The sequence below is a fragment of the Actinopolyspora mzabensis genome, assembly GCF_900101095.1.
GTDB classification, from domain to species: Bacteria; Actinomycetota; Actinomycetes; order Mycobacteriales; family Pseudonocardiaceae; genus Actinopolyspora; species Actinopolyspora mzabensis.
In genome coordinates this window covers 57,238-172,580 of the sequence record NZ_FNFM01000008.1, presented here as the reverse complement: position 1 = coordinate 172,580, position 115,343 = coordinate 57,238, and the positions used below count along the sequence as shown (strand labels likewise).

The following is a 115,343-nucleotide window of genomic DNA, read 5'->3' as shown; positions in this document are numbered from 1 at the left end:
GGAAGTTCTTCCCGATGATCATCGGTTCGGTCTCCGGGTGGCAGCGGTTCACCGGGATCACCGCGCGTCCCGCGGCGACCTCCGAGCGGACGAACTCGGGGGAGAGGTCCTCGCGTGCCGCGATGTACTCCATCTCGCGGGTGACGACACCCTGCCGCGCGGACTCCAGCTGGGTGCGGTGCTCGCGCCCGTCCGTCCAACCGCGACGCAGCGGGTGGATGCCCTGGTGCACGTCGATCCCGACGCTGTCGTCGGTGTAGGGCCCGGAGGTGTCGTAGACGTCGAGGTGCTCACCGTTGCTCAGCTCGATCCGGCGCGCGGGCACGCGCAGTCCCGACTCGGTGCTGTGGTGGATCTTGTGCGAGCCCCGGATCGCTCCGGTGGTGATGCTCGGTGCGGCCGATCCGTCCGTTGTGGACTCGTTCGGATACACGTCGGCCATGCCCGTTCCTCCCTACGCCGGTATTACCCGGTCAGGTTCATGCGGTCGGCGACCCCGGAGATCCGCTCCAGTCGCCCTCTCAGCCCGCTTCCGGTGCGAGCTCCCGCGGTTTCTGTTGTCGGCGGCAGACACTAGCCATCCTCGACCCGGCGCGCAATGCGTGTCGTTGCCCCGGCCGGGTGGTTCCCGAGTCGGTAAGCTGTTGACCAGTCGCGGGTCCGCGGTTCCTGTCGGGAGGATACGATGCGTCACGAATCCGACACAGGAGGTGAGCGCGCTTTGTGCCCCGAGCCCGACCGAATCACCAAGCTCCGGGCGTATGCCGGTGCGGAAGTGCCGCTCTACCCGCTCGTCGACCGCTACGACTCCAGGGAACCAACCGTGTCGTTGTACTCCGATCCCGCGTCCGGGCACTACCGGCACCTGGTTCAGGTCCCGTTCGGTGACGGGATCGAGCTGCCCGAGCCGTTCGGTTTCCGTCTGGACACCACGCGGTTCTGAGTCACCTGCTCGCCACTGGACCTCGCCGGAGCGTGGACCCCGCTAGAGGTTCCCTCAACCGAGCACGGCGGAAACCCGAGCAGACGGAGGCCCGCTACTCGGCGAACGGGTCCGCGTCGGTGGCCGGGTGCCACGAGTTTCCCGGCTCGGTCCAGCCGTTGCGCTTGAGCATCTTCTTGGCCGCGCGTGCGTGCCTTCCGGTCAGCCTGCTCAGGTACAGGTAACCGTCGAGGTGGTCGGTCTCGTGTTGGAAGCACCTGGCCAAGTGGCCGTGTCCCTCCAACTTCACGGCGGTGCCGCTGCCGTCGAAGCCGGTTACCTTCGCGTAGTCCGCCCGGCCGGTGGGGAACGACTCGCCGGGGACCGACAGGCAGCCCTCCCAGTCGTCGTCCGGATCGGGCATGGTCACCGGTATCTCCGAGGTCTCCAGCCGCGGGTTGACCACCACACCCCGATGGTTCACGCCCTCGTCGTCCGGGCAGTCGTAGACGAACAACCGGAGGTCCACCCCGATCTGGTTGGCCGCCAGCCCCACCCCGTTGGCCGCGTTCATGGTCTCGAACATGTCGTCGATCAGGGTGCGCAGCTCGTCGTCGAAGGCATCGACCTCGCGTGTCGCGGTGTGCAGTACCGGATCGCCCGCGATGCGGATGGGGTGGACAGTCATGCGCGAAAGCCTATCCGGCCGGGCGCCTCCCGGTTGAGGCGGCGGAGTGCCGGGCACGCTCGTTCCCGAGCCTTCCGGCTCTGCCGGGGATGACTCATTGTGTCGAGATGCTTCCTCGCGCGAGGTCCACAGTCGTTGCCATCCCGATAAATCACCCTTACGTGTGATGACCCCCGGCACTGATCGAGACATGGTGTAATACGAGTGTGGGAATCACGCTTCCGTGATTCACCATGTGCGGAGAGCCGATCGTGAGGCGAGGTGCGAGATGGACGCCGCCCAGATGTTGACCGCACACGAGATCGCGCGGCAGTGCGAGCTGCTGGCGCGGGTGGCGGAGCGGCCCGATTCACAGCCGGAGGAGCCCCGCCGATACGGGCACTTACGGGCTGTGGAGCCGATCACGCAACCCATCGAGCGAGTACCGGAACAACCCGCTGAACCCGCCGAGGAAACCGAGCCCGAGGAGGCTTCCTCCGGCACCGAACTGACCGACCGCGAGCGTGAACTGCTGGCTTTCGAACGCCAGTGGTGGAAAGCGGTGGACAGCAAGGAGCGTGCCGTCCGGGAACTGTTCGCCCTCGAGCCCCACGAGTACTATCGGTTGATCGCGAAACTGCTCGACAAACCGGCGGCGATGCGGGCCGAACCGATGCTGATCAAACGACTGCGCAGGCAGCGCGCGGATGGCAGGCTCGGCACGAGCACCGCGCGTCCAGAACCCGAACGGGAGTACTGAATGCCCTCCGGAGAGTTCGCAACCGGGCGTTCCGCCGCCCGAATCGGCGGTTTCACGCTGCTCGGAGTCGGCGTGCTCGCCCTGTTCTTCGGAGTGGCCACCGCGCTCACCGGTGACGGTGAGCCCTCGGCTGAGCCCACCGGTACGGCACCGCCGCCACCGGCTTCGACGAGCAGCGGGCCGACGAGCAGCGCGGGGAAACCCCCCGGGACCTCCGAACCGAACACCTCGGCGTCCTCGGAGCCGTCCGAATCGTCGAGCTCCCGCCCCTCGGAGAGCGCCGCCGACCGGGGTTCGTCGGCCACGTCCGAGTCCTCATCGGACAACCGGAATTCGGACGACGGCAAGGCGGGCGACGGTGACGCGGGTGAGGGGAGCTCGAGTGAGGGGGACTCCCGGCAGCGGATCTCGCTGCGGGTCTACAACAACAGCAAGATCGAGAACCTCGCGCACCGCGCGGCGCGCGACCTCAGGGGAGCCGGCTTCCGAGTGGTCGAGGTGGACAACTACGCGGGCGGCAGGATCCCGGTAACCACCGTCTACTACCGGCCGGACACCGAGGAACGCGCACAGGCGCGCACCGTGGCGCGGCGGCTGGATGCCAGGCTGAAGCCGAGGTTCAACGGCATCACCGACGCCAGTCCCGGCGTGATCGTCATCGTCACCAAGAACTACGACGGCATCGGCTGAGGCACCGTCCCCGCTCGCTTCCGCCGACTCGATGTCGGGCCTCCCCGGAGCGAGAGCCCGCGAGAGGTTCCGCCGAGTGACCAGTTGGGGCTGGGTGACCAGTTGTGGCTGGGTGACCAGATGTGGAAGCCCCCGCCGGGATCACCGGAACGCCTCGAAGGCGGCGAGCTGTGCCGGACTGAGTGAGGGGCGTACCCGTTCCCGCGCCGAGTCCAGCTGCGCGGCCGACACCTCGGCCGCGTGCAGCGACTCGCGCAGCGCGGTCAGCGCGGCTTCTCGGATCAGCGAGGCGCAGTCGGCCGCCGAGTAGCCCTCCAACGACTCGGCGAGGGCCGCCAGATCCACGTCGGCCGCGAACGGGGTGTTGGCACCCGCCGTGCGCAGGATCTCCGCTCGTGCCGCCGCGTCGGGCGGCGGAACCCCCACGGAACGTTCCAGCCTGCCCGGACGCAGCAGTGCCGGATCGACCAGCTCCGGTCGGTTCGTGGCGCCGATGACCACGACGTCGCGCATCGGCTCCACCCCGTCCAGCTCGGTGAGCAGCGCCGCCACCACCCGGTCGGTCACCCCGGAGTCCGAGGACTGCCCCCGTACCGGTGCGAGCGCGTCGATCTCGTCCAGGAAAACCAGGGTCGGTGCTGCGTCCGCCGCGCGCGCGAACAGGTCACGCACCGCGCGTTCCGACTCGCCGACCCACTTGTCCAGCAGTTCCGCTCCCTTGACCGCGACCGTGTTGAGCCTGCCCGTTCCGGCGAGGGCGCGCACCAGGAAGGTCTTGCCGCAACCGGGTGGGCCGTGGAGCAGCACTCCGCGCGCCGGTCGGATCCCCAGCCTCGCGAACGAGTCCGGGTAGCGCAGTGGCCAGAGCACCGTCTCGTGCAGCGCCTGTTTCACCTCCGACATGTCGCCCACGTCGTCCAGCCCGATCTCGCCGGTGCGCAACGTGTCCGTGCTGGACATCGAGATGGGGCGGACGGACGACAGTGCCTGCTCGAAGTCCTCGGGCCGCACCCCCGGAGCGCCGTCCCCCGGCTCGGCGCGGTGCCGGAGCGCGGCCTGCACCGCCGCCTCCCTGGTCAGCGCTCCCAGGTCGGCCGCGACGAAGCCGGGAGTTCGTTCGGCCAGTTCGCCCAGGTCCACCGCGGGGTCGAGCGGGGTGTTCCGCAGCAGAATCCGCAGCAGCTCGGTGCGGGTCGTGGTGTCGGCCAACCCGACGGTCAGTTCCCGGTCCAGCAGCTCCGCATCGCGCAGCCGGGGGTCGACGTGCCTCGAATCGGAACTGGTGGCCACGATCGCCAATCCGGCCACGGCGGCAGCGGCACGCAGCTCGTCGAGCACCACCGTGGAAAGTGGCGGGGGAGAGGTGGCGGGCAGCAAACCGTCCACATCGGTGAGCAGCAGTACGCAGCCACCGTCCCCGGCGGCCGCCGTGCGTGCCCGACGGAGCGCTTCGCGGACCCGCTGCGCCGCCGTGGCAGCCTCCAGTGCTCCGGTTCCGGGCCCCGTGAGTTCGATCAGATGTGCTCCCACCGCGGCGGTCACCGAACGCACCAGGGTGGCCTTGCCCGCACCGGGCGGGCCGTCCAGCAGCACCCCCAGCCTGGCGGGAGCGCCGAGCCGTGCCAGCAGCTCGGGCTGTTCGAACGACAGCCGCAGCCATTCCTCCAGGCGTTTCGCCGCCTGCCGCCCGGCAACCAGATCCGAGAGCGGCAACGGAACGGGTGATTCGTCCGCGGCCGCTTCACCCTCCTCCGGGCGACCGGTTCGGGAGTCTTCCCGCTCGGTAGCGGCCGGGATCGTGCCGGGTGCCTCCCGCCCGGTGCCGGTCGAGGTCGCCGTGGGGGACTCGCGCTGCCAGTTCACCATCGTCGCCGGGTGCACGGTCACGGCCCCCGGAGGATCGGTGGCCGAGACGGTCACCAGCTCGTTGGTCCAGGTGACCCCGATCGCGGCCGAGAGGGTGCTGCGCACCCTGCTCGTCGTCACTGACGGGGTTCCGGACAGGTCCTGCGGCAGCAGCGACACGGTGTCCCCGGCGAGCAGCACCTTGCCCGTCAGCGCCTGGCGCAGCGTTTCCGGGGTTACCGAAGCGGTCGCCAGTCGCGACCCCGACACGGTCAGCGAGCGCGCGGTGCGCACCTCTTCCGGGGTCACCACCAGCTGGTCACCCTCCCGCGCTCCCGCGTTGGTGAGGGTGATGTCGTCGACCAGCACCACCCCGGTGGACTCCCGGACCGGGGCGGTCGCGGCCAGCGCCACCGTGGCCCGCGCGCCGGAGACCCGAACCGCGTCTAGGCCCCGTAGCCCCAGCGCGTCCAGCACTTCCGGGTGCAGTCGCAGTACACCGCGCCGATGGTCGGTGGCGGAGGTGGACAACCGGGCACGTAGTGAAAGGGATGCGCTCACCCCACGACAGTAATGTCTTGCGGAGACCGGGGTCGGGTGGTCGGTTAGCCGGCACGTGAGTCGGCGCCTTGCCGAGTTGGGCCGGCTCTCGAGTAGCGACCTGCGCGGCGAGCGGCCCCGCCTCGCGATGCATCCGACTCACGCGCTCGAGACATCCGCGCTGCTCAGTCGCATGGTGACCATCCCCAGGAGCGCTGCCGATTGCGGGGGTGGTGGGAGTTCGGCACTGCATCGAGGACGCGGCGATTTCGCCCGAGAAATCGACGCCGCTGCGACGGGGGAGCCGTGGGTCAGCGCGCCCAGTGACGCTCAGCGGTGAACGAGACGGTCATCCACTTCTCGTGCGGCATCGTCTCCAGGATGTCCGAGATCTGCTGTCGGATCCGGTCGAACTCGGTGACCTCGCGGGCCGTGGAGTGGACGCCCACCACGAAGTCGATCTCCACGTCCAACTGGCCACCGATCTTGGTGACCCGCGTGAAGACCTCGTCGAACCGGTACTGCTCGACGATCCCGTTCACCGCCGTTTCGATGCCGCCGCTGAGCGCCGGGTCCACCGAGATCGAGAGCACCTCGCGCAGGCTGCGGGTGAACAGCCGTACCGGCATCCGCAGGAACAGCACGGAGAACAGGATCACCATTCCCGGGTCGACGTATCCGGCGATCCCGGCGTAGCCCGCTCGCTCCAGCCCGAGCGCCAGCAGGAACCCCAGCAGCACTCCGGCGCTGAGCAGCGTGTCCATCCACCACTGCGCGGCCTCGGCACGCACCAGTCCGTCCGGGTGGGACCGCAGGTAACGGGTCATCAGCCCGGCACCGACCGTGGCGACCAGCGCGTACAGCACGGCAGGGACCGTCTCCGGGGGTTTGCCGCCCGCCAGGATGTCGCCGATGGCGCCGATCAGCGCGTAGCCGCACAGCGTTGCCAGCGAAACCGCCTTGAGGATCACGGTCAGCGGTTCCCAGGCGTGTCTTCCGAACGGGTACCGCTCGTCGGCACCGCGTTCGATCGTGCGAACCGCCGCCACCGAAACCAGCGACAGCAGCACGCTCACGAATGAGTACAGCCCGTCGAACACGATCATCGGGGAGCTGATGGCCAGGCCCCAGAACAGCGCCAGCACGGCGAAGGTTGCCGCGCCGATCACCGAGATCAGCAGGCTGCGAGTGGCCGTCGCGGAACGGGAGCCGCCCGGTTCCGGAGTGTCCGACGTATCCGGCATCGTGGCAAGCATGGCCCCGGCGTCACGCCCGCGCATCCGCCGATCACGAGTTCTGGAGTCCGATTCCTCGCCGGCCGGTGTCGAGGCTGTCCCGCCGAACTCGAATCGAACGAATCCGGACGGGATGCAACGATTTCCGAGGACGGCGGAGGCGGGTACCGGGTTGTCGAGCCGGTTCCGGGATGCGGGCCGGGTGGTTACCCGGGTGGTTACTTGGAGCGGTGGCGCAGGCCCAGGGTGCGATAGCTGCGGCGGTTCTCGCCGTCCCGGTCGCCGCCGCGACGCGGTAGCCGGACCCGCCGTGCCGCGCCCGCGACCCGACGCCGCAGCGGTGGGCGCAGCCCGAGCCGGCGTTGACTGCGTCGCATCGCCCGCCGCTCGCGAGGTGGGAACTCCCAGACCTCGGGGTGGTTGGCCAACCAGTGGTGCCGGTAGGCGGCGTAGGGAACGTGTACCAGATAGCCCACGAGCACCACGGTCAAAAACAGCAGCGGGTAGGTCACGATCCCCGCCGCCAGTACCGCGACCACGACCAGCAGCGGGGCGATCAGCTTCGCCGGTACCTTGACCGTCTTCAGCGAGAGCGTCGGAACCCTGCTGACCGCGAGCGCGGCGACCGCGATCATCCAGCTCATGACCACCGGCTGGCTCGACCACCAGCCGGGGCCACCCACGGCCGCGGTGATCACGAGCGGCAACAGCGCCAGCAGCCCCGCCGCCGGAGCGGGCACGCCGACGAAGAACTCCTTGCTGAACGGCAGCTGGTTCCCGTCGTCGAGCAGTGTGTTGAACCGCGCCAGTCGCAGGATCATGCACACCGCGAAGATCAGGGCCACCACCCAGCCCACGCGATTGCCCGCCAGCTGCCAGGCGTAGAGCGTGAGTGCGGGGGCCACTCCGAAGGACATCGCGTCGGACAGCGAGTCCAGCTCCGCGCCCATCCTCGTGGTGGCGTCGAGCAGCCGGGCGATCCGCCCGTCCAGTGCGTCGAGCAGCGCGGCCACCGCCACCGCGGCGATGGCGCCCTCGAGTTGCTGGTTGAGTGCGAACTGCACCGCGGAGAGTCCGGCGCACATGGCCAGCACGGTGATCGCGTTCGGCAGGAACCGTACACCGGGAGGATTCGCGCGCGCCTCGCTCATGCCCGCACACCGTCCTGCTCGGTGGTGAGTTCGGCGAGTACGGTCTCACCGCCGACCGCCCGTTGGCCCGGTTCGACGAGAACCCGGCTGTTCGACGGCAGATACAGATCCACCCGGGAGCCGAACCGGATGAGACCGTACGTGCTGCCAGCGGTGACCGTGCTGCCCTCGCTCACCGAGCACACGATCCGCCGGGCCACCAGTCCGGCTATCTGTACCACGGCGAGTTCCGCTCCGTCGGTGGTGCGCAGCAGCATCGAGTTGCGTTCGTTGTCCTCGCTCGCCTTGTCCAGGTCGGCGGAGAGGAACGCTCCGGGGCGGTAGGCCAGTTTGGTGATCTCGCCGTCGGCCGGGGCGCGCTGGACGTGCACGTCGAACACCGTCAAGAAGGTGCTCACCCGCAGCATCTCCCGGTCGGGCAGCTCCAGCTCCGCGGGGGGAGTCGCCTTCGTGATCTCCGCGATCGTGCCGTCGGCCGGAGCGACCGCTTTGTCCGACCCGGTGGGGGTAACCCTGCGGGGTTCCCGGAAGAACCAGGCGCACCAGGCGGTGAGCAGCGCGGCCGCGGTTCCGGCGGGGCGCCAGAGCCGGCGGAGCAGCAGGGTGGCGAGTGCGCAGGCCAGTACGAACGGTCTTCCCGCCGGGTGCATCGGCGGGACGGTGTCGCGGGCCAGCCGCGCCAGCTTGTGTAACGGGCCGTTGTTCGGTGCGGAATCCGCGTTGTTCATCGAGGTGGCTCGCCCCTGCGTCGACGGATAGGGCTGCGACGTGTCGGTTGCGTCGCCGCCGCTACAGCATCGCTGATATCCGGTCGCCGGTTGTGCACAGGGGGTGGGTAGGTCGCTGAACTGCTGCTTCGTGGTGTGGGCGCGGTCACGTTCGTACCGTGGTCCACCGCGGGCGAGGGGGCTCGGACACCCCGGTCCGATCGCGGCCGATGCGCGGTGCGGAAAACGGGCTCGGACGAAAGTGAGCTCCGGGGCGACATCAGCGCCCCCGATGCGCCGATGTCGTCCCGGAGTCACGACCGCTCGGGGTCTCCCCGCTGACTCCGAACGGTCCCCCCGGTGGATCCGTGTGCCCCCCGACGGCACACGCACCCGCGGTCCTCATCTCGAGGTGGTGGGCCTCATCTCCGGGTGGTGGGAAACCATGCCGGAAAGCCCCGACACGTCTTTGGATGCAATCCATCGACTGGTTGTGATGCTGATACCAGTGTAATAGAACTCATAGGGAACTGCGTAGCCGCGAACGGAGGACTTTCGTCACAGATTTAATGACTTTGCGTGCATCGTGGTGCGATTGCCTCACTCGAATTGATGATTATTTTCGGCCGTCGTCATGCGCGCTCCCATGAGTTCCCCCAAGCCCGAGTAAGGCGCTCCGCGCGCACCCGAATCCGGGATACTGCGAATTCGGATTCTGGTCAGCCCCTCGTCGTCCGGCGAGTCCGATTCGCCGGACTCCGCGGCGCGTGCGGAAACCTCCGAAACCGCGTACTCGTCCAGGTAGAGGTCCAGCGTCAGTTCCCAGTCCGCACCGTCCTCGTGGAGCTCGGCCGTGGCCACGTCCCGGCTGTCCAACCACTGGGCGCCCTCCAGCTCGCGCAGCCGGTGCATCGGGGTGGCCGCCAGCCGGTCCAGCCGCTCGTGCTCGGAGCGGCGTACCGGAGTCAGCGCTCCGGCCAGCAACCGGTACATCCAACGGGTCCGATCGGGCAGCAGCAGCAATCCGCGATCGGTGACCAGCAGGTCGTAGGACTCCTCGGCGTAGCGCACCGGGCTCACGATCCCCGACAGCTTCGGCTCGGGCTCCTCGGCCGCGGGCTGCGCGTGGTCCAACGGCACCCCGAGATGCACCAGGTGGCGGTGCAGCCCTGGCACGAGCCGCGGATCGAGCACGGCGGGTCGTACCAGCTTGTCGGGATCCAGGGCACGGCCATCGGTGAGCTGGACAGTGGAGGGGCCGCCCCAGTCCAGCTCGTGATGAGCCCGTTCGGACCTGACCAGCGCGTCCACCACAGCGGCACCGAGCAGCTCGGTCATGGTGTCCACGACCGCCTCGTCCACCAGCTCCGGCGCGAGCCCCGGATTGAGCGCGGGGTTGATCAGATCGGCCGTCTCCCCCCGGTGAATGGCGGTGAGTACCCCAACCAGCGTCGGTTCCGTGGAGACCCCGCTCTGCTCGACGGCCGAGCTCAGCTCACCGGCCTTGACCGCGACGTCGTGCCTGCCCGCGAGCCTGGCCAGTTCGGGCCAGGGAGTACGTTCCCCGAGGTCCTCCACCAGCAGTCGGTCCTCGATCGCCGGAATGTCGCGGCGAGGTTCACGTATCAGCGCGAGCGCGGGACGGTCGTCGGTCTCGTCGGGCTCGTGACTGGCCCGTTTCAACACGTCGAGTCGTTGCGCCACCGTGGGGCGAGCCGCATCCGCGGGTTTCTCGGTGGCGATGCTCTCCTTGGCCCGTTCGGCGAGTCCCTGCTTGCGTTCCGGGTGTTCCAGGAACGCGCGGAAGCCGGGCAGTATCTCCGGGGTTCGCCCCACCCGGGTGGCCATGCTCAGGTACTCGGCGCTGTAGTCCTCCCAGCCGAGTTCCAGTCCCACCCGCTTGCGCAGCGCCGCCATCGTGGTGCGTTTGCCCGCCAAACGTACGGCCACGGCATCCCCGCGCATCACTCGTCCACGGGCCAGCGGTGCCGTGAACCGCTTGTAGAGCACGGCGTATCCGCTGAACAGCCACTTGGTGGGGCCGCCGACCATGTCGCGTTCCGCCTCGATCACCGCATTGCGGATCCGGACGGCCAGGGCGTCCGGGCCACCGCCCTGCCCGCTGCCGATCTCGTCGGCCAGCACCGCGGACAGTTCGCTCACGGTGAGACCCGCCAGCAGCGGCAGGCCGAGCTCCAGGTGCGATTCGCCGCGCAGCAGGCCCAACAACCGGGTCCGTTCCCGCATCCGCAGCGTCGGTTCGCACGTCACGCGCAGTTCGTCCGGGCTGGTCGCCTCGGCGGCCTCCGCGACCTTTCGCAGTCTGCGCCACAGCTGTGGCTGTGCCTCGCCTTCCACCACCACACCGAGCGGGGGGCGGGGTCCCGCACGCAGTACTCCTCGGAGAACCATCGCTACCGAGCCCCCGACCAGCAGGGCCGCGAATGCGGCCTGCAACCCGTCGCCGAGGTCGTAGCGAATCGTGTAGGCCGTGATACCCACCATGCCGAGGACCAGTGCTGCCGGTACGGCTAAGAATCCGATGTGCAGCGCCACCGCCAGGGCAGCGCGCCATGGGCCACGCACAGTGACAACTCCCGACTGATATTGGTCCGCGAATGCCCGGTCAGGCTAGTCACCTGCTACGCCCCGGCGGTAGGGAGCCCGTTACACCGTCGGATCTTTCCAGTTCACAGGACCGTTCCTCGCTGCACCGGTCCGACACCACCACTACGCGACGTGCCCGTGGCGTCGGCAAAGCGGCGTCGATTTCTCGCGAGATCGCCGCGCCGCCCGTCGAGACGCGACCATGAGAAGCGCAGCGCGGGTGTCCCCGGTGCGTGAGTCGGATGCATTGCAAGGCCGGGCCGCTCGCCGCGTAGGTCGCTACTCAAGAGCCGGCCCAACACTCCCAAGGCGCCGACTCACGTGACGGCTAACCGGCCACGTACGCGAGCGGGGCCGTCAGCGCTCACTCAGTAGCCAGATGTCGACGGTACTTCCGGCGGTTACTTCGGTGGTCTCCTCCGGCAACTCCAGCAGGCAGTCGGCCGCGGCCATCCCGGAAAGCAGGTGCGAGCCCGCCCCGCCACGCGTGGTCACGGTGTCGGTTTCCGGGTCGAAACCGCCCCTGCGGTACTGCCGCTTCCCGCTCGGTGAGCGCAGCGTCTCGGTGAGCGTCACCCGGCGATGCGGCCGCCGCGTCGCGCGGTGCCCACCGGCGCGGCGCAGTGCGGGACGGACGAAGACCTCGAAGGACACGATCGAACTGACCGGGTTCCCCGGCAGCGTGACCACCGGCACGCGGTACCCGGCCGCCTCGTAGTGTCCCGATCCCTGCGGCATTCCCGGCTGGATGGCCACCTTGTCGAACCGCACTCCGGAGTCCGCCAGCGCGTCCTTGACCACTTCGTAGGCGCCGGCGCTCACCCCGCCGGAGGTCAGGATCAGATCGGTCTCGGCCAGGTGGGGTTCCAGCGCGGCGTGCAGCTCCGAAACATCGTCGGGAACGAACCGCAGCAGCCTCGCCTCGCCGCCGCACTGGCGCACCGCGGCGGCGAGCATGGTGCCGTTCGACTCGTAGATCTGGCCGGGCAGCAACTCCGTGCCCGGTTCGATCAGCTCGGAACCGGTGGAAAGCACCAGCACCCTCGGGGCGCGGCGAACCGGCAGCTCGGCGCTGCCCACGGCCGCGGCCAGTCCCAGCTGGGCCGCTCCCAGTGTCTGGCCCCGTTCGAGGACGACCTGGCCCGCGGCCACGTCCTCACCCGCGCGACGGAGGTTGCTGCCCTCTGGCACCGCGCGGTGCACGGTGACGTGTTCGGTGCCGCCGTCGGTGAGTTCCACCGGTACAACGGCCTCAGCACCGGGGGGAAGCTGTGCTCCGGTCATGATCCGGTGTGCGGTGCCCGTTTCCAGCGGCGGGACGTCCACCCGTCCCGCCGGGATGTCGGCGATCACCGGCAGTGTCACGGGGTGCTGCGAATCCGCGTCGGCCACGTCCGCGGCGCGTACGGCGTAACCGTCCATCGCCGAGTTGTCGAACGGCGGCAGCGGGATCGGTGCCGTCACGTCCTCGGCGAGCGCCAGTCCCAGGCACTCGTCGAGGGCGCGGTCTCGCACCCGAGTGGCGGCGAGCAGGTTCGAGATCCGCTCGCGGTACTCGTCCACCGGCAGCAGGGTCGAAGTGTCAGTCGTGTGGCCCACGCCCCGATCATCGGACATCGCGCGCCCGATGTCGCCCCCGGCTCGTCGGCACCGGCACACCACGGTCGGCTTCCGCCGGGGTTTCCGGTCCGCCGTTCCCGAGACGCGTTCGTCGCGGCGTCCGTCCGGTGGGTGCGGTGCGCATGGCAGACTTCGGCGGGGTGATCGTGCTCGGCGAAGTGCCGTGCCGCGGCTGGGGAGGTGAGCGTGCAGGTTCGTTCCCGTCATCAGTCCTCGTTCGGCGTGGCCCGTCTCGTGCTCGGTGCGGGAGAGGTGGCGCGTACCGGATGCGAGGCGATGGCCACCAGTTACGGGGTGGCGAGTACCCGTGCCGCGCGTCGAGGGGGTATCAGGGCGCTGGTGGGGGACTCGATGCCCGAGTCCGCCTACTCGGCCGGGCCGCAGGGTGGCTGGGTCGATGTGGCACCCACTCTTCCCGGCGACGTGCACACCATAGAGCTGGACGGCAACAACGCCTGGTGCATCGCGCGGGAGTCCTGGTTGGCAGCGGCGGGAACGGTGCGGCTGGACACCCGATGGCAGGGTTTCCAGCCCCTGTTCGGCGGGCGCCCCGGATTTCTCGCCCACGCCACCGGACAGGGCCAACTGGTGCTGGCCTGCTGCGGGGCGCTGGACGTGCACGATCTGCGTGCGGGTGAATTCGTGACGATCGACACCGGCCACCTGGTGGCCTATGTGGACACCGTGCAGTCCCGATTACGACAATTGGAATCCGGCCGCGCACAATCCCTTCGGACCGGCGCGGGACTGGTTTTCGATTTCGCCGGTCCGGGGCGGGTGGTGGCCCAGACCCGCAATCCGCGCAGATTGTCGTCCTGGTTGCACTCGACCAGCGGCCACTGATTCCGGAACTCGTTCGTGGTCGATCTTTCGGGGGATCGCACGGTGGCTCGCGGCCCGATACGGGTGAACTTCGCGAAATCCTACCGGGAATTCCCGTGGTGGTCGCCGTGCTCGGTGCTTCCGACGGCTCGTTCTCCGGGGAAGATCACATGAATCGCTCCGATCGAGATCGCGATTTCCCCGTTTCGTGCGGTAGCGTAGCGCTTGCCACATCGGCGCCCCCAGGCGTCGCGCATCATATTTCAAGGAGGACGCCGTGGCGGTCGGCACGGTCAAGTGGTTCAACTCCGAAAAAGGCTACGGATTCATCGCCACCGACAACGGGTCGGATGTCTTCGTGCACTACACGGCGATCGAGATGGACGGATTCCGCACCCTCGACGAGGGCGACCGGGTCGAGTACGAGGTGAAGCCCGGTCGGGACGGGCGGAGTCAGGCGGACGGTGTCCACAAGATCTGACCGGACCGTGTGGCCTCTTTTGCCGTAAGTGGTGGGGGGCTCGGTCTGCGGGAGTGGTCGGAGTTCGGCGCCTTGGGAATGTCGGGCCGACTCTTGAGTAGCCGACCTACGCGGCGAGCGGCCCGGCCTCGCATCGCCCTGCCGGGCGGAAATTTCGTGGGAAATCGACGGCCTCAGAATGAGATACCGCCCCACGGGGACCTGGCCCTGGCCCAGCTGCCCGGCGATTTCGCGGGAAATCGACGCCGTCTCGGCGGGAAACCGGCTCACTCGTCCGCAAGCGCGGGCGGCTCCGGGAACTGCTCCACTCGGATGGTGTGACGGCCGCACCGGCGGACGGTGGTGCGGCCGGAACGTTAGGCTGATCGGCGTGTCGGAAGACCTCACCGGGCGCCGTCTCGGCCACTACAAGATCGATGGAGTTCTCGGTCGCGGTGGCATGAGTGTCATGTACCGCGCCACCGATGTCCGTCTGGGGCGCAAGGTCGCCCTGAAGGTGATGGGTGAGCACATCACCGGGGACAGTGAGTTCCGTGAACGTTTCGTGGACGAGGCGCGCAACACCTCGGCCCTCGACCACGCCAACATCGTTCCGCTCTACGACTTCGGTGAAGTCGACGGGATGCTCTACATCGCGATGCGGCTGGTCGACGGGTCCGACCTCGCCAGCCTCATCTCGGAGGGGCCGATCGCCCCCAACCGCGCGGTCGAACTGCTGGGGCAGGTGGCGGAGGCGCTCGACACCCTGCACGAGCAGGGTCTGGTGCACCTTGATCTCAAACCGGCCAACGTCCTGGTCACCTCCAGGGAGGCCTCGCACGAACACGTCTACCTGGCCGACTTCGGGCTCACCAGGCGCGGCGCCACCGGGCATCGGACGAGCACCGGTGATTTCCTCGGCTCGCCCACCTACGCGGCCCCGGAGCACCTGCGCGGCGAGTCAGTGGACGGCAGGACCGATCTCTACGCGCTGGCGTGCATGCTGTTCGCCTGTCTGACCGGCAGCGCTCCCTACAAGGGTGAGGTGCAGGAGATCATCCAGGGGCATCTCCAGTCGGAGCCTCCCCGGGTCACCTCCCGGGTGGTGCTGCCGCCCGCGATCGACGACGTGCTGCGCAGGGGGATGGGCAAGACGCCCGAGCAGCGCTACGGCAACTGCAAGGATCTCGTCTCCGCCACCAGGAACGCGTTGAGCCCGTTGGGCAAGCAGGGCGACCAGCCGCCGCGCCCGGCCCCTCCGGAGGCGCCGCCCTCGGCTACGCAATCCCCACCTTCCGGGCCGCACCCGATGTCCTCCGGGCCGGTTCCCCCGCAAGCGCAGCCCCAGCACTCTCCGCAGCCGCAACCGACGGCGCCGCCCGGTACACCCCCCGGCGGAATGGCACCACCCGGAACCCGTCCCGGCGCGGGCGGTCCGGGGACGCCCGCCGGTCGGGGAGCCCCCGCCGGGCCTCCGCCCGTCGGTGCCCCCGGACAGCCGATGCCTCCCGGCGGTCCGCAGGGGCCGGGTGAACCGGTGCGGTTGCGCCCGCCGATGCCCGCCCAGTCCGCGTCCTTCGCGAAGAAGTCGGACAGCACCGCCCGCTGGCTGGTTCCGGTGCTGGCGATCTCGGTGTTCACCGTGATCGTGGTGATTTTAATCATCGCGTTCGGCTAGTAGTGGGCAGTCGTCGCTGTGCACGCCGGATGCGCTTCGCCGGGAGCAGGCCCCGAACCCCGGACCGAGCCGGGTGCTGCAGGCTGCCCGCTGTGGCCGCGCCGGACATTTTCCCCGAAAGCGTTCCACCCCCTGGCTTGCACTCGCTGCCGGTGAGTGCTAAACACGATACTGGCACTCAGTAGGGGTGAGTGCCAGGTCGGGACGGTGAGGCCGTAGCCGCGCATTCGCGTGGTGACCGGTCGTCCGTCGCGGGCACCGAGCCTGGCCGAGCACGAGTCCTGCCGTGGAATCCGCCGATCCCACGGCGTCCAAAAAGCTGGAGGACCACACCGCAATGGCCAAGATGATCGCGTTCGACGAGGACGCCCGCCGCGGTCTTGAGCGCGGCATGAACTCCCTCGCCGACGCCGTCAAGGTGACGCTCGGCCCCAAGGGCCGCAACGTCGTGCTCGAAAAGAAGTGGGGCGCGCCGACCATCACCAACGACGGCGTCTCCATCGCCAAGGAGATCGAGCTCGAGGACCCCTGGGAGAAGATCGGGGCCGAGCTGGTCAAGGAGGTCGCCAAGAAGACCGACGACGTCGCCGGTGACGGCACCACCACCGCCACCGTCCTGGCCCAGGCGCTGGTGCGCGAGGGCCTGCGCAACGTCGCGGCCGGTGCCAGCCCCACCGCTCTGAAGCGGGGCATCGAGAAGGCCACCGAAGCCGTGGCCGAGCAGCTGCTCAAGAACGCCACGGAGATCGAGACCAAGGAGCAGATCGCCGCGACCGCCGCGATCTCGGCAGGCGACTCCCAGATCGGCGAGCTCATCGCGGAGGCGATGGACAAGGTCGGCAAGGAAGGCGTCATCACCGTCGAGGAGAGCAACACCTTCGGGCTCGAGCTGGAGCTCACCGAGGGCATGCGCTTCGACAAGGGCTACGTCTCGCCCTACTTCGTGACCGACCAGGAGCGGATGGAGGCGTCGCTGGACGACCCCTACATCCTGCTGCTGAGCTCGAAGATCTCCAACATCAAGGATCTTCTCCCGCTGCTGGAGAAGGTCATGCAGTCCAACAAGCCGCTGCTGATCATCGCCGAGGACATCGAGGGCGAGGCGCTGCCGACCCTGATCGTCAACAACATGCGCGGCACCTTCAAGTCCGTGGCCGTGAAGGCACCGGGCTTCGGCGACCGCCGCAAGGCGATGCTGCAGGACATGGCCATCCTGACCGGTGGCCAGGTCATCAGCGAGGAGGTCGGCCTCAAGCTGGACAGTGCCGACCTGTCCATGCTGGGCCGTGCCCGCAAGGTCGTGGTCAGCAAGGACGAGACCACCATCATCGACGGTGTCGGTGACGACGAGCAGATCTCCGGCAGGGTCAATGAGATCCGTGCCGAGATCGAGCGCTCGGACTCCGACTACGACCGTGAGAAGCTGCAGGAGCGGCTGGCCAAGCTGGCCGGCGGTGTGGCCGTCATCAAGGCCGGTGCCGCCACCGAGGTCGAGCTCAAGGAGCGCAAGCACCGCATCGAGGACGCGGTGCGCAACGCCAAGGCCGCCGTGGAGGAGGGCGTGCTCGCCGGCGGTGGTGTGGCGCTGCTGCAGGCCGCCGTTTCCGCCTTCGACAACCTCAAGCTGGAGGGCGACGAGGCCACCGGTGCGAACAGCGTCCGTACCGCTGTCGAGGGCCCGCTCAAGCAGATCGCGGTCAACTCCGGCCTCGAGGGCGGCGTCGTGGTCGAGAAGGTCAAGGGGCTCTCCCCCGGGCACGGCCTCAACGCGGCCACCGGCGAGTACGAGGACCTGATCCAGGCCGGCGTCATCGACCCGGCCAAGGTGACTCGTTCCGCCATGCAGAACGCTTCCTCGATCGCCGGTCTGTTCCTGACGACCGAGGCCGTGGTCGCCGACAAGCCGGAGAAGAACGGCGGCGGCGATGCCGGCGGCGGTGACCCGACCGGCGGCATGGGCGGCATGGGTGGCATGGGCGGCATGATGTGACGTCCGACTAGGACGTTCTCGCCGCTGTCGCCGTCACCGACGGCGACGGCCACCGGCACCATCCGAGCATGTGCCTTACGGAGGGCCGTTCCCGAAGGGGAGCGGCCCTCCGTTGTGTTCGATCGGGCCTTGCCGCTCCGTCCCGTCCGGGAAGGCGTGCTGTCTGTCCCGCCGCCCAGGGGGTACGAGCCGCGTGAGCTGTGGTCGCCGCTTGACGTGGACAGCTCGATCGAGTGACTGGATCTCACGCTTCCGGGGGAGTAAAGGTGCGCCGCGCGTCCCCCGAAACGGGCCACCGGTTAGAACCCGGCCGGGGCATCATGATTCACTCTGTGCTGCCGCTCGATGGTTTCCGCCGAGCATGGCCGCAGTGTTCCTTCCCCGAATCCGAGGAGGCGCCGTGAACCGCTTCCGGCGTTCCCGCCGTTCGGCGGTGTCGGCGTCGTTGTCGTGCGTGCTCGCTCTCCTGCTGGCGGGCTGTACCGGCGAGCGGCCTCCAAACTCGGGTGAGACCGACCGGCCCGGGACGAGCACGGCCGCTTCGTCCTCCGAAGGCGGGGAACTTCCCGACGTGGTGCCGCAGCCGAGCAGCATGATTCCCAACGGTGGGGACGTGCGCGTGTCGGGCAAGGTCGTCGTGGTCGCCGACCCCGCTGTCGAGCCGTGGACCCGAACCCTCGCGGTTCGGGTGCTGCGAGCCACCGGCGCCGAGGAGGTCGTCGTGCGGGAACCCGGTCGTCCCATCGGTGACTCCGACCTGCGGGTTCGGCTGGGAAGCCGTTGGTCGCCCACGATACGCAAGACCTTTCAGGACACCGAGCTGGACTTTCCCGACGGGGACGAGAAACTGGCATCCGAGGGCTACGCGATATCGGTGCGCGAGGGTCAGAACCCGGCCATCGTGCTCGGCGGGATGGACCCGGCGGGCGCCTACTACGCCGTGCAGACGCTGCGGCAGCTCGCCACACCCGGGCGGGTCGCGGGGGTCGCTGTGCTGGACGAGCCGGAAATGCCCACTCGCGGAGTGATCGAAGGCTTCTACGGCAGTCCGTGGACCCATGCCGAACGGATGGACCAGCTCGCGTTCTACGGTTCCGTCAAGCTGAACAGCTACGTCTACGCGCCGAAGGACGACCCGTATCACCGCGACCGCTGGCGCGACCCCTACCCGGCCGACCGATTGCGGCGGTTGGACGAGCTGCGGCAGCAGGCCATGCAGCACCACGTCAAATTCACGTTCGCGCTCTCGCCCGGTAAGTCGATCTGTTTCTCCGATCCGGCCGACTGGCGTGCGCTGACGGACAAACTCCAGTCGTTGTACGACATCGGTATCCGCAGCTTCTCGATACCGTTCGACGACATCGACTACGCAGAGTGGAACTGTGAGTCGGACCACGCCGAGTACGGTGCGCCCTCCGCCCGTGCGGCGGGGGTGGCGCAGGCGCGACTGCTCAACCGGTTGCAGCGTGAGTTCCTCGACGCGCATGCCGGGACGACGCCGCTGCAGACGGTGCCGACCGAGTACTCCGACACCGAGAACTCGCCGTACAAGTCCGCGATTCGTCAGCGACTGGACCCCGTGGTCGAGGTGATGTGGACCGGTGAGGGAGTGATCCCGGACGGCATCACAGTCGACGACGCCGCCTCGGCCGAGCAGGTGTGGGGCAGGAAACCGGTGCTCTGGGACAACTATCCGGTCAACGACTACGACGCCACCGAGGGGCTGATGATGCTCGGCCCCTACGCCGAACGGCAACCGGGAATGGGGCTGCGCCTCGCCGGGCTGGTGATCAATCCGATGAACCAGGCCGCCGCGAGCAAGGTGGTCGAGATCTCGGCCGCGGACTTCGCGTGGAACAGCACCGCCTTCGACGAGCGACGGGCCTGGCACCAGGCCGCCGAGTACCTGGCCGGGGATCGTTTCCGGGGTGATGAACAGCGCCTGTCCCCGGACAGCGGGACGGTCGACGCGTTGATGGTGTTCTTCGACCTCAACCACACCGCCGTGCTGCCGGACGGGGAGCCGTGGCTGGAGCCCGCACCGGAGTTGCGGCGTCGACTGGACGAGTTCCGCGAGGCGTGGGACGGCGACGCCTCGAACCGGAAGCGGGCCGTCTCCGAGCTGCGCGGTTACGCGCGGTCGGTCGCCGACGCCCCCGAGAAGATCCGGAAGGGCACCCCGGAGGATTTCGTCTCCGATGTGCGGCCCTGGCTACGGGCCACTGATCTCTGGGGTGACGCCCTGCTGGCCACCCTGGACGGACTGTCGGCGCGTGCGGCGGGGAATTCGGCGACCGCTTCCGAGGAGTTCCGCCGGGCAGCGGAGCTGGCCGACCGCGCGACTTCGGTACGTACCGTCGAGGGCGAGACCCTGCCGCAGGGGCCGGTACGCCTCGCGGACGGTGTGCTCGACGACTTCGTCCGCCAGGCTCCCGACATGCGGTGAGTTTCCGCCCCGGTGTGGTTCGGTTCCGGTACCTCACGCCTCCGGGACTATCAGCCAGCAGGCCAGATAGATCAGCAGTCCAGTGCCGAATCCCACCAGCGTGGCGGCGACCAGCACGATGCGCACGATCGTGGCGTCCACGCCGAACAGTTCCGCGGCACCGCCGCAGACGCCCGCGATCATCCGTTCCTCGCGGCTGCGGCGGAAGCGGTGCTCGCGGGGCTGCCCCGTCGTGACCCGCTCTCCCGTCCCGGTCGGCGATTGTCCGAGCTGTTCCTGGTTCGTCATGGCTTCAGTGAACCCGTCCGAGCGGTGTGAGACCTCCGGGTAGTGCCCTGACCTCTCCCGTAGTCCGGACGGGACAACCCCGAGACGACCCTGATCGAGGTTTTCGATCGGGTGGGCGTGGTGCTCGCTCGGCGGCCGCCCCCGCACCCGGCCCGGAACAGCCGAACCCTAAGCCACGGAGGGACGAAATATGTCGAGCAGATCGGTCTCCTGCTCCTGCCACCGGTCGTAGAGCACGTCGCTGCCGTAGCGCGCCACCAGTTGGCTCTCTCCCCGTGAGATCGGCAGCAGGGTGATCAGGCGCAGCACGGCCTCCCCCGAACCGTCGCGGACCACGTCGAAGTCCTCGCCCAGATAGGGGTGCGGGGCCGCCAGGGCGCCGCTGATCGAGGTGTCCGGCAGCAGTGCCCGATCGTTCATGATCAGCGCTCCCGGCCCCACGCGGCTGTTCGACTCCTCGAGCAGCTCCGCGACGACACCGGTGAGGTGCCGCGCGTACAGCTCCTGGCCGTGGTGCAGGGTGCAGACCAGCTCGTGCGGCAGCGGGGCTCCGGCGGTACGCGATCGCAGCCCGCTGGTCAGTACCGAGATGTGCCCGCCGTGCGGCGGGTCGCAGTACACCAGGTGGTATCCCCGCTCCCGTGAGCCCGCCTCCGGGCTGTCCGCCCCGCGGATCCTGCCGAGGTAGTGCTCGACATGCGCGGGGAATTCACTGAACCGGCTCAAGATCCACCTCGGCTGTAGTTCGTTCCGCCACGTCGAGTATGCCCCGCCGAACCGTGACGGTTCCTCCTTCGCGATTCCGTGCTCGGATCACGACCTCCGCCCCGGAATATCGTGCTCGTCCGGCCGGTGTTTCACCGGCGAGCCCGCATTCCGGGAGCGGCCACGTACCGGAATCGTATGGATACCCGAAGTCCTAGAATCAGTGGGATGAACTCTCCGGAGGACGTTTCGGCAGCGCTGCGCGGGACCGGCTACCTGCCCGACGAGGGCATCGCCACCGCCGCCTTTCTCGCGGGCAGGATGCACCGGCCGCTGTTGTGCGAGGGCGAACCGGGCACCGGTAAGACGGCGCTGGCGCACGCGCTCTCGGCCGCTCACGGGGTCGAGCTGATCCGACTGCAGTGCCACGAGGGGATCGACGCGTCCCAGGCACTGTACGAGTGGGACTTTCCGAGACAGCTGTTGCACCTGCGCACGCTGGAGGCGGCCGCCGATGGCGGCCTCGACGCCGAGGCGGCTGAGGCGTCGCTGTACACCTCGCGGTTCCTGCTGGCCCGTCCGCTGCTGCGAGCACTGCGCGAGACCCCCTGCGTGCTGCTGGTGGACGAGATAGACCGCGCCGACGACGAGTTCGAGGCGTTCCTGCTGGAGATCCTTTCGGACTACACGGTGACCATCCCCGAGTTCGGGGTGGTTGCCGCGGCGGAGCCGCCGCTGGTGGTGTTGACCTCCAACCGCACCCGTGAGATCCACGACGCCCTGAAGCGGCGCTGCCTCTACCACTGGTTGGAGCACCCCGATCCGGAACGCGAGGTGAGCATTCTCCGCAGCAGGGTCCCCGAGTTGGACCGGCGCCTGGCCGAGCAGGTGGCCGGTGCGGTGCGCCGGATGCGTTCGCTCGAACTGCTCAAACCACCGGGGGTGGCCGAGTCCATCGACTGGGCGAGTGCGCTGCTCGCGCTGGGCAAAACCGAGCTGGACACCGAGACGGCCGCCCGGACGCTCGGCGCGGTGCTGAAATACCGCGAGGACACCCAGCGCGTTCACGCCGCGGGCGGGTTGCGTGACTTCGAGACGTGAATCCCCGGTTGGCCGTCCCGGCTCCCGAGGTGTCGCTGGTGTACGTCCGCGACCGGACCGAGTTCTACGGCGTGGTCTCGATGGAGGTCATGGCTCAGATCGCCCTGCCGGGCGACGCCGGCGGTCCGGTGTTCGTCGTGGAGCTGGCGGAGATGGGCGACGCACCGGGAGTGCCCCGACGCTCTCGCACGAATGAGTGGTCGGCGGGTCGAACCCGCCGCCGACAGCTGCCGCGTCCGCCAGGACCGGGCACACCGGACTCAGCACGACGAGCACGCCCGGGTGACGCGGGCTACGGTCACCCGCGAGTCGTCTATGTGGTAAACATCACGTGATTTGTCGCTCGCCGGTTTCGTGGGAAGTCGAGGGTGGGCGTGGCGGCCGCTGTGGTGAACGTGTACAGTCGCACTTGGTCGTCGTATTTCTGGGTCCGTGTTTGTGCACGCTCGCAGGATGTTGATGCGGGCGAGCTGCTGTCTTTGGTTGTAGCTGGAGTAGTTGCCGTCTGAGATCTTCCGGCCCGGGTGTTCGCGAGGTGCGTTCACCCGTCATACCAGCTCCCGTAAGGAGACAGCCATGGCACAGGGAACCGTGAAGTGGTTCAACTCGGAAAAGGGCTTCGGCTTCATCGCCCCCGACGAGGGCGGGCCGGACATCTTCGTGCACTACTCGGCCATTGACGCCCCCGGCTTTCGCACCCTGGAGGAGAACCAGCAGGTGACCTACGAAGCCAGCCAGGGCAGCAAGGGTCCGCAGGCGGACGTCGTCCGCGCGCTCTGAGTTCTTTCGCAGAGCTTTTCCTCCGGTGGCTCCTCATCCGCTCGGATGGGGAGCCACCGGTGTTTCGGGCCGCCGACTGCGCCCGTCCTCATCTCGCAGACCGCTCGGCCATCGTTGCGTCGGCCGGGTGGTTCGAAGGAGCACTATCAGCATCACAACCCCCTCACGTCATGCTCGGCCGCAGCACAACGGCAAGACGGCCAACCGGCCGGTGCCGTCGTCCCGCGGGCGCGCCCCCATTCCCGAGGCGGTCAGTACGGTTCAGTTCCTCGAACCGGCCCACACCCGGGAGCTACCGGAGCAACCCGCTCCGAGCGCCGATCACAGCGATGCGGCCATGCGCGGACTGCGCACTCCGTTCGAGGCCGATCCTTTCCGGGAGCCCTGATCCCTTGCGGGCTCCCTGATCCCTTCCGAGAGCCCCGACCGGCACGGTTCACCCGTGCGTGTGCGGGGGCGCTCCCGGTGCCGGCGCGGCGATTTCGCGAGAAATCGCGGCTCGTGGTGCGGAGAGTGTGATTCGCACGGCTCAATGACGCCTTCCCCTCGTGCCGGCGAGAGAGATCGCTCCACCTACTCGGTGGCTCCGCCCCGCGGCGACAGCAGTGCCAGAGATTCCGCCGAGCGAGCAACCCGAGGATCCGAGCGGAGAACTTCGATCAGGTGGCTCGGTGCAGCCGCGCCTGCCGATGGGCGGCCATGCGAACGGGGGTGTTCGCCGCGCCGTAGCCCCGGTGGTCGCCGACGCGCTGCACGACCTCGAAGAACACCCGGGAGCCGAGCAGATCGGTGCAGAAGTGGAAGAACTCACCGTGGTCGTCCCGATCGTAGAGAATGTTCAGCATGCGCATTTCGGACAGTAGCTCCGGGTCGAGCACGTAGCGGGCGTCGAGGTCGTCGTAGTAGTTCTCCGGGATTCGCAGGATGGGCGCACCGCTGTCCCGCATGCTTCGTGCGGCGCCGATGATGTCGTCGGTTCCGAACGAGATGTGCTCGGGATCGGGGACCTCGGGCGCCCACTCGCCGCGGCGCAGTACGGCCGCGTGCATGGCGATGCGAATCCGGCCGGAGCGGTTCCCGAGGGCCTGGCTGCGTACCAGCCCGAACGGGGCGGCGTACTCGGTCTCCGCCTGGGGCCGCAGGTCGAACACCGAGCGGTAGAACAGCATCGACTCGGCGAAGTGGTCGAACGGCTCCGCCACCGCGATGTGGTCGATGTCGACGAGGACCGGAGCTCCGGCGGGCGGGGTGCCGGTTGCCGTGAAATCGGTTCGCCAACTCGTCGGATCGTCCCCCTCGGTGCGGCAGAAGTGGATCCGCTTGCCGTCGGGTGTGGCGCTCGTGTGCAGTTCGGCCTCTGTGTCCGCGTGTTGGGTGGGTAGTCGCGGCGCGAGTAGCTCCCGCGCACGCTGTGCGGACGAGTCGGGGGCGCGGCTTTCCACCGCGAGTCCGGCGAGTTCGGCCGTTCCCCATTCGGAGGTCTTCTCCGATGTCCGGTTCAGCACGACGTTGCAGTCACCGTGCTGCCACAGCTGCACGGGCTTGGACCTGTGTTGTCCGGTGTGTACGAAACCCAGCGCGCTCAACGTCGTTGTGATTTCCGTTGCCGAGCGTTCGTCGACGTCGAGTTCGGCGAACGCCCAACCGGACAGCTCGGGTGAGGGGGTCGGCTCCGTGATGCCGACCCGGTACGGCCCGCGTGGACCGTGGGCCGCCACTCCGTCCTCCAGGGAAAGCAGTGAGCGCATGGCGTCGAGGGCGGCGGGGCCCGGGTCGCTCTGGCGAAAGACGTCGTTGAAGACCTCGAGCGACAGTGGCCCGGTGTATCCCGTGGCCAGTACCTGGTCCACGAAGTGAGTCAGGTCGAAGCTGCCCTGGCCGGGGAACAGTCGGTGGTGCCTGCTCAACCGCAGTAGGTTCATGTCCGGTGGCGGGGCGTCGGCCAGCTGCAGGAAGAACAGTTTCTCCGGATCGATGGTGGCGATTCCCGTGGGACGGGGATCCTTGGACAGGATGTGGAAGCTGTCCAGGCACACCCCGAGCTTGGGGTGGTCGGCCTGGTGCACGATTCGCCACGAGTGCTCCCAGGTGTTGACGAACCGTCCCCATGCGAGAGCTTCGTAGGCGACGCGGATTCCCCGGGGCGCGGCGCGTGTGGCCAGGGCGTGGAGTTGTTCGGCGGCCAGATCGTCGTCGTCGATGGCCTGGGGTGCCAGCGTGGAGCACACCAGCATGGTGTCGGTGCCGAGGCGTTCCATCAGGTCGAACTTGCGCTCGGCCCGCCGCAGGTTCGTCTCGTGCTGCTCGGCGGGCAGGGCTTCGAAGTCGCGGAACGGTTGGTACATGTCGATGGACAGCCCGAGATCCGCGCAGCGGTCGCGGATCCCTTCGGGGGAGAGATGTGAGTTGACCAGGTCGTTCTCGAAGATCTCCACCCCGTCGAAACCGGCGGCCGCACTGGCGCGGAGTTTGTCGTCCAGCATGCCGGACAGGCAGACGGTCGCGATCGTTTTGCGCACAGGATTGTTCACGTGCACTCCTCTGGGGGTCGAAGGCATGTGGTGAGCGGGCTGAACCGACGGCTAGACTGTGCGTGGTACGCACAAGCTGTGCGAGGTGGGAGGTCCCGGGTGTGGCCGAACCGGTGGTGAACGGACGCGAGGAGTACGGGCCGCATTTCGTGCAGTCCGTCGCGCGGGTGCTCGCGGTCATTCGGACGTTCGATGCGGAACGTCCCGTTCAGACCCTCGGTGAGGTTTCGCGGGAGACCGGCCTCGATCGAGCTACGGCGCGTCGGCTGTTGCTCACGCTCGCCGATCTCGGCTATGTCTCGTCCGACGGTCGCACGTTCGAGCTCACCCCTCGGGTGCTCGATCTCGGGTACTCCTACCTGTCGAGCCTGGCTCTTCCGGAACTGGCGCAGCCGCATTTGCGGTGGCTCGCGCGGGAGCTGAACGAGACCGCCGCGCTGGCTGTGCTCGAGGGCAACGAGATCGTCTACGTCGCGCTGGTGCCGAGTACCCGGCTGGCCGCCGTGAAGATCGACGTCGGCACGCGCTTCGACGCGTACGCGACCTCGATGGGGCGGGTGTTGTTGGCCGGACTGCCCGAAGCCGAGCTCGAGGAGCGTCTCGCGTACCTGCACCTGGAACGGAAGACCAGCCGCACCGTCGGTGACGTGGACACGCTGCGCGCCGAGATCGAGAAGGCCCGAGCACAGGGGTGGGCACTGGTCGATTCGGAGATCGAGGAGGGGCTGCGTGGTGCGGCCGCGCCGGTGCGCGACCGCGCGGGGCGCGTCGTGGCCGCGGCCAACGTATCGGTGCATGCCGGACGGACCACGCCGGAGCTCGTCGAACGGGACTACGTTCCCATGATCCTGCGCACCGTTCGGCTCATCGAGGCCGACCTGGTCAGCTCGGCGGCTGGGTGAAGCGGTGGGCTCAGGCGGCGCCATCGATGTTGACCCACACCTTTCCCGAGGTCGCGGCGACGGCGTCGAATGCCGCGGCCGTGTCCGCGAGACCGAACTCCGCGCCCAGTACACGGCGCGGGGCCAACCCGCCGAGGGCGTCGATGGTGTCGGCGAAGTCGTCGGGATGGTCGTAGATCAGGGAACCGACCAGCGACAGTTGCCGGTTCACCACGTGCCGCTCGCTGAGCCCGAGCGGTTCGCCACCCATCCCGATGAGCGTGACGGTCGCGCCCGCCACCGCGTGCCGTAAGGCCGTTCCGAGGGCCGAAGGTACTCCGGAGGTCTCGAAGACGTGGTCCACGTGCCCGTCGGCCCGCTCGATGGGGAGCGCGCCCAGCGAGAGTGCCAGCTCGTGCCTGCCCGGATGCGGTTCCTGCACGAACGGTGTGATGCCCGCGGCGACCAGCCAGACGCAGAGGAACAGGCCCTGCGAGCCGGCACCCACGACCAGGCATCGGTCGTCGGTGGTGACTCCCGAACGTCGCACGGCCGAGCGTGCCACGGTCAGCGGCTCGGCGCAGACGAGGTCGCGAACGTTCACGTGATCAGCCGCCGGGTGGACGAACTCGGCCGGTGCTGCGACGTACTCGGACAGTACCCCCGGAGTGCCGAGTCCGACCGCGATGCGATCGGAGCATCCCGAGGTGAACCCGCTCTTGCACTCGCGGCAGCGTAGGCAGCAGTAGTTCGGTTCGAGCGCGACCCGTCTGCCGAGGTGGCTGTTGTCGACGGAATCTCCGACGGCCACGATCTCGCCGACCCCTTCGTGACCGAGTACCCAGGGGTGTCGGGGAGCTGTTCGCTCGCCCCGGACCACTCCCATGTCCGTGCCGCAGAGGCCGACCCCGAGCATGCGGAGGACGACGTCCTCCGTGCCGCAGTTCGGCTCCGCGGTGTCGATAAGCCCGATGTTTCCCGGCTCGAGCAACGCAGCTGCCTTCATGTCCCACTCCTGTGCGCATTGCGCTCACTTGTGCGTATGACGACTAGTGTAGCGAAAATACGCGTCCGTGCATACTGCTGCTGAGATTTGTCGGCTCTGCTGAATTCGTCTTCATCTCTTGACGAGCGGTTATGGGCAGTTAACCATCTATGCAACAAACGCACGGAAGTGCGTTATATGCACAGCAGGAGGTTCATATGACGGGTACGGCGGAGCGGCCGAACCGGGGCAACCAGACCCGAGCGGCCTTCGGTGCCTTCATCGGGGCGGTTGTCGAGTGGTACGACTTCCTCGTCTACGGGATCGTCGCCGCGATCGTGTTCAACGAGGCTTTCTTCCCCGGCGTCAGTCCGGTGGCGGGTACGCTGGCCGCTTTCGCCACGTTCGGCGTCGGGTTCGTCTTCCGCCCGCTGGGGAGTGTCGTTTTCGGCCACTTCGGCGACAAGGTCGGACGCACCCGCACCCTCGTCTGGACAGTCTCGATCATGGGTGCCGCCACCGCGCTGATCGGCGTGCTGCCCACCTACGATGGCATCGGCTGGCTCGCGCCGTTGCTGCTGGTGCTCCTTCGCGCCCTGCAGGGAATCGCGGTCGGTGGTGAGTGGAGCGGTGCGGCGCTCATGTCCGTGGAGCACGCCCCACGCAAGCTGCGGGCCTTCTACAGCAGCGGTGTCCAGGTGGGGTATTCGGTGGCGCTGATCGTCGCCACGGGCCTGGTCGGCCTCCTGCAGGCAGTCCTCAGCGCCACCGCGTTCCAGACCTGGGGATGGCGCGTGCCGTTCCTGCTCAGCGCGGTGCTGGTGGCAGTGGCGCTGTGGATCCGGGCCGGGGTGCCGGAGAGCGAGGAGTTCACCGAGAACGTCGCCAAGCGGACCGACCGGGGCCGCAAGCTCCCCGTGCTCGACGCGCTGCGCAAGCACCCGGCCGCGTTCTTCCAGATCTTCGGCATGCGGCTCGGTGAGCTGCTCACGATGTACATCGTCACGACCTTCGCCCTGTCGTACGCCACCGAACAGCACGACTTCAGCTCCGGGTTCATGCTCAACATCGGCCTCGTGGTGGGTGCCATCGGTATCGCGACCATCCCGCTGTACGCGTGGTTGTCGGATCGGTTCGGGCGCAAGCCGGTCTTCCTGTTCGGCGCCGGGGCGGGCGCCGTCGCCACCGTGCCGTACTTCCTCGCGATCGAGTCCGGCTCCCTGATTCTGCTCCTGATCACCTCGGTGATCCTGGTCAACGTCGCTCACGACATGATCGTCTGCGTACAGCAGCCGCTGTTCACCGAGATGTTCGGCGCCGAGCACCGCTACAGCGGTGCCGGGATGGGCTACCAGGTCGCGAGCGCGATCGCGGGCGGGTTCACCCCGTTCATCGCGACCGCCTTGGTCGCTCTCGGCGACGGCGGGTGGTACTGGGTGGCGCTGTATCTCGGGCTGGGTTGCGCGGTCTCCGGGATCGTGGCACTCACCCTGCGCGGTGGGCACAGCGGCGAGCAGCCCACGACGGAAAGTGAACCGGCCGTCCAGCACGCCTGAATCCTCGCGCCCGACGGGAGACGATCGAAGGCGCGGAGCCGGCACCGGTCATGGCCGGGGTGGTGGCGATTTCGCGCGAAATCGCCACCACCTTCACGGCGTTCCGCCGTGCGGGAAGGCCGTCACCGGCAGGCCGGGCGGTCGCAGGTCGAACCTCCTCCGGCAGCACGGGGCGGGAGTCAGTTCGTACGGGGCTTTCAGGTCTCGGGCGCCCCGCGAGCCAAGCGGTCCACGAGTCCGGGGCGGGAACCGGAGTTGTGCCCGACATCGCGGACTCAGCGGGTCTTCTGCACGCTCAGCCAGAGCGTCAGGAAACAGAAGCCGAACACCAGGAACGGGCCTATGACGGTCGCGTAATTCCGCGGGGTGAGAATGTGCAGAATTCCCATCGCCAGCGCCACGCCGAAAAAGAGGAAAGCCGCCGCGCTGGACCAGATCCTGGTCGTCTTCTCGGAATTTCCCGTCGGGTCGGACACGGTGGGTCAGTGTAACAGCGGGATCGGAGTGAACCACCGCGTGCCGTACCGGCGATGAATTGATTCAGTAGTCCGGCGGCGGGACTCGGCGTCCCCATCGCTTTCCCGGAGTCCGGCACAACGAATTCGTAACGCGTCGGAAATCGCGACGGTGCCGGTCGGCGATCCCGGCGACACCGCCGTGTTTCGGACGTGTTTTTCGATCCGGTTATTCCGTTGCGGTCCCTTCCGGATCGAGCACGGTTTTCCAGGCCGCTTCCTGCGGCTCGGTCATTCCGCCGATCACGAACTCGCCGTCCTCGTTGAAGATCGGTCCTCCCGCCTGGGCGGTCGCCGCGGCGTGCGCGAGCGTGGCGTGCGCCTGGGCATAGGCCACGTAGGTGCGTTCCTTGTCCTGGTCGTGCTGCTCCGGTGCTTCGGCCAGCAGGCGTTGCGCGGTCTTGAAGTGTTCGGGCCCAGTCATACCGGCAACCCTGCCAGACCGGGATCCGGCATGACGCGGGCGTGTGCCACGGGCAAGCAAGCGCTTGTGCCCACCGGCGGGAACGAGTTCCCCCTGTTGCCGGGATCCCGGTTGGCGGTGCCTCTCGTGAGGTGGAGGCCCCGCCAACCGAGTCATCCCGCTCGCCGAATCACCCCGCCAACCCGTCGGGAATGATCGCTCAGTACAGTTCCCGTGCCTCGACGGCCCGGGCCATGGCCGCCAACCCGGCGTCGTTCGGATGCACGTGGTCACCCGTGTCGTAGCGAGGCGCCAGCCTGCTCGGATGCCCCGGATCCCGCACCGCGGCGTCGAAGTCCACCACGGCGTCGAACGCTCCGGACTCGCGGATCCACTCGTTGACGGCAAGCCGATCGGCCTCACCCGCGGCGTTGTAGCGCGGTGCGCCCTCGAACGGTGTGATCGTTCCGCCCACGACGCGGATACCGGCCTCGTGCGCCCGGGCGATCAGTTGTTCGTAGACGCCGATGAGTTCGCGCGGTTCCGGACGTCGCAGCAGCCGGTCCGCGACCACGTCCGGGTAGCGGTGGTTGGCGTCGACCGTCGACTTCACGCCGTCGGTGATCGAGTCGCCGAAGAACACCACCGAACCCGCCGAACGGCTGCGGACGTCGATGCCGTCCAGGAAGTAGCGTGCCGTGCCGATGGGCTCGTAGCTCCTCCCCGAACCGTTCGTGGCGTCGCCCGGCGCGAGGAAGGTGGTCGACCTGCCTTCGTAGTGCACCGAGGCCCGCCCGGTGGATTCGGGAAGATGCAGGCTGACCACGAGGTCGCTGTTGTCGGCCACCTCCAGTTCGACCGGGTCCGAGACCCACTCCGCGCCCGCCGGAACCGTGGTGGCGGACCGACCGTCGAACGTCACCGGCACCGCGGCCGCGGGGTCGATGCTCGGGGTTCCCCGGCCACCCCGGCGCGGGGTCACCGTCACCGCTCCCACGGACAGTGGTTTCGTGCCGTGGACGTTCGTCAGGCGCAGCCGGAACCGGTCACCGCCCACCGACAGGTGCACGACCTGGCGCAGCGTCTGATTTTCGAAGTGCTGGGTCTCCGGGCGGCTGTCCGGCGGAGTCACGGCCGCGGCCCAGGAGCCCACCCACTCCGCGCCACCCGCGTGCGGAGGACGTCGGTGGTCGGACGCCGAGGAGGGCGTGACCAGCAGCAGAGTGGTGGTTGCTGCCGCGAGGAGGTACCAGAATCCCCTGCGGGGCGTCGTTCCTCCGGAACCGGTGTTGTGCAAGACGACCTACCTCGGCAGTGGTAGTTGGGGCACGAGCCACTTTTGAATCGTTTCAATCGAAACCTATTCCCACGATGTCCGGCGGGCAATACTCCGGGTGGTGGTACCGGGGCCCGACGTGACGCCAGTGCCCGGGCGGCCTCCCGCGCGAAGTGCGGCCGGGCTTCGCGCGGGGTGATTCCGGCGCCGCCAGTGCCGCGCGGTCCGCGTGTGACCACGCTCGTGCCGGCCGGCAACCGGCTCGCCGAACCGGACACCGAGGGGAGCGGGGGGCGGGGTGCGGCAACGACTGAGAAGCAGCAACGACTGAGAGCCGGTTCTCCCGCTCGCGCGAGGCGGTTCGCCGCGCTGTGCCGCCCGGACTCCGCGATCGACACGGGCGCGAGCGTCATCGGAAGTACGGGCTCTCGTCGCCCGCTCCGATCTCCCGCTGCCGAGCCGAGCCGGTTCCGGCACAATCCGGCACGGAAACCACCACGCGCCCCGCCACGGCGGGATCGAGGCGCGCGGATCGGGTCGAACTGGTGACCACATCGGACCGGACACCGAGTTCCGGCGGAGGGAAAGCCCACTTGACGACCGAACCGGCGATGTCGGCTACGCCCGCCTCGCCCCAGAACCACGCACTGGCGGAGAACCACGCATCGCTGATCGTGCAGGGCCAGGACCGCACCGGTATCGTCGCCGCGGTCAGCGCGGTACTGAGCGGGCACGGCGCGAACATCGTCTCGTTGGACCAGTACTCCGACGATCCGCAGGGCGGTGCGTTCTACCAGCGCACGGTGTTCAGCCTCGACAATCTCAAGGCCGTGCTGCCCACGATCGAGCGGGAGCTGGAAAGCGAACTGGCCAAGGGGTTCGACCTCGACTTCACCCTCCGCGACATGTCGGTGCCCAACCGCGTCGCGATCTTCGCCTCCAGAGAGGACCACTGCCTGCTCGATCTGCTGTGGCGGCACCGCCGGGGTCAGCTGCCGGTGACCATCTCGATGGTCGTGTCCAACCACACCGACACCGCCGACGAAGTGCGCTCCTTCGGCATCCCCTTCGTGCACGTGCCCACGGGTGAGATGGGCAGAGCCGCCGCCGAGGCCGAACACCTGCGGCTGCTGCGGGGCAACGTGGACTTCGTCGTGCTGGCCCGGTACATGCGGATCCTGTCCGGCGAGTTCATCGCGAGCCTGGGGGTGCCGATCATCAACATCCACCACTCGTTCCTGCCCGCCTTCATCGGGGCGACCCCCTACGCCAAGGCCAAGGAACGCGGGGTCAAACTCGTCGGGGCGACCGCCCACTACGTGACCGAGGACCTCGACGAGGGGCCCATCATCGAGCAGGACGTGGTGCGGGTGACCCACGCCGACACCGTCGCCGACATCCGGCGTCGCGGTGCCGACGTGGAGCGCACCGTGCTTTCCCGCGCGGTGCGGTGGCACAGCGAGGACCGCGTGATCCGCACCGACAACAGCACCATCGTCTTCGCCTGATCGAGGTTCCCGAACGTCGGGGCCTGCCCCCGCGCGGCGCCGGAACCGGGCCGTGATCGCCGCGCGAGGTGCACAATGTGGCTATGCGCGAGGCGGAGCACACCCTCGAAGGGCTCGTCGGATTCGCCCGTGCGCTGCGTCATTCCGGAATGCGGTGTGGCCCGGCGCGGGTGCGTTCCTTCCTGGACGCCACCGAGCACGTCGACTTCGCCGACCGTGATCAGCTGTACTGGGCGGGCAGACTGACGCTGTGTTCGGACCCCGAGGACCTGCCCCGTTTCGACGCGGCGTTCCACGCCTGGTTCGGCAGGCTGGTCGAGTCCACCGAACTCCGGCAGGAGCAGCGCAGCCAGGTGCGTTCCCGTGCGCTGCCGTTGGGTGGCGAGGAGCCGGAGTCGGCCGAGTCGACGGAGGTCGAACAGCTCGCGGCCGCCGGGGACGTGGAAGTGCTGCACCACCGTGACCTGGCCGAACTCGGCGAGGAGGAGCGCGCCCACCTGCGGCGGATGATCTCCTGGCTGGATCCGCGTCCGCCGCGTCGTCCCGCGCTGCGTTGGCGCCGGGCACGCGACGGACGACTCGACCCGGGCGCGACCATGCGGGCCATGATCCGCACCGGTGGGGAACCGGTGCGCCTGGTGCGGCGGAAACGCGGTGATCGGCCACGCAAGGTCGTGCTGTTGCTCGACGTCTCGGGCTCGATGAGTCCCTACGCCGACGCGCTGCTGCGCTTCGCGCACGTGGTGGTGCGGGCGGCGCCCGCCAGCACCGAGGTTTTCACCCTCGGCACCAGGCTGACCCGGGTGACCAGGCAGCTGCGGCAACGCGATCCGGAGTTCGCGCTGACCGAGGCAGGCCGGGCGGTGCCGGACTTCTCCGGCGGCACGCGACTGGGAAGCACGCTGCGCGCGTTCCTGGACCGGTGGGGACAGCGCGGGGCCGCTCGGCAGGCGGTGGTGGTGCTGTTCTCGGACGGCTGGGAGCGCGGGGACACCGCCGAGCTCGCCGAGCAGATGATCAGGCTGCGTAGGCTGGCACACGCGGTGTTGTGGGCCAATCCGCACGCGGGCCACGACGGCTACGCCCCCGTGCAGTCCGGCATAGCGGCGGCGCTGCCGCATGTGGACGGGCTCGTCGCCGGGCACAGCCTCGCCGCGCTGCGGGAGCTGTGGCAGCGGGTGCGAAGTTGTTCGGAGTCGGCCACCGCGGGCCGTCCCGCAGGCGATTTCGTGGAGGTGAGTGGTGCGTGACGTACTCGGTGCGCTCCGACGGCACTGGGAGTCCGGGAACTCCGTGGGGGTGGGCACCGTCGTGGCGACCTTTTCCTCGGCGCCGCGCGCGCCCGGCGCGGCCATGCTGGTCGACGGGAGCGGCGAGGTCGCGGGCAGCGTTTCCGGCGGCTGCGTGGAAGGCGCGGTCTACGAAACGGCCGGTTCGGTGCTGGCCGGTGATCCGCCGACGCTGTCCCGCTACGGCGTCAGTGACGACGACGCGTTCGCGGTGGGGTTGACCTGCGGCGGCATCATCGACGTCTTCGTGGAACGCGTGGATCGCGAGACCTTTCCCCGCTTCGATGTGCTCGCCGACTCGGTGGCGGCGGGTGAGCCGGTGGCCGTGGCGACCGTGATCGAGGCACCGGACGAGTCCCGCGTGGGCGGGCGGGTCCTGGTGTGGCACGAGCGCAGCGAGGGCGAGCTGGGCTCGGACCGGCTCGACGACGCGGTGGTCGACGACGCCAGGGGGATGCTGGCCACGGGCCGAACCGGGGTGTTGGAGTACGGCCCGGACGGGCAACGGCGCGGCGAGGGGCTGCGGGTGTTCGTCAACTCGTTCGAACCGCCACCCCGGATGCTGGTGTTCGGGGCCATCGACTTCGCGGCCGCCATGACCAGGGTGGGAGCTTTCCTGGGGTACCGGGTGACCGTGTGCGACGCCCGACCGGTGTTCGCCACCTCCAGCAGGTTTCCCGACGCGCACGAGGTCGTGGTGGACTGGCCGCACCGCTACCTGGAGACCGAGGCCCGGGCGGGCAGGTTGGATTCCCGCACCGCGGTGCTGGTGCTCACCCACGACCCGAAGTTCGACGTGCCGGTGCTGCGTGTCGCGCTGCGGCAGCCGTTGGCCTACGTCGGGGCGATGGGCTCGCGACGTACCCACCGCGACCGGCTCGAAAGGCTGCGTACCGAAGGGGTGACCGACTCCGAACTGGCCGCGTTGTCCTCGCCGCTGGGGCTGGACCTGGGAGCGCGCACCCCGGAGGAGACCGCCGTGTCCATCTCGGCCGAGCTGATCGCCTCCCGGTGGGGCGGAACCGGGCAGCGCCTCTCCCGGCTGGAGGGGGCCATCCACCACGAGCCGGAGCTTCCCGAGCTGTCCGAACGATCCCGGGCCGCCGAGCAGTAGGAGTCCGTGGGGACTGCCGGGCCCCTGCGGTCCTGCCGAGGTCGTGGGGGCAGCCGGATTCGCAGCCCCGGTGGGCCGCCCGAGGTCCGGCAGCACCGGTCGGCTCTAGACGCTGCGCAGCACCGACACCACGATGCCGAGAATCACTGCGTCGTCGCCGTCGATCACCTCGTGGAGCGGATTGCGCGGTTCGAGCAGCACGTGGCCGCCACGGCGGCGATAGACCTTGACCGTGGCCTCCTCGTCGAGCATCGCAGCGACGATCTGACCCGAGTGCGCCTCGGGCTGCTGCCGCACCACGACCACGTCGTCGTGGTTGATCCCGGCGTCGATCATCGAGTCGCCCCGGACCCGCAGCGCGAACACGGTGCCGCGCGCGGCGAACTCCCGGGGCAGCGTGAGTACGTCGGCCACGTGCTCCTCAGCGGTGATCGGGGTGCCCGCGGCGATGTCGCCGACCACCGGGACGCTTACCCGATCGCCGCCCGGCTCCCTCGTCGAGGAGTCCCCCAGGAACATGCGCACGTCGATCGGTCGCGAGACCGTGGTGCCGCGCCGCAGGAAGCCCTTCCACTCCAGGTTCGCCAGGTGTTTCGAGACCGAGGAGGACGACCGCAGGCCCACGGCGTCACCGATCTCGCGCGTGCTCGGTGAGTACCCGTGTTCGACCACCCAGTCCCGGATCGCCGCCAGGATGCGCCGCTGACGTGGTGGCAGGGTGGAGGTGTCCGGATGATCGAGATCGTCGTAGGTGGTCACGGGCGTAGATGGTAGATGCGTGCCTCGTGGATTCGATCACCGGTGTGTCGGGGCGGTCTCGGGGCGGAGCCCCGTCACTCAGCCGTGTGAAGGGGAGTGCGAAGGGGTTTCGGCGCGGGGTGGTGTGGCGTCGATTTCGCGCGAAATCGTCGGGAAGGAGGGAAATGTCGTTGCGTTTGTTTCGTTTGTTGCGGATAATACGGCTGTATCGAGCGCAGGAAGGGTGTGATCGTGATGTCGCAGTCGATGCTCGACTCCGTGCAGCCGAGTGAGGCCGACCGTGAAACGGCGGTGGCGGCGTTACCGCGGGTACGCCACTACCTGAACACGCACGATCACTCCACCGTGCGACTAACGGCCGACGGATTCGAGCGGGAAGACCTGGTCGTGCCGCGTTCAGCGGTGAGACTCTTCGAACGGATCCTCGCCTACATGGCAGCGGGCGCCGGCACCTCGATTGTTCCGACGAACGAGGAACTCACCACTCAGGAGGCCGCGAATCTGCTCAACGTGTCCAGGCCGCATCTGATCGGGTTGTTGGAAGCCGGGAAGATCGACTATCGCATGGTCGGTACCCATCGTCGGGTGAACGTCGAGTCGTTGTTGGAGTACATGCGCCGTGATGACCACGACCGGCGCTCGGCGGCCGATGAGCTCACCCAACTGAGCCAGGACATGGGAGTGTGAGTGTCCTTCGTCGTTGTCTACGACGCGAACGTGCTCTACGGCAGTGTGCCGCGGGATCTGCTGATTCGAGTCGCGCAAAGCGGGATGGTTCAGGCCAAATGGACGCATACGATTCTTGACGAGGTGTTCGACAGCCTCATGATCAATCGGCCCGAATTGAATCGTGAGAGACTTTCGCGCACCAGGCAGCTGATGATCGAGTCTGTTCGCGACTGCCTGATCGAGGACTACGAACCTCTGGTCGAGGTTGTCGAACTGCCCGACAAGAACGCTCGGCACGTGCTGGCTGCGGCCATCAAAGCTCGCGCCCAGGTGATCGTGACGAACAACCTCGGTGATTTCCCTTCGGATGTACTGGCGAGGTGGGATATCGAGCCCAAGACAGCCGACGCTTTCCTTGCCGATCAGGTCCGTCTCGACAAGGCCAAGGTTTTCGGAGCGATCCAGCGTATGGCCGATGCCTACCGGAATCCGCCCATGACCACCGACGACCTGATTCGTAGGCTCGACGAGCAGGGTCTGGTGGAAACGGTGGCGGCACTGCGGATCTGAACTCACCAGGGCTGGGGGAGCTCGTTCGATCACCGGTGTGTGGGGGCGGTCTCGGGGCGGAGCCCCGTCACTCAGCCGTGTGAAGGGGAGTGCGAAGGGGGTTCGGCGCGGGGTGGTGTGGCGTCGATTTCGCGCGAAATCGTCGGGTCCGGCGAGCTGGGCCGGAGGGGCGGGCGCTGTGCGTCGTCCGGGTGTTCGAGGCGCGGAGGCGCCTCCTGATCGTCTGTTGACCAGCTCTTCCCGGGTGTCTCACCTGATCGTGGCGCGTAAATCGTGTGTCGCTGCCCCGGTGCGATGCGTGTTGTTCGGGATCATTGCGGGGAGTCGCAAGGGGGTTGCCTCGCCGCTGTGGGCGTAGCAGCCTCGAAAGTGTGACAGCAGTCACTGCCGAGGGGTGCTTTCGCGGTGGTTCGGTTGCTCGGGCCGCTCGGCCGAAGCGGGCCGGGTGCTACCCCGTGCGCGGGGGAGCGTGCGTGGGAGTGGCGGCTAGTGGAGGGCGCCGCCACGGTTCGCCGACCGTTGGTTCTCGCGCGGCGAAGCGTTCCCACTACCGTGGGCCGAACCGCTCGAAGGGGCCTCGAGGCGTCGTCCCCATGCATGTCCGCACCATGCGGGCAGGCTCCGTGAAGGAGGCCCGATGCCGCGCATAACCGTCGAGGTCGACGGAACCACCTATACCGACGAGGTACAGGCCAGAACGCTGCTCGTGCAGTACCTGCGTGATCAGCTCGGCAAGGTCGGCACCGTCGTCGGTTGTGACACAAGCAACTGTGGTGCCTGCACGGTCCATATGGACGGGCACAGCGTGAAGTCCTGCTCGGTGCTGGCCGTGCAGGCCGACGGGCACGAGGTGACCACCGTCGAGTCCCTGTCCCACGACGGGCAGCTGCACCCGATGCAGCGGGCGTTCCACGACAACCACGCCCTGCAGTGCGGTTTCTGCACGCCGGGAATGATCATGCAGGCATTGGACCTGCTCGCCGAGAATCCCGAGCCCGACGACGAGCAGATCCGCGAGGGGCTGGAGGGCAACCTCTGCCGCTGCACCGGCTACCAGAACATCGTGCGCGCCGTGCGCGATGCCTCCCAGCAGATGCGGGCGGGTGCGGGCCCCGCGATGGAACACTCCGGCGAGGCCCCGGCCCCGCGAACCTCGACCGAACAGACCACCCAACAGCGGGTAGCCGGAGGACAGTCATGACCGCGACACCGGTTAGTCCCACCGAGTCGGAACTCGGCCGTTCCCGCAAGCGCAAGGAAGACGCACGCCTGGTCACCGGCAGGACACGCTGGACGGACAACATGACCGTCCCGGGGATGCTGCACATGGCGGTGCTGCGCAGCCCGGTCGCGCACGCCCGAATCACCTCGGTCGACACCTCCGAAGCGCGGCGCATGCCCGGCGTGCAGGCCGTGGTGACCGGTTCCGACATCGCACAACGACAGGGCAGCCTGCCGTGCGCTTGGCCGGTCACCGCGGACATGAAGGCTCCGCCCGCCCCCGCCATGGCGGTGGACACCGTCAACTTCGCGGGCGAGGCGGTGGCCATGGTCGCCGCGCGCAGCGCCGCCGAGGCACGCGACGCGCTCGACGCCATCGACATCGACTACGAGGACCTCGACGTGGTGCTCGACATCGAGTCGGCCGCCCGGGACGACTCGCCGCTGGTGCACCAGGACCTCGGCACCAACCGCAACGCCACGTGGACCTTCGACTCGGCCGAGGCCGGGACCGGCGGTGACGTGGACGCGGCGCTGCGTGAGGCCGACATCAGGCTGGACCGAACCTTCCGGCAGCAGCGGCTGATCCCGGCCTTCATGGAACCCCGCTCGGTGCTGGCCGATCCGACCGGCGAGCAGTACACGATGTACTCGGCCACCCAGGTTCCGCACATCCTGCGCACCATGCTGGCCATGACGCTGGGAACACCCGAGCAGAAGATCCGGGTGATCGCCCCCGACGTCGGTGGTGGATTCGGCGGCAAACTCCAGGTCACGCCCGAGGAGATCCTGGCCTTCCTGCTCGCCGAGCAGCTCGGGCGGCCGGTCAAGTGGACCGAGTCCCGCTCGGAGACCATGGTGGCGGGTCACCACGGGCGCGACCAGGTGCAGCGACTCTCGCTGGCGGCGCGCTCGGACGGCACCGTCACCGGTCTCGACGTGAAGCTGCTCGCCGACATGGGTGCCTACCTGCGGCTGGTCACACCGGGGATTCCCATACTCGGCGCGCTGATGTTCAACGCGATCTACAAGTTCCCGGCCTACCGGTTCAGCTGCACCAACGTGTTCACCAACAAGACGCCCACCGACGCCTACCGCGGCGCGGGACGTCCGGAGGCGACCTTCGCCATCGAGCGCATGATGGACGAACTCGCGGCGGAACTCGACATGGATCCGATGGAGATCCGTCGCAGGAACTGGATCGGCCACGACGAGTTCCCGTACACCACCGTCGCGGGGCTGACCTACGACTCGGGCAACTACGAGGTCGCCACCGACCGCGCGATGGAGATGTTCGGCTATCAGCAGCTGCGCGACGAGCAGCTGCGACGCAGGCAGTCCGACGACACCGTCCAGCTGGGTATCGGGATCTCCACCTTCACCGAGATGTGCGGGCTGGCTCCCTCCCGGGTGCTGGGGTCGTTGTCCTACGGCGCGGGTGGCTGGGAGAACTCCCAGGTCCGCGTGTTGCCCACCGGCAAGGTCGAGGTGGTCACCGGGACCTCACCACACGGGCAGAGCCACGTGACCTCGTGGAGCCAGATCGTCGCCGATCGGCTGGGCGTGCCGTTCGACGACGTGGAGGTGCTGCACGGGGACACCCAGAGCTCACCGCGCGGGCTGGACACCTACGGGTCCCGTTCGCTCACGGTGGGCGGTATCGCCGCCGTGCACGCCGCCGACAAGGTGATCGACAAGGCCAGGCGGATCGCGGCGCACCTGCTGGAGTGCTCCGAGGACGACCTCGACTTCTCCGACGGCAGGTTCGCCGTGCGGGGCACGGACAAGGGCGTGGCGATCACCGACGTGGCGCTGGCCGCGTTCACCGCCCACGACCTGCCGGAGGGGGTGGAGCCCAATCTGGACGCGGAGGCGAACTTCGACCCGGAGAACTTCTCGTTCCCGCACGGCACGCACCTCTGTGCCGTGGAGGTGGACACCGGGACCGGTGGGGTGCGGATCAGGTCGTACGTGTGCGTGGACGACGTGGGCAGCGTGGTCAACCCGATGATCGTGGAGGGGCAGGTACACGGTGGTCTCGCGCAGGGGATCGCCCAGGCCCTGTACGAGGAGGCCGTCTACGACGACGACGGCACGCTGACCACGGCCACACTCGCCGACTACCTGGTGCCCTCGGCGGTGGACCTTCCGGAGTTCCACACCGACCGCACCGAGACCGACGCCACCTCGAACCCGCTGGGTGTGAAGGGGGTCGGTGAGGCGGGCACCATCGCCTCGACGCCGGCGGTGGTCAACGCCGTGGTCGACGCGCTCCGCCACTACGGGGTGAACGACGTGCAGATGCCGTGCTCGCCGCAGCGGGTCTGGCGGGCGCTGGCCGGTGTGCGAGCCGGTTCCTCGACCGGTTCGGAATCCGGCGGCGGACTCGGATCGATCGACAGCGGTGGCGGTTTCGCGACCGGAGCGAGTGGAGGTGCACGGTGATTCCAGCCGAGTTCGAGTACGTGGCGCCGTCCACGGTGGAGGAAGCGGTACGGACGCTGGACCGGGCCGGCGACGACGCCAAGGTGCTGGCGGGCGGGCAGAGCCTGTTGCCGGTGCTGCGGATGCGGATGGCCGATCCCGGTCTGGTCGTCGACATCGGCGGGATTCCCGAGACGAAGGGGGTCCGCGAGGACGGTGACGCGCTGGTGATCGGGGCGATGACCAGCCATCACGAGGTGATGCGTTCCGACCTGGTGCGACAGCACGCCGAACTGGTGGCGTTGGCCACCCGCACGGTGGCCGATCCCCAGGTGCGCCACCGCGGCACCTTCGGCGGTTCGTTGGCCCACGCGGACCCGGCGGGCGATCTGCCCGCGCCCGTGCTGGCCATGGACGCGGAGATGGTGGTCGTCGGGCCGAGTGGCAGGCGAACCGTGCCCGCCGCCGAGTTCTTCGTGGACTACTTCACCACCGCGCTGCAGGCCAACGAAGTACTGGTCGAGGTGCGGCTGCCCAAGTACACGGGTTGGCGGGCGCACTACGAGAAGTTCAACCGGGTCGCCCAGGCGTGGTCGATCGTGGGAGTGGCGGCCACCCTGCTGGTGCGGGACGGAACCGTGGCGCAGGCACGGGTGGGCCTTACGAACATGGGGGCCACGCCGGTGCGGGCACGCGGAGTGGAGCAGGCCCTGCTCGGCTCCCCGCCGAGCGGGGAGGCGATCCGGCAAGCGGCCGCGCATGCCACGGAAGGCACCCAGGCTGGGAGTGACGCCAGCGCGGAGGCCGACTACCGCGAACATCTCGCAGAGGTACTGACCGGCAGGGCGCTGGCCACAGCGGCCGGTGGATAGGCGCACCCGTTCGGTTCGACGTGGGGGCTCCGGATCCCGGTACCCGAGCCCCCACGGTTCGGCACCCTCCCGGCGCGCGGCCCCAACGGTTCGTAACCGGAAGTGATACGAGTAGGAGGAGCAGTGCGACTCGAACACGAATTCACCGTCCCGGTTCCGGCCGATGTCGCGTGGCCGGTGTTGCTCGATCCCGAGCAGGTGGCCCCCTGCATGCCGGGAGCCACCCTGAAGAGCGCCGAGGGCGAGGAGTTCGCCGGCTCGGTGAAGGTGAAGCTGGGGCCGGTGTCGCTGATGTACAAGGGCAACGGCAGTTTCACCGAGGTCGATCACGAGGAGCGCCGCGCCGTCATCGAGGCGAGCGGCAAGGATTCACGTGGCAACGGTACGGCTTCGGCGAGCGTCACCGCCCGGCTCGCTTCGGAGGGAACGAGCACGAGGGTGCACGTGGGCACCGAGCTGAAGGTAACCGGCAAACCCGCACAGCTGGGCCGCGGGCTGATCTCCGATGTCGCGCAGAAGCTCATCGACCAGTTCGCGGAGTGCCTGGCGGGCAGGCTCACCGGCGGCGAATCGGTGGCGGCAGCGGGGCAGGAACCACTCGCCGGGCAGGAACCAGCCACGGGGAAGGAGACGGTCACCGGCGAGAGCGCCGCGCAGCAGGGCACCCAGGGAACGAGCACGACGGCGAGCTCCTCGGAGACCCCGCGCGACCAGGGCGCGGGGCAGCCCGGTGCTTCCGCCTCGGCCGGCCCTGTCGGAAACGGTTCCGGTCCCGCCGCGTCGAACGACGGCGACCGAAGCACGGCGAGTCCCGCCTCCGGTCCCTCCACCGGGGAAACGAGCGGCGGTGCCTCCGCACCGGCCGGGAGCGGCCCCGGCTGGAAGGTCACCGAGGTGGAGAGCGGGGAGAGCTCCCGCTCCACCGCCCGGTTATCGGCGGTGCACCCCGGCGCCACGGGAGGGTCGTCCACTTCGAACGATGCCGTGGACCTGCTGGGCACGGCCGGTATGCCGGTGTTGAAGCGGGTCGCTCCGCTGGTCGCCGGGCTGGCTGCGTTGACCGTGTTGTTCGTCCTGCTCCGCAGGAGGGCCCGCCGTGCGGAGTGAACGGGGTGCGCACCCGTCGAGCTGTCGGTCCGTGGGGGGGGGCTTCCGCCGCGGGCCGGGTTCGGCCGGGCCGCCCGGAACATCCGGAGGCACCCGACCGAACCGACCAGTCATCGCTGGTTTCCGAGGCCCTACTGGTGGCCGGAGCCGTCCTCGCCGAGCAGTGAGTCCGCGATGCCGTTGGCGGTGCCGAGGGCACGCATCGCCTCGTCCGCATAGCTCTCGCCCCGGCCGCTCTCGGAACCCGAGCCCTGGTGGGAGTAGCCGTTCGTGAACGCCTCCGAAGTCAGCTTCGGCAGCAGCTGCGACAGCAGCAGGGTGGACAGTCCCGACTGCTCACCCCCACCACCACGCACGACCACGGGACGCGGTGCCCGCTCGGCGAGCCTGGCGCCCACCTCCAGCCTGCGTCGAGCCAGTTCGTAGTGCAGCACCGCGCGGTTGTCGCGGTAGGACTGGCCAAGCCGCTGCCGGGACTTCGCCTCGTTCTGCGCCTCGGTCAGCGTCGCCCTGCCGCGCGCCTCGATCTCCCACTGCGCCCGCTGCGCCTCGGTCTCCTGCTCCTCCAGCTGCCTGGCGACATCGCGTCGAGCCTGGTTGCGGGCCGCTTTCACCTCGACCAGCTTGGCGTCGCGGGTCTTCTTGGCGCGCTCGATCTCCATCAGCAGGTTGTCGATCCGCCGCTTGCGGGTCAGTTCCCACTCCCGTTCGTAGGCACTGAGCTCCTTGGCGACCCGCTCCCGGGTGGCGAGGTGCTGCTGGTACTGGTCCGGCAGCTGCACGTCCGGGATGTTGGCGCCGAGGATGCTGACCCCGTACTTGTTGAGCTGCCGGTTCAGCGTCGCCTGCATGTCCTCGACGTCGCTGCCGCGCAGCTCGTAGGCCTCCTCGGTGTGCACCTGCCTGCCGCGCTGCCGGATCGCGTCCTGCACCGCGCTGGACAGCACCACGTCGAAGTTGCCCGCCCCGATGGTGCGCACGAAGTCGATCGGATTGTCGATGCGGAACTTCAGGAAGAACTCGATCGCCTTCAGCGGCACGTCCTCGGAGGTGGGGCAGGCCGCGACGGGTGCGTTGTACGGGATCTCGGTGGTGGTGTCGACGACGAACTCCACCTTGTCCCAGGGCCACCACAGGTAGTGCCGACCGGGGGAGAGGGTTCCGGTGAACGCGCCGTAGCGACTGCGAATACCGGTGGTGCCCTGCTCGATCTCCACGATCGAAGCACGCCACAGCGCGATCGCGGCGAGTACCAGCGCCACGGCGGCGGCGCTCCCCGTGGCCACGGCGACCAGGCCGCCGCTGAACACCGCAGTGCCCGCGAGGTAGAGCGCCACGAACAGCAGCGCGAGCCAGCCGACGCTCCGGCCGTCCTTCGGGATCACCACGGGGACGAGTCTGCCCTCGTCACCACCGCGAATGAGCTCACGGACCTTCGACCACGGCGCGACCACATCGGTGATCTTGGAAAAACCGCGTTGTTGGGTGGACATCACAGCTCACCTGCCTGCTGTTGTTCGCCGCTCCCGTTGTCGCCGCTTCCGGCGTCGCCACCCAGAGCCTCGCGGCCAGGAGTCTCGCCGCCCGGAGTCTCGTCGGTGGTCGTCCCGGCGGTGCCGTTCGGATCCGCTCCGGGCGCGGGGGGCGCCGGAGCGTCCTCCCCAGTGGTGGGAAGCGCGGTATCGGTCTCCGTCCCGTCGGAGCCGGTCGTGCCGGGCTCCCCGAGCCCGGACTCCGGGGTTTCGGTGCCGGCGACCTCGATGTCGGCGGTTTCGGACTCCGCGCCGGGGAATTCCGACTCCGTGGCCTCCGTTCCGGGTGACTCGGTGTGCCCACCCGCCGCCAGCAGTTGCTCGATCTCGGCCTCACGGCCGCTGATGCGTTCCCGGATCGCTGCCGTGCGCTCCCGGATCGCTGCCACATCCGATTCGGACAGTCCCGCCGCGCCCTCGTGGTTGCCGAGCATCCGCCGCGCCGCGGCCGGGTAGTCGAGGTCCTCCTGGTCCCCGAGCGAGACGAGTACCGGCAGGTGCTCGGCCAGGCTCTCCAGCTTGTCCAGCACGTCCTTCTCGTAGTGGTATTCCAGGATCTCCGGATTGTTCGCGGCGCTCACCGCGCGAATGTCCAGCGCCTGCGCCTCCAGCAGCGCGGAGTTGGCGTTGGCGGTGCTCTCGGCCTCCACGAAGCGCTGTCGAGCCTGTGCCTTGGCGCGGTTGGTCTCGCGTTCCAGTGCGGTGTCCATCTGCGCCTGGTAACTGGCGATCTCGGCCCTGATCCCGGACAGGCTCTCGTTCATCGAGGCCAGTTCCTTGTTCAGATCCCCCTCGTCCTGTTCCTTGCGCAGGCTGAGCTCGTACTCGTAGGTGTATGCGTCCTTGGCCATCCGCACCATCTCCGGAGCCGCGAGGTCGGCCCGGTACTGCTGGCTCGACGGCTCGGCGTGGGTGATGTTGGCGCTGGTCAGCCGTACGGCGGGCAGGAACTGCTCGTTCAGGCTGTCCAGCAGTTCCTGGGTGCTCTCCCCGACGAGGTCGTAGATGTCCTCCGCCCGCTGTTGGTAGATCAGACTCCGGGTGACCTCGCTGACGGCGTTGGTCAGCTTGTCGGAGAAACCGGAGACGGCACCGAGCGCGAACATGAACTGCGTCGGGTCCTCGATGCGGAACTGCAGGAACAGATCCACCGAGGCCTTGATGCCACCTCGAGTGGGCGCCTCGCTGATGGGGGCGTTGAACGGGTACTCCCGCGTGGTGTTCAGCACGTAGCTGACCTTCTTGCGGGGATCGAGCAGCACCGTTCGGCCCGGTCCCACGGTGCGGTCGAGCTTGCTGAACTTGGTGATCATCGCCTGGCACCCCTCCGGCACCATGACGACGCTGCGCCGTGCCCAGAGCAGCACGGCCAGGATCACCAGCAGCGTCCAGATCTGCGGACCGAACCAGGCTGTTCCCACGCCGGTCGACCGGGTCGCCACCAGGCCGAGCACCGCCAGGAAGGCCAGCCCCAGCACCGGGATCGCGAGGGCGGTGATCGCGTTGCGCTTGGGGATCACGACGGGGCAGATCACATTGACCCACTCCCCGCCGTCACCCCGTTCCAGGGTGGTGTTGCTGACGATCGCACCGATCTCCTCCATCGATGCGCTCTGCTGGTCTATCCGGGTACCCGCCGAGCTGCCCTGTTCCCGCGCGGAGAGGAAGTCGCCCGGGTCGATCGCGAACCCGTCGTCGCCGCGCTCGGCGGCCTCACCGACCGTTTCGGACGGATCCTGCCCCTCACTCACCGCGGACATGGCTCGACGCCCGGCCGCTGCGATGGTCATGCGCCTCGCTCCTTTTAGAGCTCATTGTCGAAAAACCGGTTCGAACGATCGCCGACCATCGCGGGTCGGGCCGCTCCAGCGGGACCACGAATCGTTTCGAACGGCCCGTTCACGGCCCCGGAACCGTCCACACCCACAACTCGCGACAGCGATGTTCGGGGAAGCCGAAATCCCGGTGTCGCCGTCGTGCGGTTGCCAGAGGTTATCGCACACGGCGGAAGACGCGCGGCGGTTTCGTCGTATCCGAGCCGGGAATTCGACCTTTCCCGCCGTTTTCGCGCGTTTCGTCAGTTCCGCGGAGCGGATCTCACCCGCTTCCGGAAATTCGGTTATTCCGATTCCTCGACATCGTGACGCGGCATGACGTCGTGCACCCGGCGCAACCGGTCCAGCCAGCGGTGCTGCGTCTCCGCCGGAGGCGTGGCCGCGGCGACCAGTGCGGGGGAGGGGGTGGGGGCGCGTCGCGGTACCGGAAGCCACCCGTTCACCGGTAGCAGGGAGTCGCTGACCATGTCGCCTTCCAGCAGGGCCACCGTGCCGAGACCGCAGGCGAAGGGCAGCTCCGGGAGTGCCCCGGCTAGGGCGAGCTGAGCGGCCAACCCCACGCTGCTCTCCACCGCGGAGGAGACCACGCAGGGAAGTCCGCAGGCCTCGGCCACCCGGAGCGCGCGTCGGACCCCGCCCAGCGGGGTCGCCTTGATCACCGCCACATCGGCCGCCTCCGCGACCGCCACCCGCAGCGGGTCCGCCGCCCGCCGAATCGATTCATCCACCGCGATGCGCACGTCCACCCGCCGCCGTACGGCCGCCAGCTCCGGCACCGTGGGGCAGGGCTGTTCGACGTACTCCAGGCCGGAAGCGGCGCGGTCGAGCTCTCGTATCCGCCGCACCGCCGTGTCGATGTCCCAGGCGGCGTTGGCGTCCACCCGGACGGCCCCGGAGCTGCCCAGCGCGGCCCGCACCGCCACCAACCGTTCGATGTCGGCCGACTCCGGCTGTCCCGTTTCGGCCACCTTGACCTTCGCGGTACGACAACCGGAGTCCGCCACGATCCGGTGCGCCCGCTCCGGATCCACGGCCGGAACGGTGCAGTTGACCGGCACGGCGTCCCGCCGCGGCTCGGGCCAGCTCTCGAAGCAACTCTCCAGGGCGGCGCGCAGCCAGGGTGCGGAATCCACGTCCGAGTAGTCCTCGAACGGGCAGAACTCCCCCCAGCCCGCGGGCCCGCTGAGCAGCACGCCCTGTCTGGTCGTGACTCCCCGAAACCTCGTACGCATCGGCAGACTGTAGACGCGTACCGCGTCGAGCTCGGCCAGGTCGAGTTCGTCATCGGTGGAGCACATGACTTCGATCCTGGCACGTGCGTACCAACCCGGGCACGGGGTTGGAGTCAACACCACACCGTCGGCGGTGGTCACCGCCGGGCGGTGTGGTCGGGGTCAGGCCACGCTCGGCCTGCCGATGTCGAAGACGTCGACCTCGAAGCGTGCCCACTGCTGCCGCAGCGCCGCGACGCCCCGGTCGAGCGCGAAGTTCAGTTCACCCAGGGTGACCGGCAGCAGCGTGAACACCTGCAGCTGTTCCACCCCCTGCGCGTCGGTGAACCGGGTGAACTCGGGAGGGAAGAGTGGGTGCCCACCCGCCAGCAGCGCGTGGAACTCGGTCCCGGCCAGCAGCGGTTTGTCGTTCGGCACGAGCTGGTCCGGCACCAGGTGAGTCCCGTTCCGTACCAACAGCTCCGCCGAGATGTCCACCAGGTACCGGGCCGCCTCGGCCTGTTCCCGGTAGACCGTGCACGCCAGTTCCTGCGCGGGCTCGGCACCGATCGGTTGGAAACGCAGCCCGGAACTGATCACGGAGCTGAGGTGGTATTTTTCCAGGTGGAAAAACACCAGACCGTAGCCACGATCGGGGCCGTGCACGTTCGGTGGTTCCGCCTCGGACGGTGTTCCCGCGTACCGTTCCAGGTTCTCGGCCAACCCGACGAAGCGGTGAGCCCCGCCTATCGTGGGTGTCGCGTCGTTCCCGGTGCTCATCCTGGCCCTCCAGCATCCTCCGCCTGCGGTGGTGTCCAACTACGGGCGTCGAAGCGGGACCGGCTCACCACGAGCCGTACCCCGCGCCCCCAGGAGCGGGGCAATCGCCTCTCACCCGTCCACATCGGGAACGGTCGGGCCCAGCAGGTCCTCGGAGTCCACTATCCGGTAGGCATAGCCCTGTTCGGTGAGGAAGCGTTGCCGGTGTGCAGCGTAGTCGGTGTCCAGGGTGTCCCTGGCAACCACCGAGTAGAAGTGTGCCTGGCCACCTTCCGTCTTCGGCCGCAGCAGTCTGCCCAGCCGTTGGGCCTCCTCCTGCCGTGAACCGAACGTGCCGGACACCTGCACGGCCACCGAGGCCTCCGGGAGGTCGATGGAGAAGTTGGCGACCTTGGATACCACCAGCCGGTTGATCTCACCGCGCCGGAAGGAGTCGTAGAGGGCCTCGCGCTCCCTGTTCCTGGTCGAGCCCTCGATGATCGGGGCGTCCAGCTCCTGGCCCAGCTCGTGCAGTTGTTCCAGGTAGGCCCCGATGACGAGCGCGGGCTCGCCGGGGTGCTGATCCAGGATGGCCCGTACCACCGACGCCTTGGTACGTGCGGTGGCACACACCTTGTAGCGTTCCTCGGCCTCGGCGGTGGCGTACTCGAGGCGTTCGTTCTCGGTCAGCGTCACGCGCACCTCGACGCAGTCGGCGGGCGCGATCCAGCCCTGCGCCTCGATGTCCTTCCACGGCGCGTCGAACCGCTTGGGGCCGATCAGCGAGAACACGTCGCTCTCCCGTCCGTCCTCCCGCACGAGGGTGGCGGTCAGGCCGAGGCGACGCCTGGACTGGAGATCGGCGGTCATTCGGAACACCGGCGCGGGAAGCAGGTGCACCTCGTCGTAGACGATCAGGCCCCAGTCCCGGGACTCGAACAGGTCGAGGTGCTGGTACTCGCCCTTGGACTTGCGGGTTATCACCTGGTAAGTGGCGATGGTGACCGGCCGGATCTCCTTCTGCTCACCGGAGTACTCGCCGATCTCGTCCTCGGTCAGCGAGGTTCGTTCCACCAGCTCGCGCTTCCACTGTCGCCCGGCGACCGTGTTGGTGACCAGGATCAGCGTGGTCGCCCCCGCCTCCGCCATGGCCGCCGCGCCGACCAGCGTCTTACCGGCGCCGCAGGGCAGCACCACCACTCCCGAGCCCCCTGCCCAGAAGGAGTCCACGGCCTGCCGCTGGTAGTCACGCAGTTGCCAGCCGTGCTGCCGCAGCGAGATCGCGTGGGCCTCGCCGTCCACGTAACCCGCCAGGTCCTCGGCGGGCCATCCCAGTTTGAGCAGGGTCTGCTTGAGCCTGCCGCGTTCGCTGGGATGCACCACCACGGTGTCGTCGTCCAGGCGTGACCCCACCATGGGTTTGACTTTCTTGCTGCGAAGCACCTCTTCGAGCACGGCACGATCACGCGCCGTCAGCACCAGGCCGTGCGCCGGGTCGTTGGACAGCTCCAGCCTGCCGTAACGCCCCATCGTCTCGACGATGTCGACGAGCAGCGGCTGCGGAACCGGGTACCTGGAGTTGTTGACCAACGCGTCGACCACCTGCTCGGGGTCGTGCCCCGCGGCCCGCGCGTTCCAGAGCGCGAGCGGGGTTACCCGGTAGGTGTGGACGTGTTCCGGTGCGCGTTCCAATTCGGCGAACGGTGCGATCGCGGTTCGGGCCTGCTCGGCCCCGGGGTGATCTACCTCCAGCAGGATGGTCTTGTCCGATTGGACGATCAGCGGTCCGTCGGTCACGTGCTCGCTCCTGGCTGAACTGGATCGGTGCTGGTGTGCGCGGCGGGGACACCACCGACGCAACGGGTTGCCGACCGTCGAGTATTCCACCGCCGAGGGAGCGTGCCACAGTGTCGCGCACCACGGTACCCGTCGAGGTGGCCGGTGGAGTGGATGTCGATCTCTCGTGGGACCGGCGCCCGCTCCCGCGGAAACGGGGAGCGCGACGGCTTCGCGAGTTCGTTCCGCGTGCGGCGGTGCGGGGGACAAAACTCCTGTTGCGGTGAGATTCCATTGCCACAACACTTGTCCGGTTCGCCGGAAAACGAGCTCCCGGCATGTCGCAGACTCCAGTACCTTCTTCGTCCGAAAGAGTGAAAGCTATCGAAGAGGACGGCGTGAGTACTCCATCGCAACCACCCGATCCGGCGGAACCGCCCGAAGAGCAGCGGGCAGCAGCGGAGCCCGCCCTCGAAGCCGAGGAAGAGCAGCCCACCTCCGAAGCAGGGGAGGGCAAGGCGCGTAAACCGCTGGTGATCACACTCACCACGCTCGGCGTGGCGGTGCTGCTCGGAGTTCTCGGGACGTTCGCTCTCGGACCGCTACGGTCGAACATCACCGAAGCGGTCTCGGGCTTCACGGGACCGAACCTCGAGAAGGGTGACTGTATCGACCTGGTCGACGCGAGCCTGCAGAGCTTCGAGGAGGAGAAGGTCGCGTGCGGGTCCCAGGCCTCGGACTACAAGATCGTCAAACACCTCACCGACGAGAGCTGCTCCGATAATCGGGCTTACGAGGTGCTGACCATCGAGAGCGACGTCTACTGCATGGTCATGGACGTCACCGTCGGGGACTGTCTGTGGATGCAGGACAAGCAGCACCTGGACACCAAGGTCGACTGCGAGTCCGAAAACGCCACCCGGAACGTCACCAAGGTCGCCGACAAGGCCGACAAGGCCGTCTGCGCTCCCGGTTCCTACTACGCGATCTACCCCGAGCCCGCCCGCACGGTGTGCATGAAGGAAATCAACGGTAAGGGCTGAAGTACCGGGTCGGACCACTCCCGCGAACGAGCTCGCGGCGGCTCGTTCGATACCGGCGGCGCGTTCTCGGGCGCCATCGGGTGACCGGATCCGTCCGCCACCGCTCGGTGGCGGACGGATCCTCGTGTCCGGGACGGGTCAGCGCGACTCGCGCACCGCCGATTCCGCCGTGGAGTCGGCCGATTCCGGTTCGGACTCCCCACCCTCGGTTTCCGACACCGCCGCGGTCCTGGAACTCGCCTCGGTTTCGGAAGCCGCGTCCGTTCCCGAATCCGCCTCACCGGCCTCGGCCGATTCCGTGCGGGAGTCCGGTTCTTCCTCGTGAGCGGATTCTTCCGTCCGGGGTCGTTCCTCGGCCTGCTCCGGTGCCGTCTCGGAGTCCAGGGTCGCCCCGGAGTCCGGTTCGGCCTCACCGGACGAGTCCGCCGTCGAAGTCGAGTCCGTGTCGGTATCCGGCGTCGTGTCCCCGGTTCGATCGGCCGGGGCTTGCGGAGCTTCCCCGGAACCACGTTCGTCGCCGGTCTCGCCGGTCTCCCCGGCCTCGGTGCTCGGTTCGCGGTTGGTCGCGGAACCGTCCGAGTCGGCCTGCTGCTCGCGGTTTCGCAACAGCCTGGCTATCTCGCCACGCAGCTGAACGAAAGTCTCCGATTCGCGCGTACTGATCTGGTCGCGATCCTCACCGAGTTCGACCGGCAGATCGGCCACTATGGAGGCCGGGGACTTCGAGAGCACCAACACCCGGTCGCTGAGGTACACGCTCTCGTCGATGTCGTGGGTGACCAGCAGAATCGTCGTGTCCTGCTCCTTGCGCACCTGCAGCAGCAGGTCCTCGAGCTCGAACCTGGTCTGCGCGTCCACCGAGGCGAACGGCTCGTCCATCAGCAACAGCGCGGGACGGCAGGCCAGTGCCCGGGCGATGGCAACGCGCTGCTGCATGCCGCCGGAGAGCTGCCAGGGATACTTGCGTTCCGAACCGGCCAGTCCCACCCATCGCAGCGTCTGTTCCGCCCGTTCCCGGCGCTCGGACTTGCCGATACCGCGGGAGCGCAGCGGGAACTCGATGTTGCCGCGCACACTCATCCACGGAAAAAGCGAGCGGCTGTAGTCCTGGAAGACCACAGCCAGGTCCTCCGGCACACCTCGCACCAGGTCGCCGTGCATCCGCACCTCGCCGCGACTCGGCGCGATCAGGGAGGCGAGGCAGCGCAGCAGCGTCGACTTGCCGCATCCCGAGGGGCCGACGATGCAGGCCAACTGGCCCGACTCCACGTCGAAGGACACGTCGCCGATCGCGGTGTGCTGTTGACTGCCCGCGTAGGTGTGGCCCAACCCCGTGACTTCCAGCATCTTCGGCACGGTGTCGCTCCTGTCGGTTATCGGTTCGGATTGCTCCACTGTCGGGGTGTTGGTCATTGCGGCACCGCCTTGAGGACACGGCTCTCGACAGCCGAGAGGATCGCGTTCAGCACGTAGCCGAGAACGCCGATGAGTACGATTCCGCCCCAGAGCTGTTCGTAGTCGAGTTGGTCGCGCGCCAGCACCATCGCGTGGCCCAGGCCGTCGCTGGCTCCGACCAGCTCCGAGATCACCATCATGATCAGCGCCAGCGAGAGGCTGATCCGCAGACCCGCGAAGATCTTCGGCACGGCGCTGGGAAGCACCACCGAGCCGAACCAGAGCGGACGGGATATCCGGAAGGCGCGAGCGGTCTCGGTCTTGGTGACGTCCACCGAACGCGCGCCGTCGGCGCTGTTGAGCAGGATCGGCCACACGCAGCCGAAGACGATCGTGGCCAGCTGCATTTTGAAGCCGATGCTGAACAGCACCATGAACACCGGCAGCAGCGCCGGGGGCGGGATGGACCGCGCGAAGGACAACAGCGGCCCCACGTAGGCGAGCGCGTTGCGCGAACGCCCCAGCGCCAGGCCGAGAGCCACTCCGCCGACTCCGGCGATCAGCCATCCGAGCAGCAACCTGCCGATGCTGGGCAGCACGTCGTCGAACGCGGCTTCGGTCAGGAAGAGCGTGCCGATCCCACCGCTGAACCACAGTTCCCAGGTCCTGGTGACGATCTGGAACGGGGTGGGGAAGAACGTGTTGTCACCGCCGACGGTGATCAGCTGCCAAAGCAGCACGCACACGATCAGTACCGTGAGTTGCAGCGCGGCCCCGGTCAGCCGACCACGAGCGCGGACCCTGGTTCCTTCGGTGCTCATGATGTTCCTCCCGCCGGGGCCCAGGTGATCCACTTCCGTTGCGCGCCGGCCATGCCCGCGTTGATCAGGTAGCCGAACACGCCCGCGACCAGGGTTCCCGCCAGTACCTGATCCATCCGGCCCGCACCGCTGCTGGCCAGGTAGATGTAGTGGCCGATTCCCCCGTTGCTGCCCATGAGCATCTCGGCGCTGATCAGCACGATCAGTGCGGTGCTCGCGGACAGTCGCAGACCGGTGAACACGAACGGGATCACGTTGGGCAGCTTCACACGCAGCAGCACCTGCGTTCGCGAGATCCGGAACGCCCGGGCGGACTCGAGCAACTGGTCGTCGATCTCACCGATGGCGTAGATCGTGTTGAACAACAGTGGCCACAGACCGGCGTAGACTGCTAGAAAGATCTTGCCCGCGGGACTGCCCGCCGCCACGACCACCACCAGCGGGATCAGCGCGACCGAGGGTACGGGGCGAAGGAATTCGATCAGTGCCGTCACCGCGGTGCGCAGCAACGGCACGCTGCCGAGCAACAGCCCGCCGGGCACGGCGATCACAGCGCAGCAGAACAGCGCGATCAGCCATGCCAGGACGGTGGCGACCACGTCGCGCAGGAAGTCCTGCTCGCCGAGCATCCGCACGAGTTCCTGCAGCACGGTGGACGGAGGTGGGAGATACTGCTGTGGCGCCAGACCGGAACGGCCGACGATCTCGCAAATCACGAGAAAGACGGCGACCCCGATCAGCGCGCGTAAGGTGTTACGCATGATTTCCTGACTGGTTCCGATGGTTTGGCCGGGATCCGTCGATCCGGGACACTGTTACGAGTCGCTCCCGCCGGGAGCTTCGGCCCGGCGAACGCCTCGCCCTCCCGGGCGGAAAACCTCGATCAGTCGAGCGGCAAGCAAATGCCGGGCCGCGTTCGGCGGCCCGGCTTCGTTGCTCGTCCTCAGGTCACTCGTTGCTCTCGGGTGCCTGGTAGAGCATCGTCTTGATGTCGAACTGGTTCGCCGGGAGCTCCCCGTTGTTCTCCATCAGGCTCACGACGCTCTTGAGCCTGCTGGCTTCGAGTGTCGACGGGTAGGTGCCGATCGTGACCAGCGAGGCCGTCTTGGGCTTGATCTTGGTGTACTGCGGCAGCAGTTCCTCGACCGTGTTGCGATCCCCGTTGGCCTCGGCCTGGGCCTTCGACATCACGCGCTGGAACTTGGCGGCGGCTTCGGAGTTCTGCTCGACCCACTGGCTGGTGGCGGCGTAACCCGCGATCGGCATGTTCGCGGTCGGGCCGGAGGCCTGGTCCAGCAGGGTCTCCGCGCCGAGCTGGTTGGCGCGGGAGATGAAGGGTTCGATCACCGAGGCCGCGGCGACATCGCCCCGCTCCAGTGCGGAGGGCATGTCCGGGAAGTCCATCGTGACGAACTCGATCTTGCTGGTGTCGACCCCTCGGGTCTCCAGCGCGCTCACCGCGGTGAGTTCGTTGAGGTTGGCCCGGGTGTTCACGGCCACCTTCTTGCCCTCGAGGTCGGCGGGCTGCTGCACCGAGCCGTCCGGCATGTGCATCAGCAGGAAGGTGCCCTTGGTGGCCTGGTAGGCGTCCGAGATGGCCTTGACGTCCACCTTGTCCTGCTGCTTGGCCCGGATGAACGAGACCCAGTTGCCGAAGGTGACGTCCAGCTCACCACTGGCGATCTTCGGGATTCCTTGCGCACCACCGGCGATGGTGCTGGTGTTGATCTTCAGCCCCTCTTCGGCGAAGTAGCCCTTGTTCTTGGCCAGTTGCAGTGGCGCCACGTCAACCGCGGGCATGGTGCCCAGGTTGATGGTGGTCATCCCGGAGTTCGTGTCCTCGTTGCCTTCCGAGCCGCTCAGCAGACCGCAGCCGGAGGTCAGGAACAGGCCGATTCCGGCAGCGAGCGCCAGCGCTCTCCGGGACAGTGAGCGGCCGCTGGGGCCGCCGCGCGTAACAGGTCGAACCATGGTCAGCAATGCTCTTTCGGGTGATCTGAACGGGACGGCGAACAGCTCATTACTTTCACGGTTCCGGTACTAAGAGTCAACAGCTCAATAATTACACCACCATACGAGCGATACTCAATGAGCTATTTGGACACACAGTGCGAACAATGAATCTCTTTCGCATAACAAGTGCGATTGATCTCAGGCGCTCGCGCTCCCAGGTGTGTTTTATCTCACAGTAAAGGGTGAGAGGTAGCTCGCTGTGCCGATCTAACCCGGTGATTACCCTCTAAAGGTCTAATCCTGGCAATAGTGTGAATAACGGTACGTATAGCGCCCCACTTTCCCGATCGTGGTGCGCGCCAGTACGCTGAGGCCGCCCGTAGGAGTCGCGCAGCCCCGGCTCCAAGGGTGGTGCGTTCGGGATGTCAGGGTGACGACCATCCCCTGAGCTGCACTTTCCGTGTTTTCGGTGTCGACTGTCCGCACTGCGGAGACGACACGTGCCCGTAACTGTCGGAATGAGGAAGCCACGAGTGGCCGGAGGAAACAAAGGCCCCGATCGGTCGACCGGGACGGGGTCAGCGGGTTCACACCCATTGATGACGGGTGCGGAAACCGCGACCGCGAGTGAAACGGGTGCGCCGGGGGATGCACCCGCTGCGAACGGCAGCAGCGGTCCGGTCGACGATCACTCCGAGGAGCGGCCCTCGGGTGGGCTGCGGATGCGCAACTGGCGCCTGCGTACCAAGCTGCTGGTGGTTCTGCTCGTTCCGGCGCTGGCAGCGCTGGTGTTCGGTGCGCTGCAGGTCGTCTCCGACTACAACCAGACCCAGCAACTGCTCCGGATGCGGCAGCAGGTCACTCTGGACACCAGATCCGCCGAGGTCGTGCACGAGTTACAGCGCGAGCGCGACCTCACGGTGGCCTATATCGCGGCCGGACGCGGTGGCGAACGTTCCCAGCTCACCGAGCAGCGCGACGCCGTGGACGCCGCGGTCGAACGGTTCCGCTCGGCGATCGACGAGGCCAACCAGCGGGGCAACACCGCTGTTGCCTCCTCCTACGAGCAAGCGGTCAACCGGTTGGACCGGCTGCAGGCGCTGCGCTCGGTCACCGACGAGACCGCCTACCCGGCCAAGGCCGCGCTGCGTGCCTACAGTGCCTCCCTGGACAACCTGATCGCGCTCGGGGAGCGCGCCGTCACCAGGATCAACAACGAGGGTGTTGTTCGGCTCTACCGGGCTACGAACGCGCTGTCCCGGGTCAAGGAGCAGGAATCGGTCAAACGCGCCAGACTGCTCTCGGCGTTGGAGAGCGGCGAGTTCGGCATCGGTGGCCAGCGGCAGCTGCTCGCCACCGACGCGAGCATGGAGGCCGCGCTGGAGGAGTTCCGCAAGCGCGCCACCAACGCCCAGGTTCAGCGCTACAACGACACCGTCTCGGGGCTCGCGGTCGGCCAGGCTCGTGACCTGCAAGAAACTGCCATCGTGCAGGCTCAGCAGGGTGAGGGGCTGGACGATATAAACGCCCAGGAGTGGATGCGTACCGCGACGCAGGCGGTGAACCTCACCTACCAGGTTGAGTCGGAACTCCGGCAGCAGCTGCAGAACGAGGCGGACCAGCTCGCCGGCGCCGCTCGCACCCAGACCTATGTCGTGGTGGTGCTGGTACTCCTCGTGTTGATCGCGGCGTTCGCCATCGCCCTCATAGTGGCGCGTTCACTGCTGCTGCCGCTGCGCACACTGCGGCGTTCCGCGCTGAACGTGGCCGACAACCGGCTCCCGGAGGCAGTCGAGTCCATCCTCGAGGACGACAATCCGGACCTGGGCGAGCGCAGCCGCATCGACCCGATCCCGGTGCACACCACCGAGGAGATCGGCAGGGTGGCGCGTTCCTTCGACGCGGTGCACGCGCAGGCGCTGCGCCTGGCCTCCGAACAGGCCCTGCTGCGCAACAACGTCAACGACTTGTTCGTCAACCTGGCACGTCGCAGCCAGACGCTGGTGCAGCGCCAACTGTCGCTGATCGACCGGCTGGAACAGGACGAACAGGACCCGGACCAGCTCAGCCAGCTGTTCGAACTGGACCACCTCGCCACCCGGATGCGCCGCAACAACGAGAACCTGCTCGTTCTCGGCGGCACCGATCTGACCCGCCGGACGGTGCGCCCGGTACCGCTCAGCGAGGTCATCGGCGCTTCCGTCTCCGAGGTGGAGCAGTACGCGCGGGTGGTCATCGGGGAGACGCCCGAGTTGGCGATGCAGGGGCGCGTGGTCAACGACATCGTGCACCTCATCGCGGAGCTGCTGGAGAACGCCACCGTCTACTCCAACCCGGACACCGAGGTCACCGTGCGCACCGCCTATCGCAGGCAGGAGCTCGTGCTGGAGATCCGTGACCGCGGTGTGGGTGTCGACGCGGAGCAGCTCGACGAGATCAACGACCGGTTGGTTCGCCCGCCGGACATCGACGTGGCGGTCTCGCGGCGAATGGGCCTCTACGTCGTCGGTCAGCTCGCGCGTAGGCACCACGTCACGGTCGAACTGCAGAACAACGGTGACCTCGAGGGCGGCGCCACCGCCACCGTCCGGTTGCCGGGCGAGCTGATCGTGCAGCTCACCCCGAACGGCCCCATGCCGATGCCCGACATGCCGCGCGAGCAGTCGCGGGACGGCATGGGCGAGACCGGCTCCAACGCCGGGCTCGCCGCGGCGTTCGGCGGTGCCGAGCGTGCGGCCCAGTTCGACCAACCGCAGGCCAACAACGGCTATCACCAGCAGTTCCCCTCGAACTCCCCGGAACTCGACGAACGCGACTCCGCCCCGGACAGCCCGGCGGCGCTGGAGGCGGAATCGACCACGCGGACCCCGTGGCCGGCGGAACAGCCGGAGTCCTGGTCACCGGATTCGGAACCGCCGGAGACTCCGAACTATTCGGTGCGGTTGTCCTCGGGGGACGCCTACGGAGTCACCGAGGTGCCGCGCTGGGAGAACGATTCCGAATCGCGTGGTTATCCGGACGAACCGGAACGTCGCCGCGATGACCAACCCACGGTGGGTTGGCCCGGCCCGGACGAGTCGTCCCGAGTGGCCGAATCGGACTTTCCGGGCGAGCACGAGGACGAGTACGAGGGGCAGTGCGCCGCGCCTCCGGGGCTGGGGGATTCTCCTGACCTGTTCCACAGTCCGTTCGAGTCGCAGAAGACCGAGCACATGTCCTGGCCCGGCCCAGCGTCGGAGGACGAGCCCGCCGACGCGGGGCCGTCCGGAGCCATGGGGGACACCGGCATCACCGAGCAGGTACCCGCTGTCGGACTCGGTTCCGACTCGGGTGCGCCGGAGATGGACGACACCCCGACCGAACGGCTGCCCATCTACGAAGCGGTGCTCTCGCAGTGGTTCCGTGAGGACGACGCGGAACCCGCTGCTACGGGGCGTTCCGCTCTGGAGAACAACTCCGAACTGCCCTCCGACTCCGAGCTGGTCGACGACGCGATCGGTTGGCCGGGACGTTCCACGTTCACCGGTGATCATGGCGGTGACTCGCGACGTAATGGTATGAACCACACGGTATCGTCTGGTGGCGATCTCGATGCTGGTGTTACCGGAGGCGAGTCGCGGAATGGTTCCCAACCGAGCGTTCCTGATTCGGCCGGGCAGCGTGAGCCGTCTTCGCGGCCCGCCCAGCCCGAGGGGTACGAACGGCGGGTACCGCCCGAGGAACCCGGCAGGTCCGCCACCGCACCGGAGCCCGAACCCGCGGCCGACGGCGGCGGTTCCAACAGCTCGGAAACCGCTATGCGCGCCTTCTCCGGCCGCAGGGCTGCCACACGCGAACAACGCAACCGGGTGGCCGACGCCCGTCAATCGGGCGAGGACCCGGGATGGGGTGCAGGCGACGCCGGATGGGAGGCCGCCGAAGCCCTCGTACAGCAGACCGAGCAGGAACAGGAACAAACCTCGGCGGGATTGCCCAAGCGCAAACCGAAGTCGAATCTTGTTCCGGGCTCGGCGACAGAACACCAGTCGCCGCCACCTGGCAAACCGGCAGTGCCCCGGTCGGCTTCGGCCGTCCGTGGCAGAATGTCCAATTTCCAGCAAGGCGTGCGACGTGGTAGGCACGCAAAGGTCGAACCAGAGTCGACCGAACAGTCCCGCTCGATTCCGAGCCGTCCCGAGGAGCAGGAGTGACCGGGTCCGCCCAACAACCCATGAGCAGCAACAGCTTCAGTTGGCTGATCACCGACTTCGTGCGTCGGGTACCCGGCGTGGCGCACTCTGTCGTGGTCTCCGCGGACGGTCTGTTGCTCGCAGGATCGCAGGGTCTGCCCCGAGACCGTGCGGAGCAGTTGTCCGCCGTCGCGTCAGGGCTGGTCAGTCTTACCCAAGGCGCCGCGCGTTGTTTCGAGGCGGGTGACGTCACCCAGACGGTCGTCGAGATGGAACAGGGCTACCTGTTCCTGATGTCGATCAGTGACGGATCCTGCCTGGCGGTGTTGGCCGCGCCCAATGCCGACATCGGTCTGGTGGCTTACGAGATGACCCTGTTGGTGGAGCGTGTCGGACGACAGCTCACCCCTGAGCTGCGCGCTCAGTTGCAGGGTATGGGTCGATGAGATCAGCCGAGGCTGACGTTGGGAGCTCATGATGAGCGAGGGGGCCAACCCGAACTGGGACGGGGACCTGTTCCGGCTCTACAGCCAACGGATGGGTGACGACTGGCAGCAGGACTTCCTCGGTGAAGCTCCGGAGGGGGGCGCCGGAGGGCAGCACACGCCGCGTGGCGGCGAAGCCGCCAGTACCGAGGAGTACCAGCGTGGACTCTTCGGCGGGCCGGGTGCGGATCTCTTCGGCTCCGACTACCGCTCGGAGTACGGCGAAGCCGCCTCCGGCCAGGGTTCGCGCGGCGGTAAGGACGCTTCGGGCGGCGGCCCGATGTCCATGCCGTCCATTTCGCAGCCGATGTCACCGCTGTCGCAGTCCATGCCGTCGATTTCCTCCTCGATGCCCTCCATCCCGGGACAGGACGGCACCTCGGGCGAGGACACGGAGGAAGAAGGCTCGCTGATGCGGCCGTACGCCCGGACACGCGGGCGTACCCGGAGCGACTACGAACTCGCGATCGAGACCCTGGTCTCGACCAGCGAGCGAGGTCGCACGCAGAGTGCTCAGGCCACACCGGAACACCGGTCGATCTGTGGCCTGTGCACGGATGCCCGTTCGATCGCCGAGATCTCGGCGCACCTACGGCTTCCGCTGGGAGTGGTGCGAGTGCTGATCGGCGATATGGCCAGTCTCGGCCTGGTCGAGATTCACGATAGTGGAATGGTCGTGGGCGACCGGCCGTCCATGGAGTTCTTGGAAAGGGTGCTCAGTGGGCTTCGCAGGCTCTGATCCCCACGCGATGAACGGTGGAGACGGTGGTGGAAAGACCTCGACGAAGATCGTGGTCGCCGGTGGTTTCGGGGTCGGCAAGACGACCCTGGTCGGATCGGTCTCCGAGATCCTCCCGTTGACCACCGAAGCGGTCATGACCGAGGCCAGCGTCGGGGTCGACGACCTCACGGCCACGCCGGGCAAGGTGACCACCACGGTCGCCATGGACTTCGGCAGGGTCTCGTTGGATTCCGAGCTGATCCTGTATCTGTTCGGAACCCCCGGCCAGCACCGCTTCTGGTTCATGTGGGACGACTTGGTCCGGGGCGCCATCGGCGCGGTGGTGCTCGTGGACACCCGCCGTCTCGCCGATGCCTTCGCCTCGATCGATTTCTTCGACGATCGTCAGCTGCCCTACGTGGTGGCGGTCAACACCTTCGACGGGGTGCTGCACCACCGCCTCGAGGACGTGCGGGAGGCGCTGACCATCGACGAATCCGTGCCGATCCTGGGATGCGACGCCAGGGACAAGGAGTCCACCAAGAACACCCTGATCACGCTCGTGCAGCACGCGATGCGGCAGCGGATGGCGACCTCGCAGAGCTGATCGGTTCGCCCTCCCCGGTGGCCGGTGGTTCGGCCCGCCCGGCCGGACATCCCGGTACGTGAGCCGAGTTCCGCGAGCTCGGTTCGCCGCGTCGGTGCCCCGCCGGAGCGATCCCTCACTGCGGAGGTGTCGACCACGGGCCGGGGCGTGTCCGATCACGCGAGTTCCGCCGCGGGCTCCTCGGACGAGCTGCTCACCGCTCGACCACCGCCACCGAGGTGATCCGGTGCAGCGGGAAGTCACCCAGCTCATCGCGGGTGGAGTCGAATCCCTGCAACACGCCGCCGCCGACGCTCACCGGCCGCACGATCCGCTGCGTCGCCCCGCCCTGGGCGTCCACGAAACCCAGCCACACGCTGTGGCTCTGGCGCGCCGCCTCCCGCAGCAGTTCCAGCGTCGCGTTCGCGCTGGGCCTGCCGCGCTCGGGGGTGATGGTGTTGCCCCGGGTGGCGGCTGCTTGATCCCCCGCCCGCAGGGTGCGCACCCGTTCGGTGAGCTGCTGCTCGTCCGGGCGGGTGGAATTGCTCGGTTCGCCGCGTGCTCCGCCGTACCTGCCCCGGCCCTTGATCCGCTGCGGTCCCCGACTCAGGTCCAGCACCCCGCCGTCGGCGCTCTCCGCCACCGGCGCGTACCCGTTGCCGCGCAGCTCGTCGACGAGCTCCTCCAGCGGCAGTGGACTGATCAGCACGGTCGGGGCGATCCGGCGCAACCCCAGGTGGGCCAGCTGCTGCTTGCCGAGAACCTCGGTGAGTACCACGGGATCGTCGCAGCGCAGAAAGGACGAAGTCGTTCCCGCGCGCAGTTTGCCGTGCCTGCGGGCCGTGTCGTCGATGAGGTAGGTCAGCCCCTGCGGCACCGGAGTGCGGGAACGCTGTTCGAACAGTTCCCGCAGCTGTTCGCTGCTGCGCCCGGCGTCGAGCGCTCGCCGGACGCTCGACTCGCTCACCCGGTACACCGTGGCGCTGCCCGCCGACTCCACGTCGGCCACCAGGTTCAGCTCGGTGGCCAGCTCCGGTTCCAACCTGCCCGGCGCCACCACGGTCAGATCGGCCTGCACCAGCACGTGATCGACCGGTTCCGGGATCGCCGCGGCCATCACCCCGGCAGCAGCGCTCTCGTCGCCGGTCAGCAACGCACGCCCGGCCGAGGAAAGTCCCCCGAGCGCGACGATCCCCAGCGCCCTCGCCTCCCGAAGAGTCCAGGCCACAAGTTCATCGCGCATCGAGCCGCCGCGTCGCGGCGCGCGCCAGGCGAGTACGGCGGCCACGTCGTCCTCCCGCCGGAATCCCCATCCGCCGGGCTGTTCGTCCAGCAACTCCAGCACGCGCCGCCGGTCCCGGGGCGCCGAGGAACGGCGCAGTCCCTCGGACAGGGGCCCAAGCAGTCTATCCCGCGCGTCACGCGAACCGATCAGCCCGGGCAACCGGGGCAGTTCCAGCCAGGAGCCGGCCAGCAGCGCCCAGCGGTGTTCCGGGGAGGCGGCCAACCACACATCGGCCTGCACCGTCGGAACCCACTGCGGATCCTCATCGGGGCTGGTGTCGATCAGCCCGGTCCCAACGGCCAGCTCCACCACCAGCGCGGCGCGCGTCTCGTCGCTCTCCAGCTTCCTGGCCAGCTCGCGGACGTCACGCACCCCCACTCCGCCGGAACGCAGCACGTCCGGAGGCTCCTGTCCCCAGCTCTCCAGCAACAGCTCGACGTGGCGGTTCAACTCCAGCGCCTCACCGGCGGCCGTGCCGTTGATGCGCTGTTGGCCGTGCTCGTCGAGTTCCGGCACCGGTTCCGTCGTCGCCACGTTTCCCATCGGGCGGTCGCCTCGTGCGGCGAGCCCGAGCTCGCGGGGAAGTTCGACGGTGTTCTCGTCCCGCCGGAGCAGCAGACCGCGAAGCAGCAGCCGACCGATCGGGGTGTCCGAACGCTCCGCGCCGGGTTTGGCCTGCCCCGTGCGCCCGATCGGGGAATCACCCGCGAGTTTGCTCACGACGCCGCGCTCCTCGTCGTCGAGTTCCGCCAGGACCTCGCGGGCGCGTTGTTCGGACAGTCCGTCGAGTTCGGCCCCCAGCCCCGCGGGGTGGGCGCCGATGGTTTCCCGCACCGTGACCGCGGTGCGGAGCGCCTCGTCCGGCCCCCACACCAGGGCGCGCTCCCGCAGCGGATCGACTCGTGACCGCAGCTGTTCCCGAGTGGCCTCGCCGCCGAAGAAACCGGTGAGCCGCTCCAGCGACACGCTTCGCTCGTCGGCGTCCAGCAGCACCAGGGCCTCCAGCACATTCAGGCTGAACGAGTCCAGATCCTCGCAGGCGCGCGTGACCGAGGAACGCACCGTCGCGCGTGCCGCGAGTACCGCGGAGTCCGTAGGAGGCGGGGTCGCCAGGTCCGGCCGCGAACGCAGCAGCGCGAGCAGCTGCCGGTCGTCGCGGGCACGCAGTAGCTCGGCCAGCGAATCGGTGCTTTCGGGGGGCGGTTCGTTCGCGGCTGGATCCACGGGCATCCGTTCCAACATACCCGTGCGGATGGCTACCCGGTGGGGTGTGGTAAACGGCACTCGCCGTTCGGGGGTGGTGGGAGCAACACCCCGGATCAGGCAGACTGTGCCTCGAGCAGGAAAGTTCGAAAACCCTTTCGCAGCTCGGTTCCGGCCGTGATCACCGGGCGTACGCGGCGGGAAACCCGAAGGAGGTTGGCGTGGCCGACGCGAGCAAGTCCAAACGTGAGCGCATCGACCCGGAGTGGCCGCACGACGAGGTCGGACACCCGGTGACCGAGTTCCTGGCCGATCGGCAGGGCGCCATGTCCCCGTTCGGGGAGGTCACCTTCCCGCTGCCGGAGGGAGCCGTGCCGTACCACCACCCCGAGACCAGGATCAACAAGAGCTCGTAGCGGTACTCGCGCACGCGAACGGTCCTCGCCCCGCCCACCCATGGTGTACGCCGGTGTCCCGGCCCCGTGTTCTCCGCCCCGCGCGCCCCGATGCCGCGGTGTCGGATCGCCCACACGCGGCCGGGGGCCGGGAGAGGTCCCGGCGGGCGGGCCGCCGTGAGAAGCCGGCTGACCGGGGATGCCGGGGCGTCGACCGGTGGTGAACGAGGCCCGTTGGGACGGGGTCGCCGTGGTGCCGCGATGGTGAGTTCTAGTCTCGGAGCTGCCACAGGGTTTCGCGAGAGCTCATCACTGACAGAGGTGCTACATGCCGGTTCCAGGTCCGGGCTATTCGATCACCGTTCGCGTCGAGGCACCGCCCTCGGCGAACGCCGCCGGTGATCTCACCACCGCGGTCGGTCGTACCGGGGCGGTCATCACCGCGTTCGACGTGGTGGAGTCGCACTCCGACCGCATCGTGGTGGACATCACCTGCAACTCGTTGTCCGCCGATCACGCCGAGGACATCACCGAGGTTCTCGAGGCGTTGCCGGGCATGCACGTTCGCAAGGTCTCCGATCGGACCTTCCTGGTGCACCTCGGCGGCAAGATCGAGGTCAACTCGAAGGTCGCACTGGCCAATCGTGACGACCTCTCCCGTGCCTACACCCCGGGTGTGGCACGGGTGTGCACCGCCATCGCGAAGAATCCCGAGGACGCGCGCCGACTGACCGTCAAACGCAGCTCCGTCGCGGTATTAACCGACGGCTCGGCCGTCCTCGGACTCGGCAACATCGGCCCCGAGGCCGCCCTGCCCGTGATGGAGGGCAAGGCCGCGCTGTTCAAGAAGTTCGCCGGGGTCAACGCCTGGCCGGTGTGTCTGGACACCCAGGACACCGAGGAGATAATCCGGGCCGCGGAGCTGCTCGCTCCCGTCTACGGGGGCATCAACCTCGAGGACATCGCGGCGCCGCGTTGTTTCGAGATCGAGGCCAGGCTCCGGGAGAAGCTCGACATCCCCGTCTTCCACGACGACCAGCACGGCACCGCCATCGTCGTGCTCGGGGCGCTGCGCAACGCGCTGCGGGTGGTGGACAAGGATCTCTCGGACTCTCGGGTGGTGGTCTGCGGCGTGGGTGCCGCGGGATCCGCGATCATCCGGTTGCTGCGCAAGAAGGACCCCGCCGACATCATCGCGGTCGATATCGACGGCATCGTGCACAGCGAGCGGCAGGACGCCGACGAACACCTGCGCTCCATCGCGGAGCAGACGAACGCCGCGGGGCGCACCGGCTCGCTGAGCGACGCGGTTCGGGGTGCCGACGTGTTCATCGGGGTGTCCGCGCCGAACCTGCTCAGCGAGGACGACGTGGCCGCCATGAACGACGACGCGATCGTGTTCGCGCTGGCCAATCCCGACCCCGAGGTGGATCCGCTGGTCGCGCAGCGACACGCCACCGTGGTCGCCACCGGCCGCAGCGACTATCCGAACCAGATCAACAACGTGCTGGCCTTCCCCGGGTTCTTCCGGGGGCTGCTGGACGCGCACGCGCACGACATCACCGACGACATGATGCTGGCCGCTTCCAACGCCATCGCCGACGTGGTGGACGTAAATGACCGGGTGAACGCCTCGTTCATCGTGCCCAGCGTGTTCGACACCACGGTCGCGCCCGCCGTGGCGGACGCCGTCCGCAGGGTCGCCGTCTCCGGCGAGCCGGTCACCCCGGCAGTGCAGGGCGGTGCCACCGGCGGCACCGTGGTGGGCGCGGTGGCGCCGAGCTTCGCGGAACTCGACGAGGAAGCCGATATCTGACGAAGCGCTACCGGCCCACAGTGCGGCCGTCGCCGTAGCCGGCGGCGGCCGCGCACCTGTGTCGCGCCGGTGCCGATCGTCTAGGCTCGCCGCATGGCGACACAGCACGAGTTCAGCCACGTGGACGAGTCCGGTGCCGCGCGGATGGTCGACGTCGCCGACAAGGACAGCAGCGCCCGCAGCGCGGTGGCCTCCGGGGTGGTGCGTACGACGGCGGCCGTGATCGAACAGCTCCGACGGGACGACCTTCCGAAGGGAGACGCGCTCGCCACGGCTCGCATCGCGGGCATCATGGCCGCCAAGCGCACCCCGGACCTCGTGCCGCTGTGCCACCCCATCGCGATCGCCGGAGTACGGGTCGAACTCGAAACCGCCGAGCGGGAGGTGCGGATAACCGCCACCGTCCGTACCACCGATCGCACCGGGGTCGAGATGGAAGCCCTCACCGCCGTCACCGGCGCCGGACTGGCGCTGCACGACATGATCAAGGCGGTGGATCCGGCCGCCGTGCTCGACGAGGTGCGCGTCGAGCGCAAGGAGGGCGGTAAAACCGGGGTGTGGACCCGGCCGGACCACCCGGAATGAGCACCGCGTCGGAATCAGCACCGGGGAGGAGCACCCGGCAGAGCGGCAGGCAGCAGGGGAGAGAATCATGACCCAACGAAGCGCCCGAGTGATCGCCGCCTCCAACCGCGCGGCGCGGGGAGTCTACGAGGACCGAACCGGCCCCCTCATCGTGGACTGGCTGCGACAGCGCGGTTTCCGGGTGCCCGACGCGGAGGTCGTCGGCGACGGCGAGCCCGTGGGGGAAGCGCTGCGGTCGGCCGTCTCCGAAGGGGTGGAGGTCGTGCTGACCACTGGCGGAACGGGAATCAGCCCCACCGACCGAACTCCCGAGATGACCGCCCGGGTGCTGGACTTCCCCGTACCGGGCCTGGCGGACGCCCTGCGCGAGGCCGGACTCCCCGAGGTTCCCACCGCGATCCTCTCGCGCGGACTGGCCGGTGTGGCGAGCGGCACGCTCGTCGTCAACCTCCCCGGCTCGCGCGGGGGCGTGCGGGACGGTCTTCAGGTGCTGGACGGCGTGCTGGAGCACGCGTTGGAGCAGCTGCGCGGTGGTGATCATCACCGCGACTCGGAGCTGTCCGCTGTCGCGAACCCCGGGAGCGCTACGGCCGAGCCCGCGACGGCGAACCCGGTCGCGAGTGTCGGTGCGGACGGAGTCGTGCTCGCGGGAATGACCGAGGAGAGCATCGACGTGGCCCGGCTCGCCGAGCTGGTGGAGCATCGCGCGGCCGGTGCCGTGGTCACCTTCGCGGGCGCCGTCCGCGACCACGACGGTGGGCGCGGGGTCCAGGAGTTGGAGTACACCGGTCATCCCTCGGCCGCGGACGTGATCTCGGAGGTGGCGGCCGACGTGCTCTCCCGCTCGGACGGAGTGCGCGCGCTGGCGGTGCAGCACCGCACCGGGATGCTGGGGATCGGGGACGTGGCGCTGGGCTGCGCGGTCTCGGCCGAACACCGCAAGCAGGGCTTCGACGCCTGCGCGGAGCTGGTGGACGAGGTGAAGCGGCGGCTTCCGGTGTGGAAGCGGCAGGTCTTCGACGATGGGCAGGAAGAGTGGGTCAACTGCCCTTGAGGGGACCGCGTCGGCTCGGTTTGCGTGGCGGTGCGGGTGGCGGAACCTCTGGCACGGCCCTCGCTGCGGGAGGCCCGACATCGGGTAGCGACCTACACAACGTCGGGCCTTCCTCGCGAGAGCCGCACCGGAGAACCCGCGGCGGCGCCGGTGGCGAGGGTGGTCGGAGTTCGCCCTGCGAGGGTGCTCGGAGCTCGACCTGCGTCGAAGCGGCGCGGCGATTTCGCGAGAAATCGACGCCAGCCGGGACCGCACCGACCCATCGGCCCGCGGTTTCGCGAGAAATCGAGCCGCCCGCATGGGCTCACCGTCCTTGTTCGGTACTCGAACCGTCGCGGCGTCGCGCGCCGGGGAACGCTCCGATGATCGCTCGCACGAGCAGCACCAGTGCCAGCCCCAACAGTCCGCCGCTGACGTTGTCGAACCAGTCCTGCGTGCTTGCAGTGCCGAACGAACAGCGTGAACCCCTGACTGGCCTCCACCAGGGCGGGCAACAGCAGTATCACAGCCACGACAGCGGCCGTTTGCAACCGATCCCGTACGGCCAACCCGGCGCACACCCCGAACGGCAGCAGCACCAGCGAGTTCAACGAGCTCTGGGTCGGCATGGGCAGATCCAGCAGTCCCGAGCTGTCCGGCCAACCGAGTGGGCAGGCGAAGATCCGGCGCGCGGACAGGCCGAACTCAGGTCCGCTCTGCGGGGTGAGAGTCACCGCCGTCCCGGCGGCCAGTGCTGTCGTCGCGGCCAGGGTCGGGATCTTTCGCGTTCCGGCGGCTCGTGCGAGCCTGCCGTGCAGCGCACCCCCCAGTAGCGCCAGCACCACGAACACTGCCATCGAAGCGGGTGTAACCACCGCCCGGAGTACGGCTTCGAGCACTGCGTTCCCTTCGCTCGCCCCGGAACCATGATCCATTCTGGTGCCGCGGCCGAAAGGATGTCCAACCGCCTCCGAAGAGCCGTGTGAGCCAGTGAGGGGCCGTGCGACGGACAAGAACGGGGCCCCGCCGCTGGGGGAAGGCGACGAGGCCCCGAGCTTCGGTTGCCCGGCTTCCGCGCTCCCGGCTAAAGCCGGGCCGGTGCTCGCTCCCTCGATCCCGAGAACCGGTTCGCGTCCGGGCGCCGGGCTCCGCTGTGGAGCCCGGCCGTGTTTCGGCTACCGCGTCATCAGCGGATGTCGAGCTGCTGACCCGGGAAGATCAGGTCGGCGCTCTCCAGGACGTCGCTGTTGCGCTCGTAGATGTCCTGGTAGTTCACGCCGAACTGCTTGCCGATCTCGCTCAGCGTGTCGCCGGAGCGGACGGTGTAGTCGGCGCCGTTCGAACGCACCGTGGACTGCTGGGACTGCTGCCCGGAGTCCGACTCGGTCTCGGCGGGTTGCTCCTGCTTCGGGGCGGATTCCTGCGGCGCGGCTGCCTGTTCCTGGGCGGCGGAGTCCTCGGAGACGGTGCCCGCGCTGTCCGTGCTGCCGCTGACCCAGTTGGTCTTGGCGGTGCAGCCCGGCCAGGCACCGGGACCCTGCTGGGCCAGTACCTTCTTGGCGATGGCGATCTGCTCGGCACGGCTGGCCTGGTGGGCGTTCGGCGCGTACTGGTCACCGCCGAAGGCCGACCACGTCGAAGGGGTGAACTGCAGGCCGCCGTAGAAACCGTTTCCGGTGTTGATGTGCCAGTCCCCGCTGGATTCGCACTGGGCGAGTTCGTCCCAGTCCGCGGCACTGGCCGGAGCGGCCACCGCGAGCGGCGTGGCCACCACAGCACCCGCGACGGCCACCCGGGCAGCGTTGCGAGTGAAATTCGACGACTTACGATGCTTGCCCTTGTAACGAGCCATGTCCCTCTCTCCTGCCGCGCCTGCGGGATTTCCGGCGGCTCCGAAGAGAACCCGGATTCCGTGGAGCTTCGGGGGACTCCAGTGGTTTCCCGTCCCTGCCCGGTTTCGTTTCGTTCGGGGGTAGGAAGCCCGCCGGGCAGAGCTCGGCGCTGCGGACTTCCCGGTTTTTCGTTGTTCCGGCCGGTTCGGGGCCGACCGATGGGAACAGTACGTAATCGCGCGAGCGAACGGAAACTTAATGGAATGTGACGCTAGTCACAGTAACATGGTTTCGGGGTCACTCGATCAGGGGTATTTGTGCAGCGCACGGCGTTGTTATCAAGCCGTTTCCGAGTCGATATCGATCACTCGCGGTGAGGCCTGAGTCACCTTTGCAGACCCGGTTTCGATTCCACAGATCCAGTGTGGTAGGTCCACTCTGTCATTTTTTGTCGCCGTGTGGAAGGAAGTTGCGCGCCGGACGGTTCCGACACTCACAGCTGTTCGGTGGTCGCGAAGCGCGGTCGAAAACGGTTCATCGGGTGATCCCTCACCCGGTTGTGGAATGCGGAAGACGTGGCGTCGGAAACTCGGCGGTGAGATCCCGGTAAAATCACACAAAAGAGCTAGTCGGACACGCCGAGACATGGCCTCCGGCGTGTCGGTTCCACGTCGCTGTTGTCCCAGCCGGGGGCCCACTCGGGGATTACCAGTCAGGGGGTTCGCAGCCAGGGGGTTCGCAGGCTGTGCTCGACAGCCGCTGGTGCGAAGTCGAGGGGCGGGGGAGTCGGCACGATGCGGACCCGCTCAGCCGCCCGCGAACGGCGGCAACACGTCGAACTCGGCTCCGTCCGGAACCGGCACGGCCTCGTCCCGCACGGCCACCCCGTCGAGCAGGAAACCGCACGCTCGGACGACCCGGGCCAACGGTTCCTCGTGCGCCGCCAGCACGGCTCGGATCACGTCAGCCGCGGACACCGGCCTCGCAGCGGCGCTCGGGCTCACCCGCAGCGTCTCCTCCGCGATTCCGGCCGCCGCGCGCGCTCCCGCGAAGTACCGCACCCGCACCGCGACCGTCGCCGCCGCGGCGGAGCCCGCCGGCGGTGATTCCACGGGCTCCGGGGGGACGAGCTGTGCTTCTTGCCGGTCGTCCATCATCGGCCGGAAGTCCTTTCGGGATGCCGTATCGGCTCGTCGGATGCCCTGTCGACCCGGGTGTCCGGACGCGCGCCGGTCGGTGCCGCCCGGCCCATCGGGCGAGCAGCGCTTGGGAAAGTTCTAACCGCCGATCGAGCTCATCGGGCGGGAAGGCTGCGCGAAGCCCTCCTCGTCCATGCCGTGACCGGCGGCCTTGGCCCACATGGTCTCCCGCCACAGTCGGGCGAGTTCCTCGTTGTCGGCGCCCTCCCGCATGGGGTCACGCAGGTCGGTCTCGGTCTGCGAGAACAGGCAGGAGCGCAGCTGTCCGTCGGCCGTCAACCTGGTGCGGTCGCACGTGGCGCAGAACGGTCTGGTGACCGAGCCGATCACTCCGACCGTGGCGGGCCCACCGTCGACGAGCCAGCGTTCGGCCGGAGCCGAACCTCGTTCGGCGCTGTACGGGGTGAGGGTGAACTCCTCACCCAGCATCCGCAGGATCTCGTCCGCGGTGATCATCTCCTCGCGGTCCCAGCCGTGTTGTGGATCCAGCGGCATCTGTTCGATGAACCGCAGCTGATAGCCCCGTTCCAGGCAGAACCGTAGCAGATCGCACGCCTCGTGATCGTTGGTGTTCCGCAGCAGTACGGCGTTGACCTTCACCGGTTCCAGTCCGGAGTCCTTGGCCGCACGCAGTCCGTCCAGCACGTCGTCGAACCGGTCCCGGCGCGTCAGCCGGTGGAACGTCTCCCGATCCAGGGTGTCCAGCGAGATGTTCACCCGGTCCAGCCCGGCGGTGGCCAGCTGCTCGGCGAACCTGCCGAGGTTGATGCCGTTGGTGGTAAGCGAGGTCTTGGGAGCCTGCGGCAACTCGCTGGTGGCGGTGATGATGTCCACCAGGTCCTGCCGCAGCAACGGTTCACCACCCGTGAAGCGGACGTTGGTAACTCCGAGTTCGCGCACCGCGAGCTCGATGAGCCGGATCATCTCCCCGGTGTCGAGCATCTCGGACCGCTTCATCCACGGCAAACCCTCGGCGGGCATGCAGTAGGTGCAGCGCAGATTGCACTTGTCTATCAGGGACACCCGCAGGTCGGTCGCGATCCGTCCGAAGCGGTCGACCAGGTACGGCGTATCCGGACGCGCCGACGTGTCGATCGTCCGGCGGGCGACCGGGATGCCCAGGTCCACGGAAGTCACACCGCTCAGCGTAACCGCCAAGTCGGGGCGAATTCGATCGCACGAACCGGTTTTGTGCCGGTGGGCTCAATCGGTAAGGCCGCGGCCGCGCGGAGTTCGGAGAAAAACACGAAATTGTTTTAGATCCGTGGAAGCGGAACAAAACCGCTGGATCAAACCGCATTCACGAGTTTAACGTGTGTTTCGTGCCGCAATATCGTGTTTCCGAAGCAGCGGAACTGCTCGGGGTCAGCGACGACACCGTTCGACGTTGGGTCGACGCGCAGCAACTGCCCGCCGAGTCGGACGGTTCCGGGCGCCTGGTGGTGGAGGGCTCGGTGCTGGCCGAATTCGCCCGCGCCAGAGCCAGAGCCGCCCGCGACCCCTCCGGGATCGAGCGTTCCGCGCGCAACCGTTTCGTCGGGCTGGTCACCGAGGTCACCTCGGACACCGTCATGTCGCAGGTGGAGCTCCAGTGCGGCTCGCAGCGGGTGGTTTCGCTGTTGAGCACCGAAGCGGTGACCGATCTCGGGCTCCGCCCTGGAGTGCTGGCGGTGGCCGTGGTCAAGTCCACCGCCGTGGTGATCGAGACCCCCGGAGGTGGGCGATGAACCGCACGCCTCGCGGCGCGGCGCCGACGGCGGTGCTGGTGGTCCTGCTGTCCCTGCTCAGCGGCTGCGGCGCCGCCTCGGGCGAGCGGAACACCCTGACGGTGCTGGCCGCCGCGTCGCTGACCGAATCCTTCCGCGAGATCGGCGACGAGTTCTCGAAGCGCAACCCCGACGTCGACATCCGGTTCAACTTCCAGGGCTCCTCGCTGCTCGCGGAGCAGATCAGGCAGGGCAGCGGCGGCGACGTGTTCGCCTCCGCGAACACCGACATGATGAGCAAGGTGCGGCGGACCGGCGCGCTGGCGGGTGATCCCCGCACCTTCGCCACCAACCAACTGACCATAGTGGTTCCCCCGGGCAACCCGGCGGGAGTCGAGTCGTTCGCCGACCTCACCAACGCCGAAACCTCGCTCGTCGTCTGCGCCCCGCGGGTGCCGTGCGGTTCGGCGACCGAAGAGGTCGAATCCGTCTCCGGAGTGCGGCTCGACCCGGTCAGCGAGGAGAGCGACGTCAAGGACGTGCTGCACAAGGTCGTCGCGGGCGAGGCCGACGCCGGACTCGTCTACGTCACCGACGCGAGTTCCGCCGGTGACGAGGTGAAGGCGATCGACTTCCCGGCCTCCGACGAAGTGACCAACGAGTACCCGATCGCCCGCCTGGCCGCGGCGGAGCACCCGGAACTCGCGGGCCGGTTCGTCGAATTCGTACGCGGTGAGCGGGGACGGCGGATCCTCGGCGAGTACGGCTTCGGTGCACCGTGAGCGACTCGGTGGCACGACGTATCCGTCTTCCCGGCGCGCGGGGCGGGGAGCGGCCGGTGGGGGTGCCCCTGCCGCTGTGGTCGCCCGCCCTGCTGGCGCTGGCGCTGATCGTACTGCCGGTACTCGGCCTGTTCGCCCGAATCGACCCCGCTCGGCTGCCCGCCCTGCTCACCAGCCCGGCGGCGCTGACCGCGCTGGAGCTGTCGGTGCGTACCGCACTGATCGCGACCGTGCTGGCGCTGCTGCTCGGCGGGCCACTGGCCGTGGTGCTGGCACGTTCCCGCTTTCCCGGGCTGCGGCTCGTGCGCGGGTGCGTGCTGCTGCCGCTGGTGCTGCCGCCGGTGGTCGGTGGCCTGGCACTGCTCTACCTGCTGGGCCGCACCGGTCCCCTCGGCGAACTGCTGCGCGACTGGTTCGGACTGACCCTGCCGTACACCACCACCGCCGTGGTGCTGGCGCAGACCTTCGTCGCCATGCCGTTCCTGGTGGTGAGCCTGGAAGGAGCGCTGCGCGCGGCGGGAAGCGAGTACGAGCGGATCTCGGCCACCCTGGGGGCCGGGCCGTGGCTGACCTTCCGGCGCGTCACACTGCCCATGCTGCTTCCCCCACTGGGGTCCGGTCTGGTGCTGACCTTCGCACGTGCCCTCGGCGAGTTCGGGGCCACCATCACCTTCGCGGGAAGCCTGCGCGGCACCACCCGCACGCTGCCGCTGGCCATCTACACCGAAGCGCAGGCCGACGTGGATGCCGCCGTGGCGATGTCGCTGCTGCTGGTGGCCATCGCGCTGTTGGTCATCCTCGTCGCCCGACCGAAGGCGGTGGAAGGACGTGTCTGACCGTACCGACGGCCCTGACCGTGCTACCGACGGTTCCCGGCGTGCCGGGGAGGCCCCCGCGCCGTCCCAGGTCGACCCGCCCGAGGGGGGAGAAGCGGGCGAGCACGGCGGGCTGGCGGCCGAGGTTCGGCTGCGGCGCGGCGAGTTCACCCTCGAACTGTCCTGTGGGGTACCGCCCGGCGAAGTGCTGGCCGTGCTCGGCCCCAACGGGGCGGGCAAGTCCACGCTGCTGACCGCGCTGACCGGATCCGTCCGCCCGGAACACGGCAGGATCCGGCTCGCGAACCACACCTGGCTGGACACCCGACGTCGGATCGACGTCCCCACCCACCGCCGCGGCGTCGGGCTGCTCGCTCAGCGGGCGATGCTGTTCCCGCACCTCACGGCGCTGGACAACGTGGCATTCGGGATGCGCGCCTCCGGCGTCCGCACCAAACCGGCACGGCGCGCCGCACTGGAATGGCTGCGGCGAACCGAGACCGGCGATCTCGGCGACCGCAAACCGGCCGAGCTCTCCGGCGGACAGGCGCAGCGGGTCGCGCTGGCACGGGCACTGGCCGCCGACCCCGAGCTGTTGCTGCTCGACGAGCCGCTGTCCGCCCTGGACGTGGCGGCGGCCCCCGCCATGCGGGGACTGCTGCACCGGGTGCTGGGGCAGCAGCGACGGCCCTGCGTGCTCGTGACCCACGACGTGCTCGACGCGGTGGTGCTCGCCGACCAGGTCCTGGTGCTCGACCGGGGTGCCGTGGTCGAGCGGGGCAGCACCCAACGGGTGCTGTCCCGACCCAGGACCGCGTTCACCGCGCGGATCGCCGGTCTCAACCTGATCACCGGCACCGCCACCGGCGAGACCGTACGGACACCGCGGGGCAGGGCACTGCACGGCAGCGTGGTCGAACCGACCACCCCCGGTGAGCCCGCCGCCGCCGTGTTCTCCCCGAAAGCGGTGGCGGTCTACCCCTCGGTTCCCGAGGGGAGCCCGCGCAACGCGATCCCGGTGCGGGTGGTCGGTATGGAACCGCTCGGCGACGTGATCAGGCTTCGCGGCGAGACCGACTCGTACGGCCCGGAGGCCGCCCTGGCCGCCGACATCACCCCCGCCGCCGTCGCCGAGCTGGGACTGCGGATCGAAGACGAAGTTTTTTTCGCGGTCAAGGCCACCGAAGTGGCCATACACCCGGTTTCCGGTGGATGATCGAGGGGTGACTGAGATATCCCCCTGGACCTACCTGATGGACATGGACGGCGTGCTGGTGCACGAGGAACACATGGTTCCCGGTGCGAACGAGTTCCTCGCCGACCTGCACCAGCACGGGCTCCCCTTCATGGTGTTCACCAACAACTCCGTCTACACCAGGCGAGACCTGCGGGCGCGGCTGCAGCGCAGCGGGTTGGACGTGCCGGAGTCGTCGATCTGGACCTCCGCGCTGGCCACCGCGCAGTTCCTGGACCAGCAGCGCCCCGGCGGCTCGGCCTACGTGGTGGGCGAGTCCGGACTCACCACCGCGCTGCACGACATCGGCTACGTGCTCACCGACCGCGAGCCCGACTACGTGGTGCTCGGTGAGACCCGCACCTACAGCTTCGAGGCGATCACCAAGGCCATCCGACTCGTCGAGGGCGGTGCCCGGTTCATCGCGACCAATCCGGACGAGAAGGGCCCCAGCCGCGAGGGCACGCTGCCCGCCACGGGAGCGGTCGCCGCGCTCATCGAGCGAGTGACCGGGCGCGAGCCCTACTACATCGGCAAACCGAACCCGCTGATGATGCGTTCGGCACTGCGGGAGCTCAAGGCCCATTCGGAGAACACCCTGATGATCGGTGACCGGATGGACACCGATGTCCGCTCCGGACTGGAGTCGGGGTTGCAGACGATCCTGGTGCTGTCCGGAATCTCGGACCGCGACACCGCCGAGCACTTCCCGTACCGCCCCACCAAGGTCATCGACTCCGTGGCGGATCTGGCCGGGCGCGTGGCCAACCCCTTCGACTGATCCGGCTCCTTCGACTGATCGGGGACCGTTCGTCCTCGACCGGGCGCCTCGGACCGGCGCCTTCCGCCCGGGCGGGCGTGCGCGGCACGAGCCCGAGCGGGCACCCGCTCGGCACGCCGGAGGCCGCACGATGTCGCCCAGAGGAAGGCCACATTGCTCCGATGGAGGTCGCGGCGGTGCCGAACACCGGGGGTAGGTGTCGGCGCTGCCGCGCCGATCGGGCTCGTTCGACCTCTCCGAGGCTTTTCGACAACGCGAGGTGACCGCCGACTCGCCGACAGGTCGACCGGGAGTCGAGCGGGCCGCACCGTCACCGACGCGGCACCAGCGCGTGGGCGTCATCGGTGTCCACGATCCGCTTGCCGAACGGCACCAGCGAGACGGGGACGAGCTTGAAACTGGCGATGCCCAGCGGGATTCCGATGATCGTGAGGCACATCGCCACTCCCGTGGAGATGTGTCCCAGCGCCAGCCACCAGCCTGCCAGGATGATCCACAGCACGTTGCCGATCGCCGAGAACGCCCCCGAGTCGCGTTCGTCGACCAGTTGCCGCCCGAAGGGCCACAGCGCGAAGTTGGCCATCCGGAACGAGGCGATGCCGAACGGGATGCCGATGATCGTCACGCACAGCAGTATCCCGGCGAAGACGTAGCCGAGCGCCATCCAGAAGCCGCTGAGCACCAGCCAGACGATGTTGAGAAGCAGTCGCATGACACCACGATGCCAGCTCCCGGTGTGGGCCGGTTCGGGGAGAATCCCCCAGTTTTCCGGGGGAGTTCCGGTTTCGCGGTCGGTTCGCAGCGCAGCCGACCCTTCCGCCGTGTCGTCCCGCCGCGCCGTCACGCCGCGAGGGTTCCATCCAGCACGGTCACCGCCCGGCCTCCCAGCACCACCCGTCGCCCCTCCAGCCTGGCCCGCACCGTTCCACCGCGTGCCGATGCCTGTTCACCCACCAGCTCCGTGCGTCCCAGCCGCTCCGCCCACCACGGGGCCAGCGAGCAGTGGGCCGATCCGGTGACCGGATCCTCGGGCGCCCCCACGGCGGGGGCGAAGAACCTGCTGACGAAGTCCACCTCCGGTCGGTCGCTCGCGGCGGTGACGATCACGCCGCGCTCGGTGATTCGAAGTACTTCGGACAGGTCTGGGCGCAGCTCGCGCACCAGTCCCGCGTCGTCGAGGTGAACCAGCAGGTCGGTGTTGCTGCGGGCCACGGCGATCACCCGTTCGGGGGCGATGTCGCCGAGCGCGGCCACGACGGGGACGTCGACCGGTTCGTTCGGCCGCACGGGGAAGTCCATCTCCACCGTGCCGTCGGTGGTAGCTGTGCAGGTCAGCTCACCGCTGCGGGTGTTGAACCGCTGCGAACCGCCGAGCACGTGCGCCGCGGCGAGCGTGGCGTGCCCGCAGAGGTCCACTTCGGTGGTGGGGCTGAACCAGCGCAGTGGTTTCGCTGCGTGCTCGTCGCCCCCGGTGACCACGAACGCGGTCTCGCTCTGGTTGAACTCGGCCGCCACCGCCTGCATCCAGGCCGGATCGGCGGGTTCGTCGAGCAGCACGACCGCCGCCGGATTGCCGCCGAAGGGGGTGTCGGTGAAGGAGTCGACGAGGTAGCTCCGCATGATCAGCATTCTAGTGGCCGGTAGGAGCTCGTCGTCCAGGTTTTTCGACGTGCTCGGCACCGAAACCCCGTGACCCCTCGACGCCGTCGCGACAGTGCGCAATCATGCGGTTCCACTGCCCTGAACGGAGTATCGGAGGTAGCCGTGTCGCACACCGACCGCGCGGAACCCGCTGTTCCGACCACCAGCCCCAGCTATTCCTCGGGGACCTCCGATGCCCCGCTAATCGGCGAGACCATCGGTGCCAACCTGCTGCACACCGCGGAACGGTTCCCGGAACGGGACGCGATGGTCGAGTTCGCCACCGGACGTCGTTGGACCTACCGCGAGTTCGTCACCGAGGTGGACGCGCTCGCCATCGGTCTGCTGGAGAGCGGGCTGGTCAAGGGAGACCGGGTCGGCGTCTGGGCGCCGAACCGTGCCGAGTGGACACTGGTGCAGTACGCCACCGCGCGGATCGGCGCGATCCTGGTCAACATCAACCCCTCCTACCGGGCGCACGAGCTGGAGTACGTGCTCGGCCAGTCCGGGGTCCGCATGCTGATCTCGGCGGAACGGTTCAAGACCTCCGACTACGTGGACATGGTCGGACGGGTCCGCCCGAGTTGCCCCGATCTGGAGCGGGTGGTCTTCCTCGGAAGCCCGGAATGGGACGAGCTGTTCCGGTATCCGCTCGATCCCGCACGGCTGCGTCGCACCGAGGAGGAGCTGTCCGCCGACGACCCGATCAACATCCAGTACACCTCCGGAACGACCGGTTTCCCCAAGGGCGCGACGCTGTCGCACCACAACATCCTCAACAACGGTTTCTTCGTCGGCGAACTGTGCGGCTACACCGAGCGGGACCGGGTGGCGATCGTTCCGCCGTTCTACCACTGCTTCGGGATGGTCATGGGCAATCTGGCCTGCACCAGCCACGGTGCCGCCATGATCATTCCCTCCGAGGGATTCGACGCGCCCTCGGCGCTCGGTGCGGTTCAGGCCGAGCGCTGCACCTCGTTGTACGGCGTGCCGACGATGTTCATCGCCGAGCTGGATCTGCCCGACTTCGCGGAGTACGATCTCTCCTCGCTGCGTACCGGCATCATGGCGGGCTCGCCCTGCCCGGCGGAGGTGATGAAGCAGGTCATCGAGCGGATGGGGATGAGCGAGGTCGCCATCTGCTACGGGATGACGGAGACCTCGCCGGTGTCGGTGCAGACCAGGGCCGACGACTCGCTGCACCGGCGGGTCTCCACCGTGGGCAGGGTGGGGCCGCACCTGGAGGTCAAGATCGTCGATCCGGACACCGGACTGACCGTGCCGTGTGGCGAGTCGGGTGAGCTGTGCACGCGCGGATACTCGGTGATGCTCGGCTACTGGAACGAGCCGGACAAGACCGCCGAGGTGATCGACTCCGCACGCTGGATGCACACCGGCGATCTGGCCGTGATGGACGAGTACGGCTACGTCAGCGTCACCGGCCGCATCAAGGACATGATCATCCGGGGCGGTGAGAACATCTATCCCCGCGAGGTGGAGGAGTTCCTGTACACGCATCCGGACATCTTGGACGCCCAGGTGATCGGAGTGCCGGACGAGCGCTACGGCGAGGAGCTGATGGTCTGGGTCCGGCTGCGGGAGGGCGCAGAGGAACTCACCCCCGAGGCGCTGCGGGAGTTCTGCACCGGAGAACTGGCGCACTACAAGATTCCGCGCTACGTGCGGGTGGTCGACGAGTTCCCCATGACGGTGACCGGCAAGGTCCGCAAGGTCGAGATGCGGGAGCGGGCGAAGGAGATGCTCGGGCTCGGTTGAGTCGGCGGTGACCGGTGTGGCCCCGGTGGTTACCGGTGCGGGCAACGTGCCGGTGCGCCGGGGTCACCCCGCCAGGGCTAAGCGTCATCAGCTACTTCCGACCAGATGACTCGGTACTTCGCCAGCAGCCGTCCACCCGCAGCCCCGAATCGGTTTCCCGGTGAACGCCGTGCTCGTCCCTGCGCCGGAGCAAGCCGTCCTCGGTGACTTCCCACAGTGCGCCCCGGAATTCCCGTTCGAACGCTGTGCGGTCCTCGCCTTCGAGGACTTCCCGGAAGACCTTGGCATCGCGGTGCACGCTGTCCTGGATCTTCCAATCGCCGCTGTCGACCACGCTTTCTCCCTCACCGGAAACCGCCCAGCAGGTACTCCGCTCGCGACGGGAAGACGAGTGGGCGGCAACGCTCTCGTGCCGGCAACCAGAGTGCCGTGGCGTCGAGCCGCGGTCCACGACCCGCGCGCTCTGTCAGACGAACGAGCTACGAAATCCGGCGAAGTCACGCATGCCGAGTGACTACCACCGCACACTTCGGACGGTCGACCGAGACGACCGTGGTTCCCCGGAAGCGGTCCAGACGAGCCCGGGGTAGCAGTCCTCGATCGTTGCCGGGGCCGGATATTCGGGAACCAGCCGGTACTCCACGGAGAGGGCCACTGCGTCCGGCTCCTCGACCCGGTCGAGAACGGTTTCCAATCCGACGAAGCGGTCGCCGATGACCATTCCGACGTCGTGAGTGTGGTGGAAGGCCGGACCACCAGGCTTGTGGCCGGACCATCGGCGATTTCGCGAGAAATCGACGGACCGACGGGTCGTTTCGGTGCGCCCGGCGCGGTTGCCTCGGGTGTCCTTCGACCGGTCGAAGGACACCCGAGGCACGAGATCGGCTCATCTCGTAGACGGCCGGCGCGCTCGGATGACCTCGCTCAGAATCCGGTGTTGCCGTTGCAGGTGACCACCGCGTACTGACCGTTGCTGGTGTTCTCGGCCAGGACCTCGCCGTCGACGGTGATCTTGCAGGTGATGTCGCCGCCGCTCTGTCCGTTCTGCGCGGACAGCGAGTAGAACTGCACGTTGTCGGCTTCCCCGGTCTCCTTGCTCCAGGGCAGTTCGGCGTTGGTCTGCTGACTCGTCTGGGTGCCCTTGCCGTAGGTGATCGAGCTCGCGCCTCCCGAGCCCGTGACCTCGTAGATCACCTTGCCCGAGCCGGCAGCGTCCTGGCCGTCGCCGGAGGACTGCCCCTGCCCGTCGGAGCTCGCGCTCGACGAGGGCGCCGCCTGCTCCTGAGTGCTCTGTCCCGGGCCGCTGTTCATCTCGTCGAGTTGATCGTTGACCGCGTTGGTGAAGCTGACGAAGACGACGATCGAAACGATGAACGCGGCCACCCCCAGTGCCAGTCCGATGTAGCTCATCACCAGGTTGGTGGCAGCGCCCTTGTGGCCGCGCACCACGCCGATGATCCCGAAGATGATCGCCAGTGCCCCCAGGATGAAGCCGAAGAAACCGATGACCGGGATCCACGCCAGCAGGATTCCGATTATCGCCAGCACCAGAGCGGTGATCCCCATGCCGTTCTTCGGGGCAGCCTGTCCCGGCTGCTGATACATCTGTGCAACCTCTCTGTCGATTACGGACAGCGTGCCGGTGCACGCTGTCCGCGACATCGTCGCCGAGAGCGAGATCGTTTCGGGGGGTCGGTAACGAAACGGCTACGACCGGCCCCGGCTGTCGGACCGTCGATTTCGCGCGAAATCGACGAAACGGGCCCCGGTCGGCGTCACGAACCGTTCGCCTCGCCCGGGGCGATCCGCTCCAGCACCGCGGCGTCCTCCGCGCCGAACTGCTCCTCCAACCGTTCCGGGGCGGCGTCCACGTCGATGCTCGCCACGTCGACCCCCCGTGCCGCCGAGATCGCACCAAGTCGCCTGCCCGCTCGGTCGGAGGCGTAGGCGGAGAGTTCGTCGAGGTCGAGACCGAACGGTTCCTGGTCGCCCGCCCAGTCGGGGCGCCACTGGATCTGCTCGACCGCGTAGGGCAACAGCTCGTCCATCCGCTGCTGCACGAGCTCCCAGTTGCGCTCGTCCGCTGCCACGTGTCGGCGGCAGGTGAACGTTCCCCAGGCCATGTGACGGCGTTCGTCGTCGCCGATCCGGCGGATCAGTTCCCGCATGCCGGGCAGGATGTCGCGTTCCTTGCAGATCTTGTTCCAGGCGTAGTAGCCGGTCAGCGCCAGTGTTCCCTCCACGACGTGGTTGTAGGTAACCGAGGCGCGCACCTGGTTGGCCGGGCTCGGGTCCCGGTGCAGCGTGTTCAGCGACTCCGGCAGGGCCTCGTAGAAGATCGCACGGTAACCCGGGTTCTCCGCCACGTACGGATGCAGGTCCTCGGTGAGGCCGACGGCGTCCAGCCAGAGTCTGAACCCCTGGGTGTGCTTGCTCTCCTCGAAGGCGAACTGCGTGAGGTAGATCTCGTCGGCGAACCGTCCCTCGGAGCCCATCGCCGAGATGAACGGCTGCAGATCCTCGGTGACCGCCTCCTCGCCCGCGATGAACTGGGCGCAGAGCAGCGCTACCCCCTGCTGTTCCTGCTCGGTGAGTTCTCGGAAGTCGGCGGCGTCGCGACTGAAGTCGATCTCGGCCGGGTTCCAGAACTTCGCGTTGCCCTTGTCGAACAGCCGCAGTGGTAACGCGTCCCAGTTGACGCCACCCGCGCGCAGCGAGTGGAAGTCGGTGCGCTGTGCCGGGTTTCGGTCCGCCGCGGTGCTGCTCATGGTTTCACCTTCACGAGTTGTGACGAGGGCAACACCGAGTATTTTCGATACGCGTCAGTTTCGCGTCAAGGATCTCCGGGTGCCCCGCACCAACAGCGAGACCAGCGCGACCCCCAGGCCCAGCGGACACAGCATCGCGCACGCGTTGAGCCACCAGGGCAGATCACCGTAGCCCGCGGCCCACAGTCCGAAGATCACCAGGATGACCGCCAGTCCGGCACAGAACATCCCCACTGCCACCGGTATCACGACGCCGCGTGCGGGTGCTGTCATGCGACCAGCCTATTGAAGCTCCTCGCGCGCCCTCGGCCGGTCCCCGCTCACCGAGTGGCCGCAACCGAGGGCCCGCAACCGAGGGGCCGCAACCGAGGGCCCGCAACCGAGGGGCCGAGCCGGCCGAGGGGCGTTTCGTGGTGGGGCTGTCCACCGGTTTCGGCTACGCGGGGTGCCGGGGAACTCCACGGCGTGAGGTCGCCGATCGGGCGCCACGCAGCCTGTGGCGTTGTCGTGCGCTCAGGGGCAGGTACGCTTGAATTCGACGCGTCCTGGAACGCAATCGCCGCAACAGGCTCGCAGTGGCCGTGAGGAGGTGGCGTATCCGGGGCGCGTTCGTCGTGCCGGAGCAGTTTCCGATCGGCGCCGACGCTCAGTGGCAACAATCGAATGTAGGTAACAACGTTTCCCGGAACCGCGCGGTAGCAGTGCCGCATGGCCGGGAACACGTATCTGACAGGGAACGGTGAGGACTGTGCCGACCGGCAGGGTCAAGTGGTACGACGCGAACAAGGGCTTCGGCTTCGTGACCCAGGACGGTGGGGAGGACGTGTACGTGCGGGCCTCCGCGCTGCCGTCCGGGGTTGAGGCGCTCAAGACGGGGCAACGGGTCGACTTCGACCTGGCCCAGGGCCGCCGTGGTCCCCAGGCGCTCCGGGTGCAACTGCTCGATCCGCCCCCCTCGGTGGTGGAAGCCCGTCGACGCCCCGCCGACGAGTTGCACGGCATGGTCGACGACATGATCAAGCTGCTCGAAGCCAGTGTGCTGCCCGAGCTCGACAAGGGGCGTTACCCGGACAAGAAGGTGGCCAAGCGGGTCGGTGGGGTCGTGCGTGCCGTGGCCCGCGAGCTCGATCCGGGCGGCTCCTGAAAGCTCCTGCCCCCGCACGGCATCCGATGCGAGACGGTCACGGTGAGGCGACGGGCCCGGGCATCGCGCTCAGCTCGTTATCGGTTCCTGTTCTCGTGAGTTACCCACCACCCAGGTTCCGCCGATGACGAACTGCAGTTGACCGGTCTGGTTGACACTCACCGTGCCGTACCGCTGCACCTCCACCCGGTCCAGCCGTGCCCCGTCCTCGGGCAGTCTGAGGGTGTACGCGTGTTGCTTGTCCTCGCCGCTCATAACGCCGCTGCGGCCTCGCAACCGCTCCCCGGAGTCACTCAGGTAGGTGAACACCACCTGCCACGGCGCGGAGGAGACCTCGTCGGGAACCGAGATCTGCAGCGGATAGCCGGCGGGCATCGGCAGCTCACCAGCGGCCTCCGGCTCCGGCTCGCTGCACTCTCTGGCGAGCCGTTCGCAGTACTGCACCGGCGATACCCGTACGGACTCGCCGTGCGAGTAGAACGTCACGCCCGGTTCGTCCGGTGCGGCACAGCCCGCCAGTAACAAGGGGGTCAGCAAGAGCAGTGCTGTCAGTCCTCGGCGCACGCCGCTGACCTTACGACCCCCCCGGCACGCTCCGCCCGGCCCGGTCCCCGCCGCGCGCTTCGGTCCCCGCCGCGCGCTTCGGTCCCCGCCGCGCGCTTCGGTCCCCGCCGCGCGCTTCGGTCCCCGCCGCGCACTTCGGTCCCGCCGGGCATCTGGGTCCGGTCGCGCACGGCGCGTCCGCGGCCCTCCGCCCCGGGGCGAGCGCTCGGCACACGAGGTCACTCCACCGGCACGAAGCGGACCCGGAACATCTTCGGCCAGTTCTTGCCGGTGAGCAGGAACCGCCCCGACTCCTCCGTGGCCGCTATCCCGTTGAGCACGCCGGCCCTGTCGGCCTGCTCGGTGGTGAGCAGGCCGCTCGCGTCCACCACGGCGGTCACCCGGCCGGTGTTCGGGTCGATACGCACTATCCTGTCCGTGCGCCAGACGTTGGCCCACACCGAGCCGTCCACGCACTCCAGTTCGTTCAGCTCCGTCACCGGCTCGCCGCCCAGCCGCACCGACACGCTGCCGCGCTCGGCGAACGAATCCGGATCACGGAAGGTCAGCTCGTCCGTGCCGTCGCTCATCACCAGCCTGTCCGCGAAGGAGCACAGCCCCCAGCCCTCTCCCCGGTAATCGACGCGACGGATCTCACCGAGATCGGTACGATCGCGCAGTATCGCCGTCCCGGACTTCCAGGTCAGCTGCCAGACGCGGTCCTCCGTGAGGGTGATGCCCTCGCCGAAGAACCGGTCCGGCAGTCGGACCCGGGCCGACTCGCGCCCGGTTGTCAAGCTTTTCGCGCGCAGAACCGATTCACCGCGTTTACCGGTGCTTTCGTAGAGTGTCCCCGAGTCAATTTCCAGACCCTGGGTGAACAAGGACGGATCATGCGGCAGAACGTGGATCACATCGGCACGCAGGTGTGGCACGCTGCCCACGTGCCACAAGCCCTGTTCGCTCTCCTCGCGGCCCTGGTAGCCGTGCTGTTCTGGTTGCTGCGGCGTTCCGCATCGAGAAATCATCAGGATCACCAGCGGAACGAGGCATACCAGCAGCAGCCTGCCGGTTCGACTCCGGCGTCCTCCGGCACGGATTCCCCTCTCGCGGAGGGGGAGCCGTCGGTGAGGTCCGATTCGAGTCCGCCTGCTCCGAATTCGCACCCCGAAAGCGTGGCACGCCCGGATACACCGCAAAACACGTGCGGCACAATCGGAAGTGTGACGCCTATGCCTGCTCCGATCAGCGACGTCGAGACGGCGTCCGCGCCAAGCACCGCTGCCGGGGGCGAGCGGCGACCCGATCCGAAACTCGCCGGGGCGGTGGAGACCGCGCGTTCCGCCGCCGAGGAGGAGGCCGTAATCGGCACCGACCCCACCGGCTCACCGGTCCTCGTCATGGAGACGAACGGGGAGGCCGTCGGGGAGCACGTCGGTGTCGAGTACGAGTCCGAGCACGCGGCCACGCACTACTTCGAGACGACGTACCAGGGCTACGTCGGCTGGCGGTGGGCGGTGACCGTGGCCACCTCCGGCCCCGACGACCCGGTGACGGTCAGCGAGGTGGTGTTACTGCCCGGGCCGGAGGCACTGGTGGCTCCGGAGTGGCTGCCGTGGAGCGAACGGATCCGCCCCGGAGACCTGGGGGCGGGGGATCTGCTGCCCAGCGGGCAGGACGATCCCAGGCTCGTGGAGGGCACCCTGCCCGGCGACGACGATCCGGTGACGGAACTCGCCTACGAGGTGGGTGGCGGCAGGCAACGGGTGCTCAGCAGAGAGGGGCGACTCGACGCGGCCGAGCGCTGGGAGTCCGGTGAGTTCGGCCCCGACACCGAGACCGCCCGGCTGGCACCCGGCCCCTGCGGCAGTTGCGGCTTCTTCCTGCCACTGGCCGGATCCATGCGAGCGGCTTTCGGGGTGTGTGCCAACTCGGTCTCGCCCGCCGACGGGCGTGTCGTACACGTGGAGTTCGGCTGCGGAGCTCATTCCGAGGGCGAAGTGGACACCTCCTCCACCATTCCGGTGGCAGAGGTGGTCTACGACGACACGTCCCTCGACTTCGAGTCCCGGGACGCGAAGTGAGGACCGGCCCGCGAGCGCGAACCGGCCCGGCGGGGCCCTTTCCGCGGTGAACCCCTCGGTGGACCGCCGCGGTGAACCCCGCAGTGGGCCGCTCGGACCCCGGTGAGTGTCCCTCGCGGGCTTCGCCGCCGAACGGCGGAAGAGCGCACCAGCGCAGCGCGCCGTCCCGATGTCCGGGGCGGCGCGCTCGTTCCGCCGGTGGAGGCCCTCGGCGATTTCCGAGGGCCTCGGCTCGTCAGTGCGCCGCTCGCAGCGCCGCCGAATCCACCGCGTAGGTGGCGACATCGGCGAAGTCCAGGATCGTGACGATCTCCTCCCCCACGGTCCAGGCGTCGTGGCCCGGTTCGATGTGGACCACCTCGCCCGCCTTGACCACTCCGTAGGGGCCGTCGTTCATGGCCACGTGCAGGTTTCCGGTGAGCAGGTAGGCCACATGTCGTTGCTGACAGGTCTCGGTCCCCGCCAGTGGTGCCACGTCCCGCGACCAATGCCAGCCGGGTTCGAGTACGAACCTTCCGACGGCGGAACCGTGCAGGTCGAACAGTTCCAGCCTGCCGTGCGGGAACTCGCGGACCTCGGTGGGATCCGCGAACGACATCGATACCAGTGATTGCATGCTCGTCCCCCTGACTGATGTTCTCCGGCCGGATGTTCTCCGGCACCGGGTGCCGAGCCGCGCGTCCCACTCCTCGCTGGTTGCCCCGCGAGTGAGCCCGGGTGGAGTCCCCACCTCGCCGCGGGACGTTCGGATCCGTCCAGGTGGAGTCGGCCGCGGCGATTCCGTCCGGTGAGCGCTTCGGTGAGGTCGCGTGGAAGCTCCCGCGGTCGTCCCGAACCGCGGTACGGACCGGTCATCCGCTCGCGCCGGGCTCGAACGTGAAGCCGACTCGATCGTGATGCTCTTCGAACGTGGTCGGCGGGGCCGCTCGTCGCGGTGGCCTCGCCCCGAGCCGCTGATCGCCGTCCGGTGAGCGGGTGTCCTCGCAGGATACAGTGAAACCGCGGGAAAAGCCCGGCAAAGCGGCCTGTTCAAGAGGACGAAGTTGAGCGATTCAGCGGACAACGTGGCCACGGACGACTCGTCCGATCCGTTCGGCACGGCGGCGTTGCGTGCCGCCGTACTGGATGCCTGGCGCGGCTCGCCCACCCGGTTCCGGGAGGACGCCAACGCCGAGGAGGACCTCCGGCTGGGCGGCTATCGGGACCGGCTGCTGGTCGAGCTCGCCCAGAACGCCTCGGACGCGGCCCGCGCCGCCGGAACTGCCGGACGGTTGTCGGTCCGGCTCGCCGACGGCGAGCTCAGAGTGGCCAACACCGGGCAGCCGCTCGACGGGTCGGGCGTCTCGGGGCTGACGGCGTTGCGCGCCTCGCCCAAACGCGCCGAGCCGTCCGTCGGCAGGTTCGGGGTGGGCTTCGCGGCGGTCCTGGCCGTCACCGACGCCCCCCGGCTGACCACGGCCCTTGGCGGGGTGGAGTTCTCGGCCGCCCGGACCCGGGACGAGGTGGCGGCGCTGGCCGAGTCGAGTTCGGAGCCGCCCGCCGCCGTGACGGAACTGGTCTCCCGCGGCGGTCAGGTGCCGGTGCTGCGGCTCGGTTGGCCGACCGGCGAGCGGCCCCCCGAAGGGTTCGACACCGAAGTCGTGCTTCCCCTGCGCTCCGACATCGACGGCGAGAAGCTGCTGGACGACATGGCGGAGCAGGTGGTGGACCTGCTGCTGGCGCTGCCCGCGTTGCACCACGTCGACATCGGTGACCGGCACTGGTCCCGCACGGATTCCACCGAGGACAGGGTGGTGGTGCGCACCCCCGAAAGCACCCGGCACTGGCTGCTCGAACGCGCCACCGGTGAGTGGCCGGAGTCCACGCTCACCGGCATAGGGGTGGAGCAGCGCGAGCACTCGCGTTGGTGGATCTGCTGGGCGGTGGAGCTGGCCGCGGACGGTACCGTGCTGCCGTCGCGCAACGACGTGCTGCACGCCCCCACCCCCACCGAGGAACGGCTCTCGCTGCCCGCCCGGTTGTTGGCGGGCGTACCCGTGGAACCGGACCGCAGGCGGGTATCGGAGTCCCCCGCCACGAGGGTGGTGCTGGAACGCGCCGCCGCTGCCTACCCGCCGCTGCTGTCGCGGTTGGAACCGCTCGAACGGTCCGCCCTGGTGCCGCAACCCGGCTTTCCGCTGTCGGACACCGACGAACGGTTGCGCCGCGACGTCGTCGAGCGGTTGAGCGAGGCCGATTGGTTGCCCGCCGCCGACGGTTCGGTGATCGCGCCCCACCGCGCGACCGTGTTGGACCCGTTCGCCCCCGAACTGGTCGAGCTGCTCGCCGAAGTGGTGCCCGGCCTGCTCGGGGCGAACCTCTCGGAGTCCCCGCACGCCACCGCGCTGCGTTCGCTGGGCGTGCACCGCATGGGAGCGGCCGAGATCGTCGAAGCCGTGACCGGACTCGACAGGCCCGCGGCATGGTGGTGGCGGTTGTACGAGGCGCTGCTGCCGATCGAGCGCACCGACCGCACGGCACGCGAAGAGCTCACCGCGCTGCCGGTTCCGCTGGCCGACGGACGAACCGTGACCGGAGTGCGGGACCTGCTGCTGCCCGGCGACGGCGCGGAGGAAGCCGTGGCCGCACTGGCCGAACTGGACGTCACCGGGCTGCGGATCGCGGCGGCCGAGGCGGTGCACCCGCTGCTGGAACGCCTCGGCGCGCACCACGCGGGCGCTTCCGAACTGCTGGACGCGCCTGCCCTGGTCGAGGCGGTGCACAACAGCGTGGCCGATGCCCGAGCCGGAGCCGATCCCATGCGGCTGGCCGAGCCGGTGCTTCGGCTGGTGGGCGAGACGGGCCACCGCGACTGGCTGGGCGCGTTGGCGCTGCCGGACTCCGACGGTGAGGTGCGCCGTGCCGACGAGCTGTTGCTGCCGGAAGCGGCGCTGCTGGAAGTGCTCGATCCGCACGCCGTCGGCCCCGACGCGCCGTTGCAGACCGTCGCGGGTCACGTGGTCGAGCGGTGCTCCGCCGAGCGGCTCCGTTCCGTGGGGGTGCTGGACTCGTTCGCCGTGCTGATCGAGGAAGAACCCACCTCACCCCACGAGGGGGTGGCCGACGCCGAGGTCTGGTGGCGTGAGCTGGAGCGCCTGCGCGGGGACGAGTGGCCGCCCCACCGGTTCGTCGGGGTGCGGGATCTGGATCTGGTCGCCGAGAACGCCTGGCCCGCGGCACTGCGCCTGCTCACCGCCGACCCCGAAACCGCCCGTGCCCTGCGCGAGCCCGACGGCTACACCCCCTGGTGGATAGCCCGGTTCGCCGTGCTGGGTGGGCGTTCCCCCAGGCAATGGCGGCTCGCGGACGCCGAACAGCTCGCGGGGCTCTACGATCCGGTGCCCGATGTCGGTGTCGACGAACGGACCCTGCGGCTCGTGGGGGTACGCGCCGAACTGACGGTGCACGACACCGCGGATGCCGCCGACCTGGTGGCGCGCCTCGCCGACCCGGAGCGCCGGGTGCGCGCGGGACTGGCGCTGGGTGCCCACCGCGCGTTGGCCGAGGCGGTGGACTGCGAGCGGCTCGATCCGGGCGATGTCGACCCGCCGCGAGCGGTACGGTCGGTCAGCTCGGCGGTGGTCTCCGCCGATCGCGCGGTGGTGTTGGACGAGCCGTGGTTGCTGGGGGTCTTCGAACCGGCTCTGGTGGTGGCGGGCGGAAACTCGCACGAGTTCGACGCCGAGGCGCTCGCCGAGCTGCTCGATCTGCCGCTGGCCTCCGAACAGGGCGTGGTCGAGATTCTGGGGGAGGGCGTCACGCAGTCCTGGCAGGACGTGGCCAGGGTTCCGGGCGCCTGCGAACTGCTCGGGATACCCGTGCCCCCCGGCGAGGTCGAACTGCGGGACGGACTGCGGGTGCGTACTTCGGAAGGGGAGCACCGGGTGCACTGGTGGGTCGACAACGCCGGTGCGATCTACAGCGAGCGAAGCTCGGACGGGTTGGCCCGGGCGCTGGCCTGGGCGGTCGATCGTTGGCAGGACCGGTTCACCCTGGCGGCGCTGCTGGCCGACCCGGACGCCACCACGCTGCTCCGCTGAGTTGCCCGTCCGGCGCGGGGTGCGCCCCCTCGGGGCGGTGTCGATTTCGCGCGAAATCGCCGCGCCGGAGACCGTCGTCGGGAAGCGACCATGCGGGTAGGCAGCGTGCGTGTCCCCGGTGCGTGAGTCGGATGCATCGCGAGGCCGGGCCGCTCGCCGCGTAGGTCGCTACTCAAGAGCCGGCCCAACGCTCCCGAGGCGCCGACTCACGTGACGGCTAACCGGCCACGTACGGCAGGTGCTGCTATGGGTTCCGAAAGATGTCAGCCGTCGAGTCCGGCGAGTCCCTGCCAGGAACCGCGGGAACCGCGACGCGAGGCCGAGCGCTGCCAGCGAAAGACACCGTAGCCGATTATCCCCAGCGCACCACCGGTAACACAGGTCCAGAACCGTACGTCGACACCCGAGCCCGTCCAGCCGAGCATGCCGAACACCACGGCGGCCACCAGCCAGCACACCGTGCCGGTGATCACGACCGGAGTCGGGCCCGCGAGTTTCGCCGGGAGGGAGGGGACCGGGCGCATCCGGGGCGGTCCGGTGGGAGCGTCGTTGTCGTCCGCTGCCACGGTCGTCCTCTTCCTTCGGTCGGGATTCGTTCGGGGGCGAGACGCCTTCGCCGGGAGTTCGGGCGCGTGCTCCGTCGTCCGCGAGTCGAGGGGCGCAGACGCTGCCGACGAGGTGCGGTGCGGGGGTCACCAGCTTACCCGGAGCCTCGTGGGACTGCCGCGTCGCGGCGGAATTGTCCGTTATTTTGCTAGACTAACGAGGTGTCTGAAACGGCTGAACGCGAGCGCACTCTGGCGAGCAGACTGCGCATCGCCATTGTTCGCCTGAACCGCCGGTTGCGTGCGCAGACCGAGTCCAGTGTGACGCTCTCCCAGATGTCGGCGCTGGCCTGCCTGTGGCGGAACGGCCCCTTGGCGCCCAGAGAACTGGCCGCCCACGAGGGGGTGCAGCCTCCCTCCATGACCAGGGTCATCGCCGCGCTGGAGGATCTCGGTCTCGTGTACCGACGGCAGCACCCCACCGACGGTCGGCAGGCCATCGTGGAGCTGACCGAGGCGGGCAACCAGCGCATGGAGCAGGAGGTCTCCGTGCGGGAGCAGTGGCTCGATCTGCGGCTGGCGGAACTCACGGACCAGGAGCGCGACACGCTCTCCAGCGCGGCGCGCATCCTCGAGCGGATGGCCCGGTGATGCCCTCCCGCCTTGGTTACCGGTGGAGCCGAGCACTCGGCGCGTCCGGCGCCGACACGAGCAGCGACACCCCCGACAAACCGAACGGTTGACCGCAGCAGATGTCCAAATCCGCCCAGCAGGAGTCCGACAGGCCGGAGCGGAGCAGTCGCTCATCCGTATCGGATGAATCCACTGCCGGGCGGGCGCGCGGCGGGATGTTTCGTTCGCTGCGGGAACGCAACTACCGCTACTACGCCTCCGGGCAGGTAGTCTCGCTGACCGGTACCTGGATGCAGCGCGCCGCGCAGGACTGGCTCGTGCTCGAGCTCTCCGACGGGTCGCCGGCCGCGCTGGGGGTGGCGGTCGCGTTGCAGTTCCTGCCCACGCTGCTGTTCACGCTCTACGCCGGAGTGATCGCCGACCGGGTCGACAAGCGTCGACTGCTGCTGGCGGTGCAGAGCGGGATGGGGCTGTGCGGCGTGGTGCTGGGGCTGCTCGACGTCGGCGGTGTGGTCGAGCTCTGGCACGTCTACGCGCTGGCACTGGGGCTGGGGTGCTTCTCGGCCGTCGACGCCCCGGTGCGGCAGTCCTTCGTGGTCGAGATGGTGGGGGCCCGGGAACTGCCCAACGCGGTCGCCCTCAACTCGATGACCTTCAATCTCGCCCGCATCGTCGGTCCCGCGATCGCCGGTGTGCTGATAACCCTGATCGGTACGGGGCCGGTCTTTTTGCTCAACGGGTTGAGTACGGGCGCCGTGGTGGCCGGTCTGTTGTTGATGGACCCGAGCAGGCTGCACCGGACCTCGGGAAACACGGAGGGGAGCGGCAGTCTCCTGGCGGGACTGCGCTACGTCTCGCGGAGTCCACGGCTGATCGTGGTGCTGGCGCTGGTCTGCTGCGTGAGCACGTTCGGGATGAACTTCGAGAACGCCTTCGCGGTGATCGCGCGCAACGTGTTCGACCGGGATGCCGCCGGATACGGCTTGCTGATCACAGCACTGGCGGTGGGCACGCTCACCGGTGCCTCGCTGGCCGCGCGGAGGGCAGGTGGGCGGCCTCGGTTGCGGCTGGTCTTCGGTGGTGCAGCCGCGTTCGGAGCCCTCGAGGCGACGGCTTCGCTGATGCCCTCCTACCGCAGCTTCGCGGTGGCGCTGATCCCCGTCGGGATCGCCGTGATGACCTGCACCACGGCGGCCAATTCCACTGTGCAGCTCTCCGTGGACCCGGAGATGCGAGGCAGGGTCATGGGGCTCTACATGATGCTGTTCCTCGGGGGCAGACCGGTCGGAGGGCTGCTCTCCGGCTGGTTGGCGGAGATCTTCAACGGCAGAGCGCCGTTGTTGCTGGGCGGTGTCGCCGTGGTGCTGGCGAGCCTGATGGGTGCCATCGTGCTGGCACGGAACTCGGACCGGGAGAGCGGCTCCGCGGGGTTGCCGGAGAAAGCAGGTTAGGCTAACCTAAACGATGTCGCTTCGTGGTGGGAGCGGCAGTCAGTTCGGGGACCGAAAGCCCCCGGTCCGTGGGGCCGGGGGCTTCTCGTTCGCGGGTGAGTGTGGGGTGCCCTGGCCGGGTGGCCGGCACGTGAGTCGGCGCCTTGGGAGCGTCGGGCCGGCTCTTGAGTAGCGACCTAGGCGGCGAGCGGCCCGGCCTGGCGATGCATCCGACTCACGCGCTCGAGACACCCACGCTGCCGCGACCACGGTGACTTTCCGACGGCAGTCTCAGGGGCGGCGATGCGGCGCCGGGTGCGTAAATTTCCCACGAAATCGCCGGGCCGCTTCGACGTGGTGGCGAACTCCCGCCACGGAGCCGTGGCAGTGGAGCGCTCCGCCTCCAGGCAGAGAAAAACTCGGGTTTCCCTCCCGGGGGAGGGAAACCCGAGTTCCGGCAGTTCGGCTTGTCGGAGCATTCACTGCCGGAGATTCGCGGGAGTCGAGTGCGGGGCCGCGAGTTCTTCGGACACCCGCCTCGTCCGAGACCGGTCCGGGGCGTGCCGGGGATCAGGACTGCGGCAGCCGCAGCCCGTTGTAGCCGGCCCGAGCATCGGCGAACCGGCGGGAGACCTCTTCCCAGTCGACCACGTTCCAGAGCTGCTTGACGTAGTCGGCCTTCACGTTCTTGTACTGCAGGTAGTAGGCGTGCTCCCAGATGTCGAACACCAGCAGCGGGGTGGTGGCGATCGACAGGTTGGAGTGGTGATCGCGCAGCTGTTGCGTGATCAGTCGCTGCCCGACCGGGTCCCACGCGAGCACGCCCCATCCGTTGCCCTGGATCGTGGTGGAGACGGCCTCCATCTGGGCCCGGAAGTTGTCGAAGGAACCGAAGTCCTGGTCAATGGCCGCCGCGAGCTCACCGGTCGGCTTGTCGCCGCCGTCCGGGCTCAGGATCTTCCACCACACGAGGTGCAGTGAGTGGCCCGCGAGGTTGAACGCCAGCGTGGTCTCCAGCCCGACGATCGACGAGTAGTCCCCCTTCTCACGCGCCTCGGCGATCTTCTCGATCGTGTCGTTGGCTCCCTTGACGTAAGCCGCGTGGTGCTTGCTGTGGTGCAACTCGTTGATCTCACCGGCGATCGCGGGTTCGAGCGCCGAGTAGTCGTAGTCCAACTCGGGCAGCACGTACTGCGCCATTGACCGTCTCCCTTTCGCAATGGGGTGTCGGTAGCAAGTCTGTCGCAGTTGCAAACTACTAGCAATAGTTTCGGCGCGCTCGGCTCGGGTGGGTACTTCGGGACGGAACCCGGTGGGCCCGGGCGGCTCCCGGCCCCACCGGTGTGGGCTCATTCCACCGGCCAGGTGTGTACGGGCTCGCCGCTGTCACCCAGTGCGATGTAGCGGCGCAGCATCTCCACCAGGGCTGGTTGGCGATCACGGCTGCGCTGCAGGCGCAGCACCGTCTCGCGCTGCCAGTCGGCGCCGGTCTGCCGGGCCTTGCAGCGCTGTTCCAGCACGCCGAGGTGGCGTTGGCTGGCCGCTGCCGAGACCCCGCACGCCTCCAGCCCCTCGTGGGCCATCGGAAGCAGCTTGCGCAGCACCAACTCGTCGGCCGGTACCCAACCCATGCCGGGCCAGTACAGGCGGGCGTTCATCCCGTGGCGGGCCCCGCTGTAGAAGTTCTCCTCCGCCGCGGCGAACGACATCTGGGTCCACAGCGGCCTGTCCTGTTCTGCCAGCGCGCGTTGTGCGCCGTAGAAGAACGCGGCGTTGGCCAGCATGTCTACCACTGTCGGTCCCGCGGGCAGCACCCGGTTCTCCACCCGCAGGTGCGGAACCCCGTCCACCAGGTCGTACACCGGGCGGTTCCAGCGCCAGATCGTGCCGTTGTGCAGTCGCAGTTCCGAAAGCGTCGGGGCGCGCCCGGAGTTCAACGCGGCCACCGGGTCCTCCTCCTCCGGCTCCGGCATCAGCGAGGGGAAGTAGCGCACGTTCTCCTCGAACAGGTCGAAGATGGAGGTGATCCAGCGCTCCCCGAACCACACGCGGGGCCGCACTCCCTGGTTCTTCAGCTCCTCGGGTCTGCTGTCGGTGGCCTGCTGGAACAGCGGGACACGCGTCTCCTGCCAGAGTGCCTTGCCCAGCAGGAACGGTGAGTTCGCCCCGACTGCCACCTGCACTCCGGCCAGGCACTGCGCCGCGTTCCAGTGCGCGGCGAAGTCCTCCGGCGCCACCTGCAGGTGCAGTTGCGCCGAGGTGCATGCGGAGGAGGGCAGGATCGAATCCGCGTGCGAGCGCAGCCGCTCCTGGTCCTGATCGCCGAGCGGGGTGCCCGACATGTGCAGCAGTATCTCCTCGCCGCGTGCCGCGCAGATCTGCTGGTTGAGCAGGCTGTAACGCGCGGGGTGCGACAGCCAACGCGGATCGAAGTGGGAGCTCCGCAGCGTCGGCAGCGTTCCGATCATGACGAGTTTGGCCCCGATGTCCTGGGCCTTGCTGTCGGCGTTCAACAGCGAAGCGCGCAGCTCGTCCTCCAGTTCGAGGGCTCCCCGGCCGGCCAGCGCTCGCGGGCGGACGTTGATTTCCAGGTTGTGCTGTCCCAGTTCGGTCGTGTACGAGGGGTCGTCGATCTTCTCCAGTACCTCGGCGTTGGACATCGAGGGGCTCATGCCCCCGTCCACCAAGCTCAGTTCCATCTCCAGCCCCATCTGTTGGTGGGGGAAGGAGAAGTTGCCCTCAGCCAGCATCCGGGCCAGCGCGTCCAGGCCGCGCTGCATTTTGTCCCGGTATCGCTGCCGATCGCCCGGTCGGAACGCCCGACTGATTACGTTCTGTTTTCCCATGCCGCGTCACCCCGATCCAACGGTGTGCACATCGGCAGCTTCCGTGCTGGTCAGCGCCGAATTTCACAGTGGCACACCGGTGACCGCCCATGCCAGCGGCCAAAATGGTGGCACGATCTGACGAACGAGGGAGAGGGCTGGAGACGCTGTGTGTTCGCTGCTGCCGGAGGTCCATCGCGAGTGCCCGGCAAGGCGGAGTACTGCCCCTGGAGCGGTCAGTGCCGCGGCCGGTCAGTGCCGCGGCCGGTCAACCCGCGGCGGGCGCCGCCGCGCTCGTACTCCGTCTGCCCAGGGTCAGGTGGACCGTCAGCGAGGCGAGCACCACGCCGAACATCACCAGTGACATGGGCATTGCCGAACCGACTCCGCCGAGCCCCACCAGCGGGGCCGCCAACGCACCCACCACGAACTGCAGGACCCCGAGCAGTGCCGAGGCGCTTCCGGAAACCTCCTGGCGTTCGGCGAGTACGAGCATCGTCGTGTTGGGCATCACGAATCCGAGGCTGGAGATCATTACGAACAGCGCGCCGAGCAGGAAGGGCAGTGGCAGCCCCACGGCCACGGTGACCACCAGCAGCAACCCGGCCACCGCTGCCGCGCTCAGCGCGCAGAGCAACAGCTGGGACTCGGTCGCGATCCTGCCGACGAGCCGCGCGTTGATCTGGCCGCCCGCGACCAGTCCCAGGGCGTTGCTGCCGAACGCCAGACTGTACGCCTGTGGGGAGAGCCCGTAGATGTCCTGCAGCACGTACGAGGAACCGCTGACGTAGGCGAACATCGCGGCCATGGCCAGTCCCGCCGCCAGGGCGTTGCCCAGGAAGGAGGGGCTGCTCAGCAGTCCGCCGAAGGTGCGCGCTGTGGAACGGGGACGCAGCGGTTGGCGCCATCGTCCCGGTTTGGTCTCGGGGAGTGCCATTACCGTCACCAGGAACAGCACCACCGAGAAGGACGCCAGCACCACGAAGACCCCGCGCCAGTTGGTGAAGTTGAGTACCTGCCCGCCGATGACCGGCGCCAGAATGGGAGCCAGGCCGGTGACCAGCATCAGCGACGAGAAGAACCGGGAGGCCTCCACTCCGGAGTAGAGGTCGCGTACCGAGGCGCGGGCGATGACCATTCCCGCGGCCGCACCGAAGCCCTGCAGGAACCGTAACGCGGTCAGCGCGTACACGTCGCCGGAAAGCGCGCACAGCACGGAGGTGGCGAAGTACACCCCCAGCCCGACCAGCAGCGGCTTGCGCCTTCCGACCGAGTCACTGACCGTTCCCGCGACCAGTTGCCCGAAGGCGAGCCCGAGCAGCACGGCGGTCAGCGTGAGTTGTCCCTGTGCCGAGGTGGCTCCCAGCTCCCTGGTGAGCTCCGGCAGGGCGGGTAAGTACATGTCGATGGTCAACGGGCCGAACGCGGTCAGTCCCCCGAGGATGAGGGCGAACCGTGCCTTGCGGCGCAGTCCGGAGTTGTCGACGCCGGTCTCCGTCTCGGTGTGGGGTGTTCCGTCGTCGCGGTGGCTGTGCTGCTGCCTGGCGCCGCTCGGTGGAGCGTCACTCGGTCGCGGGTCGCTCATGAGCCGGCCTTCCGTGATCGGGAACTCGCACCCGTTCAGCACGAACGTGTGAAGGCGGGTGGTTATGCCCGTCTCGTTCGCATGGCTAAGTGAGCCCGGTCACGATCCTCGTGCCCACCGGGGCGGGTGGCTCGGCACCGGCCACGAGCACACCGGCCACGACCACGGTCGTCGTCGAAGGTGGCACCCCCTGATGCGAGGATACGAAGTGTGGCCAGGCTGATCGAAGTAACCGATGCGGAGGACCCCGCGGTCGACGACTTCCGCGATCTGACTACCGCCGATCGTCGTCCCGATCGCCCCGGCGGGCGCGGACTGGTGATCGGCGAGGGCAGGCTGGTGGTGGAGCGGCTGCTCGCCTCGCCCTACCCCGTCCGGGGGTTGCTCGGGGAACGCAAACGGATAAACACCCTCGAACCGCTGCTGCGTGAGCTCGACGTCCCCGCCTACATCGTCGAGCCGGACATGCTGGCCAGGATCGTGGGCTTCCACCTCAACCGTGGCGTACTCGCGGTGGCGGACCGTGCTCCCGAACCCGATCCGGCCGAGCTGATTCGCCGTTCCAGCAAGCTGGCCGTGCTCGAGGGAGTAGTCGACCACGAGAACCTCGGAGCCATGTTCCGCAACGCCGCCGGGCTGGGCCTCGACGGGGTGCTGCTGGGACGAGGCTGCTCCGATCCGCTCTATCGCCGCAGCGTCCGGGTCTCGATGGGGCACGTACTGCGTGTCCCGTTCGCCAGACTCACGGACTGGCCCGGCGATCTGGAGCGCCTCGGTGCCAACGGTTTCCGGGTGGCCGCGTTGGCTCCCCGTCCCGATGCCGTTCCGGTGGGACGAGCGGGGCTCTCCGAGGGCAAGGTGGCGGTGCTGATGGGGTCGGAGGGCCCCGGGTTGAGTGAGGAGGCCCTGCGGTCCTCCGATCTCACCGTCGGCATCCCGATGTCCCGCGAGGTGGATTCGCTGAACGTCGCCGCCTCGGCCGCGATCGTGTTCCACGCCATGCGCTCCGACTCGTGAGGCCGCATCCCCCGAGCGGGGGATCGTGCGGCCATCCCCCTCGTGGGCGGCCGTTCGCGCGGCCGGGGCGAGGGGACCGAGGAGTCGGGGCCCGGGGAGTCGAGCAGGCGGTCGAATCAGCTCCGCGCTCCCGCGCGGGAGCACGTCGGGAGATTCCGCGGCTGTGCCGACGGCGGGGGTGATCCTCGGTTCCGGCCTGCCGGAGAACATCACCCCGGTGGAAAATCTCAGTAGGGGGACGTCGCGATGGTCGGGGAAACCATGGAACTCCGGGTCGCCCGAGGGCGCCCCTGGTTCGTCGAGGGAGACGGGCTGCTCGGTCTGCAGCCGGAGCACCTGGGGCTTTCCCCCACGCTCTGTGCGGCGCTGTACGAATGGGCCGAGGTCATGGAGCGGATCAACCGCGGGGACCCCCTCGACGAGCGGGCGTTGTGGGCGGCGGCGCGTCGTGGCCGGCTGCTCGCCGGGCGCGCGGCGGCGGAGTGCGGCCGTGCCGTCCGGCATCTCGATCCGCTGACCGGTGAGCCGAGCAATGTGCCCGAACCCGGTGGGCAGCGGATTGTCGCGGGGTCCGACCCGCGGGGCGAAGCAGTCGATCGCACCGCCCGGCCCACCGGCGTGACGGTAAGTCTCCTCATCGCGGTGCTGATCGCCCTGGTGCTGGTGGTGGTTTCGCTGGGCTTGGCCGAGGTGAACCCGCTGCTCGGAGTCGCGGTCAATCTCGCCGTGACGGGCGGATTCGCCCCGTCGGTCTGGCTCGGGCGCGCCGTACCCACCTGGCGCTGGGTGGCTTTCGGAGTCGCGCTCGGTGTCGCGGCGTCCTGGGTGATCCTGCCGCTGAGTCTGCTGGGGTGAGTCGGCCTCCCCGTGCCCTACACCATCCGGAGGAACTAAGGTTCGGCCCGGTCAGCATGGTTCCGCGTTGGGCCGTTGGGCACAATCGAGGGCATGTCACCGTCCGCGCGCGTGTTGTTCCTGGTCGGCCTCTTGTCGATCCTCGTGGCCCTGCTCACCGGGGTATTGCTGGTGGCGATGGACTACGTCGCATGGATAGCGGGAACGATCGGCGCGGTCTCCATCGCGGGGGGGTTCGTGGCGCGGGCGCTCTCCCCGGACACCGGCGGTGGAAAGTCCACAGGGGACGGTGTTTCCTCCGGTGGTGGACGCCCCCGCAACAGATTCATCGGCAGATCGCTGCCGGGAGTGCGGGACCGTATCTGGCAACGACACCTCGAATCGAGAGGCGGGAACTCCGGCGACGAGCAGCAGAGTCCGGAACAGGACTCCTCCCGCCACTGACTCGGGTGCCGCTGAAACCGGCGTCGCCGAACTCGCAGTCGCCCGCCCGCGGCCGACCGACCAGCCGTCCGGCGCTCGCCGCACGTAGTCCGCCGGTCACGGTCTCGCTCTCGATCATCGGTTCGACCGCACGCCGAGCAGCACGTCCTCCCAGGAGGGAACGATCGGGTGATTCTTGCGTCCCTCCCTGGTGTCCGCGTCGTCCTCGAGGTCCTCAGGGTCCGCCGCCGTCGCGTCTTCGGCCCCGTTGTCCGGCACTGCCGGGGACTGCTCGGTCTCGGAGCCCTGGAGCACGCTTCCGAACTCCGCCTCGTTCGACTGCGAGGTGGAGCCGAGTAGTGTCCCCGCCGTCATGGCGGGGATGTGGGCGGTTCCGGCGGTACTCTCGGCGAGGCCGAGGTTGTTCTGCTCGGCCGCGTCTCCCAGCAACGGAGTGGTGGGCTCCCGATCGTCGGGGTGGGTCTCCTCCGCTTCCGGCTCGGAGTGGTCCAGCTCGAGTGCTTCCCTGGCGAGTTCGGTTACCGGACGTACCGTGCGCAGTGGCCGGTTCGGTGCGGGATCGAGCAGATCGAGCGCGTCCTCGTCCAGCGCGGCGATCGTGCCCCCCTGCGCGCCGGGGTGGAACGTCCAGTGTGCGGTGTTCTCCGTACGGCCGGCCTGCCAGTGCAGCGTGACCACCCACTTGCCGTCCTCGCCGCGCCAGGCGTCCCAGCTGGTCTCGCCGTAGTCCTGCCCCCGCATGCCGAAGGTCTGCGAGATGATCTCGCCGAGTGTCTGCACGTCCGGTCCGTCCTCGCGGATCGGATGCGCCTGCTGGGCCTTCTCGGCGACCTGGGCCCGTTCCAGTAAAACCGGGTAGGCGTAGCGCTCCACGCGTTGCTGCGGAATTCCGGCCTCGGCGGCGACTTCCTCGACGGAAGCACCCGCACGAACCCGTGTCTGGATCTCGCGCGGCCGCATCTGGGCTTCCAGCTCGATCTGTACCTGCCCGAGACGGGTGAGGTCACCCCGGGCCGCGGCGCGGAGTCGCTCGTCGGCGGGCACCGCGAAGCGTTCACCGTTGTCGGGATCCTCACACACGACGGTCTCACCGTCCTCTTCGAGCCCGACCACTCGCAGCGCTCGCATAAGTGCCTCCCCGCGCCTCCCGCTGATTTTAGATCACCAAGCTATAACGATAACTCGACGGGGGGTCTCCGTGGGACGGACGCGCCGAGTGTCGTAACGATGATCCTGCCGAACGGGCGTACCCCGCCGCATCCGTGGAAATACCCTGATTCCGCGAAAAATCGTGTGGTCTCGATTACCCGGGCGAGCCGCGGCGGGCGCTCCGTCGCCGCGGGCTCGGGCGTATCGCTCGGGACCGTGCCGGTGAGTCCTCGGCATCGGCGCGGTGCATCGCCGCGGCGCATCGGGGCGGACGGCGACGCCGTCACCTCGCCGGAGCCGGTCCCGGGGTGGGCGGTGCACCGCCCACCCCGGGAATCGCGTCGAATCAGCCGAGCTTGCCCACGATCCAGTCGATCGCCTGCGTCAGCTTGGTGACGTCGTCCGGCTCGACGGCGGGGAAGGTGCCGATGCGCAGCTGGTTACGGCCGAGCTTGCGATAGGGCTCGGTGTCGACGATGCCGTTCGCGCGCAGCGCCTTGGCCACGGCGTCCGCGTCGATCGAGTCGGCGAAGTCGATCGTGTTGACCACCTGGGAGCGCTTGGCCGGGTCGGCGACGAAGGGGGAGGCGAAATCCGAGGACTCGGCCCACGAGCACACTCGGCGCGAGGACTCACCGGTGCGCCGCACGCACCAGTCCAGCCCGCCCTGCTCGAGCATCCACTCGATCTGGTCGGCCAGCAGGAACAGCGTGGCGACGGCGGGGGTGTTGTAGGTCTGGTCCTTGCGCGAGTTGTCCAGCGCGGTGGTCAGCGACAGGAACTCCGGGATCCAGCGGTCCGAGCCGCCGATCTCGCCCACGCGCTCCAGCGCGGCCGGGCTCATCGCCGCGATCCACAGCCCGCCGTCCGAGGCGAAGCACTTCTGCGGTGCGAAGTAGTAGACGTCGACGTCGGCCGGGTTGAACGGCAAGCCACCAGCGCCGGAGGTGGCATCCACCGCGATCAGCGAGTTCTCGGACCCGGCGGGGCGAGTCGGGGGCAGCATCACGCCGGTGGAGGTCTCGTTGTGGGCCCAGGCGATCAAATCGGCCGTCGGGTCGGACACCGGCTCGGGGGCGTCGCCCGGTTCGGCCTTGACGACGATCGAGTCGTCCAGGAACGGAGCGGACTTGGTCGCCTTCGCGAACTTCTCGGAGAACTCACCGTAGGTCAGGTGCAGCGCACGCTGCCGTACCAGCCCCAGGGTGGCGGCGTCCCAGAAGGCGGTGGTGCCACCGACGCCGAGGACCACCTCGTAGCCCTCCGGCAGGGAGAAGAGCTGGCGGAGACCTTCCCGCACGCGTCCGACGAGCGACTTCACCGGTTTCTGTCGGTGCGAGGTGCCCATCACGTCGGCACCCTCGTTCGCGAGCCGCGTCAACTGCTCCGGCCTGACCTTCGACGGTCCGCATCCGAACCGTCCGTCGGACGGTACTAGTTCAGCGGGCAGCCGCAGCGTCGTCGGGTCGATGTTGGTTTCGGCCTGCGTCATGCCGGCGCCTCCGGTCCTTGTTGTGTTGGTTTCGGCCCGTTCGGGGGCCGCTTGCGAACATGCACGAAGTTGGCCAGATGACCGGCGCCGTTGCCGGCTCAAGCACGGCTGGGCGCACACCGCCGGCGCGGTCGGACGGATCGCGCCACCGTGCCGCCGGTGTGAACCAGCCGCGGGCAACTTACTGCCTCCGTCGCCCCCTTGGCTACCGCGACGAGCCCGGTGTCACCCGAGCGAAGCCGCTCGATACGGCCGTCCCCGGCCGACCGCAGCCCCGGCTACGAGCGGAAAAGCGCTATGATCCCCCGGAGTCCGCGCTGTGACCCGTATCATGTTCCTGGAGTCGGTCGATCAGGTCGGCGCGGGCCCGGGCCACTCTGGAACGGATGGTGCCGGTGCGGCAGCCCGCCACTTCGGCGGTTTCCTCGTAGCTGAGCCCGACCAGCTGCGTCAGCACGAAGGCCTCCCTGCGCCGTTCGTCGAGGGTATCCAACGCGCTGCGCAGCGCGTATCCCTCCGGTATGGAGAGGGTTCGCGGTTGGGCCAGTTCCGCCGCGAGCTGCCAGTCGGCGATGTCGGCCGTGCGCGGGCGGCGGTCGCGGTGCCGGATGTGGTCGGCTGCGACCCTGCGAGCTATCGACAGCAGCCAGGTTCGTGCCGAGGAGCGGCCGCGGTAGGTGGCCAGCGAGCGGAACGCGCGCAGGTAGCACTCCTGGGTGAGATCCTCCGCCACGTGCGCGTCCGCCAGATGCCGCAGCAACTGCCAGACCTGCCGCTGCGTGCCGTGCACGAACCTGGTCGCGGCGTGGGTGTCCCCCTGCTTCGCCGCCAGCGCGCAGCGTGTGAGTTCCTGGTCGTCCACGCCCAATATCCAATGAACTTCGGGCCCGCGCCCGCTGCCACGGTTGTGCGGCTCACTCGACCACGTAAGCCGCGGCGGTGCCGACTAGTCGGGCGTGAACCGTCGTTACCGTGCAGCACGATACGCGTGTCCCGCCGATCTCCCCGCGCGGGAGCCGGGAACCAGCGGGAGGTCACCGACGACCAGCACGGTGTGGACTGCGTGACGAGTGTCGAGATCCTCTCCGCCGAGCTCGACGGGGCGGCCACCGAGGAGCAGCGTCGACTGGTGCGGCAGCACCTGGCCGGCTGTGCCGCGTGCGAACGGCGCCGAGCGGGTTTCGAGGAGTTGCACCGGGCGGTGCGGATCATGCCCGCCGAGCCCGGTCCCGACGTCACCGAAACCGTGCTGCCCGCCCTGCGGCCCCGGTTGCTGGACCGGTTGCGCGGTGCGGCGGGGAGGCGACCGCGAACCGCCCTGCGCTGGTTGCTGGCGCTGGTGGCGGCGGTGCAGTTGGGGGTGGCCCTGCTACAGCTCACCGGAGTCGGAGTTCGCGTGGGTGACGGGGCCCGGTCGACGATGCCGCACCTCGATCACGAGACCGGCGCTTGGAACGCGGCGGTGGCGGTCGCGTTGGCCTGGGTAGCGCTGCGTGCCGGGCACGCGGCAGCCCAGCTGCCGGTGCTGGCGAGTTTCACCGGGGTGCTCGGGGCGATGTGCCTGGTGGATCTGATCACCGGCCGCGTCGGCCCCGAACGGGTGATTTCCCACCTGCCGGTGTTGCTCGGGCTGGTACTGGTGGCGGTGCTGGCGCTGCTGCACGGCTCGGACGGTGTGCCCGCGGCCGGGAGCCGGTCCCCCGGCGACGGTGCCGAACGCGAGGTGGCTGAGCACACCACCACGGACGCGCTCGACGAGGGGCCGAGCGAGTCGGCTCCGCCTCCCGTGGCGCATCGGGAGAGCGCGTGAGACGTGACGGACGGCATGGTTCAAGCTGGAGGTAGTTTCGCCCGTCGCGGTGAACCGCACGAAAGGTGGTCGGATGACGACGTCCGCGGACACCTCAACCGAGTCCGCCGAACAGCAGCGCAGCTCCGCCGAACAACAACGGAGTGTCGAGCTGGCCGTCAGCGGTATGACCTGCGCGGCGTGCGCCACCAGGGTGGAGCGCAAGCTCAACAAACTCGACGGGGTGCACGCCAGCGTCAACTACGCCGCCGCCCGTGCCAGCGTCACCGCCCCCGCGGGCGCCGCCGACGAGCTGCTTACCGAGACGGTCACGAAGGCCGGGTACGAGGCCGAGGTGCTGCGCCCCGCCGAGGAGAGCCCGGACGATTCCCGAGCCAGGCTGCGCGAGCTGTGGCGCAGGCTGGTCGTCTCGGTCGTGCTGTTCGTGCCGCTGGCCGACCTGGCGATCCTGTTCACGGTGCTGCCCGAGGCGCGCTTTCCCGGTTGGCAGTGGTTGATCATCGCGCTCGCGCTTCCCGTGGCGGGCTGGGCGGCCTGGCCGTTCCACCGCGCCGCGCTGCGCAACGCCCGGCACGGTGCCTCCTCGATGGACACGCTGGTCTCCATCGGGATCACCGCGGCGAGCGTGTGGTCGCTCTACGCGATGTTCGCGCCGAGCGGGGCGCCCGCCGATGCCTCCGGGCTCTGGCTGCTGCTCAACACCGACGGAGCCGCTTACCTGGAAGTGGCGGCCGGCGTGACCACCTTCGTGCTTGCCGGGCGCTACTTCGAGGCCAAGGCGCAGCGCAGGGCGGGCGGCGCGTTGCGCGCCCTCGCCCGGCTCGGCGCAAAGACCGCCCTGGTGCAGGACGAGGACGGCACGCATCGGGAAGTCCCGGTCGAACGACTGCGGGTGGGGGACCGGTTCGTCACCCGCCCCGGCGGAACCATCGCCACCGACGGGCGCGTGGTGCGGGGCGGCGCCGCCGTGGACCGCAGCTCGATGACCGGGGAGTCGGTGCCCGCAGAGGTCGTCGAGGGCGACGAGGTCACCGGAGGAACCACGGTCACCACCGGCTGGTTGCTCACCGAGGCCACCAGGGTCGGCCGGGACACCCAGCTCGCGGGGATGATGCGGCTGGTCGAGCAGGCGCAGAGCGGCAAGGCCGCCGTCCAGCGGTTGGCGGACCGGATCTCGGCCTACTTCGTGCCCGCCGTGCTCGGCCTGGCAGTGCTGACGTTGCTGGGCTGGCTGCTGCTCGGCGGTTCGGCCGAGCGTTCCGTCACGGCCGCGCTCTCGGTGCTGGTCATAGCGTGTCCGTGCGCGCTGGGGCTGGCCACGCCGACCGCCCTGATGGCCGCTTCCGGCCGTGGCGCGCAGCTCGGCATCTTCCTCAAGGGGTATCAGGCACTGGAAGCCACCAGGACGGTGGACACGGTGGTGTTCGACAAGACCGGCACGGTCACCACCGGCAGCATGACCCTCGGGGATGTGTACTGCGTCGCCGGTGTGCCGCGCTCCGAGGTGCTTCGGCTGGTGGGCGGACTGGAGCACGCCTCCGAGCACGCGGTCGCCGCCGCGATCACCTCCGCCGCGCGCGCCGAACTCGGGGAGGGTGCGGAACTGCCCGCTGTCGAGGGATTCGGCAACGATCCCGGCCTGGGCGCGCACGGCGAGGTGGACGGGCACCACATGCTGGCAGGCAGGGTGAAGCTGTTCACCGACAACGGGATCACCGTTCCGGAGGACGTGCGGCGACACCACGCGGAGTGGCAGCGCAGCGGGAGGACCACCGTCCTCGTCGCGCGGGACGGGGTCGTGGTGGCGGTGCTCGGGCTCGCCGACGCGGTCAAGTCCTCCGCCCCGGCCGCCGTGGCCGAGCTGCGGCGGCTCGGGATGCGGACCGTGCTGTTGACCGGTGACAACGAGGCCACGGCCCGTTCCGTCGCCGAGGAGGTGGGGATCGGCGAGGTCGTGGCCGACGTGCTCCCGGACCAGAAGGTCGAGGCGGTCGAAGGACTGCGCGCCGAAGGACGCCGGGTGGCGATGGTCGGCGACGGGGTCAACGACGCGCCCGCCCTGGCGACGGCGGAACTGGGGCTCGCCGTGGGTGCGGGCACCGACGTGGCCATCTCGGCGGCCGACCTCATCCTGGTGCGCGAGGAACTGACGGCGGTGCCGGACTCGGTGAAACTCGCCAGGCGGACGCTCGGCACCATCCGGGGGAACCTGGTTTGGGCGTTCGGCTACAACCTGGCCGCCGTGCCGCTGGCCGTGTGCGGACTGCTCAACCCGCTGATCGCGGGTGCGGCCATGGCGCTGTCCTCGGCGTTCGTCGTCTCCAACAGTCTGCGGTTGCGCCGGTTCACTCCCGCGTGAAACCGCCCTCTCCCCGGAATGTCCGCTTCGGGGAGCGCCCGCGTCGGGGTTCCCTCCGGGGAGATTCCGGGGTGTCTGGGGGTCTTCCCGGAAGTGGTTCACGAGTCCGGCCGGTTTACTGGGGACAGTGCACACCGGAGAGTCGCCAAGGCCCGCGGAGCGGCCCGGGGAACGCGTTCCGAGTGAATCCGCCGAGTTCCTCGCCGTGCGCTCTCGGTGCTGCTCCCCGCCCGAGGTGGCCGTGGGAATCGACCGCCCGGGGCCGTTTCTTCGCACACCTTCCGAACGTTATGCGTGGCACCCCGTGTTCGGAGTGTCACGTTAGAGTCAGTTTCGTAATCCAGTTACCACGATGGGGGAATCACGTGAGTTTCCCGAACGGGTCGCAGCAACCCGCGGCCGCCCCTTCGGAACAGGGCGGAGGCAACGGACAGCACGGCTTCGCCGGCCAACTCGCCGAATCGGAGCCCGCTCCCGCCACCAGCGGATCGGCACTGGTCAAGGTCTACGGTAGTGGTGAGGCAGGAGTCCGCGCGCTGGACAACGTCGACATCGGCTTCGCGGGCGGACGGTTCAGCGCGATCATGGGGCCCTCCGGCTCCGGCAAGTCCACCCTGATGCACTGCCTGGCCGGGTTGGACACCCCTACCTCGGGTCGGGTGATGCTGGGAGAGACCGACCTGACCGGTCTCTCGGACAAGCAGCTCACCCTCACGCGACGTGACAGGATCGGCTTCCTGTTCCAGTCGTTCAACCTGCTGCCCACCCTGACGGCGGAGCAGAACATCCTGCTGCCGCTGGAGCTGTCCGGTCGCAAACCCGACCGGCAGTGGCTGAACGAACTCACCGAGTCGTTGGGCATCGACCAGCGGTTGCGCCACCGGCCCAGCGAACTCTCCGGCGGGCAGCAGCAGCGGGTCGCGGTGGCCCGCGCACTGGTAACACGCCCCGAGGTCGTCTTCGCCGACGAACCCACCGGTGCGCTGGACTCGAAGTCCGGCGCGAACCTGCTGGAGTTCCTGCGCGGCTCGGTACGCCAGTTCGGCCAGACCGTGGTGATGGTCACCCACGACCCGGTCGCCGCGTCCCACGCGGACAGCGTGGTGCTGCTGGCCGACGGCAACATCGCGGGCCGGATCGAGGAGCCCACGCAGGAAGCGGTGCTCGACTCGCTGCGCCGGTTGGGTGGGTGAGGGCCAGTGCTGCGCAACACCCTGCTGCAACTGCGACACAACATCGGACGGCTCACGGCGGCCGGACTCGCCATCGTGCTGGGCGTCGGATTCGTCGCCGCCACTCTCGTGTTCACCGGCACCATGCAGTCCTCGGTGCGGCACATGGTGGCAGCACCCAACCTGGCCGCCGACGTCGTGGTAGACGACCAAATGGCGAGGGTCGCCGAGGGGAACGAGAACGACAAAAGACAGCAACGCCTGCGGAAGGTTCGGGACACCGAAGGTGTCGACGTGGCCGTCCCCAGGACCGAGAGCTACGCCAATGCCTCCTGGAAGGGCGAGCGGTACTCGGTGGAGCTGAACCGGCTGCCCGAGCAACAGGCACTGCGCTGGTACGAGCTCGCTGAGGGCAGCTATGCGGACGCCGCGGACGAGGTGGTGCTCAGCGAGCGCGCCGCCGACTCGGCGAATCTTTCTCCCGGAGACACCCTTACCCTCCAGCAGCCGCGATACGTCTCGGCTCGGGAGGAAGAGAGCGAGAAGGCACCGCCGAAGCGCGAGGTCACCGTCTCGGGGCTGGTCGACATCGGGAGCAACGTGCTCACGGGTGGCAGCCGCATCACGGTCTTCGCCCCCCAGGGGCTGCTGAACCAACTCGGGACAACCGAATACCGCGCGATCGACCTGCTGCTGGCCGACGGAGCCGATACCTCGGCGGTGCTCGACCGGCTGCGCGGCAAGCTCGACGCCGGCCAATACGTCAAGGTCCGAACCGGACAGCAGCAGGCCGACTACGCGGTGAAGTTGTTCAGCGGGAGAGTGGCCGTCGCACTGAACGCCGTACTGCTGCCGTTCGGCGCGATCGCGCTGTTCGTGGCAGGGTTCGTCATCGTCAACACCTTCTCGGTGCTGCACGCCCAGCGCAGCAGGCAGTACGCACTGCTGCGGTGCGTCGGGGCCACCCGGGGACAGATCCGCCGCTCGGCGCTGTTCGAGGCACTGCTGGTGGGGCTGGTCACCTCGGTGATCGGCACGGTGTTCGGCGTGCTGGTCTCGGCCACGGTGAGCTGGCCACTGGGGCTGACCGACTCCCCGGTCGACTTCGGCGCGCTCGGTATTACCCCGCTGGCGCTGACCGCGCCCGTGGCGGCCGGACTGCTGGTGACCTTCCTGGCCTCGCTGGCCCCCGCCGCACGCGCGATGCGGGTCGCGCCGCTCGCCGCGCTGCGTCCCGTGCCGGACGAGCAGGCCTCCCGTCGGATCGGTCGAGCGCGATTGGTGTCCGCCGTGGTGTTCACCGTGGCGGGCGCTGGTTTCCTGCTCGGCGGTGCCCTGCTCGGATCGATGACCATGGCGGTGCCCGGCGGACTCCTGGCCGTGGTGGGAGTGCTGCTGTTCACGCCCACGCTCATTCCCGCGGTCGCCAGGGCGTTCGGCTACCTGATGCGTTCGCTCGGCCCCACGGGCACGCTCGCCAGTGGCAATGCCGTGCGCAATCCCTACCGGGCCTCCTCCACCAGTACCGCGCTGATGATCGGCGTCGGGCTGATCGTGCTGCTGCTCACCGGTACCGCCAGTGCGCGGAACGGCGCCAACGAGCAGATCGATCAGCGCTACCCGGTGGACGTGAAGATCGTAGCCGAGGAGCGGGGCCAACCGGTTCCCGAAGGGGTGGGGCAGCGCCTCGCGGCCCTGGAGGGCACGGCCGCCACCGCCGCCCTGTCCGGCGCCAGTTTCGAGATGGAGCGGCCGGAGACGAGCATGCCCGAGGGAGCCTCCCGCGAGGACATTCCTCCCGCGACCTTCCGCGCAATGGGGATCGCCCCCGCGAAGCTCGCCGAGGTCTCCCGGCATGGTGCGGAGAAGCTTCAGCGGGGAACAGCGCTGGTGCCCTCCAACATCCTCGACAGCTGGGGTTGGTCGGAAGGGGACCGTGTTGAGCTGCCCATCGGGGAGAGCTCCGCCACGTTCCGGTTGGCGTCCACCGATCTGATCCGATCCGGGTTCCTGCTGACCCGTTCCGATCTGGCCGCCACGGGGGCCGAGACCGATACCACCGAGATCTGGGCCCGTGCCACCTCCGACACCTACACGCCGAGCTACACCGGCGAGCTGAACTCGTTGGCCGAGGAGAGCACCTCGACACCCATAGATCTCGGGGGAGCGGTGCAGAAGCGTGCGCAGTTCACCCAGGTGCTCGACACGCTGCTGCTGATCGTCACCGCTCTGCTGGCGGTCGCGGTGATCATCGCGGTGGTCGGTATCGCCAACACGCTCGGGCTGTCGGTGCTGGAACGCGGCAGGGAGTCCGCACTGCTGCGCGCGCTCGGGCTGACCCGTGGTCAGCTGCGGGGGACCCTGGCGCTGGAGGCGGTGCTGCTGGCCGTGGTCGGAACCGTGCTGGGAGCCCTGGTAGGAGTGCTGTTCGCCTTCGGCGGGGTGGCGGCGATGTTCGAGAACATCGGACTGCCGGTCTCGTTCGCCGTGCCCTGGGCGCGGCTGCTGCTGGTGATCGCTTGCGCGATCCCCGCGGGGGTGCTGGCCTCGGTCCTGCCCGCCCGACGGGCTGCCAAGGCCCAACCGGCCGCGGCCCTCTCGGAAGAGTAGGTTCGCCTGTTCCGTTGTGTAGCGGGTTCCGTGTCGGACCCTCCGGCACGGCTCTCGCTGCGGGGAGGTCCGACATCGGGTAGCGACCTACCCGACGTCGGACCTCCCTCGCGGGAGCCGCACCGGAGACCCCGCGGCGGTGCCAACTGCGAGGGTGATGGGAGTTCGCCCTGCGGGCGTGGGGGCCTTGGGGGCACCAAGGGCCCGGCGATTTCGCGAGAAATCGCCGGAGCCGGTGCCACACCCCCTGAAACCGCCCGCGAAATCGACGCCCACAGGACCGCTGTTGGGCCGCGCCCGTGCGGGTCGCAGTGCATGGAGCCGTCGAGTCGAGGGGAGAGGCCGGCCACAGCGGATCGATCCCTCTCGATGGTCGCCGCCGAGCCAGGCCCGGGTGATGCATCAGGGGCGGCTGGTTCACCGGGGTCCTGCCGGATTCGCTCACGTTCTGGTGGATTCCAGCCGTGCGAGCATGCCCCGGTAGTCGGCGTCGTCATCGTCGCCCTCCTCGCGCTGCCACTGCCGGAGCAGCACGATCAGTACCAGCAGCAGCGGAATCTCACCGCCGAGCCACCCGATCAGCGCCCCCGCCTGCTGAGCCGCCATCGGATCCACCGACCAGGGCAGATCCAGCGTGCGGTAGTAGTTGCCCGCGATCGGGTCGGACATGCTCAGCACCAGCACGCCGAAGAAGGCCAGGGCGGGCATCATGCCCAGCGTCACCCCCAGTCGCGCCAGCTGCGGTACCCGTCGGGGGGTGCGGTCGAGGCCGAGGACCGACCAGAACCACAGGTATCCGCTACCCAGGAAGTAGACGTTCATGATCGTATGAGCCCAGTGCTCCTGCATGATCAGCTGGAACAGGCCGGTCGGGTACAGCGCGTAGAGCGAGCCCACCAGCAGCAGCGAGGCCAGCACCGGATGACTCAGCCACCTCGAAACGGGCGAGTCCACGATCCCCAGCAGCCATTCCCGCGGGCCGTACGGTTCACCCCGGCGCGCACGCGGGAGCGCCCGCAGGCACAGGTTCACCGGGGTCCCCAGCACGAGCAGGGCGGGTCCCAGCATGTTCAGCAGCAGGTGGGCGGTCATGTGCACCCCGAAGGTGGCGGGTGCGTAGCTTCCCACCCCGGAGGAGCTGGCCACCAGCACCGCCAGGCAACCCGCCAGCCAGCTCACCGTGCGTCCCACCGGCCAGTGCTGCCCGTGCGTACGCAACCTGCGCACCCCCGCCAGGTAGCTCACCGCCAGCACCACGGCGGCCGTGCCCAGCAGCAGGTCGAACCGCCACTGGGTGGCCAGCTGCCAGAAGCCCGGAAACTCCGGGAGGTCGTAGCCGATGAGCAGGTCCATGGCTGTGGCGTTCCGGTCGAGCAGATTGGGCGGCGGCACGTGCGCCATTCCCATCGAGATGCCCACCGTGGCCAGCAGCAGCGCCACTTCGGCACCCGCCAGGCGCAGCATCCCCCGGTGACGATCCCGCGCGGACCGGGTGATCCGGCGTCGCAACGGCACCGAAACCAGCCCCACCAGCAGCAGAAGCCCGATCTTGCCCAGTACCAGTGCCCCGTACTGGGTGCCCAGCCACATCCGGGCCGGTACCAGTATCAGCGAGCCGATTACTCCGGAGAGCGCCAGTATCCCCCAGCACGTCGCGGCGAGCTTCCGGTAGCGCCGCGCCACGGTTTCCGGGTTCGCACCCCGCCGGTGGGCGTGGGCGAGCACGGCGAACAGCACTCCCAGCCACAACGCGGCCGCCACCACGTGGAAGGCCATGCTGTCGGAGGCGAAGTCGTGCCCGCCGTTGGAGGCGGCGTGCCCGACCAGCACCGGAGGTAGCAGCGTCAGCCCCGCGAGCACGGTCAGTCCGATCGTGGTGCGCCACCGCAGCGTCGAACGGCACGCGACGGCCAGTACCAGCGCGAGCAGCGCGGAGAGCAGCCACGCTTTAGGAACGTCCAGCGCCTCCAACAGCCCCAGCCACGCGCCGGGGGTCAGGCTGTCGGTGATCGACTGTCCCGCCGAGTCGGCCGCGTCGAACACCGTGAGCAGCAATCCGGCCCCGCCCCAGAGCCACGCGGCCGTGCCCGCGGTCCGCAGCGCCGCGTAGCCGTCCGGAGAGATCATCCCGCCGCGTTGCGGGACGGTGAAGAACGCGGCGAAGACCAGCCCGCCCAGGCAGCACGCCCCGGCGAGGTCGAAGACGAGCCGCAGCAGGTTGACGCCCAGTTTGGTCAGCGCCCCCGGGTCGGGGTAGCCGAGTACCGCGTAGACGCCGTTGCCCGCCGCGAGCACCAGCACGACCGTGAGCGCAACGGCGGTTCCCGTGCCCAGCAGTCCCCAGCGAATCAACCCGGGAGGACTCGGTGCGGCCTCGTCGCCTTCCGTGCGGCCGCTAGGTGCGGAACCTGACATGAACTGACCTCGTGATCGGGGTGGTGGGCTGCGAATCGCGGACGGCACCGGTTTCGGCGGTGGGATGCTGTTTCCGCTGGGCAGCATAGGGCGTCGCGAAGCCGTGCCGACGACCCGGTCGCGGTGTCCGCTCGACGTCACCGCCACTCGCCGTGAGCGCGGAGCGGGATGTCGCGTGGAGCCGGGGCCGCGAGGCGAGTCGCCGGGGTGGCTACTGTCGACCGCTCCGCTGCTCGTCCTGCCGGGCCAGCCCGGCGAGCATCGCGTTGTACGCCTGCCTGGCCCGCTCGTCCTCGTCGAGGTCCTCGGCGGTCCGCAGGCTCGCCACCCCGGGCTCGGCCTCGCTGGCGGTTTCGACGAGCGCGCTGCGTCTGGCGGACTCCAGCCAGTCGCCGAAACCGGCTTCCGATCCGTTGACCCGCATCCACCGCCGCACCAGTACCAGCGTGAACACGGCCATCAGGGCGTCACCGAAGAACCACATGATCGCACCGCCGAGCCGTTGGTCGGCGAGCACGGTCAGCGTGCCGTCGTCGATCCACCAGTCGCGCATCCTCCCGTAGGCGGGGAACAGCGGATCATCGGCCATCATCAGGATCACGCCGATACCGGTGTCCGGCCCCATCCCCATCAGGGCGCTGAACACCCGCAGCGGGTAGGGGAAGCGCTGCCAGCGAGTCGGTTCGGTGCCCAGCAGCGGCAGGAACGTCAGGTAGCCCGTGACCAGGTACAACACGCTCTCGGCATGGTGCAGCCACGGATTCAGCAGCATGACCTGCATGAACGGTGTCAGGTGGGTGGCGACCAGTACCACCGAGTACAGCACCATGGTCCACGCCGGATGGGTCAGCATGCCGACCGCTCGTCCGCGCAGGATTCGTTCCACCCGGCCGGACTCGTCCAGTTCCGACCACAGCCGTAGCGGTTTGCCGTGGACGAGCAGGGCGGGAACCAGCATGATCAGCATCAGGTGCTGCACCATGTGCATGGTGAACAGCGCGTGGCTGTACACCGCGACGAAGCTGTTCGTCGCCACGAACAGGCCCACCAGCCCGGATGCGAACAGCCAACCGCGGTGGGCGGGCCAGGTCCGGCTCGGGTTCCCGCGTCGGAGCCGTGCCACCCCGGCAGCGTAGGTGCCCCCGAGCAGCACGATCAGCAGATCCCACCAGAACGCGAACTTCCAGTTCAGCAGCGCACTGGTGAATGTCAGCTCTTCGACGTGGTGCACACCGACACTCTGCCGCACCCGGACGCCGCGTTCGCGCGGGCGGCGCCCGGATCGTGTCCCGGGCCACGCAATGCACTCACCGGTTGAAACGAAGTAAGAAATCGATGCCCAGGGGACCGCCGACGTGATGCGACCATGCGGGTGAGCAGGATGCGTGTCCCCGGTGCGTGAGTCGGATGCATTGCGAGGCCGGGCCGCTCGCCGCGTAGGTCGCTACTCAAGAGCCGGCCCAACACTCCCAAGGCGCCGACTCACTTGCCGGCTAACCAGCCACCGGAGCAACTGCCGCTGTGCTCCCTCAAACGGAGGCGAGAGGGGAGACCGTGTCCCACCCCTCGATTTCGCGCGGCTCACGTGCGCCCGGTCCGACGTAGCGGGCGGAGGGGCGTACCAGCCGCCCGGTCCGCTTCTGCTCCAGCACGTGGGCGGACCAGCCCGCCAGCCGCGCACAGGTGAACATCGCGGGCATCATCGGTGTTGGGACCTGTGCGAAGTCCAGGATCACCGCGGCCCAGAACTCCACGTTGGTGGCGATCTGGCGATCGGGGCGCCGCTCGGCCAGCACCGACAGTGCCGCCTGCTCCAGTTCCGCGGCCACCTCGAAGCGGGGCGAACCGAGCTGTTTGCAGGTTTCGCGCAGTACCCTCGCGCGCGGGTCCTCCGCGCGGTAGACGCGGTGTCCGAAGCCCATGAGTCGGTCACCGCGGTCCAGGATCGACTCGACCACCGCGCGGGCGTCGCCGCGCTGTTCGACCTCTTCGATCATCGGCAGTACCCGGGCGGGAGCACCACCGTGCAGCGGCCCGGACATGGCACCCACGGCTCCGGAGAGGCTCGCGGCGGCGTCGGCGCCGGTGGAGGCGATGACGCGCGCGGTGAAGGTCGAGGCGTTGAGTCCGTGTTCGGCGGCGGAGACCCAGTAGGCGTCCAGCGCCTTCACGTGTGCCGGATCGGGCTCGCCGCGCCAGCAGGTCAGGAATCGTTCGGCGACCGTGGTGCACCCGTCGAGTTCGGAGCGCGGTACCGCGGGGAGTTCGTCGCCCCGGGCCGACTGGGCGGCGTAGGACAGCGCCAGCTCCGAGGCCAGCGCCAGCTGGTCACGTGCCTGTTCCTCGGTCACGTCCAGCAGCGGGGCGAACCCGTTTGTCGGGGCGACCATCGCCAGTGCCGACTGCACGTCGACACGTACGTCGCCGTTGCGCACCGGAAGCCGGTCGTCGCTCGCCGCGCCGAGGCCGTTTCCGAAGCGGCCGTCGACCAGCAGCGCCCACACGTCGCCGAACGAGACCCGGCCCGCCAGCTCTTCGAGGTCCACGCCGCGATAGCGCAGCGCTCCACCGTCGCGGTCCGGTTCGGCGATCTCGGTCTCGAAAGCCACCACGCCCTCTAGACCTGGGCTGACAGCGGGTTGCGTGGTTTCGTTGTTCTCTGGATTCGGCATCGTCGCCTCGTCTCCTTCGTCGCCGGTTGTGCCGTCGACCCGTGCGGGCCGCGGTGGGGACGTGGCGGGGTGGTGTGGCACACGGTCGCGGAACGCGGCCGTTGTCGTAGCGGTAACAGTGCACCCACTCGGTAGGGGAAGGCAATCGTCGCGCCCCGTAAACGCGGAGTAATGAAAAAGATCACACCATCCCCGGCCCGGGGTTCGCCTTCGAGGGAATATCGGAAGCGTCCCCGAACTGCGAGAGCCGACTGAATCGATTACGGGATCGATCGGGATCGAACAGCGGTTCGGTCCGGGTTCGTTTTCCGTTTACCGTCGTTCGGGGAGTCGCTTCGCCTGGCGCGCGGGCGGTCGAGGTATCGCGCACCATTGCAGTTCAGTGCGAGCACATTTGACCCAGCGGTGGCGTCGCTTGAGACGTCGGTCTAATCAGGAGGAATGGATGTCGCAGGCAAAGGCCACGTTGTCCGGGATGCGCGTGTCCTACGATGCCGAGCCGCTGCAGGAGTCGTCGCTTGCCACCACCTGGCACGAGCAGCTTCGGCAGTGGTTCGACGAAGCAGTGCAGGCGGAGCTGGCGGAACCGAACGCGATGGTGCTGGCCACGGCCGACGCCTCGGGGATGCCCTCTTCGCGCACGGTGCTG

Annotated in this window: 99 protein-coding genes and 1 pseudogene (2 of these 100 only partly in view); 50 read left to right on the top strand and 50 right to left on the bottom strand. The window is 68.8% G+C overall.

What is annotated here, in order from left to right; genetic code table 11:
- Positions 1 to 442: the start of a phosphomethylpyrimidine synthase ThiC gene (gene thiC / locus BLR41_RS14765; RefSeq protein WP_092628999.1), read on the bottom strand. The gene continues 1,214 nt to the left of window position 1, outside the view; only the first 442 of its 1,656 coding nucleotides appear in the window; the start codon lies at positions 440 to 442; its stop codon lies beyond the left edge, outside the window.
- A 243-nt stretch (positions 443 to 685) separates the two neighbouring features.
- On the opposite strand from thiC, the gene BLR41_RS14760 reads away from it, so the two are divergent.
- Positions 686 to 943, top strand: a complete 258-nt coding sequence (locus BLR41_RS14760; protein WP_092628998.1) for a Uma2 family endonuclease — start codon at positions 686 to 688, stop codon at positions 941 to 943.
- A gap of 94 nt (positions 944 to 1,037) precedes the next feature.
- Here BLR41_RS14760 and BLR41_RS14755 read toward each other — a convergent pair whose 3' ends face one another.
- Positions 1,038 to 1,610: a peptide deformylase gene (locus BLR41_RS14755; protein ID WP_092628996.1), complete on the bottom strand. Its 573-nt coding sequence runs from the start codon at positions 1,608 to 1,610 to the stop codon at positions 1,038 to 1,040.
- Positions 1,611 to 1,878: 268 nt separating this feature from the next.
- Here BLR41_RS14755 and BLR41_RS14750 point away from each other — a divergent pair, with 268 nt between their 5' ends.
- A complete protein-coding gene (locus BLR41_RS14750; protein WP_092628994.1) occupies positions 1,879 to 2,349 on the top strand; it encodes a DUF3263 domain-containing protein in 471 nt (156 codons plus the stop codon).
- Positions 2,350 to 3,039, top strand: a complete 690-nt coding sequence (locus tag BLR41_RS14745; protein WP_092628992.1) for a LytR C-terminal domain-containing protein — start codon at positions 2,350 to 2,352, stop codon at positions 3,037 to 3,039.
- Between the two features lie 141 nt (positions 3,040 to 3,180).
- On the opposite strand, the gene BLR41_RS14740 is transcribed toward BLR41_RS14745, so the two are convergent.
- The 6 genes from BLR41_RS14740 to moeA all read right to left on the bottom strand — a co-directional run bounded on the left by BLR41_RS14740 (position 3,181) and on the right by moeA (position 12,741).
- The gene (locus BLR41_RS14740; protein ID WP_245694249.1) at positions 3,181 to 5,415 is read right to left on the bottom strand and encodes an AAA family ATPase; all 2,235 of its coding nucleotides are present in this window, start codon (positions 5,413 to 5,415) and stop codon (positions 3,181 to 3,183) included.
- Positions 5,416 to 5,735: 320 nt separating this feature from the next.
- A complete protein-coding gene (locus BLR41_RS14735; protein ID WP_176797994.1) occupies positions 5,736 to 6,668 on the bottom strand; it encodes a cation diffusion facilitator family transporter in 933 nt (310 codons plus the stop codon).
- Between the two features lie 209 nt (positions 6,669 to 6,877).
- Positions 6,878 to 7,810 carry a CDP-diacylglycerol--serine O-phosphatidyltransferase gene (pssA, locus tag BLR41_RS14730; protein ID WP_092628988.1) on the bottom strand — a complete coding sequence of 311 codons (933 nt, stop codon included), beginning with the start codon at positions 7,808 to 7,810 and terminating at the stop codon, positions 6,878 to 6,880.
- Positions 7,807 to 8,538 (bottom strand): phosphatidylserine decarboxylase, encoded by a 732-nt coding sequence (locus BLR41_RS14725; protein WP_092628987.1) that lies wholly within the window; start codon positions 8,536 to 8,538, stop codon positions 7,807 to 7,809. The genes pssA and BLR41_RS14725 overlap by 4 nt, the downstream gene beginning before the upstream one ends.
- A 579-nt stretch (positions 8,539 to 9,117) precedes the next feature.
- Positions 9,118 to 11,103, bottom strand: a complete 1,986-nt coding sequence (locus tag BLR41_RS14720; RefSeq protein WP_092628985.1) for a M48 family metallopeptidase — start codon at positions 11,101 to 11,103, stop codon at positions 9,118 to 9,120.
- A gap of 378 nt (positions 11,104 to 11,481) precedes the next feature.
- Positions 11,482 to 12,741 carry a molybdopterin molybdotransferase MoeA gene (gene moeA, locus BLR41_RS14715; protein ID WP_092628983.1) on the bottom strand — a complete coding sequence of 420 codons (1,260 nt, stop codon included), beginning with the start codon at positions 12,739 to 12,741 and terminating at the stop codon, positions 11,482 to 11,484.
- A gap of 189 nt (positions 12,742 to 12,930) precedes the next feature.
- Here moeA and BLR41_RS14710 point away from each other — a divergent pair, with 189 nt between their 5' ends.
- From BLR41_RS14710 to BLR41_RS14690, 5 genes are all read left to right on the top strand, one after another.
- Positions 12,931 to 13,587: an AIM24 family protein gene (locus tag BLR41_RS14710; protein ID WP_092629230.1), complete on the top strand. Its 657-nt coding sequence runs from the start codon at positions 12,931 to 12,933 to the stop codon at positions 13,585 to 13,587.
- Between the two features lie 256 nt (positions 13,588 to 13,843).
- Entirely contained in the window at positions 13,844 to 14,047 is a 204-nt protein-coding gene (locus BLR41_RS14705; RefSeq protein WP_092628981.1) for a cold-shock protein, read from the top strand.
- A 370-nt stretch (positions 14,048 to 14,417) separates the two neighbouring features.
- The gene (locus tag BLR41_RS14700; protein ID WP_092628978.1) at positions 14,418 to 15,704 is read left to right on the top strand and encodes a serine/threonine protein kinase; all 1,287 of its coding nucleotides are present in this window, start codon (positions 14,418 to 14,420) and stop codon (positions 15,702 to 15,704) included.
- A 337-nt stretch (positions 15,705 to 16,041) separates the two neighbouring features.
- Positions 16,042 to 17,694 (top strand): chaperonin GroEL, encoded by a 1,653-nt coding sequence (gene groL, locus BLR41_RS14695; RefSeq protein WP_092629228.1) that lies wholly within the window; start codon positions 16,042 to 16,044, stop codon positions 17,692 to 17,694.
- Between the two features lie 400 nt (positions 17,695 to 18,094).
- On the top strand, positions 18,095 to 20,140 hold the full coding sequence (locus BLR41_RS14690; protein WP_218120151.1) for a glycoside hydrolase family 84 protein: 2,046 nt from the start codon (positions 18,095 to 18,097) through the stop codon (positions 20,138 to 20,140).
- A 33-nt stretch (positions 20,141 to 20,173) separates the two neighbouring features.
- Here the strand turns inward: BLR41_RS14690 and BLR41_RS14685 are convergent, their stop codons facing one another.
- Both BLR41_RS14685 and BLR41_RS14680 read right to left on the bottom strand, forming a co-directional pair.
- A complete protein-coding gene (locus tag BLR41_RS14685; protein ID WP_092628974.1) occupies positions 20,174 to 20,428 on the bottom strand; it encodes a PspC domain-containing protein in 255 nt (84 codons plus the stop codon).
- 168 nt (positions 20,429 to 20,596) lie between these two features.
- Complete coding sequence (locus BLR41_RS14680; protein WP_092628972.1) at positions 20,597 to 21,154, bottom strand: suppressor of fused domain protein; 558 nt, start codon at positions 21,152 to 21,154, stop codon at positions 20,597 to 20,599.
- 207 nt (positions 21,155 to 21,361) lie between these two features.
- Here BLR41_RS14680 and BLR41_RS14675 point away from each other — a divergent pair, with 207 nt between their 5' ends.
- The 3 genes from BLR41_RS14675 to BLR41_RS14665 all read left to right on the top strand — a co-directional run bounded on the left by BLR41_RS14675 (position 21,362) and on the right by BLR41_RS14665 (position 23,014).
- The gene (locus BLR41_RS14675) at positions 21,362 to 22,234 is read left to right on the top strand and encodes an AAA family ATPase (protein WP_176797993.1); all 873 of its coding nucleotides are present in this window, start codon (positions 21,362 to 21,364) and stop codon (positions 22,232 to 22,234) included.
- A gap of 38 nt (positions 22,235 to 22,272) precedes the next feature.
- Complete coding sequence (locus tag BLR41_RS14670) at positions 22,273 to 22,569, top strand: hypothetical protein (protein WP_143013079.1); 297 nt, start codon at positions 22,273 to 22,275, stop codon at positions 22,567 to 22,569.
- A 241-nt stretch (positions 22,570 to 22,810) separates the two neighbouring features.
- The gene (locus tag BLR41_RS14665) at positions 22,811 to 23,014 is read left to right on the top strand and encodes a cold-shock protein (protein ID WP_092628968.1); all 204 of its coding nucleotides are present in this window, start codon (positions 22,811 to 22,813) and stop codon (positions 23,012 to 23,014) included.
- Positions 23,015 to 23,673: 659 nt separating this feature from the next.
- Here BLR41_RS14665 and BLR41_RS14660 read toward each other — a convergent pair.
- A complete protein-coding gene (locus BLR41_RS14660) occupies positions 23,674 to 25,572 on the bottom strand; it encodes a TIM barrel protein (protein ID WP_092628966.1) in 1,899 nt (632 codons plus the stop codon).
- A gap of 74 nt (positions 25,573 to 25,646) precedes the next feature.
- Here BLR41_RS14660 and BLR41_RS14655 point away from each other — a divergent pair, with 74 nt between their 5' ends.
- Positions 25,647 to 26,447, top strand: a complete 801-nt coding sequence (locus tag BLR41_RS14655) for an IclR family transcriptional regulator domain-containing protein (protein ID WP_092628965.1) — start codon at positions 25,647 to 25,649, stop codon at positions 26,445 to 26,447.
- 10 nt (positions 26,448 to 26,457) lie between these two features.
- Here BLR41_RS14655 and BLR41_RS14650 read toward each other — a convergent pair whose 3' ends face one another.
- On the bottom strand, positions 26,458 to 27,432 hold the full coding sequence (locus BLR41_RS14650) for a zinc-dependent alcohol dehydrogenase (RefSeq protein WP_092628964.1): 975 nt from the start codon (positions 27,430 to 27,432) through the stop codon (positions 26,458 to 26,460).
- A gap of 197 nt (positions 27,433 to 27,629) precedes the next feature.
- On the opposite strand from BLR41_RS14650, the gene shiA reads away from it, so the two are divergent.
- Positions 27,630 to 28,967, top strand: a complete 1,338-nt coding sequence (gene shiA, locus BLR41_RS14645; RefSeq protein WP_092628962.1) for a shikimate transporter — start codon at positions 27,630 to 27,632, stop codon at positions 28,965 to 28,967.
- Positions 28,968 to 29,242: 275 nt separating this feature from the next.
- Here shiA and BLR41_RS14640 read toward each other — a convergent pair whose 3' ends face one another.
- From BLR41_RS14640 to BLR41_RS14630, 3 genes are all read right to left on the bottom strand, one after another.
- Entirely contained in the window at positions 29,243 to 29,443 is a 201-nt protein-coding gene (locus BLR41_RS14640; protein ID WP_092628961.1) for a hypothetical protein, read from the bottom strand.
- A 208-nt stretch (positions 29,444 to 29,651) separates the two neighbouring features.
- On the bottom strand, positions 29,652 to 29,906 hold the full coding sequence (locus BLR41_RS14635) for a hypothetical protein (RefSeq protein WP_092628960.1): 255 nt from the start codon (positions 29,904 to 29,906) through the stop codon (positions 29,652 to 29,654).
- A gap of 199 nt (positions 29,907 to 30,105) precedes the next feature.
- Positions 30,106 to 31,182, bottom strand: coding sequence for a GDSL-type esterase/lipase family protein (locus BLR41_RS14630; protein WP_092628958.1), 1,077 nt, complete (start codon positions 31,180 to 31,182; stop codon positions 30,106 to 30,108).
- Positions 31,183 to 31,772: 590 nt separating this feature from the next.
- Between BLR41_RS14630 and purU the strand changes: the two genes are divergently transcribed.
- The 3 genes from purU (at position 31,773) to BLR41_RS14615 (ending at position 35,072) form a co-directional block, all read left to right on the top strand.
- A complete protein-coding gene (gene purU, locus BLR41_RS14625) occupies positions 31,773 to 32,669 on the top strand; it encodes a formyltetrahydrofolate deformylase (RefSeq protein ID WP_092629226.1) in 897 nt (298 codons plus the stop codon).
- Positions 32,670 to 32,752: 83 nt separating this feature from the next.
- Complete coding sequence (locus BLR41_RS14620) at positions 32,753 to 33,919, top strand: vWA domain-containing protein (RefSeq protein ID WP_092628957.1); 1,167 nt, start codon at positions 32,753 to 32,755, stop codon at positions 33,917 to 33,919.
- Positions 33,912 to 35,072 (top strand): XdhC family protein, encoded by a 1,161-nt coding sequence (locus BLR41_RS14615; protein WP_092629224.1) that lies wholly within the window; start codon positions 33,912 to 33,914, stop codon positions 35,070 to 35,072. The genes BLR41_RS14620 and BLR41_RS14615 overlap by 8 nt, the downstream gene beginning before the upstream one ends.
- Positions 35,073 to 35,177: 105 nt before the next feature.
- Here the strand turns inward: BLR41_RS14615 and lexA are convergent, their stop codons facing one another.
- Positions 35,178 to 35,831 (bottom strand): transcriptional repressor LexA, encoded by a 654-nt coding sequence (lexA, locus tag BLR41_RS14610; RefSeq protein ID WP_092628956.1) that lies wholly within the window; start codon positions 35,829 to 35,831, stop codon positions 35,178 to 35,180.
- A gap of 234 nt (positions 35,832 to 36,065) precedes the next feature.
- On the opposite strand from lexA, the gene BLR41_RS14605 reads away from it, so the two are divergent.
- The 6 genes from BLR41_RS14605 (at position 36,066) to BLR41_RS14580 (ending at position 42,694) form a co-directional block, all read left to right on the top strand.
- Complete coding sequence (locus BLR41_RS14605; protein ID WP_092629223.1) at positions 36,066 to 36,518, top strand: helix-turn-helix domain-containing protein; 453 nt, start codon at positions 36,066 to 36,068, stop codon at positions 36,516 to 36,518.
- Entirely contained in the window at positions 36,519 to 37,070 is a 552-nt protein-coding gene (locus BLR41_RS14600) for a PIN domain-containing protein (protein WP_092628954.1), read from the top strand. It abuts the gene before it with no gap.
- A gap of 637 nt (positions 37,071 to 37,707) precedes the next feature.
- Positions 37,708 to 38,271, top strand: a complete 564-nt coding sequence (locus BLR41_RS14595) for a (2Fe-2S)-binding protein (RefSeq protein WP_092628953.1) — start codon at positions 37,708 to 37,710, stop codon at positions 38,269 to 38,271.
- The gene (locus tag BLR41_RS14590; protein WP_092628952.1) at positions 38,268 to 40,736 is read left to right on the top strand and encodes a xanthine dehydrogenase family protein molybdopterin-binding subunit; all 2,469 of its coding nucleotides are present in this window, start codon (positions 38,268 to 38,270) and stop codon (positions 40,734 to 40,736) included. Before BLR41_RS14595 ends, BLR41_RS14590 begins: the two co-directional genes overlap by 4 nt.
- A complete protein-coding gene (locus BLR41_RS14585; RefSeq protein WP_092628951.1) occupies positions 40,733 to 41,587 on the top strand; it encodes an FAD binding domain-containing protein in 855 nt (284 codons plus the stop codon). Before BLR41_RS14590 ends, BLR41_RS14585 begins: the two co-directional genes overlap by 4 nt.
- A 123-nt stretch (positions 41,588 to 41,710) precedes the next feature.
- Positions 41,711 to 42,694, top strand: coding sequence for an SRPBCC family protein (locus tag BLR41_RS14580; RefSeq protein ID WP_092628950.1), 984 nt, complete (start codon positions 41,711 to 41,713; stop codon positions 42,692 to 42,694).
- Between the two features lie 131 nt (positions 42,695 to 42,825).
- Here BLR41_RS14580 and BLR41_RS14575 read toward each other — a convergent pair whose 3' ends face one another.
- From BLR41_RS14575 to BLR41_RS14555, 5 genes are all read right to left on the bottom strand, one after another.
- Positions 42,826 to 44,187: an SPFH domain-containing protein gene (locus BLR41_RS14575; RefSeq protein ID WP_092628948.1), complete on the bottom strand. Its 1,362-nt coding sequence runs from the start codon at positions 44,185 to 44,187 to the stop codon at positions 42,826 to 42,828.
- Complete coding sequence (locus BLR41_RS14570) at positions 44,187 to 46,016, bottom strand: SPFH domain-containing protein (RefSeq protein ID WP_245694242.1); 1,830 nt, start codon at positions 46,014 to 46,016, stop codon at positions 44,187 to 44,189. The genes BLR41_RS14575 and BLR41_RS14570 overlap by 1 nt, the downstream gene beginning before the upstream one ends.
- Positions 46,017 to 46,345: 329 nt before the next feature.
- Complete coding sequence (locus tag BLR41_RS14565) at positions 46,346 to 47,359, bottom strand: o-succinylbenzoate synthase (RefSeq protein ID WP_092629221.1); 1,014 nt, start codon at positions 47,357 to 47,359, stop codon at positions 46,346 to 46,348.
- A 96-nt stretch (positions 47,360 to 47,455) separates the two neighbouring features.
- Positions 47,456 to 48,052: a suppressor of fused domain protein gene (locus BLR41_RS14560; RefSeq protein WP_092628947.1), complete on the bottom strand. Its 597-nt coding sequence runs from the start codon at positions 48,050 to 48,052 to the stop codon at positions 47,456 to 47,458.
- Between the two features lie 111 nt (positions 48,053 to 48,163).
- A complete protein-coding gene (locus tag BLR41_RS14555) occupies positions 48,164 to 49,828 on the bottom strand; it encodes a DNA repair helicase XPB (RefSeq protein WP_092628945.1) in 1,665 nt (554 codons plus the stop codon).
- A gap of 377 nt (positions 49,829 to 50,205) precedes the next feature.
- Between BLR41_RS14555 and BLR41_RS14550 the strand changes: the two genes are divergently transcribed.
- Complete coding sequence (locus tag BLR41_RS14550; RefSeq protein WP_092628944.1) at positions 50,206 to 50,850, top strand: hypothetical protein; 645 nt, start codon at positions 50,206 to 50,208, stop codon at positions 50,848 to 50,850.
- A gap of 522 nt (positions 50,851 to 51,372) precedes the next feature.
- Here BLR41_RS14550 and BLR41_RS23870 read toward each other — a convergent pair.
- The 4 genes and pseudogenes from BLR41_RS23870 to BLR41_RS14530 all read right to left on the bottom strand — a co-directional run.
- Positions 51,373 to 52,206, bottom strand: a pseudogene (locus BLR41_RS23870) (ABC transporter ATP-binding protein); the annotation flags it as partial.
- 53 nt (positions 52,207 to 52,259) lie between these two features.
- The gene (locus BLR41_RS14540) at positions 52,260 to 53,066 is read right to left on the bottom strand and encodes an ABC transporter permease (RefSeq protein WP_092628943.1); all 807 of its coding nucleotides are present in this window, start codon (positions 53,064 to 53,066) and stop codon (positions 52,260 to 52,262) included.
- On the bottom strand, positions 53,063 to 53,827 hold the full coding sequence (locus tag BLR41_RS14535) for an ABC transporter permease (RefSeq protein ID WP_092628941.1): 765 nt from the start codon (positions 53,825 to 53,827) through the stop codon (positions 53,063 to 53,065). Before BLR41_RS14535 ends, BLR41_RS14540 begins: the two co-directional genes overlap by 4 nt.
- Before the next feature lie 187 nt (positions 53,828 to 54,014).
- Positions 54,015 to 55,037 carry an ABC transporter substrate-binding protein gene (locus tag BLR41_RS14530; RefSeq protein WP_245694240.1) on the bottom strand — a complete coding sequence of 341 codons (1,023 nt, stop codon included), beginning with the start codon at positions 55,035 to 55,037 and terminating at the stop codon, positions 54,015 to 54,017.
- Between the two features lie 581 nt (positions 55,038 to 55,618).
- Between BLR41_RS14530 and BLR41_RS14525 the strand changes: the two genes are divergently transcribed.
- From BLR41_RS14525 to BLR41_RS14510, 4 genes are read left to right on the top strand one after another with little or no spacing between them, the layout of a single operon-like run.
- On the top strand, positions 55,619 to 59,209 hold the full coding sequence (locus BLR41_RS14525) for a sensor histidine kinase (RefSeq protein ID WP_176797992.1): 3,591 nt from the start codon (positions 55,619 to 55,621) through the stop codon (positions 59,207 to 59,209).
- Positions 59,206 to 59,634, top strand: coding sequence for a roadblock/LC7 domain-containing protein (locus BLR41_RS14520; RefSeq protein WP_092628937.1), 429 nt, complete (start codon positions 59,206 to 59,208; stop codon positions 59,632 to 59,634). The genes BLR41_RS14525 and BLR41_RS14520 overlap by 4 nt, the downstream gene beginning before the upstream one ends.
- Positions 59,635 to 59,665: 31 nt before the next feature.
- Positions 59,666 to 60,412: a DUF742 domain-containing protein gene (locus BLR41_RS14515; protein WP_092629219.1), complete on the top strand. Its 747-nt coding sequence runs from the start codon at positions 59,666 to 59,668 to the stop codon at positions 60,410 to 60,412.
- A complete protein-coding gene (locus tag BLR41_RS14510) occupies positions 60,393 to 61,001 on the top strand; it encodes a GTP-binding protein (RefSeq protein ID WP_092628936.1) in 609 nt (202 codons plus the stop codon). Before BLR41_RS14515 ends, BLR41_RS14510 begins: the two co-directional genes overlap by 20 nt.
- 193 nt (positions 61,002 to 61,194) lie before the next feature.
- Here BLR41_RS14510 and BLR41_RS14505 read toward each other — a convergent pair whose 3' ends face one another.
- A complete protein-coding gene (locus BLR41_RS14505; protein WP_245694238.1) occupies positions 61,195 to 63,495 on the bottom strand; it encodes a helicase-associated domain-containing protein in 2,301 nt (766 codons plus the stop codon).
- A 194-nt stretch (positions 63,496 to 63,689) separates the two neighbouring features.
- Between BLR41_RS14505 and BLR41_RS14500 the strand changes: the two genes are divergently transcribed.
- The 4 genes from BLR41_RS14500 (at position 63,690) to BLR41_RS14485 (ending at position 67,318) form a co-directional block, all read left to right on the top strand.
- On the top strand, positions 63,690 to 63,884 hold the full coding sequence (locus BLR41_RS14500) for a hypothetical protein (RefSeq protein WP_092628934.1): 195 nt from the start codon (positions 63,690 to 63,692) through the stop codon (positions 63,882 to 63,884).
- Between the two features lie 307 nt (positions 63,885 to 64,191).
- Positions 64,192 to 65,679 carry an NAD-dependent malic enzyme gene (locus BLR41_RS14495; protein WP_092628932.1) on the top strand — a complete coding sequence of 496 codons (1,488 nt, stop codon included), beginning with the start codon at positions 64,192 to 64,194 and terminating at the stop codon, positions 65,677 to 65,679.
- Positions 65,680 to 65,772: 93 nt separating this feature from the next.
- Positions 65,773 to 66,264 carry a cyclic pyranopterin monophosphate synthase MoaC gene (gene moaC / locus BLR41_RS14490; RefSeq protein ID WP_092628930.1) on the top strand — a complete coding sequence of 164 codons (492 nt, stop codon included), beginning with the start codon at positions 65,773 to 65,775 and terminating at the stop codon, positions 66,262 to 66,264.
- A gap of 67 nt (positions 66,265 to 66,331) precedes the next feature.
- A complete protein-coding gene (locus BLR41_RS14485; RefSeq protein WP_092628929.1) occupies positions 66,332 to 67,318 on the top strand; it encodes a molybdenum cofactor biosynthesis protein MoaE in 987 nt (328 codons plus the stop codon).
- 92 nt (positions 67,319 to 67,410) lie between these two features.
- Here BLR41_RS14485 and BLR41_RS14480 read toward each other — a convergent pair whose 3' ends face one another.
- The 4 genes from BLR41_RS14480 to moaA form a co-directional block, all read right to left on the bottom strand.
- Positions 67,411 to 68,154 (bottom strand): hypothetical protein, encoded by a 744-nt coding sequence (locus BLR41_RS14480; protein ID WP_143013078.1) that lies wholly within the window; start codon positions 68,152 to 68,154, stop codon positions 67,411 to 67,413.
- A 329-nt stretch (positions 68,155 to 68,483) separates the two neighbouring features.
- On the bottom strand, positions 68,484 to 69,149 hold the full coding sequence (locus tag BLR41_RS23700; protein WP_092628926.1) for a LysM peptidoglycan-binding domain-containing protein: 666 nt from the start codon (positions 69,147 to 69,149) through the stop codon (positions 68,484 to 68,486).
- Between the two features lie 786 nt (positions 69,150 to 69,935).
- On the bottom strand, positions 69,936 to 70,283 hold the full coding sequence (locus BLR41_RS14470) for a MoaD/ThiS family protein (RefSeq protein ID WP_425426928.1): 348 nt from the start codon (positions 70,281 to 70,283) through the stop codon (positions 69,936 to 69,938).
- Between the two features lie 123 nt (positions 70,284 to 70,406).
- On the bottom strand, positions 70,407 to 71,465 hold the full coding sequence (gene moaA / locus BLR41_RS14465; RefSeq protein ID WP_176797991.1) for a GTP 3',8-cyclase MoaA: 1,059 nt from the start codon (positions 71,463 to 71,465) through the stop codon (positions 70,407 to 70,409).
- 185 nt (positions 71,466 to 71,650) lie between these two features.
- Between moaA and BLR41_RS14460 the strand changes: the two genes are divergently transcribed.
- The 5 genes from BLR41_RS14460 to BLR41_RS14440 all read left to right on the top strand — a co-directional run bounded on the left by BLR41_RS14460 (position 71,651) and on the right by BLR41_RS14440 (position 75,646).
- Complete coding sequence (locus tag BLR41_RS14460) at positions 71,651 to 72,055, top strand: TOBE domain-containing protein (RefSeq protein ID WP_092629214.1); 405 nt, start codon at positions 71,651 to 71,653, stop codon at positions 72,053 to 72,055.
- Positions 72,052 to 72,816, top strand: a complete 765-nt coding sequence (gene modA, locus BLR41_RS14455; RefSeq protein WP_092628925.1) for a molybdate ABC transporter substrate-binding protein — start codon at positions 72,052 to 72,054, stop codon at positions 72,814 to 72,816. Before BLR41_RS14460 ends, modA begins: the two co-directional genes overlap by 4 nt.
- 62 nt (positions 72,817 to 72,878) lie before the next feature.
- On the top strand, positions 72,879 to 73,652 hold the full coding sequence (locus tag BLR41_RS14450) for an ABC transporter permease (RefSeq protein ID WP_092629212.1): 774 nt from the start codon (positions 72,879 to 72,881) through the stop codon (positions 73,650 to 73,652).
- Positions 73,653 to 73,764: 112 nt separating this feature from the next.
- Positions 73,765 to 74,847, top strand: coding sequence for a sulfate/molybdate ABC transporter ATP-binding protein (locus BLR41_RS14445; protein ID WP_342745382.1), 1,083 nt, complete (start codon positions 73,765 to 73,767; stop codon positions 74,845 to 74,847).
- A gap of 37 nt (positions 74,848 to 74,884) precedes the next feature.
- Entirely contained in the window at positions 74,885 to 75,646 is a 762-nt protein-coding gene (locus tag BLR41_RS14440) for an HAD-IIA family hydrolase (protein ID WP_176798005.1), read from the top strand.
- A gap of 310 nt (positions 75,647 to 75,956) precedes the next feature.
- Here the strand turns inward: BLR41_RS14440 and BLR41_RS14435 are convergent, their stop codons facing one another.
- Positions 75,957 to 76,358 (bottom strand): YccF domain-containing protein, encoded by a 402-nt coding sequence (locus BLR41_RS14435; RefSeq protein WP_092629210.1) that lies wholly within the window; start codon positions 76,356 to 76,358, stop codon positions 75,957 to 75,959.
- A gap of 128 nt (positions 76,359 to 76,486) precedes the next feature.
- Complete coding sequence (locus tag BLR41_RS14430; protein ID WP_092629208.1) at positions 76,487 to 77,266, bottom strand: PhzF family phenazine biosynthesis protein; 780 nt, start codon at positions 77,264 to 77,266, stop codon at positions 76,487 to 76,489.
- Positions 77,267 to 77,410: 144 nt separating this feature from the next.
- Here BLR41_RS14430 and BLR41_RS14425 point away from each other — a divergent pair, with 144 nt between their 5' ends.
- Positions 77,411 to 79,063, top strand: a complete 1,653-nt coding sequence (locus BLR41_RS14425) for an AMP-binding protein (protein WP_092628921.1) — start codon at positions 77,411 to 77,413, stop codon at positions 79,061 to 79,063.
- 91 nt (positions 79,064 to 79,154) lie between these two features.
- Here BLR41_RS14425 and BLR41_RS14420 read toward each other — a convergent pair whose 3' ends face one another.
- The 5 genes from BLR41_RS14420 to BLR41_RS14400 form a co-directional block, all read right to left on the bottom strand.
- Positions 79,155 to 79,397, bottom strand: a complete 243-nt coding sequence (locus BLR41_RS14420) for a hypothetical protein (protein WP_092628919.1) — start codon at positions 79,395 to 79,397, stop codon at positions 79,155 to 79,157.
- 180 nt (positions 79,398 to 79,577) lie between these two features.
- Positions 79,578 to 79,784 carry an alpha/beta hydrolase fold domain-containing protein gene (locus BLR41_RS23865; protein WP_092629206.1) on the bottom strand — a complete coding sequence of 69 codons (207 nt, stop codon included), beginning with the start codon at positions 79,782 to 79,784 and terminating at the stop codon, positions 79,578 to 79,580.
- A gap of 203 nt (positions 79,785 to 79,987) precedes the next feature.
- Positions 79,988 to 80,668: an MmpS family transport accessory protein gene (locus tag BLR41_RS14410; protein ID WP_245694232.1), complete on the bottom strand. Its 681-nt coding sequence runs from the start codon at positions 80,666 to 80,668 to the stop codon at positions 79,988 to 79,990.
- Positions 80,669 to 80,838: 170 nt separating this feature from the next.
- Positions 80,839 to 81,831 (bottom strand): R2-like ligand-binding oxidase, encoded by a 993-nt coding sequence (locus BLR41_RS14405; RefSeq protein ID WP_092628916.1) that lies wholly within the window; start codon positions 81,829 to 81,831, stop codon positions 80,839 to 80,841.
- Positions 81,832 to 81,885: 54 nt separating this feature from the next.
- Positions 81,886 to 82,104 (bottom strand): hypothetical protein, encoded by a 219-nt coding sequence (locus tag BLR41_RS14400; RefSeq protein WP_092628914.1) that lies wholly within the window; start codon positions 82,102 to 82,104, stop codon positions 81,886 to 81,888.
- 475 nt (positions 82,105 to 82,579) lie between these two features.
- Here BLR41_RS14400 and BLR41_RS23860 point away from each other — a divergent pair, with 475 nt between their 5' ends.
- On the top strand, positions 82,580 to 82,975 hold the full coding sequence (locus BLR41_RS23860) for a cold shock domain-containing protein (RefSeq protein ID WP_092628913.1): 396 nt from the start codon (positions 82,580 to 82,582) through the stop codon (positions 82,973 to 82,975).
- Between the two features lie 69 nt (positions 82,976 to 83,044).
- On the opposite strand, the gene BLR41_RS14390 is transcribed toward BLR41_RS23860, so the two are convergent.
- Positions 83,045 to 83,539, bottom strand: coding sequence for a DUF2771 family protein (locus BLR41_RS14390; RefSeq protein ID WP_092628912.1), 495 nt, complete (start codon positions 83,537 to 83,539; stop codon positions 83,045 to 83,047).
- A gap of 218 nt (positions 83,540 to 83,757) precedes the next feature.
- Positions 83,758 to 84,546, bottom strand: a complete 789-nt coding sequence (locus tag BLR41_RS14385) for a glutaminyl-peptide cyclotransferase (protein ID WP_092629204.1) — start codon at positions 84,544 to 84,546, stop codon at positions 83,758 to 83,760.
- A gap of 204 nt (positions 84,547 to 84,750) precedes the next feature.
- Here BLR41_RS14385 and BLR41_RS14380 point away from each other — a divergent pair, with 204 nt between their 5' ends.
- Positions 84,751 to 85,602 carry a DUF3027 domain-containing protein gene (locus BLR41_RS14380; RefSeq protein ID WP_092628910.1) on the top strand — a complete coding sequence of 284 codons (852 nt, stop codon included), beginning with the start codon at positions 84,751 to 84,753 and terminating at the stop codon, positions 85,600 to 85,602.
- Positions 85,603 to 85,837: 235 nt separating this feature from the next.
- Here the strand turns inward: BLR41_RS14380 and BLR41_RS14375 are convergent, their stop codons facing one another.
- Complete coding sequence (locus BLR41_RS14375) at positions 85,838 to 86,218, bottom strand: cupin domain-containing protein (RefSeq protein WP_092628909.1); 381 nt, start codon at positions 86,216 to 86,218, stop codon at positions 85,838 to 85,840.
- Between the two features lie 427 nt (positions 86,219 to 86,645).
- Between BLR41_RS14375 and BLR41_RS14370 the strand changes: the two genes are divergently transcribed.
- Entirely contained in the window at positions 86,646 to 89,681 is a 3,036-nt protein-coding gene (locus tag BLR41_RS14370) for a sacsin N-terminal ATP-binding-like domain-containing protein (protein ID WP_245694230.1), read from the top strand.
- 263 nt (positions 89,682 to 89,944) lie between these two features.
- On the opposite strand, the gene BLR41_RS14365 is transcribed toward BLR41_RS14370, so the two are convergent.
- Positions 89,945 to 90,247: a DUF2530 domain-containing protein gene (locus BLR41_RS14365; protein ID WP_245694228.1), complete on the bottom strand. Its 303-nt coding sequence runs from the start codon at positions 90,245 to 90,247 to the stop codon at positions 89,945 to 89,947.
- Between the two features lie 201 nt (positions 90,248 to 90,448).
- Between BLR41_RS14365 and BLR41_RS14360 the strand changes: the two genes are divergently transcribed.
- Both BLR41_RS14360 and BLR41_RS14355 read left to right on the top strand, forming a co-directional pair.
- Entirely contained in the window at positions 90,449 to 90,877 is a 429-nt protein-coding gene (locus BLR41_RS14360) for a MarR family winged helix-turn-helix transcriptional regulator (protein WP_092628908.1), read from the top strand.
- A 101-nt stretch (positions 90,878 to 90,978) separates the two neighbouring features.
- Entirely contained in the window at positions 90,979 to 92,310 is a 1,332-nt protein-coding gene (locus tag BLR41_RS14355) for an MFS transporter (RefSeq protein ID WP_092628906.1), read from the top strand.
- A 549-nt stretch (positions 92,311 to 92,859) separates the two neighbouring features.
- Here the strand turns inward: BLR41_RS14355 and BLR41_RS14350 are convergent.
- The 3 genes from BLR41_RS14350 to BLR41_RS14340 form a co-directional block, all read right to left on the bottom strand.
- Positions 92,860 to 93,489 carry a superoxide dismutase gene (locus BLR41_RS14350; protein WP_092628904.1) on the bottom strand — a complete coding sequence of 210 codons (630 nt, stop codon included), beginning with the start codon at positions 93,487 to 93,489 and terminating at the stop codon, positions 92,860 to 92,862.
- A gap of 149 nt (positions 93,490 to 93,638) precedes the next feature.
- Complete coding sequence (locus BLR41_RS14345) at positions 93,639 to 95,135, bottom strand: glutamate-cysteine ligase family protein (protein ID WP_092628903.1); 1,497 nt, start codon at positions 95,133 to 95,135, stop codon at positions 93,639 to 93,641.
- Between the two features lie 247 nt (positions 95,136 to 95,382).
- A complete protein-coding gene (locus BLR41_RS14340; protein WP_092629198.1) occupies positions 95,383 to 96,699 on the bottom strand; it encodes a multidrug effflux MFS transporter in 1,317 nt (438 codons plus the stop codon).
- Positions 96,700 to 96,909: 210 nt separating this feature from the next.
- On the opposite strand from BLR41_RS14340, the gene BLR41_RS14335 reads away from it, so the two are divergent.
- The 3 genes from BLR41_RS14335 (at position 96,910) to BLR41_RS14325 (ending at position 99,015) form a co-directional block, all read left to right on the top strand.
- Positions 96,910 to 97,716: a TrmH family RNA methyltransferase gene (locus tag BLR41_RS14335; protein ID WP_092628902.1), complete on the top strand. Its 807-nt coding sequence runs from the start codon at positions 96,910 to 96,912 to the stop codon at positions 97,714 to 97,716.
- Between the two features lie 246 nt (positions 97,717 to 97,962).
- On the top strand, positions 97,963 to 98,571 hold the full coding sequence (locus tag BLR41_RS14330; protein WP_092628901.1) for a DUF2537 domain-containing protein: 609 nt from the start codon (positions 97,963 to 97,965) through the stop codon (positions 98,569 to 98,571).
- Positions 98,572 to 98,664: 93 nt separating this feature from the next.
- Complete coding sequence (locus BLR41_RS14325) at positions 98,665 to 99,015, top strand: hypothetical protein (RefSeq protein ID WP_092628899.1); 351 nt, start codon at positions 98,665 to 98,667, stop codon at positions 99,013 to 99,015.
- A gap of 114 nt (positions 99,016 to 99,129) precedes the next feature.
- Here BLR41_RS14325 and sepH read toward each other — a convergent pair whose 3' ends face one another.
- From sepH to BLR41_RS14310, 3 genes are all read right to left on the bottom strand, one after another.
- A complete protein-coding gene (gene sepH / locus BLR41_RS14320) occupies positions 99,130 to 100,143 on the bottom strand; it encodes a septation protein SepH (RefSeq protein WP_092628898.1) in 1,014 nt (337 codons plus the stop codon).
- 367 nt (positions 100,144 to 100,510) lie between these two features.
- Positions 100,511 to 101,656: a phosphoserine transaminase gene (serC, locus tag BLR41_RS14315; protein ID WP_092628897.1), complete on the bottom strand. Its 1,146-nt coding sequence runs from the start codon at positions 101,654 to 101,656 to the stop codon at positions 100,511 to 100,513.
- 295 nt (positions 101,657 to 101,951) lie between these two features.
- Entirely contained in the window at positions 101,952 to 102,518 is a 567-nt protein-coding gene (locus BLR41_RS14310; RefSeq protein WP_092628896.1) for a sigma-70 family RNA polymerase sigma factor, read from the bottom strand.
- A 126-nt stretch (positions 102,519 to 102,644) separates the two neighbouring features.
- Here BLR41_RS14310 and BLR41_RS14305 point away from each other — a divergent pair, with 126 nt between their 5' ends.
- From BLR41_RS14305 to BLR41_RS14290, 4 genes are all read left to right on the top strand, one after another.
- A complete protein-coding gene (locus BLR41_RS14305) occupies positions 102,645 to 103,466 on the top strand; it encodes a zf-HC2 domain-containing protein (protein ID WP_176797990.1) in 822 nt (273 codons plus the stop codon).
- A gap of 73 nt (positions 103,467 to 103,539) precedes the next feature.
- On the top strand, positions 103,540 to 105,825 hold the full coding sequence (locus tag BLR41_RS14300) for a heavy metal translocating P-type ATPase (RefSeq protein WP_092628890.1): 2,286 nt from the start codon (positions 103,540 to 103,542) through the stop codon (positions 105,823 to 105,825).
- A 494-nt stretch (positions 105,826 to 106,319) separates the two neighbouring features.
- On the top strand, positions 106,320 to 107,018 hold the full coding sequence (locus tag BLR41_RS14295) for an ATP-binding cassette domain-containing protein (protein ID WP_092629196.1): 699 nt from the start codon (positions 106,320 to 106,322) through the stop codon (positions 107,016 to 107,018).
- Positions 107,019 to 107,024: 6 nt separating this feature from the next.
- Positions 107,025 to 109,607, top strand: coding sequence for an ABC transporter permease (locus BLR41_RS14290; RefSeq protein ID WP_092628888.1), 2,583 nt, complete (start codon positions 107,025 to 107,027; stop codon positions 109,605 to 109,607).
- Positions 109,608 to 110,048: 441 nt separating this feature from the next.
- Here the strand turns inward: BLR41_RS14290 and BLR41_RS14285 are convergent, their stop codons facing one another.
- The 3 genes from BLR41_RS14285 to BLR41_RS14275 form a co-directional block, all read right to left on the bottom strand.
- The gene (locus BLR41_RS14285; RefSeq protein WP_176797989.1) at positions 110,049 to 112,022 is read right to left on the bottom strand and encodes a bifunctional copper resistance protein CopD/cytochrome c oxidase assembly protein; all 1,974 of its coding nucleotides are present in this window, start codon (positions 112,020 to 112,022) and stop codon (positions 110,049 to 110,051) included.
- A gap of 211 nt (positions 112,023 to 112,233) precedes the next feature.
- Positions 112,234 to 113,271 carry a cytochrome c oxidase assembly protein gene (locus tag BLR41_RS14280; RefSeq protein WP_092628886.1) on the bottom strand — a complete coding sequence of 346 codons (1,038 nt, stop codon included), beginning with the start codon at positions 113,269 to 113,271 and terminating at the stop codon, positions 112,234 to 112,236.
- Between the two features lie 280 nt (positions 113,272 to 113,551).
- Positions 113,552 to 114,694 (bottom strand): citrate synthase 2, encoded by a 1,143-nt coding sequence (locus BLR41_RS14275; protein WP_092628884.1) that lies wholly within the window; start codon positions 114,692 to 114,694, stop codon positions 113,552 to 113,554.
- Between the two features lie 445 nt (positions 114,695 to 115,139).
- Between BLR41_RS14275 and pdxH the strand changes: the two genes are divergently transcribed.
- Positions 115,140 to 115,343, top strand: partial view of a pyridoxamine 5'-phosphate oxidase gene (gene pdxH, locus BLR41_RS14270; protein ID WP_092628882.1) — the 5' portion only. 450 nt of this gene lie beyond the right edge of the window; only the first 204 of its 654 coding nucleotides appear in the window; its start codon is at positions 115,140 to 115,142; its stop codon lies beyond the right edge, outside the window.

What these genes read in the sequence shown, in the direction of transcription:
- BLR41_RS14760 (WP_092628998.1), top strand. Translation starts at nt 686, where the DNA reads ATGCGTCACGAATCCGACACAGGAGGTGAGCGCGCTTTGTGCCCCGAG.
- BLR41_RS14755 (WP_092628996.1), bottom strand. Translation starts at nt 1,610, where the DNA reads ATGACTGTCCACCCCATCCGCATCGCGGGCGATCCGGTACTGCACACC.
- BLR41_RS14750 (WP_092628994.1), top strand. Translation starts at nt 1,879, where the DNA reads ATGGACGCCGCCCAGATGTTGACCGCACACGAGATCGCGCGGCAGTGC.
- BLR41_RS14745 (WP_092628992.1), top strand. Translation starts at nt 2,350, where the DNA reads ATGCCCTCCGGAGAGTTCGCAACCGGGCGTTCCGCCGCCCGAATCGGC.
- BLR41_RS14735 (WP_176797994.1), bottom strand. Translation starts at nt 6,668, where the DNA reads ATGCCGGATACGTCGGACACTCCGGAACCGGGCGGCTCCCGTTCCGCG.
- pssA (WP_092628988.1), bottom strand. Translation starts at nt 7,810, where the DNA reads ATGAGCGAGGCGCGCGCGAATCCTCCCGGTGTACGGTTCCTGCCGAAC.
- BLR41_RS14725 (WP_092628987.1), bottom strand. Translation starts at nt 8,538, where the DNA reads ATGAACAACGCGGATTCCGCACCGAACAACGGCCCGTTACACAAGCTG.
- moeA (WP_092628983.1), bottom strand. Translation starts at nt 12,741, where the DNA reads ATGTCCGATGATCGGGGCGTGGGCCACACGACTGACACTTCGACCCTG.
- groL (WP_092629228.1), top strand. Translation starts at nt 16,042, where the DNA reads ATGGCCAAGATGATCGCGTTCGACGAGGACGCCCGCCGCGGTCTTGAG.
- BLR41_RS14685 (WP_092628974.1), bottom strand. Translation starts at nt 20,428, where the DNA reads ATGACGAACCAGGAACAGCTCGGACAATCGCCGACCGGGACGGGAGAG.
- BLR41_RS14675 (WP_176797993.1), top strand. Translation starts at nt 21,362, where the DNA reads ATGAACTCTCCGGAGGACGTTTCGGCAGCGCTGCGCGGGACCGGCTAC.
- BLR41_RS14665 (WP_092628968.1), top strand. Translation starts at nt 22,811, where the DNA reads ATGGCACAGGGAACCGTGAAGTGGTTCAACTCGGAAAAGGGCTTCGGC.
- BLR41_RS14660 (WP_092628966.1), bottom strand. Translation starts at nt 25,572, where the DNA reads ATGCCTTCGACCCCCAGAGGAGTGCACGTGAACAATCCTGTGCGCAAA.
- BLR41_RS14650 (WP_092628964.1), bottom strand. Translation starts at nt 27,432, where the DNA reads ATGAAGGCAGCTGCGTTGCTCGAGCCGGGAAACATCGGGCTTATCGAC.
- shiA (WP_092628962.1), top strand. Translation starts at nt 27,630, where the DNA reads ATGACGGGTACGGCGGAGCGGCCGAACCGGGGCAACCAGACCCGAGCG.
- BLR41_RS14635 (WP_092628960.1), bottom strand. Translation starts at nt 29,906, where the DNA reads ATGACTGGGCCCGAACACTTCAAGACCGCGCAACGCCTGCTGGCCGAA.
- purU (WP_092629226.1), top strand. Translation starts at nt 31,773, where the DNA reads ATGTCGGCTACGCCCGCCTCGCCCCAGAACCACGCACTGGCGGAGAAC.
- BLR41_RS14620 (WP_092628957.1), top strand. Translation starts at nt 32,753, where the DNA reads ATGCGCGAGGCGGAGCACACCCTCGAAGGGCTCGTCGGATTCGCCCGT.
- BLR41_RS14605 (WP_092629223.1), top strand. Translation starts at nt 36,066, where the DNA reads ATGTCGCAGTCGATGCTCGACTCCGTGCAGCCGAGTGAGGCCGACCGT.
- BLR41_RS14595 (WP_092628953.1), top strand. Translation starts at nt 37,708, where the DNA reads ATGCCGCGCATAACCGTCGAGGTCGACGGAACCACCTATACCGACGAG.
- BLR41_RS14590 (WP_092628952.1), top strand. Translation starts at nt 38,268, where the DNA reads ATGACCGCGACACCGGTTAGTCCCACCGAGTCGGAACTCGGCCGTTCC.
- BLR41_RS14575 (WP_092628948.1), bottom strand. Translation starts at nt 44,187, where the DNA reads ATGTCCACCCAACAACGCGGTTTTTCCAAGATCACCGATGTGGTCGCG.
- BLR41_RS14570 (WP_245694242.1), bottom strand. Translation starts at nt 46,016, where the DNA reads ATGACCATCGCAGCGGCCGGGCGTCGAGCCATGTCCGCGGTGAGTGAG.
- BLR41_RS14565 (WP_092629221.1), bottom strand. Translation starts at nt 47,359, where the DNA reads ATGTGCTCCACCGATGACGAACTCGACCTGGCCGAGCTCGACGCGGTA.
- BLR41_RS14560 (WP_092628947.1), bottom strand. Translation starts at nt 48,052, where the DNA reads ATGAGCACCGGGAACGACGCGACACCCACGATAGGCGGGGCTCACCGC.
- BLR41_RS14540 (WP_092628943.1), bottom strand. Translation starts at nt 53,066, where the DNA reads ATGAGCACCGAAGGAACCAGGGTCCGCGCTCGTGGTCGGCTGACCGGG.
- BLR41_RS14535 (WP_092628941.1), bottom strand. Translation starts at nt 53,827, where the DNA reads ATGCGTAACACCTTACGCGCGCTGATCGGGGTCGCCGTCTTTCTCGTG.
- BLR41_RS14530 (WP_245694240.1), bottom strand. Translation starts at nt 55,037, where the DNA reads ATGGTTCGACCTGTTACGCGCGGCGGCCCCAGCGGCCGCTCACTGTCC.
- BLR41_RS14525 (WP_176797992.1), top strand. Translation starts at nt 55,619, where the DNA reads ATGACGGGTGCGGAAACCGCGACCGCGAGTGAAACGGGTGCGCCGGGG.
- BLR41_RS14515 (WP_092629219.1), top strand. Translation starts at nt 59,666, where the DNA reads ATGAGCGAGGGGGCCAACCCGAACTGGGACGGGGACCTGTTCCGGCTC.
- BLR41_RS14505 (WP_245694238.1), bottom strand. Translation starts at nt 63,495, where the DNA reads ATGCCCGTGGATCCAGCCGCGAACGAACCGCCCCCCGAAAGCACCGAT.
- BLR41_RS14495 (WP_092628932.1), top strand. Translation starts at nt 64,192, where the DNA reads ATGCCGGTTCCAGGTCCGGGCTATTCGATCACCGTTCGCGTCGAGGCA.
- moaC (WP_092628930.1), top strand. Translation starts at nt 65,773, where the DNA reads ATGGCGACACAGCACGAGTTCAGCCACGTGGACGAGTCCGGTGCCGCG.
- BLR41_RS14485 (WP_092628929.1), top strand. Translation starts at nt 66,332, where the DNA reads ATGACCCAACGAAGCGCCCGAGTGATCGCCGCCTCCAACCGCGCGGCG.
- BLR41_RS14480 (WP_143013078.1), bottom strand. Translation starts at nt 68,154, where the DNA reads ATGGCAGTGTTCGTGGTGCTGGCGCTACTGGGGGGTGCGCTGCACGGC.
- BLR41_RS23700 (WP_092628926.1), bottom strand. Translation starts at nt 69,149, where the DNA reads ATGGCTCGTTACAAGGGCAAGCATCGTAAGTCGTCGAATTTCACTCGC.
- BLR41_RS14470 (WP_425426928.1), bottom strand. Translation starts at nt 70,283, where the DNA reads ATGGACGACCGGCAAGAAGCACAGCTCGTCCCCCCGGAGCCCGTGGAA.
- modA (WP_092628925.1), top strand. Translation starts at nt 72,052, where the DNA reads ATGAACCGCACGCCTCGCGGCGCGGCGCCGACGGCGGTGCTGGTGGTC.
- BLR41_RS14440 (WP_176798005.1), top strand. Translation starts at nt 74,885, where the DNA reads ATGGACATGGACGGCGTGCTGGTGCACGAGGAACACATGGTTCCCGGT.
- BLR41_RS14435 (WP_092629210.1), bottom strand. Translation starts at nt 76,358, where the DNA reads ATGCGACTGCTTCTCAACATCGTCTGGCTGGTGCTCAGCGGCTTCTGG.
- BLR41_RS14430 (WP_092629208.1), bottom strand. Translation starts at nt 77,266, where the DNA reads ATGCGGAGCTACCTCGTCGACTCCTTCACCGACACCCCCTTCGGCGGC.
- BLR41_RS23865 (WP_092629206.1), bottom strand. Translation starts at nt 79,784, where the DNA reads ATGGTCATCGGCGACCGCTTCGTCGGATTGGAAACCGTTCTCGACCGG.
- BLR41_RS14410 (WP_245694232.1), bottom strand. Translation starts at nt 80,668, where the DNA reads ATGTATCAGCAGCCGGGACAGGCTGCCCCGAAGAACGGCATGGGGATC.
- BLR41_RS14405 (WP_092628916.1), bottom strand. Translation starts at nt 81,831, where the DNA reads ATGAGCAGCACCGCGGCGGACCGAAACCCGGCACAGCGCACCGACTTC.
- BLR41_RS14400 (WP_092628914.1), bottom strand. Translation starts at nt 82,104, where the DNA reads ATGACAGCACCCGCACGCGGCGTCGTGATACCGGTGGCAGTGGGGATG.
- BLR41_RS14385 (WP_092629204.1), bottom strand. Translation starts at nt 84,546, where the DNA reads ATGATTTCTCGATGCGGAACGCCGCAGCAACCAGAACAGCACGGCTAC.
- BLR41_RS14380 (WP_092628910.1), top strand. Translation starts at nt 84,751, where the DNA reads ATGCCTGCTCCGATCAGCGACGTCGAGACGGCGTCCGCGCCAAGCACC.
- BLR41_RS14375 (WP_092628909.1), bottom strand. Translation starts at nt 86,218, where the DNA reads ATGCAATCACTGGTATCGATGTCGTTCGCGGATCCCACCGAGGTCCGC.
- BLR41_RS14355 (WP_092628906.1), top strand. Translation starts at nt 90,979, where the DNA reads ATGTCCAAATCCGCCCAGCAGGAGTCCGACAGGCCGGAGCGGAGCAGT.
- BLR41_RS14350 (WP_092628904.1), bottom strand. Translation starts at nt 93,489, where the DNA reads ATGGCGCAGTACGTGCTGCCCGAGTTGGACTACGACTACTCGGCGCTC.
- BLR41_RS14345 (WP_092628903.1), bottom strand. Translation starts at nt 95,135, where the DNA reads ATGGGAAAACAGAACGTAATCAGTCGGGCGTTCCGACCGGGCGATCGG.
- BLR41_RS14340 (WP_092629198.1), bottom strand. Translation starts at nt 96,699, where the DNA reads ATGAGCGACCCGCGACCGAGTGACGCTCCACCGAGCGGCGCCAGGCAG.
- BLR41_RS14330 (WP_092628901.1), top strand. Translation starts at nt 97,963, where the DNA reads ATGGTCGGGGAAACCATGGAACTCCGGGTCGCCCGAGGGCGCCCCTGG.
- BLR41_RS14325 (WP_092628899.1), top strand. Translation starts at nt 98,665, where the DNA reads ATGTCACCGTCCGCGCGCGTGTTGTTCCTGGTCGGCCTCTTGTCGATC.
- sepH (WP_092628898.1), bottom strand. Translation starts at nt 100,143, where the DNA reads ATGCGAGCGCTGCGAGTGGTCGGGCTCGAAGAGGACGGTGAGACCGTC.
- serC (WP_092628897.1), bottom strand. Translation starts at nt 101,656, where the DNA reads ATGACGCAGGCCGAAACCAACATCGACCCGACGACGCTGCGGCTGCCC.
- BLR41_RS14300 (WP_092628890.1), top strand. Translation starts at nt 103,540, where the DNA reads ATGACGACGTCCGCGGACACCTCAACCGAGTCCGCCGAACAGCAGCGC.
- BLR41_RS14285 (WP_176797989.1), bottom strand. Translation starts at nt 112,022, where the DNA reads ATGTCAGGTTCCGCACCTAGCGGCCGCACGGAAGGCGACGAGGCCGCA.
- BLR41_RS14275 (WP_092628884.1), bottom strand. Translation starts at nt 114,694, where the DNA reads ATGCCGAATCCAGAGAACAACGAAACCACGCAACCCGCTGTCAGCCCA.